A 115,343-nucleotide genomic window follows, 5' to 3' on the forward strand; every position below is an offset into this window, starting at 1 on the left:
AGCGAGCCGGTGGAATCCGGAGCCGCCCGCCGCGCATCGGTCAGCAGCGTCTTCGCGTCGTCGATCGATCCGCTCGCCTCGGCGCCGATGTAGGCGGCCTCAGAGAGCCGACGGCCCCGATCGGCGCTCGTCACGCTCAGCTCGGCGGCGCGGATCAGCGCGGCGACCGCGGCGAACGCGTCACCGCGAAGCATGATGCGATGCGCTGAATCCTCCAGCAGCGCCGCCACCGTCTCGTCGGGGCCGGCGGCGGCCGCGGCGAGGTGCCACGCGCGACGTTCCTGGTCACCCGTCAGGGCACCGGCGAGGGCGACGTGCGCGGTCCGGCGCTCCTCGTGCGTGGACCCCGCCACGATCGCCGACCGGATCAGCGGATGACGGAACGCGATCCGTGCCGTGGCGTCGTCCACGCGTACCAGCTGCGCCCGCTCGGCGGGGGCGAGGTCGGCCAGTCCGGCCTCATCCGCCAGGGCGGCCCTGAGCACCCGCACGTCGCCGGTGCCCTCGAACGTGGCCAGCAGGAGCATTCTGCGGGTCGATTCCGGCAGGTCGGCGATCCGCGCGGCGAACATCGCCTGGAGTCGATCGCTGAGCGGGACCACCTCCGAGTGCGCCACCGCGGGATGCGTCGCGCCCAGCAGCGTCGACGGCAGTTCCGTCAATGCCAGCGGATTGCCCTGTGCGAGGTCGAGCAGCCGTTTCCTGACCCGCACCGGCATATCCGGGAAGTTGACGTCGACCAGCTGACCTGCCGCCTCCCAATCCAGTGGCTGAACGACCATCTCGGTCAACCCTCGCGGCGCCGAGGAGCTCACTGCCCCCGTCCTGGCGGAGATCACCAGCCCGGCCCGAACGCCTTCCAGGCGGCGGGCGACGAATCCCAGCACGACGGCGCTGGCCCGGTCGATCCATTGGACGTCGTCCACGAGGAGGGCGAGCGGCGTCTCAGCGGCGACCCCCTTGACGAGCAGGAGCGCGGCGTTGCAGACCAGCAGCGCGTCCGCGGGCGCGCCGACGCCGAATCCCAGCGCCACCGACAATGCCTCCCGAAGCTCCGGCGGCAGGCGCCGGATGTCGGCTTCGACCGGCAGGAGCAGCTGATTGAGGCAGGAGTAGCTGACGTCGGCTTCGAACTCGGACCCGGACGCTCGCAGCACGCGCATCCCCGACGTGACGGCCAGCTCGGCGGCGGCGGCCAGGAGGGCGGACTTGCCGATACCGGGATCACCCCACATCAGCCGCGCGTCGCCATGCCGCCGAGCCGCGTCGAGAAAGCCGGACAGCTGTTCGAGCTCGGCGCGGCGGCCGAAGAGCGCGTTGCTGGCCACGGATACCTCACGGCGTCGATCAGTGCCTCACCAGGTCCGGATACAGGCTGCCGCGAGCATATCCGTCCCGCGATCCCCCTCAAGGTCTGCTTCCGCCCCTCTCCTCCAGGAAGGCGGGATCGGGCAAGGGATCGCGACCATCGAGCAAGCCATCCCACCGCGGGTCAGGAGGGCGAGCGCCGGCGGGCGCGGTAGTCGCGGGGCGGCAGGCCGTACTCGCGGCTGAAGGCCCGGCTGAAGTGGAACGGGCTGACGAAGCCGGACGCCGCGGCCACCTGCCCCACGTCCAGGTCCGTCACCTCCAGCAGGCTCGCGGCGTGCCGCACCCGCGCTTCGCGGACGGCCCGCATCGGGCTGCGCCCGGTCTCGGCGGCGAACAGGTGGGCGAAGCGGGACGGCGAGAGCGCGACGGCACGCGCGAGCGAGGTGACCGAGTGCGGCGCGCCCGGCTCGGCGGCGATGAGCGCGAGCGCCCGGCGTACCCGCTCGTCGCCCTCGTCCGGCCGCCGCGCCCCCTCCGGCCGGGCGGAGGCGGTGGCCAGGACGATCGCCTCCTCGACGGCCCCCAGCACCAGCTCGCGCACCGGCCCCGCCAGGACGACGGCGGGCACCCGCGTCTCGGGACGGAACGCGTCGGGCAGGGGCGCGCCCGGCACCCATCGGGCGTCCTGGAGCGCGCGCTCGAACGCCAGCCCCATCCGCCCGCGCACGCCCACCGGCACGCCCCCGACCAGATGGCACCCGTCGCCCCGGGCGAACGGCCCCAGCCAGGCCGCCCACGAGGGCCGGGGCTGGAAGTGCACCCACCAGAACCGCCACCGCTCCGCCCCCGGCAGCACCCGGTAGTACTGCGGCACCCCGGACCCGAGCACCGCCAGGTCCCCCGCCCGGACCTCGAACGACGCCCCGCCCTGCGCCACGAACCCCGCCCCCGCCTCCGTCCACAGCAGCAGCCAGCTCAGCGACCCGGCCGGGCGGCGCGTGGCGTACCCGGCCGCCTGGTCGTAGTGGCCGACGATCGTCAGCTCGGCAGCAGGAACAGACATGTCCTCAGCGGTCACAGGCATACCGTTGCACGATCCCGGTCTCTAGCGTGGGAAACATGAGGCTCAACGACTTCCACGATCAGGGCTACGTGCTGGTGCCCGGTCTCCTCGCCCCGGACGAGGTGGCCGGGCTGCGCGACGAGTTCATGGCGCTGCACGCCAAGGGGCCGATCCCGGGTCACTTCGCCCCGCAGCCGCAGGAACCCGGCCGGCCGTACGACATCCTCCGTGACTACCCGCGGATCATGCACCCTCATCAGGTGAACGACCTGGCCCTGCGGTATCTGCTCGACACGCGCATCGCCGCGATTCTCCGCGACCTCCTGGGCGAGGAGCCGATAGCAGCCCAGAGCATGTTCTACTTCAAGCCGCCGGGCGCCAGGGGCCAGGCGCTGCACCAGGACAACTTCTACCTCCGGGTCGAGCCGGGCACGTGCGTGGCCGCCTGGGTGGCGCTCGACAAGGTGGACCGGGCCAACGGCGGCCTGGAGGTCGTGCCGGGGACGCATCTCATGGACCTGTTCTGCCCCGAGGAGGCGGACCAGGACATCTCCTTCACCCGGGAGTACGTGCCGCCGCCGCCCGGCCTGGCGAAGGTGCCGGTGGACATGGAGCCCGGGGACGTGCTGTTCTTCAACGGCAGCCTGGTCCACGGCTCGGAGCCCAACAGCACGGCCGACCGCTTCAGGCGCAGCTTCATCTGCCATTACGTGGGCCGCTCGGCCGAGCGGATCGCCGAGTACTACCCGACGCTCACGATGTCGGGCGAACCCGTCCGGCTGGAGGCGTCCGTGGGCGGCGGCCCCTGCGGCACCGAGATCACCGGCCCGCACTAGAAGCGGCCTCACGACGCGGCGAGCGGAGCGCGCCCGCCTCCGCTCCCGTCCTGGTCGCCGCACGCCCGTCGTACCGTATGCTGTACGGTACGCCGTACGACAGCGGCGTGCGCGAGAGGACGAAGTGTGAACATGACGGCGAAGTGGCGGGCCGGGACCGCGGGCATGACCGTGATCGCGGCATTGGCGGCCGGGACGGGAGCCGCGGCGGCCGACTCCGGCCCCCCACGCTGCGAGCAGATCTCCGTGGCCGTGCCGCTCACCGCGGGCGGCCCACTGGACCAGCGGATGGCCGGCACCCTCTGCCGCCCCCGCGGCGCCGCCCGGGCGATCCAGATCCTCGTCCCCGGCGGCACGTACGACCGGTCCTACTGGCTACGACGCGGCGGAGACGGGCCCTCGTTCGCCGAGACCATGGTGCGGGGCGGGTACGCCGTCCTGGCCCTCGACCGGCTCGGATCCGGACGCAGCTCCTGGCCGTCCGGGGCCGTCCTGCGGCCGGACAGCCACCAGGCGTCGCTCCACCAGGTGGTGCTCGCCGCCCGCCAGGGCAAGCTCGACGGGCGGCGCTACACGCGCGTCGTCGGCGTGGGCAACTCCATCGGCTCCTCGATCATCCGCGGCGTCCAGATCCGCCATCCGGACGCGCTGGACGGCATCATCCTGACCGGCGAGTCCAGCACCCCCAACGAGCGCGCCTTCGAGGAGTTCGCCGGGGCCATCCACCCGGCCGCCCAGGACCCGCGCCTGGCCGCGCGCCGGTTGGACGAGGCGTACTACACCACCCGCCCCGGCACCCGCGGCGACTGGTTCTACCACCGGCCGGGCGCGCGGCCCGCCGTCATCGCCGCTGACGAGGCGACCAAGGAACCCGACACGTTCCTGGAGTCCCTCCCGCCCGTCTCCGACAACCACCTCATCCGCGTACCCACCATGATCATGGTCGGCCGGCACGACCGGCTGCTCTGCGGCGAGGGCGCCACGGACTGCACGAGCACGGCGGCCCTGCGGGCACAGCAGAAGCGCTGGTACCCCGACACCCCGCTGGAGGCGACGGTGATCCCCGGCACCGGCCACGTCCTCACCCTGCACCGCACCGCCCCGGCCTCATCCGCCCAGGCCCTCGACTGGGTCAGGCGGAACATCGGCTGAACCCGCGCAACGGGGTCAGCCGCCGGAGATGTCGGACTCCGCGTCGCCGTCGGGGATCACGCAGTCCCAGGGGTCGTCCAGCCACCCGTCCGGCAGCAGCACCTTGGCCCGCTCCCCCGACTTCCCCCGGGGCGTGTCGGTGTTCGGCGGCCACGGCTGGTCGTGCTCCAGCTTCGCCAGCCCCTCGCGCAGCCCGTCGAGCGACTCGGCCGTGGCCAGCTCCCGCCGCAGCTCGCTCCCGACCGTGAACCCCTTCAGATACCACCCGACGTGCTTGCGGAAGTCGGCGACGGCGTAGCGCTCGATGTCGAAGCACTCGGTCAGCCCCTCGGCGTGCCTGGCCATCACCTCGGCGACCTCGCCGAGCGTGGGCCGGGCCCGCTCGGGGCTGCCGTTGAACGCGTTCTCCAGGTCCTTGAACAGCCACGGCCGCCCCAGGCAGCCCCGCCCGACCACCACGCCGTCGCAGCCGGTGCGCGCCACCATGCGCAGGGCGTCGTCGGCGCACCAGATGTCGCCGTTGCCCAGCACGGGGATCTCCGGCACGGCCTCCTTCAGCCGGGCGATGGCCTCCCAGTCGGCCACGCCCCCGTAGTGCTGCTTGGCCGTACGGGCGTGCAGCGCGATCGCCGCGACACCCTCCTCGGCCGCGATCCGCCCCGCGTCGAGATACGTCAGATGGTCGTCGTCGATCCCCTTGCGCATCTTCATCGTGACGGGCAACGACCCCGCGCCGGCCACCGCCTCCCGCAGGATCCGCCGCAGCAGGTTCCTCTTGTACGGCAGCGCGGACCCGCCCCCGCGCCTGGTCACCTTGGGAACGGGGCAGCCGAAGTTGAGGTCGATGTGATCGGCCAGGTCCTCCTCGGCGATCATCTTGACCGCCCGCCCCACGATGTCGGGATCCACCCCGTACAGCTGGATGCTCCTGGGCCGCTCCGACTCCGCGAACCTGATCATCCGCAGCGTCTTCGGATTGCGCTCGACCAGCCCGCGCGTCGTGATCATCTCGCAGACGAACAGGCCCGCGCCCTGCTCCCTGCACAGCACCCGGAACGGCGCGTTCGTGATGCCCGCCATCGGCGCCAGCACCACGGGCGGCCAAACCCCAATCGGCCCAATCTTCACTCCCACAGTTGTAGCGCAGGTCAGGCCGTAACCGGTATTCGCGGATAGGCTATTAATCGCATCTTCAGGGGAGGGATGGATGCTTCTTCGCGTACGGGTGGCGCTGCCCGACAAGCCGGGTTCGCTCGCACAGGTGACCAAGGTCCTGGGGGCGTCGGGGGCCGACATCACGCAGGTGACCGTGCTCGACCGGGGCGCCGGCCAGGCCGTCGACGACATCACGGTCTTCTGCGCGGAGAGCACGCCCAGACAGTCGCTGGTCAAGAGCCTGGAGACGGTGGAGGGCGTGGCGGTCGAGGGCATCTGGACCACCCGGGAGGCCCCGGGCACCTACCCTGAGCTGGAGATCCTCAAGTACATCACCACGGCGGGCGACCGGGCGCTCACCACGCTCGTCGACTCGCTCCCGGTCCTCTTCAGCGCCGACTGGGCCGCCACGACGGCCGACCGGCGCGTCCTCTACGCGAGCTGGCGCGCCCCGAAGGACCTGGTCGTCCCGGAGGAGACCCCGTCCCGCCCGACGGCCCTCACCCTGGAGGAGGGGCTGCACGTCATCCACGCCCCGCTGCCGCCCCTGGCCATCTCCCTCCTCCTGGCCCGCTCGGAAGGCCCCGCCTTCCACCGCATCGAGGTCCACCGCCTCACCCGCATCCTGGAGATCTTCCTCAGCCTGCCCGCCACGGAGCGGAGCGTGGCCCGCCAGCTCCGCAAATAGCCGCACTCCACCGCTACGCGTGACCATCCGGTCGGCGGAGGCGCTAGAGTTGTGCAGGCAGCAACGCGGAAGTGGCTCAGTGGTAGAGCATCACCTTGCCAAGGTGAGGGTCGCGGGTTCGAATCCCGTCTTCCGCTCGGAGAGATTTGACTCGCTGGAGTGGCCGAGAGGCGAGGCAGCGGCCTGCAAAGCCGTCCACACGGGTTCAAATCCCGTCTCCAGCTCTGCGGACGATTAGCTCAGCGGGAGAGCGCTTCCCTGACACGGAAGAGGTCACTGGTTCAATCCCAGTATCGTCCACCACGATAAGGGCCCCAGGTCGCCACAGGCGCCTGGGGCTCTGTCGTCTTCAGGAGTCGCCGAGCCGGACGTGACGGCCCTGCCAGCGCGCTCGCAACCACCGGTCGTGGCTGGCGATCACTATCGCGCCGGGGCCTGCCGCGCCCATCGCCTCCTCCAGTTCGTCGGAGAGGCGGGGCGAGAGGTGGTTGGTGGGCTCGTCGAGCAGGAGCACCTCCGGCGGGTCCGCCACCAGCAGCGCCAGCGCGAGCCGCCGGCGCTGGCCGACGGACAGCTCGCCCACCCGCAGGTCCACGTCCCGCCGGCCGATCAGGCCGAGTGAGCGCAGCGGCACGGACTCGGCGCGCTCCGCCCCCAGCGCCAGCTCGTACGTCTCCCGCACCGTGCGGTCCGGCCGCTCGAACACGGTGTCCTGGGCCAGCAGCCCGACGGTCAGGCCGCGCCGCCGCCGCACCTCGCCCTCCGCGTCGAGCCGGCCGGCCAGCACCGCCAGGAGCGTCGACTTGCCCGCCCCGTTCGGCCCGGTGACCAGCAGGCGCTCCCCGGGCGAGACGTCGAGCCGGTCGATCGCGAGCCGCCCCGGCACCCGCACGTCCCGCAACGCCAGCAGGGGCGGAACGGAGGCGGCGTCTTGCGGCGGGCGGGCGCCCAGCGCAGGAGCAACGTCCTCCGGCGCGCAGGTGGTCAGGGCCTGAGCGGCATCCTCCGGCGCGCAGGTGATCAGGTCCGGAGCCGTGTCCTGCGGCGTGCGGGTGGTCAGGGCGGGAGCGTGGAAGCGCAGCGGTGCCGGGGGCGGGGGGACCTGGTCGCGTTCGAGCTCGGCCAGCCGCCGGGCGGCGTTGCGCACCCTGCGCGAGATCTGGCTCTGCACCCGCCCGCCGCGGTGCCCGTACCCCATCTTCTCGTTGTCGCGCCGCAGCCCGTCCGGCGCCACCCGCCGCGCCGTCACCGCGACGGCCCGGCGCAGCTCCCCGAGTTCGGCCTGCTCGGCCACGTGCCGCTGCTCCCAGCGCTCCCGCTCGGCCCGCTTCTCGGCCAGGTACGCGCCGTACCCGCCCCCGTACCGGACGGGCCCGTCCACCGCGGGGTCGAGGTCGACCAGGTCCGTGCAGACCGCGTCCAGGAACGCCCGGTCGTGGCTGGCCACGACCACGACCCCGGCCATGCCGCGCAACTGCTCCTCCACGAACACCGCGGCGTCGTCGTCCAGGTGGTTGGTGGGCTCGTCGAGCAGCAGCGCGGCGGGCCGCCTGATGAGCAGCGCCGCCAGGGCGAGCCGCCCGCGCTGCCCGCCCGACAGCGACGCGAGCGCGCGGGAACGCGGCACGCCGCCCAGGCCGAGCCGGTCGAGGACGATCTCCGCGCGCCGGTCGGCGTCCCAGGACTCGCGCTGTTGCGCCTGGTCGAGCCGGGCCCCGTACGCTTCGAGCAGCGCGGCGTCGTCCGGGGCGCCGGCGAGCGCCCGGGTGAGCCGGTCGAGCTCGGCCAGGTCCGCGCGCGCCTCGCGCAGGGCGTCGTCGAGCACGTCGGCGACCGTGGCCTCGCCGTCGAACGGCAGCTCCTGGCGCAGGAAGCCGAGGTCGGCGGGGCGGACGACGGTGCCGGAGTCGGGCTGGTCCACCCCCGCCAGCAGCCGCAGCAGGGTGGACTTGCCCGCGCCGTTCTCGCCGATCAGCCCGATCCGGCGGCCGGGGGCGGCGGTGAGGGTGACGCCGTCGAGCACGCGCCGCGTGCCCAGCGTCCGTACGAGGTCGCGGGCGAGCAGCGCGTCACTCACCGGCGGGCCCTCCGGTCTCCAGCAGCCGGCCGCCGGACAGCTCCAGCCAGCGCTCCACCCCGATCTCCGCCAGGAACCGCTCGTCGTGGCTGACCACCACGAACGCCCCCTCGTACGAGCCGAGCGCGCTTTCCAGCTGCCCCACGCTGACCAGGTCGAGGTTGTTGGTGGGCTCGTCGAGCAGCAGGAGCTGGGGCGCCGGATCGGCGCAGAGCACGCAGGCCAGCGTGGCGCGCAGCCGTTCGCCGCCCGACAGCACGCCCACCGGCAGGTGGGCGCGGGCGCCGCGGAACAGGAAGCGGGCGAGCAGGTTCATCCGCTCCGCCTCCGGCATGCGGGGGGCGAACGCGGCCAGGTTCTCGGCCACGGTGCGCTCGACGTCGAGCAGGTCGAGCCGCTGCGACAGGTAGGCGACCCGGCCGTCGGCCCGCCTGGTCGTGCCGCCGTCGGGCGACAGGTCGCCGCTGATCAGGCGGAGCAGGGTCGACTTGCCCGCGCCGTTGGGGCCGGTCAGCGCGATGCGTTCGGGCCCGCGGACCGTCAGGTCGATGCCCGGCTCGGCGAACAGGCCGCGGGCCTGCAACTGCTCGCCGTGGAAGACCGTGCGTCCTGCGGGCACGTTCGTGCCCGGCAGCTCCAGGGTGATCTTCTGGTCGTCGCGCAGCGCCCGCCCGGCCTCGTCGAGCCTGGCCTTGGCGTCGCTGACGCGGGCGGCGTGCATCTGGCCCGCCCGCCCGGCCGACTCCTGGGCGCCCCGTTTCATGTTCCCGGCGAAGATGCGCGGCAGCCCGGCGCTCTTGAGGTTGCGGGCGGCGTTGCTCGCCCGGCGGTCGGCGCGCTCGCGGGCCTGTTGCAGCTCCCGCTTCTCGCGCTTGAGCTCCTGCTCGGCGCTGCGCACGTTCCGCTCGGCGGCCTCCTGCTCGGCGCGGACGGCCTCCTCGTACGCGGTGAAGTCGCCGCCGTAGAAGCGGACCTCGCCCCGGTCGAGCTCGGCGATGCGGTCCATCCGGTCGAGCAGCGCGCGATCGTGGCTGACCACGAGCAGGCAGCCGTTCCAGTCGCCGAGCACGTCGTAGAGCCGGCGGCGGGCGGCCAGGTCGAGGTTGTTCGTCGGCTCGTCGAGCAGCAGGACGTCGGGCCGCTTGAGCAGCTGCGCGGCCAGGCCGAGCGAGACGACCTGGCCGCCGCTCAGCGTCCGCAGCGTGCGGTCGAACCCGAGATCGCCGAGCCCGAGCCGGTCGAGCTGGGCGCGGGTGCGCTCCTCGATGTCCCAGTCGTTGCCGATCGTGGTGAAGTGCTCCTCACTGGCGTCGCCCGACTCGATGGCGTCCAGCGCGGCGATCACCGGCGCGATGCCGAGGACCTCGGCCACGGTCAGGTCGCCGGCGAGGGGCAGGCTCTGCGGCAGGTAACCGAGCAGCCCGCCGACGGACACGCTCCCGCCGCCGGGCCGGTACTCGCCGGCGATCAGCTTGAGCAGCGTGCTCTTGCCCGCGCCGTTCGGCGCGACGAGGCCCGTACGGCCGCCGCCCACGGTGAAGGACAGGTCGCTGAAGACGGGCGTGTCGTCAGGCCAGGAAAAGGACAGGCTGGAGCAGATGATGAACGCGTCGGACATGCGAGAAGACCTCGTGAGAGAACGCGGGCGCGCCGAAGCCGCCCGGTAAAGGGGGACAGGGTTCGGAAATGACGACATGGGCCACATCGGCGGCGGTCATGTGCGCCTGCCGGGGCCGATCAACCTCCGGTATCACCCGGAGATGTCGTCGTCACCTGCCATGTCTGGTCTCCTAGCCTCTGATCACGAGCGTTCCACACCATAGCACCCGCCGGGCACCGGCTGTCCCATGCCCCTCTTCGCCCGGGTCCGGGCCACGGCTTCCGCGACCGCGCCGCGCCCGGCGAGCGGGGGGTTTCGGGGGATCGAAAGGGGGCGGAGCCCCTTGGGAGGCGCTGTCTGGAATTCGGAGCGCGAAGCGCCCCCTCGTGGAAGGCCGTGCTTTTCGGGAGGCGGGCCGGGCGGCGATAATGGTCCGCGCGTTCGGGGTCGGCGGCTGTTAGCGTTATCTGCAAGGGGGTGAGCCTCCGTGAAATCCAGGGACGGCAGGCCGGCAGTGCTCATGGACGTAGCCGTGCTCGCCGGAGTTTCGGCCATGACCGTGTCGCGCGTGCTCAACGCGCCGGATCGGGTGCGGGCCGAGACCAGGGCGCGCGTGCTCGCCGCCGTGCAGGAGCTCGACTACCGGCCCAACCAGGCCGCGCGCCAGCTCGTCACCGGGCGGTCCGGGGTGCTCGGGGTGGTGAGCATCGACACCACCCTGTACGGGCCCGCCTCCACGCTCTACTGCATCGAGCAGGCCGCCAGGAACGCCGGGTTCAACGTGAGCATCGCCAGCCTGCCCTCGCTCAGCCGCAGGTCGATGGAGGAGGGCGTCGAACGGCTGCGCGACCAGGCGGTGGACGGGGTGATCATCGTCGCGCCGCACGAGTCGGCCGCCGACGGGCTGCGGCACCTGCCGGCCGAGATGCCGGTGGTCGCGGTCGACGCCGGGGACGACATCCCCGTGCCCGTGGCCAAGGTGGACCAGCGGACGGGCGCCGCCAGGGTCACCCGGCACCTGCTCAGCCTCGGCCATCGCACGGTGTGGCACGTGGCCGGGCCGGCCGACTGGCTGGACGCCAACGGGCGCATCGAAGGGTGGCGCGGGGTGCTGGAGTCCGCCGACCGGCCGGTGCCCGAGGTGCTGCGGGGCGACTGGAGCTCGCGTTCCGGCTATCAGCTCGGGCAGGAGCTGGCCCAGGATCCCGAGGTCACCGCCGTGTTCGCGGCCAACGACCAGATGGCGCTCGGCGTGCTGCGGGCCCTGCGTGAGGCCGGGCGGCGGGTGCCGGAGGACGTGAGCGTGGCGGGGTTCGACGACATCCCCGAGTCGGCGTACTTCTGGCCGCCGCTGACGACCGTACGCCAGGACTTCCACGAGGTGGGCAGGCACGCCTTCCACCTGCTGCTGGACCGGATGGCGGGGGCCTCGGTCGACGCGCGGCGGCTGGTGGAGCCCGAGCTGGTCGTGAGGGAGAGCACCGCCCCAGCCCCAGAGGCGTAGGAGGAAGCAGCCCCGAGGCGAGGATCAGCCGGTGAAGTCCCGTGCTCAGCCCGGCGGAGGTGCCGGGCTGAGCGGCGGCGGTCAGCCCGGCGGGGTGGTCAGGGGCGGGACAGGCGGATCACGTTCCAGGAGACCGGGGGCAGGAGTACGCGGGCCGGGTCCTGCTCCACGTCCGGGTTGGCCTGGGGTGCGATCCGGTCCGGGTCGTCGGCCGTGTTGCGGGCGTAGACGTCCGGGTCCGTCAGGGTCGTGGCCTCGACGATGCGGGCGCCGCCGAGCGCCCGGGTGTCGATCTCCAGGGAGAGCGGCCCGTCGGTCGAGCGGTTGACGGCGAACAGCGTCGTGCCTTCGTCCGAGTGGGTGGCCACCGCGTGCAGCAGCGGCACCTCGCCGAACTGCGCCGTCTCGTACGAGGGCGACACCGGCTCCACCCGCAGCACGTCACCGGCCGCGAGCCGGGACGCCTGCGCGAACGGGTGGAAGGTGGTCTGGCGCCACGCCCGCCCGCCGGGCTCGGTCACGATGGGCGCGATGACGTTGACGAGCTGGGCCAGCGACGCGGCCGTGACGCGGTCGCTGTTGCGCAGCAGGGTGATCAGCAGGCCGCCGAAGGCGACGGCGTCGGCCAGGTGGTAGTGGTCCTCCAGCAGCCGCGGCGCGACCGGCCAGTCGGCGGGCGGCGCGGCGTTCTGGAAGCGCGACAGGTACCAGACGTTCCACTCGTCGAAGGAGATGTCGATCCGCTTGCGCGATTTCAGCCGGGCGCCGACGGAGTCGGCGGTGGCCACGACCGAGCGGATGAAGTACTCCATGTCGGTCGAGCAGGCCAGGAAGCTGCCGAGATCGCCGTCCTTCTCCTCGTAGTACGCGTGGCAGGAGATGTAGTCCACCACGTCGTACGCCTCCTCCAGCACCGTGGCCTCCCACGCGCCGAAGGTCGGCATGCTGGAGCTGGAGCTGCCGCAGGCGACCAGTTCCAGGGAGGAATCCACCATGCGCATGGCGCGGGCGGTCTCGGCGGCCAGCCGGCCGTACTCGTGGGCGGTCTTGTGCCCGGTCTGCCAGGGGCCGTCCATCTCGTTGCCCAGGCACCACATCCTGATCCCGTGCGGCTCCTTGGAGCCGTTGGCGATGCGCTGGTCGGACAGCGCGGTGCCGGACGGGTGGTTGCAGTACTCCAGCAGGTCGAGGGCCGCCTCGATGCCGCGGGTGCCGAGGTTGAGCGCCATCATGGGCTCGACGCCGGCTTTGCGGCACCAGCGGACGAACTCGTCCACGCCGACCTCGTTCGTCTCGGTGCTGTGCCAGGCCAGGTCGAGGCGGCGGGGGCGCTGATCGACGGGGCCGACGCCGTCCTCCCAGCGGTAGCCGGAGACGAAGTTGCCGCCCGGGTAGCGGACCGTGGACACCCCCAGCTCCCTGGTCAGGTCGAGCACGTCGCCGCGGAAGCCGTCCTCGTCGGCCGACGGGTGGCCCGGCTCGTAGATGCCGGTGTAGACGCAGCGCCCGAGGTGTTCGACGAACGTGCCGAAGGTGCGCCGCCGGACCGGGGCGACCTTGAACGCGGGATCGAGCGTGAGTTTGGCCTGGTGCACGGAGAGATCTCCTGGGTTTCGCGGGCGTTACGTGATCCAGATTGTTAGCGATAACAAGGAGGCCGGTCAAGGGGTGCCCGACCAGGTCGCCCTGGTCAAGGAGGGGGCTTGACACACCTCTTGTTACCGCTAACACTCGGGTAACCCCAAGGAAACAAACGGCCCCCGACCTCAGCGGAAAGCGACAGCTCGCAGGAAGAGGCCACCGTGCAAGATCCCCCTCCCATCTCCCGCCGCCTGCTCCTCGGCGGAAGCCTCGCACTCGCCGGCGCCGCCGCCACCGGATGCGCCATCCCCGTCGGGCTCGGCTCGTCCAGGACCCGCGTCCAGTACTGGCACTTCCTCGGCGCCAGCGACGGGATCATCATGAACAAGATGGTCCAGGCGTTCGCCAAGGACAACCCGGACATCTTCGTCGAGGAGAACGTGCTCGCCTGGGGCGAGCCGTACTACACGAAGATCGCGATGGCCGGCTCCGGCGGCCGCTCCCCCGACCTGGCCACCTTCCACCTGGCCCGCCTGGCCGGGATCGGCGCGGGGCAGATCCTCGACCCCATCAACGTGAAGCTGCTGGAGGAGGCCGGCCTGCGGGGCGCCGACTTCAGCCCGCCCATCTGGGAGCGCGCCCACCTCGACGGGGTGCTGTACGCGATCCCGTTCGACGCCCACCCGATGGTGCAGTACTACAACACCGACATCTGCGGGAAGGCCGGGCTGCTCGGCCCCGACGGCAAGCTCAAGCCCACCAAGGGCGTGGACGAGCTGGTGGCGGCGCTCGGCAAGGCCAAGGAGGTGATGGGCGGCAAGCCCCCGCTGACCTACGACGCGCTCGGCATCGGCACCGTGGGCCCCTGGCGCGTGTGGTACTCGCTCTACCCGCAGAGCGGCGGCACGCTGCTGTCGGACGACGGCACCAAGATCGCCATCGACGACGCCAAGGCGCTGGAGGTGCTGCGGTTCATGCGCCGGCTCGGGCAGGAGGGGCTGTGCGACCGGCGCACCGACTACGGGGCGTCGGTGGCCAACTTCACCAACGGCCAGGCCGCGTTCCTGTGGAACGGCGACTGGGAGACCACCGGGCTCAAGGAGCGCAAGACGCCGTTCAGCATGACCCGGTTCCCCGACGTGTTCGGCTCGGGGGCGGCGCAGGCCGACTGCCACTCGTTCGTGCTGCCGCACCAGCGGAACCGCGACCCCGAGGTGGAGCGGGCCACGTACCGGTTCATCGCCTACCTGGTGAAGAACAGCGCGGACTGGGCGGTGGCCGGGCACGTGCCCGCGTACCTGCCGGCGCTGGAGGAGCCCGAGTACCTGGCTCTCCAGCCGCAGTCGGAGTACCGCTCGGTCATCACCGAGGTCTCGCTCGACCCGCAGGTGTGGTTCGCCGGGTCGGCGTCGCGGCTGTGGCTCGAGTTCGGGCAGGCCTTCTCCCCGGTCATCACCGGGGACCGCACGCCGGAGGAGGGCCTGGCCGCGGCCAAGGCGGCGCTCGCCCGGCTGCTGTCCGCCCCGGACCCCTTCCCCGCCGAGGAGCGCCAATGACCGAGCCGACGAAGGAGGGCGCATGACCAGCACCACCGTCGCGCCCCCCGCGACCGCCGCCCCCGTCGCCCAGGAGAAGGTCCGGCGCGGCTGGACGCAGCACGGGCTGCTGTTCGTGGCGCCGTTCCTGCTGATCTACCTGGCCTTCCTGGTCTGGCCGACGGTGCTGGGCTTCCGGATGAGCCTGTCGAGCGTGAACATCGCGGGCGGCAACAACCACCTGGTCGGGTTCGCCAACTACGCCGAGGCGTTCGCCGACCCGCGCATGTGGCGCTCGCTGTGGAACACGCTGGTGTTCACCGTGCTGAGCACGGTCCCGCTGGTGCTGCTCGGCCTCGGGTTCGCGCTGCTGGTGCACCACCTGCGGTTCGTGCAGTGGCTGTGGCGGCTGTCGTTCTTCGGGCCGTTCCTGCTGCCGTCCGCCGTCGTGTCGCTGCTGTGGCTGCAGATGATCTACCCGCCCGACTACGGCCTGATCAACGGCACGCTCGGCACCAAGACCCTGTGGCTGGCCGATCCGTCGGTCGCCATGTGGTCGATGGTGCTGACCACGGTCTGGTGGACGGTCGGCTTCAACTTCCTGCTCTACCTGGCCGCGCTGCAGTCGATCCCGCAGCACCTGTACGAGGCCGCCGCCATCGACGGCGCCTCCGCCTGGGACAAGCTGCGCTCGATCACCCTGCCGCTGCTCGGCCGCACGACCGCGCTCATCGTGGTGCTGCAGCTGCTGGCCTCGCTGAAGGTCTTCGACCAGATCTACCTGATGACCGCCGGCGGGCCGCAGGACTCCACCAGGCCGATCATCGAGTACGCCTACGACGTGGGCTTCACCGGTTACCGCACCGGCTACGCCTCGGCCGTCTCGTACATCCTGTTCGTCCTGATCGTCATCGTCTCTCTGGCGCAGCTGCGGCTGTTCCGCAAGCGGGCGGAGGTCTCGTCATGACCAAGCGGTTCAGCTTCAGCCAGCTCGTCCTGCTGGTGGTCGCCCTGGCCCTGGCGGTCGTCTGGCTCGCGCCCATCGCCTGGGCGATCGCCACCTCGCTCAAGCCGGAGACCGAGACCACGAAGGTCCCGCTGCAGTGGTTCGGCAGCGAGATCACGCTGGACTCCTACCGGCTGGTCCTGGATACCGGCGGCATCGTCAAGTGGGCGATCAACTCGACCGTCACCACGGTGATCGTCACGTTCCTGACCGTGCTGTTCTCGGCGATGGCGGCCTACGGGTTCGCGCGTACGCAGTTCAGGGGGCAGCGGGCGCTGCTCGCACTGATCCTGGCCGGGATCATGGTGCCGCCGCACGTGCTGATCGCGCCGCTGTTCGCGGAGATGGTGGCGCTCGGGCTGGTCGACACCTGGTGGGCGATCATCCTGCCGCAGGTGGCGGCGCCGCTGATCGTGTACGTGCTGTTCAAGTTCTTCCAGGACGTGCCGCCGGAGCTGGAGCAGGCGGCCTTCGTGGACGGGGCCGGGCGGTGGCGGGTGTTCTTCACGATCGTGCTGCCGCTGTCGCGCCCGGTGCTGGCCGCCGTGTCGATCTTCACGTTCATCACGACCTGGAACAACTTCCTCTGGCCGTTCCTGGTCTCCACCGACCCGAACACGATGACCCTGCCCGTCGGGCTGGCCAACGTGGTGCAGGGGACGTTCGGGCTGCGGTACGCGCAGATCATGGCCTCGGTCGTGCTGGCCGGGCTGCCGCTGCTGGTGGTGTTCGTGCTCTTCCAGCGGCAGATCGTCCGCGGCGTGGCCCACACGGGCCTGGCCGGTCAGTGATCCCGCAGGTGCTCCCGCAGGGCGTCCCGGTCGTCCGGGACGCCGTGCGCGCGCAGGACCTCCCGGAGGTTGATCCAGCTCCAGGCGTCGTCACCCAGGTCGGCGATGGCCGTGAGGGCGGCGTGCCGTAGCTCCGGCGCGTCCTCGACGGTCTCCAGGAGGTCGCCCGCGATCGGGAAGGCGTCCACGGGCTTCGCGGCCGCCAGGCGGGCGATGAGGGCCCGGGCCCTGGCGGGCGCCTCGCCCGGCAGGCGTCGCTTGCTGACGCGGGCGGCCAGCGTGGCCAGGTCGCCCTCTGCGTACGGGAGCGGGGTGGGGCCGGTCGCGGTGAGGAGCCTGACGACGGCGTCGCGGGCCGGCGGGGGCGCGTCCTCGCCGTGCAGGTTGACCAGCGCCAGCGCGGCGGCGTCGCGTACGAGGCCGTCGGCGTGGCCGAGTCCGGGCTCGATCGCCCCGGCCGGCCAGGGCAGCAGGGAGAGCGCGAACATCGCCGTCGCGGCCGTGACCGGGTCGGCGTCGGCCTCGGCGAGGCCGGCGAGCGCGGGCCCGGCGGTCTCCGCCTCCTCGGGGAACCAGCCCACGAGGTAGGCGGCGGCCGTCCTGACGTGCGGGTCCCCGTCGGCCAGGAGGGAGATCGGCAGGTTCTCCCTGACGGCGTCGTAGGAGGCCAGCATGGCGGCGTCGAACATGCGCTCCAGCCTGTGGTCGTACGTCTGGCGGACGTAGGCCCGGTCCCTGCGGACGGCGTCGTTCGGCGCCTCGTCGACCCACCGCTCCAGGTGGGCGTCGGCCTCCTCCTCGCTCCTGGACTGCACGCCCGCGCTCTCCTCGCGCCAGCGCGCGATGCCGACGCCTTCCGGCAGGTGGCCCTCCTCGTAGCCGAGGGCCAGGGAGGCGAGCAGATGGAGGATCAGCTCGCGGTCGGGCGTGGCCGGGTCGGCGGCCAGGCGGGCCAGGAACGGCACCGCGTGCGGGGTGGCGGGGAAGCGGGTGCCCTGGTGGAAGATGTTGGCGTAGAGCGCCGACAAGGCTTCCCGGCGCTCGTCCTCGTCCGTGGACGCGAGCGCCCGAATCTGGCCGGGCACGTCCGTGGCCCGGCCGTAGGCGTGCTTCAGCTTCGCCCAGGAAACGCGATCGAGATCGTCCACGGGCGCGAGCGTATCGGCCAATATGGGATTACGTCCGCCGTTTACCGTTGCCAGGGAATTGCCAGGAACGGTGGGTAGTCTGCCTCGGCATGAACTGGCAGCGCAAAATGAACAAAGCGCTGGTCAGGTTCACCGGATTCCAGATCGAACGTGTAGGAAAAGCGGCTCCTCCCCAGCCCGTTCCCGAGATCAGACCGCCCGCGGATCCGGCGACCGACCGGTTGCTCGACTCCCCCGTGTTCCTCCTGTCCCCCGTGCGGTCCGGCTCGACGCTCCTGCGCTCGATTCTGAACGCCCACTCCGCCCTGCATGCCCCCCACGAGCTGCACGTACGCCGTCTCCGGGTGCAGTTCGACACGACCCTGGCGGCCAAGGCGATGGCGGCCCTCGGGCACAACCAGGCCGACCTGGAGCATCTGCTGTGGGATCGCGTCCTGCACCGGGAGCTCGTACGCAGCGGCAAACGGTTCATCGTGGACAAGACCCCCGCGAACGCCTTCGCCTACCAGCGCATCGCCGCCTGCTGGCCCGACGCGCGCTTCGTCTTCCTGCTCCGCCACCCCGCCTCGATCGCCGCGTCCTGGCACGAGGCCAGCCCCGACAAGCGCACCCCCGAGGAGGCCGCGCTGGACGCGCTGCGGTACATGAAGGCCGTGCAACGGGCCAGGTCGGCCCTGCCCGGCCTGACCGTCAGGTACGAGGAGCTGAGCGCCGATCCGGAGAAGGCGACCCGCGAGATCTGCGAGTTCCTGGGCCTGGAATGGGAGCCGGGAATGCTCGCCTACGGCAAGCAGACCGTCCTGGAGAAGGGCCTCGGCGACTGGCGCGACAAGATCCGCTCCGGCGCCGTGCAGCCCGCGCGGGAGCTCCCCTCCGCGGACCAGGTCCCGGACGCGCTGAAACCCATGTGCCGGACCTGGGGGTACCTCACGTGAAGATCCGCTATCTCATGCTGCACGCGTACGGCATGGGCGGCACCATCCGCACCGTCGTCAACCAGGCCAACGCCATGGCCGCCGCGGGCCACGACGTCGAGCTGGTCAGCCTGGTGCGGCGGCGCGAGAGCCCCCAGTTCGCGCTCGACCCGCGGGTCGGGATCACCACGCTGGTGGACCAGCGCGGCGGCAGGACGCCGGACTCGTTCGGGCGCAGGGCCTGGCGCAGGGTACGCGGCAAGATCGTGCCGAGGGGCGAGTTCGCGGCCGACTACTTCACCGAGCGGGTGGAGTGGGCGGCGATGGAGTACGTCTCCGGCCTGCGCGACGGCGTCCTCGTCACCACCAGGCCCGCCCTGAACCTGATCGCCGCCCGCCGCGCCGCCAGGGACGTCGTCAAGGTCGCCCAGGAGCACATGAACCTGTCGGCCTACCCCGACACCATCCGCAGGGAGATCGCCCGCCACTACGGCCGGTTCGACGCGGTCACCGTGCTGACGCGCACCAACCGCCTCGAGTACCAGCGCCTGCTGCCCTCGACCCCCATCGTGCAGATCCCGAACGCGGTCCATCAGGCCGACCAGGAACGTTCCCAGCAGGTCAATCCCGTCGTGGTCGCGGCCGGGCGGCTGGTGCCGCAGAAGGGGTTCGACCTGCTCATCCCGGCCTTCGCGCAGGTGGTGCGGGAGCATCCGGAGTGGCGGTTGCGCATCTTCGGCACCGGGCCGCGCAAGAGCCAGTTGCAGGGGCTCATCGACGGGTTCGGGCTGGGCGAGCACGTGTCGCTGGCCGGGCGCACCGACCGGCTGGACAAGGAGCTGGCCGACTCCTCCGTGTACGCGCTGAGCTCCCGGTTCGAGGGCCTGCCGATGGTGATGATCGAGGCCATGACGCACGCGCTGCCCGTGGTCGCCTTCGACTGCCCGACCGGGCCCCGCGACGTGCTGACGGACGGGGTCGACGGCGTGCTCGTGCCGCCGCGGGACGTGGACGCGCTGGCCGCCGCGCTGAGCCGGGTCATGGGTGACCGGGAGCTGCGGGTGCGGATGGGAAAGGCGGCGCACAAAGCGTCGCGTGCGTACGCGCCTGAATTGGTGATGCCATTGTGGGAGGATTTGTTCTCGGAGTTGCTGGCGGGTGAGCGCGTGGCCGACAACTTCTGGGCTTCCGGGAAAAGATTTACCTGACGATTCCTCCGGCGTGGCCGGGCTTTCCGCACCCTTGTCACGAAATGTCGCTCATTTCGGCAAAAGCATCTCAAAGGGCGCGGCAATCTGGAGCGATGCGTATCCGGAAAGCTCACCTGACCGCTGCGGCAGGTGCCCTTGCCCTGGTCACGGGGCTCACCGCACCCGCGCACGCCACCACTCCCGCCACTGTGCCCGTCCACGCCGTCCAGCAGGACGCGCCCTCGGTGTACGGCAGCGCCGCCTACCTGATGGACGCCTCCACCGGCAAGGAGCTGTTCAGCAAGAACGCCGGCGACCGCCTCCCGATCGCCAGCGTCACCAAGATGATGACCGCGTACGTCGTCCTGAAGACCGCCAAGCCCACGGACGTGGTGCAGATCAAGCGGGAGGACGTCCAGTACGCGGAGGACGGCGGCGGCACCACCGCCGACCTGCGGCCCGGCGACCGCCTCACCGTCGGCGAGCTCATGTACGGCCTCATGCTCCCCTCCGGCGCGGACGCCGCCCACGCGCTCGCCCGCACGTACGGCCCCGGCGTCGGCGGCTTCGTCACCAAGATGAACGCGACGGCGCGCGAGCTCGGCATGAACGACACCGAGTACGTCAACGCCGACGGCCTGCCCAAGCGCGGCGGGGACGGCTACTCCACCGCCCGCGACCAGAGCGTGCTGGCGGCCAAGGCCGTGCAGGTGCCGCTGATCAAGGAAGTGGCCGGGACCCGGTACCACTCGCTGGACGCCACCTCCGAGCACCGCTCGTACAGCTGGCGCAACACCAACAGGCTGCTCGGGACGCCGGGCGCGATCGGGCTGAAGACCGGGTTCACCCGGGCGGCCGGGTTCACGCTGGCGTTCGCGGGCGAGAAGCGCGGTCACACGCTGGTCGGCGTGCTGCTCGGCGAGTCGGACTCCAGCCGCCGCTTCGACACGGCGGAAGCGCTGCTGTCCTGGGGGGCGGCCCGCGAGTCCGCCTGACCGAAGCCCGGGCGGACACCATGGACGGTGTTGATCCTTTGGACTAGTTTGCCCGACATGAAGCTTCGAATCGCGTTGAGTGCGCTGTCAGCGGCCGCCGCCGTACTCGCCGCCCCGGTCCCCGCCCACGCCGGGACGCCCAAGCTCGGCTGGGAGCTCAAGGAGACCGGGGTGACCGCGCGCCTGCGCGGCCTGTCGCCCGTCAGCCGGGACGTGGTGTGGGCCTCGGGCTCGGGCGGCACCGTGCTGAGGACCGTCGACGGCGGGCGGAGCTGGCAGAACGTCTCCCCGCCCGACACCTCCGCGCTCCAGTTCCGCGACATCGAGGCGTTCGACGAACGCAGCGCCGTGGCGCTGTCGATCGGCGAGGGCACGGACTCGCGCGTCTACCGCACGCAGGACGGCGGGCGCACGTGGACGGAGACGTTCAGGAACGACGAGCCCCGGGCGTTCTACGACTGCCTGGCCTTCTTCGACCGGCGGCACGGGCTGGCCATGAGCGACCCGGTGGACGGCAGGTTCCGGATCCTGGCCACGGACGACGGCGGGCGGAGCTGGCGGGTGCTGCCGGCCGACGGGATGCCGCAGGCGCTGGCGGGCGAGGCGGGGTTCGCGGCGAGCGGGCAGTGCCTGGTCACCGCGGGCGGCCGGGACGCCTGGCTGGCCACCGGCGGGGCGGAGCGGTCACGGGTGTTCCACTCGGGCGACCGCGGACGCACCTGGACGGTCACCGACAGCCCGATCCCCGCGGGCGACCCGGCCCGCGGCGTCTTCGGCCTGGCCTTCCGCGACCGCCACCACGGTCTCGCGGTCGGCGGCGACTACCGCCCCGACCAGCCCTCCCCCAGCGCCGCCGCCCGCACCCGGGACGGCGCCACCACCTGGCAGGCCGCCGCCACCCCGCCAGCCGCCTACCGCTCCGGCGTGGCGTGGCTCCCGCACCTGCCGTCCGCCGCCGTCGCGGTGGGGCCTTCGGGCAGCGACGTGACGTGGTCGGGCGGGCGCACCTGGGAGACCTTCGACACCGGATCGTTCGACACGGTGTCCTGCACCCGCGACCTGTCCTGCTGGGCCTCCGGCGAGCAGGGCCGCCTCGCCCGCCTGACTCTCCGCTGACTCCAGCCTCCGCCGCCCCGTAGCCTCCGTACCCCGTAGCCTCCGCCGCCCCGTAGCCTCCGCTGACCCCGTAGCCTCCGTGACCCTCTTGCCTCGGCTGACCCCCTGTTGCCTCGGCTGACCCTGGAGGGGGTCAGCGCACGCCGCGGGGCCGGAACTGGATGCTGATGCGCGGCCCCGCCGGGCGGGAGGTCTTCGGGATCGCGTGCTCCCACGTGCGCTGGCAACTCCCGCCCATCACGATCAGATCCCCGTGCCCCAGGTCCCGCCGGATGGACGGCCCGCCGCCACGGGGGCGGAGCAGGAGCGGGCGGGGGTCGCCGACCGAGACGATCGCCACCATGGTGTCCTCGGTGCTCCCCCGCCCGATCGTGTCGCCGTGCCAGGCCACGCTGTCGCGGCCGTCACGGTAGAAGCAGAGCCCCGCCGTGCGGAACGGCTCCCCCAGCTCCTGCCCGTAATGATCGTTGAGGGCCCGGCGGCAGTCCTCCAGCACCGGATCCGGCAGGGTCTCGTCCTCGTCGTAGAACTTCAGCAGCCGCGGCACGTCCACCACCCGGTCGTACATGCGCCGCCGCTCCGCCCGCCACGGCACCGTCCCGGCCAGCCGCTCGAACAGCGTGTCGGCCCCCGTGACCCAGCCCGGCCGCAGGTCGATCCAGGCGCCGTGGTCGAGGTGCGTCCTGCGGACCGTGGCGCCGAGCGGCCCGACCCCGAGCTCCTCGTCGAGGCCGAGCAGAGATGCTTGGAACGAGGCTGTCATACGGCCAAGTGTATGCCTTTGTTCAAACACGCATTCGACTGGGGTGTCGGCTCGCCTTTGCCGGGGGGTCGTGCGAGGCTGGCAATCGCCGGATACGAGTGGCATCGCCCTCAGCCCGCACCGTGAGGTGAAGAGGCCACCCATCGCTTCGTCACACGAAGCAACCCGAAGTCACGCGAAGTCACGCGAAGGAGCAGGCCATGCTCACCACCGACTACCTACCGGGCGCCCCCTGCTGGATCGAGGTCATCACTCCCGACGCGGAGGCGGCGAACGCCTTCTACACGGGGCTGTTCGGCTGGGAGTCCGTCACGCTGGGCCCCGAGTACATGCAGTATCGCTTCTGCCAGGTCGACGGCAAGGCGGTCGCCGGGATCAGCGAGGTGACGAAGGACGGCTGGACCCCGGCGTGGCTGACGTACTTCCAGGCGCCCGACGTCGACGTGATCGCCAAGACGATCGAGCAGGCGGGCGGCACGGTGCTCTTCCCGCCGAGCGACGTCGAGGGCCAGGGCCGCATGGCGGTCTTCGCCGACCCCACGGGGGCCGCGTTCGCGGTGTGGCAGCCGGGCAGGACGAAGGGGCTCGGCATGGTCACCGCACCCGGCTCGCTCGGCTGGATCGAGCTCTACACCCCCGACCCCGCCGCCATCCGGGCCTTCTACCAGTCGGTCTTCGGCTGGCGCGTCGAGGACCTGCCGATGGGCGACCTGTCCTACCCCGTCATCTCGCCCGCCGACGGCGGCGAGGAGTCGGCGATGGCCGGGATCGTCCAGCTCCAGCCCGGTGACAGCCCGCACTGGCTGCCGTACTTCGAGGTGGCCGACTGCGACGCCACGGCGGCCATGGCGCAGCAGCTCGGCGGCACGATGCGGGGTCCCGCGACGGACGTGGCGGGAATCGGCCGCATGGCCTTCCTCGCCGACCCGTACGGCGCCCGCTTCGCGGTCATCACCAGCTCGGCCTGACCCCTTACGAGCGACGCCACTCGATCGCCCTTGCCGTCCTGTAACGTCTTCACTGTGTTATGCCGTTACATGACCGGTGCGGTGGCCGCGCGCACCGGGGACGAGATGTCCGGGCCCGCGCTCCTGGTCGCCGGGCTGGCCGTCACCGGGTCTCCTCTGACGGCGTCCTGGCTGCTGGCCGGGCTGACCGTCTCAGCCGCGGCCGGAGGACCGCTGCTCGGGGTGCTGCTCGACCGGGCGCGGCGGCCGGGGCGGCTGCTCGCGTGCTGCCTCCTCGGGTACGCCGGCGGGCTCCTGCTGGTCCTGTACGGGCTGGGCCGGGTGCCGGACGCGGCCCTGATCGGCGTGGCGGTCGTGGCCGGGCTGCTGGGGCCCGCGCTGACCGGCGGCTGGACGGCGCAGCTGCCCCGGGTGGCCGGTCCCGAACGCCTGAGCAGGGCCACCGCGCTCGACTCCATGAGCTACAACGTGGCCGGGCTGGCCGGGCCCGCCGTGGTGGGGCTGGTGGCGAGCGCGGGCGGAGGCGGCGCGACGGTGCTGGTGTGCGCCGGGCTGCTCGTCGCCGCGCTGCCGGCCGCCTGGAGCCTGCCTCCCGTACGGTCCCGCCCGGCCGCACCCGCCGCCGTACCCGCTGATCCCGGCTCGCCCGCCGCCGCAGACGCTCACCCCGCCGCGCACGGCTCGCCCGCCGAGGGCGGCGCGGCCGGTCGAGGGCGGGCGGTTCGGGCGGAGCTGGTCGAGGGGTTCGCCGTCATCTGGCGGAACGCGCCGTTGCGTCGGGCGACAGCGGGGTCCGCGATCTCGTGTTGCGGCCTGGCCATGCTGGTCGTCTCCGCCCCCGTCCTCGGCGCCGAGCTCACCGGCGAGAGCGGCCACGGCGCGCTGCTGCTGGCCGTCACCGCCGCGTCCGGGCTGGCCGCGAACGCGGCGATCGCCGCGTGGGGCCGGGTGCGGCGGTGGGACCGCGTCCTGGCCTGGGGGACGGCGGTGCTCGGCGCGGGGATGGCGCTGGCGGCCGGGGCCGGGGCGTTCGGGGCCGGGGCGTTCGGGGCCGGGGCGTTCTGGGCCGCGGTGGTCGCCGCGGCGGTGGCGGGAGCGGGCGAGGGGCCGCAGCTCACCGCGTTGTTCTCGGTACGGCATCGCGAGGCGCCGGCCCGCCTGCGCAGCCAGGTGTTCACCACGGGGGCCAGCTTGAAGATCACCTCGTTCGCGATCGGGTCCGCGCTGGCCGGACCGCTGGCGGCGTACTCGGCGAGCTCAGCCCTGGTGGCGGGCGCGGCGCTGCAGGCCGCTGCCGTGGTCGTGCTCATGGCCGGGCGCCGCGAGAAGGGCTCCCCGACGGAAGCGCCGCGATAGCGGGACCGGCGCAAGCGCCGCGCTCAGCCCGGGGTGGGCGGTGAGGTGCGGGAGCGGTGGGCGGCGACGCGTTCGCGGGTGGCGCAGCGGGCGCTGCAGTAGCGTCGCGGGCTGCCGCCCCCGAGGTCCAGGTACGGCCGCCCGCACCCCCGCGAGGCACACAGCCCGCCGGGAACGCGCTGATGGTCGGCCAGCAGCACCGCCAGCGCCATCGCCGACGACGCCAGGAACCACTCCGCCCACGGCGCGTCGTCCCCGCTGTCGACGTGGACGTGCCAGCTCGTCGCGTCCCCGTGGCTGGTGAGTCTGGGCGCTCGGGCCGATGCGGCGAGCAGCCGGTTGAGCAGGCCGGCCGCCTCGCCGACGGTGGCCGCGCCCAGGACCTCGCGCAGCCGCGCCGCCGCCGCCCGCATCGCGGTCACGTCGGCCTCGCCGAGGTCGAGGTCCCCGGTCTCCCCGTGGTCGCGCAGCACCCGCGACACCGACGCGACGGACGGCCGTTCGTGCAGCAGTGCCACGCACAGGTCGACGGCCCGGGCGGCCATCGCCTTGGTCGAGTGAACCTCCACCTCGAGAAGGTTATGCCAGTGCGGGCCCGGGGAGTCCCCGCCGCCTCCCCGGGCCCCGCGCCGCCTCAGCCGCCGCACGCCGCGAAGACGAACATGCCCTTCAGCATCCGGTACCGGTCCCGGACCTTGACCGCGCCCGTCTCGGTGTCGATCTGGACGATGGTCATCTTGTTGCCGCTCTCCAGGTACTGGACCAGGTGGACGGTGACCTGGGTGTCCCCGGTCCAGTCGACCATGTCGATGTCCCCGGCCGGCAGCGTGAGCTTCTTGCGGTCGACGACCTGGTCGCTCTGCATGTCGTACAGGACGAGCTGCGGCTTGCTCCCCGCCACGACGGCCGCGACCGTGCGGCCGTCGGCGGACAGCGCCTGCGGCGAGTTGGACGACACGACCTGCGGCGGCGTGCCGCGCACGAGCTGCTCGCCCGTGTCGCTGTAGACGGCCAGGTCGGTGACGCCCTCGTCGGCGTCGGCGCTGGTGAGCACCTCGCCCCCGTCGCCGCTGAAGCCCAGCATGATCAGGTTGCCGGGCACGGAGCCGAGCCGGGCGCCGGTGGCGGTGTCGAACACGCGCGTGCTCTGCACCTTCTCGCCTGAGATGACCGCGGCCAGCCGGGCGCCGTCGTCGGACAGGCGCAGGGTGATGGTGCTCTGGTCCACGCGGGGCAGCGCGTCCTTGGCGAACAGCTTGACGCCGCCCCCGAGCGTGCGCACGGCCAGTTTGCCGGTCTTGGTGAGGTACGCGATCCGCTGCCCGTTGCCGCTGACCGCGATGGGCGCCGAGGCGTAGCTGAGCTTCTTGCCCTTCGCGTCGAGCGCGACCGTCTGGGCGTCGTGCACCGTGCTCTGGCTGCCGTCGTGCATGACCAGCCGCCAGTCGCCGCACGGCTTGGCGTCCCCGTCCTTGCCGCAGCTCTTGATGGCGGCGTACCGGACGCTGTCGTGCCCGTGGTGGGCGTGGTCCGCCTGCGCGTGCGGCTCCGCGTACGCGACGCCCCCCGGCACCGCGACCACGGCGGCCGCGAGGACCGCGAAGATCTTGGCTTTCATGTCGTTCACTCCCCCGCCTTCACATAGAGGAACCTGGTCTTGCTGATCGTGTAGCGGCCGGTCTGCTTGACCGCCCCGGAGCCGGGATCGACGGTGAGCTCCCGTATCACCGCCGGCTCCCCGACGTCATCGCTCCCCAGCGTGGCGTGGAGCACGCCGTCCGCGCCCCACCAGGCGAGGTCCGGCGGCACGCCGGGCGCGAGCGGCAGGTCCGCGCCGCCGGTCAGTTGCCCGGTCTGCAGGTCGTAGGTGCGCACCCTGGGCCGCTTCTTCCTGTCGGCGTTGCCCGCGGTGAACACCGCCACCGTCCGGCCGTCGGGGGCCAGGGCGAGCGTGGGGGCGTTCGCGACGAGCTGGGGCGGCGTCGCCTTGATCGAGCCGCCGCCGAGCCGGTGCGCGCTCAGGCGGAGCGTGTTGTCGCTCAGGTAGCGCCTGGTCAGCACCTCGTCGCCGTCGCCGCTGAACCCGGCCATGCCCTCCCCGCGGGGCAGCGTCGCGATCTTGCCGGTCGCGACCGTGATCACCTTGGCGGGCAGCCGGACGGGCTCGTCGCCGTAGTCGATCACGACCGTGTCGCCCTTGGGGGACAGGTAGACGCCGATGTCGGCGGTGCCGAAGCCCTTCGGCACCGCCGCCTTGGGCAGCGTCCTGGCCGGGCCGCCCGCGACCGGCTGGACGACCAGGCGGTGGTCGCTCTTGCGCTCGTAGGCCATCACGCGGCCGTCGGCGCTGATGGCGAACGTGTTGGTGTCGTGGACCTCGTTGCCCTTGGCATCGATCTGGGAGGTGGCCGCGCCGGGCACGGCGACCTTCCGGCCGTCCCGCATGATCAGCTGCCAGTGGCCGCAGGGATGGTCGAGGTCGTCCTTCTTGTGGGTGCAGGTCTTGACCCAGGCGGCGCGGGCCTCCGGGGACGTCGACTGGGCGTGGGCCGCGCCGGGCGCGAGCCCCAGTCCGCCGATGACCGCGGACGCCAGCAGGGCCGCGGTCGCTGAGGGGTGCCTCATCGGTGTGATCCTTTCGTTCACTCCGTTAGACACCCACTTGCCGTACCCGGTTGGTCACGGATCGGCCACGGCTGCGGCTCACGCCCTCCCGGGGTCCAGGGGGCGGCGGCCCGCGAAGCCGAGCTCCGTACGGTGGTACCAGGCGAGCTCCCGCTCGCCCTCGATCCAGCACAGCCGCACCGACACCCCGTCGATCACGGCGGGAAAGTCGACCAGCACCGGCGCGATGCCCTTGACCTCGATCCCCTGCTCGTTCCACCCGCTGAGGATCTCCTCGACGCGGGCCTGCAGCCCCTTGATCTCGGGCAGGCCGCCGAGCGGGGAGCCGCCCGTGGTCCGCCGGTCGAAGTCGATCTCGGCCAGGTCTGCGCGGGCGGCGATCACCTCGCGGGCGTCACGCATGACGCCGGGAAGCAGCTCGCGGGCCTCGTCAAGGGTGAAGATCCGGTCCATGCCACAGACGTTACGGCGTGTACGCCTCGATGAGCAGCCGTTCGGCGTGGTCGAGATAGTCGTCGAGGTACGCGGCGGCCTTCTCGGCCCGCCCCGACTCCAGGAGCCCGAGCAGGGTCCGGTTGCGGTCGACGAACGGCTCGTGGAAGGCCCGCGGGTTCTCCATCACGTGGAAGACCAGCCGCAGCTCGGCCAGGAGCTGGCGCATGGCCTCGTCGATCCTGGGGCTCTCGTTCAGCGAGACGAGCGCCTGGTGGAAGCGGATGTTGGCGGTGCCGACGCCCTGCCAGTCGTCCTGCTCGGCGGCGCGCTCGGCGTCGAGCACGGCCTCCTTGATCACGGCCAGCGCCTCGGGACCCGGGCCGCGCCGCACGGCCGCCCCTTCGAGCACGCGGCGCACGCGGTAGAGGTCGGCGACGTCCTCGGCGGACGGGAGCCGGACGAACACGCCCCTGTTGAGCCGGTGGTCGAGGAGCCGCTCGTGGCCGAGGAGCCGGAACGCCTCGCGCAGCGTGTTGCGCGACACGCCGAGCCCCTCCGAGATCGACTCCTCCGACAGCCGCTGCCCCGGGCGGAAGAAGCCCTCGCTGATGCGGTCGCGCAGGATGTCGGCCACCCGCTCCGCGGTGCTGCTGCGGCCCAGCCGGGGGCGGTCCTGAGAGAGATCGGCAACCACGTTATCCACAATTAACAGCGAATCATGGAGCAAACCTCTTGTCGAATTGTTCAACGATTCTTATGTTGAAGAGGACCCCCTAGACGAACAAGGAGCGATCGAATGGCAGGCTCCGCGCAACAGACCCGGCGGGTGATCCTCGCCAGCCTGATCGGAACGTCGCTGGAGTGGTACGACTTCTTCCTCTACACCACGGCGGCGACCCTGGTCTTCCCCAAGCTGTTCTTCCCCGCTCTCGACCCGTTCAACGCCACGCTGGCGTCGCTGACCACCAACGCCGTGGCGTTCGTCGCCCGGCCGCTCGGCGGCGTCGTGTTCGGCCACTTCGGCGACCGGGCGGGGCGCAAGACCGTGCTGGTGGTGACGCTCCTGGTGATGGGCGTCTCGACGTTCCTCATCGGCGTGCTGCCCGGCTACGCGAGCGCGGGCGTGCTGGCGCCGATCCTGCTGGCGGTGCTGCGGTTCGTGCAGGGCCTGGGGCTCGGCGGCGAATGGGGCGGCGCGGTGATCATGTCGCTGGAGCACGGCGACGGGCGGCGGCGCGGCTTCAACGCGAGCTGGCCGCAGGTCGGCGTGCCCGCCGGATACGTGCTGGCCACCGGGCTGCTCACGCTCCTGTCGTTCACGCTGTCCGACGCGGCGTTCCTGTCATGGGGCTGGCGGGTGCCGTTCCTGCTGTCGGGCGTGCTGGTGTTCGTGGGCCTGTGGGTGCGGCTGCGGGTGACCGAGTCGCCGCTGTTCGCCCAGGTCGAGAAGCAGGGCGCCAAGGCGGAGATGCCGCTGCTCGAAGTGCTGCGTACGCATCCGCGGGCCCTGCTGTCCGCCTTCACCGCGCGGATCGGGGTGGACGTGGCCTTCTACACGTTCACCGCGTACATCATCGTCTACCTCACCACGGTGCTGAAGCTGCCGCGTTCGTACGCGCTCAACGCGGTCCTGATCGGGTCGGCGCTGCAGCTCGTGCTGATCCCGCTGGCCGGCGCGCTGTCGGACCGGTTCGGGCGGCGGCCGGTCTACTTCGCGGGCGTGGTGGGCGCGGCGGTGTGGGTGTTCGCGTTCTTCCCGCTGCTCGACAGCAGGTCGTTCCCGCTGATCGCGCTGGCCGCCGTGGTCGCGCTCGTCACCCACGCCGCCATGTACGGGCCGCAGGCGGCCTTCATCGCCGAGCTGTTCAGCACGCGGCTGCGCTACAGCGGCGCCTCCATGGGCTACCAGGTGGCCGGCATCGTCGGCGGCGCCCTGGCCCCGATCATCGCCCTCAGCCTGTTCGACACGTACGGGACCACGGTCGCGGTGTCGATCTACGTGGTGGCCGCCCTGGCGGTCACGGCCCTCGGCCTGGCCATCGCCCCGGAGACCCGCGACCTCGACCTGGCCGAGGAGCCCGCTCCCAAGGCCAAGGCCTCCCTGCCCGGCCAGGTGGGACCGTTCGCCTGAGCTCAGCCGGGAAACGCCGCGAAAGCCGCGGGCGGCGGCTGCCAACGCCGCCCGCGCGGAAGGGGTACTGATGAGAATCGCGCTGATCCTCGTCGCCGCGCTCCTCGCCGTCCCCCTGCTCATCGGGGGCCTGGGGGGCCTGGAGAGCACGGGCGGCGGCGAGGTGGCCGTCGTCCGCGACGGCGGCCCGCTCGACGACAACCAGGTGCGCCAGGTGATCGACCCCGGCTCCGGCCTGACCTGGACCGGCCTGTGGTCGTCCACCCACCTCTACCCGGCGCAGCAGCGCTTCTACACGATCACCGCCGACCCCAAGCGGGCCACGACGCTCGGCGTGGACGTGGTGACGGTGCCCAGCAGCGACGGGGTGAGCCTCGGCATCGAAGGCACCCTCTACTTCACGCTCAACCTGGACCATCAGGCGCTGAAGAGGTTCGACGACAAATACGGCACCCGCACCTTCCGCGCCCAGGACGACCGCTCGCTCTACGCGTGGGAAGGCGACGAGGGCTGGTCGGCGTTCTTCGGCCAGGCGGTCCGCCCTGTGATCGACAACGCGCTGCGCGGCCAGATCGGCGCCATGCGCTGCGCCGAGCTCGTGCCGTCCTGCTCGCTGCTGGAGAGCTCCACGCTCAAGCCGCAGGACAGCAACGCCAACATCGTCAAGGTCCAGAACGCGGTCGACGCCTCGCTGGCCCGCGACCTGCCGGCCACGCTCGGCGGCGACTTCCTCACCGGGCTGCGCTTCACGCTGGCCAAGGTGACGCTGCCGGGCGAGGTGCAGCAGGCCGTGGACCGCTCACTGGCCGCCTCGGCGGCCGTCTCCGAGGCGCAGGCGAAGGTCGCCCAGGCCAGGGCGGAGGCGGACGCGAACCGGGCAAGGCAGGACGGTTACGACAAGTGCCCGGCGTGCGCGGAGATCGAGAAGCTCAAGTCGCTGCCGCAGGGCATCACGGTGTACGCCCCCGGAAATCCCCAGTCGGTGGTGGTTCCGTCGCGGTAGTCAAGGTGTGGTTGACTCGTTTTGCGCGCAGCGTCTGGGTTGTGACGGAATCGCCACCTATTCACAGAACAACCTCCACCTAATACGCATAAACTGCGCGGCTGTGAGCCTGCCTGTACGTGAACGTTCCCCCCGGCCGGGCGGCGGTCGCCACCGCCGTCCCGTGCCCACGTCCCTGCCGCCGGACGCCCCCATGCTCGTGCTCGCCACCCCCGGCGCCACGGCCGGCGTGGCAGAAGAGATCGCGGCCGTGGTACGCGTCGACCACCCCCAGATCGAGGTGCGGCTGACGAGCGTGACCGACCTGGCGGACTCCCTGCCCTCCGGCCGCGACGCCGTCATCGTGCCCCTGCTCACCTGGGACGATCCGGTCGTCCTGGCTGAGATCGGCAAGGCGGTCGCGGCCAGCGGCAGCGGCGCCGTCGTCACCGAGGCGCTCGGCCCGCACCCGCTGCTGGCCGAGGCCCTGCACATCAGGCTCGCCGAGCGCGGCCTGGCCAGGGCCGACCGCGTACGGCTGCTGAACGTCTCCAGCCCCGTGGACGCCGTCATCCTCACCACGGTGGGCGGGGAGCGCGCGGTGCACTCCGTGCAGGCCACGGCGGTGCTCCTGGCCTCCAGGCTCACGCTGCCGGTCGTCTCGGCCTCGCTCGACAGCGAGCCGGGCGTCGCGATGGCGGCCCAGCGGCTGCGCGCGGCGGGCGCCGAGCGCCTGGCCATCGCACCCTGCCTGATCGGCCACGAGGCCCCCGCCGGGATCGTCGAGCAGGCCGCCGCCTCGATCAACGCCGGGCACGCGGAGCCGCTCGGCGCGCACAGCGCCGTCGCCGAGCTTGTCGCCCGCGCTTACGGGAGTCAACTCGCCACTTGACAAGGGCTTGTAGAGATCACGGGACTCGCGTTACCGTCGGCGAATGCGGCGGGTGGTCTACAACGGCGAACGGCTCGGCCTCCGTGACGTCACGGAGGCCGACGCGAGCGCGCTGCACGCCGTCTACGGCGACGCCGCTGCCACGCAGCACATGCCGTTCGCGCCCCGCAGCCTGAGCGAGGTGGCGGGGCTGGTCGCCCAGGCCCTGGAGGCGGCCGCGGCCGAGCCACGCCGGCTCTACGTGCTGGCCGTGATCGACACGGCCCGCCGCGACGTGATCGGGGTGGCCCGCCTGCACATCGAGGCCGACCACCCGCACAGCGCCGAGATCGGCTTCGGCCTCCACCCCGACCAGTGGGGGCGCGGGGTCGGCACGGACCTCGTGCGCCTGTTGCTGTCGTTCGGCTTCAAGCAGCTCGGGCTGCACCGCGTCTGGGGCGCCCGTTCCCCGTCGAACTTACCCGCCCAGCTCGCGATGCTGACCGCCGGGATGGTCGAGGAAGGCCGCATCCGGCACCACGTGCACACGCCGAACGGGTGGCGCGACTCGATCGTGCACTCGGCGTTACAGGACGAGTGGACCGAACGCTAGAGCCACGGGGAGTGGCGTGAGCCGGGATTGTCGGTCGCGGGTCCTACGATGAGCCTCCTCACGGAGGGATTGTCCAATGCTCGACGCGCTGATCGTGCCCCTGTTCGTCACCACGGACCTGCCGCCCGAGTCGGAGCTGGCCGAGTTCGGGGAGTTGCTCGCCGAGACGGCGCGCGTGCTGCGCCACGAGGGCGACGACTACGAGGCGTTCCTCGCGGGCAAGGTGTTCTGGCTGGACCGTCCCGTGCTGCCCGAGCAGCGCCCGGCGGCCGAGGCGGAGCTGCGCTTCGCGGGCATGCTGGGCTATCTTGCCGCCTCCGGTCCCGGGCACACGTCGCGTGACGTGGTCGGCGACGTGCGCCGGGCGATCGGCGAGGCCGTCACCGGCCGCTACGGCGACGTGGGGGTCGCCCCGGCCGTGTTCGCGATCCGCGACCAGGACGTCCGCGAGCGCACCCCCGACTCCGCCCTCTCCTTCGACACCCGCGACGCCACCCCCGAGCTGGTGAGCGCGACCAGGACCTACCTCTAGCGGGGCGGGGCGCGCCCCGCCGGGCCGCCGTCGCGCGACACGGCCGCGAGCTGACGACGAGGAGGTCCTCGCATCGCCGCGATCTGCTTCAGGCCGGTGATCGGCCGGATCACGTACGGGGACGCCGGCTCCTCGCGTTCTGCTGCGTCCCACCGCACGGGCCGGCTCGCCCGCTCGTCAGGAGGGCAGGCCCACCAGGACGTACGGGGCCCACAGGTCGGGCTCGGCGGGGCCGTAGAGGTCGCGCAGCTCCAGTACGGCCTCCCGCAGCGCCCGCGCCGGAGCCAGGCCGGAACGCAGCCTGGTGTGGACGTCGCGCAGCAGGGCCCTGGTGACCTCGTCGGAGGCCGGCCAGAGCGGGAGGAGCACGGACCTCGCGCCCGCGTGGAGGAACGCGTGGGCCAGGGCGGCCACGTCCTCACCGCCGCCCGGCGCGGGGTCGCGTTCGTGGGAGCCGAGGACGACGAGCCGGGCGTTCACGGCCATGCTCATGAGCCGCCTGCCGGTCAGGAGGCCGTCGGCGAGCCCGACGCCTGAGCCGAACGGGTCGTCCGGGTCGAACACGCCCGGGCACGACAGCTGCACCACGTCCCAGGTGCCGGGGAGCCGGGTCGCGGTGGCGTCCGGGCCGGTGCGGGACGGGACACCCAGCAGAACGCCGGCGTCCCGCGCCGCCGCGCCGAGCGCGCCCCCGACCTCGGTCCCCGCCACGCCTTCGGGCACGACCTGCGCCTCCGGCTGGCCAGGTACAGCCCGCGCCTCCGGCCCGCTTCCGGGGACGGCCCGCACCTCCGGCCCGCCCTCAGACACCCCCCGCGCCTCCGGCCCGCCCCCGGGCATCGCCCGCGCTTCCGGCCCGCTTCTGGGGGCGGCCCGGGTCTCTGGCTGGCCTTCGGGCACGGTCGGGGCCCCCGGGGTGTACCCGAGCACCAGCGACCGGGTGCCCGTCGTGGGGCCCCGCGCGATGAGGCGGGTCAGGGCGGCGACGGAGGGGGCGTAGGTCACGAGGGCGCGTTCGAGGAGCGAGCGGCCGTTCGGGGCCAGCGCGTGGAGCGGGACCCGGTGCAGCTCGGCGTGCGGGACCAGGTAGAGGTGGTCCAGGTCGTCGCCGAGCGCGTCGAGGGCGTCCGACAGCAGGAGGTCGGCCAGGCGGCGCCAGACGGCCGCGCGGTGGCGGCGCGCCTCGATGTCCAGCAGCCCAGGACGGCGGCCGACCGTGGTGGCGGTGAATTCGGCCAGCAGGTCGTGGCCGACGGTGGTGGGGAAGGCGCGCGGCTCGGGCCAGCCGGTGCGGTGGGCGAACACCGTCACGCCCTCCTCACCGACGTGGAAGCCGACCACGGCGATCCCGCTGCCGGGCCGGCCTTCGGAGGTGACGAGGGCGTCGAGGTGGAGCTGGTCGAGCGGCGGGTCGCGGTGCAGGGCGACGTAGTCGGGGGCGAGCGGTTCCATCCGCCGCCACAGCGCCTCCACCTCGGCCTCGGCGGTACGGGCGCGTCCGAGCAGCGTCGCGGCTTCCGACGGGTCCCGGGTGTTCCGGGCGGCCGCCTGGAGCGTGCGCATGGTGTCGAGTCCTCGCCGCTCCGCCTCCACGAGCTCGGCGGGCACGCCGTCGGGCACCGGCCAGCGCCGATGGCTGAGGTCAGCGGCAGTGGGCCGGTCCTCGACCGTCCAGGGCCAGGACTCGTCACCCGGACGGGTTGGCTCGGACCAGGCCTCTCCACCACTTCCGGCCGCCCCGAACCAGTGGTCATCACCGTCCTCCACCGGCCCGGACCAGCGGCCGCCACCATCCTCCGGCATCCCGGACCAGCGGTCGGCACCACCCTCCACCGGCCCGGACCAGCGGCCGCCACCACCCCCCGGCATCCCGGACCAGCGGTCGGCACCACCCTCCACCGGCTCCGACCAGCGGCCGCCACCACCCCCCGGCACGGGCCAGCGGCCATCGCCACCTCCCGAGATGCCGGACCAGCGGCCGCCACCGCCCGCCTGCCCTGGGCCATCGCGGTGGCCGAGGTGGGTGGTCAGGGTGGTGGACTTGGCGTGCTCCAGGTGCCGCCAGGCGGTCAGGCCGCGGCCCAGGCGTACCGCGAGCCGGATCGCGCGGTCGCGGCCGGAGGTGTGGCCCAGTTCGCAGGCCCGTTCGGCGTCGGCGAGCGCGCTCGGCAGGTCGCCCAGCCGCTCGGCGGCGACGGAGCGGTTGTGCAGGGCGATCCCCAGCTCCAGCTCGTGTCCGAGCTCCTCCAGCAGCTCGATCGCCTCCGACAGGTGCCGATGGGCGCGGGCGTACGAGGAGGTGGTCACGTACAGCGCGCCGAGCCGGCCGCGGGCGAGCGCCTCCCCTGGGCGGTACCCGATCTCCTGGGCCAGGGCCGCGGCCTCCGCCAGGTCGACCTCGGCGCGGGAGGAGTCCTCGAGGCGGGCGAGCAGGATGAGCGCCAGGACCACGCCGCGGGTGCGGCCGCGGGCGTGTTCGATGTCAAGGGCCCTCTCGGCGAAGAGCCGGGCCTGGTCCGTCGAGCCCCGCAGCGCGCAGACCAGGCTCAGGTCGGCGTAGCTGTCGGCGAGGTCCGTCCGGGAGCCGGCTTCCTCCACGATCGCGATGGACTGCCGGTAGAGGGCCTCGGCCTCCGCCAGCTCGCCCAGCTTGAGGTGGAGCGCGCCCCGCCCGGCCAGCAACGGGGCCCGCAGCGGGCGCCAGACCGGCGAGGACAGCAGTTCGAGCCCCTCGTCGAAGGCCCGTGCGGCCTCCGCCCAGCGGGCCTGGTCGGCGCGTACGCGACCGAGCAGGTCGAGCGCCTGGACGAGGTCCGCGGGGAGCGCGGCGTCCGAGTCGCGGGCCAGCGCGACCGCCTCGCTGAGGCGATCGGCGGCCTCGTCCAGGCGGCCCAGGGCCCGGGACGCCGCGCCGAGGTTGCGCAGGTGGTCGATCACGAGGGCGTCGCGCAGCTCGTAACCTCGGGCGGCGTACGCGTGGGCGGCCTCCGGGTCCCCGAGCGCCCGGCAGAAGGAGGAGAGCTTGACCAGCAGGAACGAGTGGTAGTCGGAGGCGAGGGGACGGCCGCTCACGGGGTTCGCGGCGAGCGTCTGCTCGGCGAGGGCGCGGGCGGTCTCCAGGTCGCCGGCGGCCTCCGCCTCCTCGATGCGGAGCCAGGTCTCCAGCCGCTCGGCCCGGTCGCCGTCCGCCGCCCTGATCGCCTGGTTCAGGGTCGCGTGGCCGCGGGTCGCCTCGCCGAGCGTGAGCTGGATGCGGGCCAGCCGCGACAGCAGCTCCGCGTCCAGGCCCCCGCCCATGACCGCGATGAGCTCGAACGCTCCGCTGAACTGCGCGGAGTCGCCCCGCTCCCCCGAACTGCTGCCCTGCTCCCCGGCGCCGCCGCGCTTCCCCGAGCCGCCGGACGACGCCGGGGCCAAAGGCGCGGGCGGGTCGAGGGGTGTCGGCGGATCGAGGGATGCCGGCGGGTCGAGGGGCGCCGCCCGGTCGAAGGGCGCCGCCCGGTCAAAAGGTGCCGCCCGGTCAAAAGGTGCCGGCGCATCAAGGGGTGCTGGCCGGTCGAAGGGCGCGGGTCGGTCAAAAGGTGCCGGCGCGTCAAGAGGTGCGGGCCGGTTGAAGAGGGCGGGCCGATCGAGGGGTGGGTCGAGGGGGGTGGGCGGGTCGAGGGGTGCCCGGTCGAAGGGCGCGGATCGGCCAAAAGGTGCCGGCGCGTCAAGGGGGGCGAGCCGGTCGAAGGGTGCCGGCCGGTCGAAGGGTGCCGGCCGGTCGAAGGGTGCCGGCCGGTCGAAGGGTGCCGGCCGGTCGAAGGGTGCCGGCCGGTCGAGGGGTGTGGGGCGGTCGAAGGGTGTGGGGCGGTTGGCGAGCGTGGGTGGTGGTGGGGTGAGGGTGGAGAGGCCGGCTTCGAGGGCGGCTCGGGCGCGGCGGAACTCGCCGCGTTCCTCCAGCGCGAAGCCGAGCTTGATCGAGGTGAGTGCCGCCAGCCGGGGCTGCTCACCGGCGTGGAACCCGGCCACCGCCAGCTCCAGCGCCTCCACCTGCGCGTCCAGGTCCCCGGTACGGGCCGCCAGCGCGGCCAGCCGGTCGCGGACGACGGCCTCCTTGAGCGGGTCTCCGGCGGACAGCCCGAGGGCCGCGTTCAGCCGTTCCGCCGCCTCGTCCCACGAGCCGAGCCGCAGGTCCAGCGCCACCCGCCCCAGTAAGGCGACGAGGACGGCCCCCACGTCACCCTCCGTGGCGGCCAGCTCCAGCGCCCGCTCCAGGTCGGCCGGCGCCTCGTCGTAGCGGTCGAGGGCGGTCAGGCAGGAGGCGCGCATGGTCAGCGCGGACGCCTCCTTGACCGGGGCGCGCAACCTGGCGAACGCCTCCGCCGCCGCCCCGAACTCCTCCAGCGCCCGCCCGTGATCCCCCTCCGCGTACGAGAGCGCGCCCAGGTTGTAGCGCGCCGAGGCGGCCCCGTCGTAGTGGCCGAGCGACTCGTACTCGCGCTCGGCCAGCCCGAAGGCCGTCCGGGCGCCGTCGGCGTCGCCGCGGCCACGGCGGCGACCCGCGATGCGGTACCACTCGTCGGCGGGCTCGCGCCGCTCGCCCCTGCGCCGCACGATCTCCACCAGCCGGGTCTCACAGGCGGCGGCCTGCCCGGGGTGGCCGCGCTCCACCAGCAGGACGGCGTGCGCGTCGAGCGCCCGGCACGCCTCCTCCCACGCCCCGGCGGCCTCCAGCTCGATGGCGCAGGCGGCCATGCGTTCCGCGGCCGCGGTGAGGTCGTCCTGGTCGAGGGCCGCCCGGGCGGCGTAGACGAGCGCCATGGCGGCCGGCACGCTCTCGCCCAGCTCCCGATAGAGCTCACGGGCCTGGACCGCGCAGGCCACGGCGCCGTCCGGGTCGCCGGCGGCCAGGAACGCCTCGGCCGCGTGCCCCTGCTGGGCCGCCTCCTCCGCCGCCAGCCCGGCGCTCTCGCACAGGGCGATGGCGCGGTGGTGGTGTTCGAGGGCGCGGACGGGGTCGCCGGCTCGCAGCAGCACGACGCCCATGTTGCCGAGCTGGAGGGCCTCGGAGCGGACCTCGCCCAGCGAGCCGTAGACGGCCGCCGACCGCGCGAACGACTCCAGCGCCAGGCCCAGCTCGCCCAGCTCCTGGTACGCGCGCCCCTGCTCGGCCAGCGCGTACGCCATCCGAGCCCCCTCCTCGGAGCCGAAGCCGGAGCCGGAACCGGAACCGGAGCCGAGCCCGGAGCCCAAGCCTGAGCCTGAGCCGAGCCCAGAGCCGGAGCCGAACGTGTCCGCCGCGCGCCCCAGCACGGCGCCGGCCACCCGCAGCCGCCCGAGCGAGGCCAGCCGCAGCCCGCACTCCAGCAGGAACTCGCCGGGCGAGCCGGCCTGCCGCTCGGCGTAACGCAGCAGCTCGACCGTGACCTCGTCGTCCCGCGCGGCCAGCGCCAGCTCGGTCGCGGCCCCCGCGAGCCGCTCGTCCGGCGGCGGTGTCCCGTCGAGGGCCGCGCCGAGCTGCGACAGCAGCTCCGGGTCGCCTTCCCGGGCGAGTTCGAGCACCTCCCCCAGGTCCCCGGGGTCGCCCTGCGCCGAGAAGCGCGCCAGCAGCGCCCCGCACAGCACCCGCCGCGCGGGCGCCGGGTCCTGGCCGGACTTCACGGCCAGCTCCAGGCCCTGGCGCGCGGACGCCACCGCCTCCCGCAGGTCCTCCGCCCGTCCCGAGTGCGCGGCCCTCCAGCGCAGCACCTCCGAGACGAGCCCGTACGCCTCCGCCCGCGGCGGCAACAGCTCACCGGCCGCCAGCGCCTCCCGTAACGCGGCGATCGCCTCGTCGGCGTGCCCGGCGTCGAGGTCGAGCCTGAGCGCCTGGCCGAGCAGCATCAGGACCCTGGGCCTGGCCGGATCCCGCTCCCCGTGGGCCGCCAGCGCCGCCCGCGCGGCCGCGATCGGCTCCCCGGGGTCCCCGCCGGTCACCACGGCCCGCCTGAGCAGCGCGTTCGCCAGGTTGGCGAGCAGCCTGGCGCGGTCGGGGTGGCCACGCGGAGCCTGGCCGGCCGCCTCGCGCATGACCTCGATGGCGGTCTCCAGGTCGTCGGAGTCGCCGGTGACGCCGTACCGGTTCCAGCGGCGGTCTCCCAGCAGCCCGAGCCGCACGACGGGGTCGGTGCCGAGCCCGCGCGCCGTCTCGCCGGGCGTCAGGTGCAGGGCCTCCAGCATCTCCGTCCCGGCCTCGAGCGAGCGCTCGTCCCCCGTGACGACGAACCATTCGACCAGCCCGGCCGCGTACGGCGCCAGCACGCCGGGATGGGCCCACTTCTCGTGCCAGAAGTCCAGCGCGCACTGCCCGGCCCGGATGAACGCCAGCAGGTCGCGGTCGGCGTACGACCCGGCCGCGCGCGCCCAGGTGAGCTCGACCAGCGCCAGCAGCGCCCGCGACCGGTCCTGCCCGGTCGGCGGCGCCTGCGCGGCCGTCACGTAGGCCGTGGCCAGCTCCTCGTCGCCGAACGCCGCCAGCCCGAGCGCCGTGCCCAGCTCGTCCACGTGCGCCGGCTCGGCCAGCGCCGCCCTGAACAGCACGTGTACGGCGTCGTCGACGACCTCCAGCTCCCCCGTCGCCCCGAACAGCCGCACCAGCCCGTCGCCGAGCAGCGCCAGCGCGCCGGGCGCCCAGGCGGGGGCGGGAGAGCGCGCCGACTCCCGCAGCAGCAGCTCGCCGAGCCGGTCGGCCACCTCCGGCGTGGGCCGCGCCATCGCGCGCCGCACGAGGGCGTGGATCAGCAGTTCCACATGCGGGTACGCCGCCGGGTCCACGTGCTGGAACACCTCTTCGACGAGCCCCGCCCACGTGCCGGCCGAGTCGCCGGGGGGCACGTTCGAGCCGCGCAGCCGCTCCGGCAGCCGCGCCGGATCGACCACGGCCACGGCGGCGAAGTAGGTGCCCGCCACCGCCGCGTCCTGCGCGAAGCGCTGGTCCAGCCGGTAGCGGGCCAGGTGGAGCATGCCGATCAGGCGCCAGGTGACGGCGTCGGTCCGGTCGCCGGCGCACGCCCGCATCGCCTGCTCGGCCTCGACCAGCGCCGCGGGATCCCAGATCAGCTCGGGATCCGCGGTCTGCTCGAACCGCTCGATGCGGGCGGCCAGCGCCCGAGCCGGTTCGGTCATGGGCACAGGCTCTCACCGGCGTGCGCGCCCGTACAGAACCGTGCCGTTGACCTCCACATCGCCCCGTACGGTATCGCTCTTTACGGGGTCAGCTCGATGAAGGACACGCCCGGCATGGGCAGCTCGAACTCGAGGGTGACCGTGCTCCCGGCGGCCGTGGCCGGCGGGGCCAGCTCGTCCAGCGTGTTGGCGGCGCGCAGCTTGTCCCACTGCTCGTCCGCCGGCCAGTCGCCGCCGCCCATCGCCTGCCAGGCCGCCTGCACGTTGGAGTGGTCGCGGTCGATGCGGTGGTGGGTGATCGTGTGCTCCCCGTCGCCGAGCCCGTCGACGGTCAGGGACACCGTACGGGTGAGCTCGGGGGCGCCGTCGGCCTGGGCGTGGTTGAGGGTGCCGTTCCAGACCAGCACGCCGATCCTGCCGTCCGCGCGCCGGGCCGCCCACGCCTCGACGCCGGCCACGTCCCCGTCGAGGGTGGCGGCCAGCTCCTCGTCGCCCAGCCGGGAGGCCAGGGTGAGCGCGTGGAAGCGGGGCTTGCGCAGGTTGCCGACCGTCAGCAGGCCGAACCCGCCGTGGAACAGCCGCGGCGGCCGGCCCAGCTCCTCGAAGTGGTCGGAGGCCACCCAGTGCGACAGCGCGGCGATCCGGCCGGCGGCCGACTTCATGCCGTGCAGCAGGAACGCCGCCCCGAACGGCCCGTCGCCGATGCCGTGGAAGTGGGTGGGCGTGGGCCCCCATTCGGTCCACCAGATGGGCACGTCGACGCCGTACCTGTCCAGGACGGGACGCCAGTCGAGCGGCGCGTTGCCGTAGGTGTGGGTGGAGAGGAAGTCGAGCGCCGCGCCCGACTCCCCGACGTGGGCGAGCAGCTCCTCCACCCAGCCGTCGGCCGCCGAGGCGGGCCCGCCGACGCGCAGGTCCGGGTGGACGTTCTTCACGGCCGCGGCGCTGACGTCGTAGAGCAGGAAGTACTCCTCGGGCGTGCCGGTCCAGAAGACGGCCAGGTTCGGCTCGTTCCAGACCTCGAAGGCCCAGTGGTCGATCAGCTCGTGGATCCCGTACCGCTCGGCCAGGTGCTCGACGAGCGCCCTGACCAGGTCGCTCCACGCCTCGAAGTCCTTCGGCGGCGAGACGATGGCGTCGTAGCCGAAGACGGTCCTGGAGGGGTCGGAGGCCAGGTCGCGCGGCATGTAGCCGAGCTCCACGATCGGCCGCAGGCCCAGCGCCACGACCTTGTCGTAGACCTCGTCCACGCGGCTGAAGTCGTAGACCGCCTGGCCGTCGACCTCGCGGTAGACGCCCAGGTCGTCGCAGAGGATGGCGTGCGCCCTGACCGTCTGGACGCCGAGCTCGTCGCGCATGACGCGCAGCGCCTCGGCCAGCTCCTCACCGATGGGCCGGCCGCCGCTCTCGTCGGTGCTCAGCAGGTGCGACAGGTGCTCCGACCCCACCATGTACGTCCACGGGCGCGGCAGCTCGCGGGTCACCCGCCCCGCGTCCACGTGGACCGACATCCCGGCCGGCCCTTCGAGCGGGGCGGCCTGGACGGGCTCGGACAGCGGGCCGGCGTGGTCCGCGGCGGCGACGGCGGCCACCTGGTAGGACGCCGCTCCGTGGCCGGTGTCCACGTACCGGCAGGACGGGACGGCGGGCACGTCCACGTCCGGCGGCGTGGCCGGCGCCCCGTCCCGGTACACCGCGTAGCCGATGGCCCCGGGCACGGCGTCCCAGGTCAGCGTCACCTGGCCCGCTCCCGGGACCGCCGACAGGCCCGTGGGGGCCGGCAGCTCGGGCCGGTCGGCCGGGGTGATCGCACCGGACTCCTGGCCGATGCGCTCCTGCCAGTCGCGGTGGGCAGCCATGTTCATGAAGAGACGTTCCATTCCTCGATTTCCATTACCGGGCGCAGCTTGGCCTCCACGCCCGAGCCCGCGAAGTAGCGGTGCAGGCCGCCGCCGGTGAGCACGTTGCCCAGGGCGGCCATCACCATGCCCTGGTCGAGTGCCAGGTACCACTTGGACACGGCCCCCGAGCGAACGGCGACGGCGTCGTAGAAGCCGCCGGGGCCGTAGGCGTCGAAGTTCCGGCGGAGCTTGTCCAGGTTGTCGATGGCCGCGTCCTTCGCGTACGGCAGCGCCAGGAAGCTGGCGTGCGGTGTCACGACGCCGTCGCCGTAGGCCGTGGGCTCCGGCTTGGCCGGACGGCAGCCCTCGTAGCCGGGATCGGTGCTGGTGCGCTCGCGGTCGGTGGTGTAGCCGGGCTCGTCCATGCCGAGCGGGTCCACGCCGTACTCGCGGTAGCCGCCGTGCGGGTCGTTGGACGGCGAGAAGCCCCAGTAGCCGTACTTGGCCTCCTTCAGACCATGCTCGATCTGGGCGCGGACGAACACCGGGTGGTTGCGGCCCCAGCTCTTGGGCGCCCACTTCGCCTCGGGGACCACGAGGTCCGGCATGAGGGCCTCGAACATGGAGCCGCCCCAGTTGGGGACGTAGCGCATGCCGCGGTAGGCGTACGTGCCCTCCCAGACGTTCACGCCCAGGTACTTCTTCCACGAGCCGACCGGCTTCTGGTCCTGCCAGCCGAAGTCGCAGCCGTTGTCGGGGAAGGTGCGGTACGGGCCGAAGTAGCTCTCGCGCGGGAGCTGGCCGAGCGCGATGCCCACGTACTGGCCGATGCGGGTCTCGGCGGGCGCGCCGTAGTGGTGGCAGGTCGAGTAGACGGTCCTGCCGGTGCCGGCGTAGTCGCTCTCGACGTAGCAGCCGTCGGGCGGCTCGGGCCAGAAACCGCCTCGGATCAACCCGGTGCCCGCGTCGGGGCGGGCGGCGGGGTCGTAGTAGGAGGCGAAGTTCATGGAGGTCAGCAGACGGTTGGCGCGGGCGGCGTACTGCGGGGTTGCGTTGCGGACCATCATGAGGGCCGCGGCCAGCCAGCCGTTGTCCACGCTGGAGGCGAACAGGCGCACCGGATCGCCGGTCTCCGGCCAGGTGTGGATCAACTGGAGGGTGCCGGGATCGTACCAGTTGTAGAACTGGCCGGTGGGAGTGTTCCGCTCAAGTGCCTCCAGCGCCTTGATCACCCTGCCGATCCTGGCGGCGGCGTCCCCGCCGCCGATCAGGCGCAGGTCGCGGGCGGCGAGGGTGCTCCACAGGTACGTGCCGATGTTGGTGGGCGAGGTGACCTTCGCCCTGGTCGCGAGGTCGCCGGTCACCTTGTCGGCGGGCAGGCCGGTGGCCGGCTCCACCATGGCGGCCATGGAGCGCCAGGTGTCCTTGGCGTAGCGGAGCAGGGTGGCGTTCGCGGAGGCGTCGGCGGGGACGGCCGGCACGATCAGGGCCAGCGTCAGCACGCCGGACAGGACTGTCTTGCGCATGGGGGGCTCCTCTACTTGAGGCCGGTGGTGGCGATGCCCTGGATGAAGAAGCGCTGCAGGAAGACGAACAGGAACAGGATCGGCGCGATCACCACGACCGAGCCGGCGACCAGCAGGTTGTAGTGGGTGGCCTCGTGCCCGTTGAGGATGTTGAGGGCGACCGGGAGGGTGTACATGTCCTCGCTCTGCGCGACCACGGCCGGCCACAGGAAGTTGTTCCACGAGCCGAGGAACGTGATCAGCCCCAGCGTGGCCAGCGGCGGCCCGCACAGCGGCAGGATGATCGTGAAGAAGATGCGGAACTCCCCCGCGCCGTCCACCCTGGCCGCGTGGATCAGCTCGTCCGGCAGGTCGGCGATGAACTGCCGCATCATGAACACGCCGAGCGGCGTCACCACGGTCGGCAGGATGATCCCGATGAACGTGTTGACCATGCCGAGCTTCGCGATCAGCACGAACTGCGGCACCATGAGCACGATGGCCGGGATCGCGAGCTGCACCAGCACCAGGCCGAAGGCGAGGTTCTTGCCGCGGAAGGACAGCTTGGCGAAGGCGTACCCGACCATGGAGCAGAACAGCAGGTTGGTGGCGACCAGCACGAGCGCGATGAGCATGCTGTTGACGAAGGCGTCGCCGATGTTCACCCGCTGGAACAGCTCGGCGAAGTTGTCCAGCGTGAACGTCTCCGGCCAGAACGTCGGCGGGTCGCGCCGGATCTCCCGCTCCGGCTTGACGGAGCTGAGCGCCGTCCACAGGAACGGCCCGGCGACCAGCGCCAGCCCCAGGCTCAGCCCCAGGTAGACGACCGCGCGCTGGCGGCGGGTCCGGCTCACCTGCGCCTCCCGAGCCTGAGCTGCAGTACGGCCAGCGCCACGATCACCACGAACAGCACGGACGAGGCGGCCCCCGCGTAGCCGTAGTTGCCGACCCCGAACTGGTTGAAGATGGCCAGCGAGGCCGACAGCGTGGAGTCGAGCGGGCCTCCCCTGGTCATGACCAGCGGCTCCTCCAGGAACTGCATGAAGCCGACCGAGCTGTAGACGGTGCAGAACAGCAGCACGGGCCGCAGCGAGGGCACGGTGACCGCGCGGAAGCGGGCCCAGCGCCCTGCGCCGTCCACCTCGGCGGCCTCGTACAGCTCCTTCGGGATGCTCTGCAGCGCGGCCAGCAGCACGACCATGTTGAAGCCGAAGCTGCGCCAGGCCGTCATCACGATGATCGACGGCAGGGCGGTGGACGTGCTCTGCAGCCAGTTGGGGCCCCGCACGCCCACCAGCTCCAGCAGCCGGTTGACCAGCCCGGCCTCCGGCTCCAGCAGGAACTTCCAGGCCACGGCGATGCCGATGATGCTGGTGATGTTCGGCAGGTAGTAGCCGAGCCGGAAGAACGCGGCCGGCAGCCGGGCGATCCCCGAGTTGAGCAGCACGGCCGCGGCCAGCCCGAGCCCGATGGTCAGCGGCAGCGCGGTGAGCACGAAGACCACGGTGTTGAGCGCCGCCTTGCGCATGGCGCCGTCGTTCATGAGCCGCAGGTAGTTGTCGACCCCGACCACGTTCACGGCGAGGGGGTCGCTCACGTCGGTGCTGCGCATGTCGGTGAAGCTCATGCCGATGCCGACCAGCAGCGGGCCCAGGTAGAAGACCGCGAACAGCACCACGAACGGCAGGATGAAGATCCAGCCGATGCCGGCCTGGCGTAACGTGCCCCTGAGCCTGATCGGCGCCACCCGGCCGGCGGGGACCGCCACGCTCATGCGCCCTCCCGCGTCGGCGCCGCTTCAGAGCCGCCCCGCACGCTCACAGGCCGGTGCCGATCGTGTCGGCCTGCGACTGGATCGCCTTGAGCGTCTGCTCGGGCGTCTGCGCGCCCCGGGCCAGCTTCTCCAGCTCGGTCTCCAGCACCCTGGCCACCTGCTCCCACGTCGGGAACGGCGGCGGCGTCTTGGCGTCCTTGAGCTGCTCGCCGAAGACGGCGAGCTGCTTGTCGGCGGTCAGCTCCGGCTCCTGCCAGGCCTTCACGACCGCGGGCAGCGCCTTCACCGTCGTGTACCACTTGGCCTGGACCTTCGGCTCGCTCAGCCACTGGATGAACTTCCAGGCCGCGTCGCGGTTCTTGGCCTTCTTGAACACCACCATGTCGGACCCGCCGAGGAAGCTCGTCGCCGAGACCGGCCCCTTGGGGTAGGGCGCGACGTCGAACTTGTCCTTGAAGCCGGGGCCGCCGTCGTTGTTCAGCACGCCGACCATCCACGGGCCGGAGAAGAAGCCGCCGACCTCGCCCTTGATGAAGCTCTGCGGGAAGGCGCCCTCCGGGGTGTCGTTGGGGGCGAGCTTCTGCGTGAACAGCGACGCGTACTGCTTGAGCGCCGTGAGCGCCTCGGGGGTGTCGAACGTGTACTTGCCGTCCTTGACGATCTCGCCGCCCGCCTGCCAGATGAGCGGCAGCACCTCCTGCCAGGAGGCTCCCTGCGTGTAGCTCTGGTTGAAGCCGTTCTTCGCGCCGCCCTTCTCCTTGAGCGCCCTGGCGAACGCGGTGAACTCCTCCCACGTCTTCGGCGGCTCGACGCCGGCCTTCTTGGCCTGGTCGGTGCGGTAGTACAGGACGCGGGTCTCGACGTACCAGGGCACCCCGTACGCCGTGCCGTTGACGTCGACCGTCTGCCAGGCGCCGGGGAAGAACACGGACTTGTCGACCAGGTTGCCGGGGGTCGGCTCCAGCGCGCCGGTCTTGGCCAGCTCGCCCGACCAGGTGGAGCCGACCATGCTCACGTCAGGGGTGGCGCTGCCCGCGATGGCCGCGGTGATCTTGTCGTGCGCCACGTCCCAGCCGATGGCCGTGACGTTGACCTTCACGCCCGGGTTGGCGGCCTCGAAGTCCTTGACGAACGCGCCGAGCGCCTTGCCCTCCTCGCCCATCGCCCAGACCGTGACCTCCCCCGTGATCTTGCCGGTCGTGACGTTCTGTGCCTGCTCAGGAGTTCTGTCTGCGCTGCGGCCGCAGCCGGCCGCCATGATCGCGAGGACCAGCACGCCTCCCGCGGCGCGCCGGGTGGTGGTGTTCACGGACTACCTCCTGGGGGTTGGTCACCGCGGCCGGAACGGATCTCCGGCTCTGCGGTCAGGACTCGGTGAGGTCTCGGGGTGGTCGCCGCAGCTGGAGCGGACCACCAGCTCGGTGGGCAGGCTCTGGTGGCGGGGCAGGTCGCGGGTGCGGGTGATCAGCTCGTCGAGCGCGCGGGCGGCGCGGGCGCCGAGCTCGCGCATGGGCTGGCGTACGGTGGTCAGCGCCGGGCGGGCGTGGCGGGCGGCCATGATGTCGTCCCAGCCGGTCACGGCCAGGTCGCCGGGCACGCTCAGGCCCAGCTCCTCGGCGGCCAGCAGCGCGCCCAGCGCCACCTCGTCGTCGGAGCAGATGATCGCCTCGGGCCTGTCCTTGCCCCGGAGCAGGTCCCTGGCGGCCTCGAAGCCGCATTCGACGGTGTAGTGGCGCGTGTCCACGGCCTCGATCGCGCCGCCGAGCACCGCCCGCACGCCCTGCCAGCGCTCGTCCACGTCGTCCTGGCTGGCCATGGGGGCGCCGAGGAAGGCGAAGCGCTCGTAGCCGTGCCCGGCCAGGTGAGTGGCCAGCGCTCCCGCCGAGGTCCTGTTCTCGCTGCGCAGGGTGTCGGCGCCGGTCAGCGGGTCGCGCGAGATGAACACCAGCCGCATCCCGAGCCGCACCAGCTCGGCCACCAGCGGCTCGGGCACGGTGTGACCGAAGATCAGCATGCCGTCGACCCGGCCGGCGAGGTCCTTGACCAGGTCGTTGACCCGCGTGCGCCCCTTGGTGGACAGGATGACGACCGAGCGCCCCAGCTCGGAGGCGACCTCCTCGTAGCCGAGCAGGACCTCGGTGTAGTAGGGGCCCGCGAGGTCGGGGAAGACGATGCCGTTGGCGGCGTGGCGGCCCTCGGCCAGGCTCACCCCGAGGTGGCTGGGCGTGAAGTTGAGCTCTTCGACCGCCTTGAGCACCTTCTCGCGCGTCCTGGCCGCGACCGGGCCAGTGCCGCGCAGCGCCCGGGACACGGTCGCGATCGACACGCCGGCCCGCTGGGCCACCTCGTAGATGGTCACGTCCATCAAGCGTCTCCCTGTTGTGTAAGCGCTTCCACTATGGACTGTAAGCGCTTACACACATGCATCCTGCCAGGATTGTTAACTTCTAGTACAGACCCCGGCGAATAACGGTGAGGTCACGCCCTCGACGGGTAGTCGTGGATCATGCTCTACGGCAAGGAACACGTACAGCGTTATCAGGAGACCAACGGCGAGGAGGGACACGACTGGAACAACACGACAGTCCTCCTCCTCACCACGAAGGGCCGCAAGTCCGGCCGCTCCTACACGACGCCGCTCATCTATCAGAAGCACGGCGACGACCACGTGGTCGTCGCGTCCAAGGGCGGGGATCCCGACCACCCCGAGTGGTACAAGAACATCCTGGCCAACCCTGAGGTGGAGGCGCAGGTCAAGGGCGACAAGTTCACGGCCCGCGCCCGTACGGCCTCGAAGGAGGAGAAGCCGGAGCTCTGGCGGCTGATGGCCCGCACCTGGCCGGACTACGACGAATACCAGAAGAAGACCGACCGCGACATCCCGGTCGTCGTGCTCGAACGCGTCAGCTGACACCTCTGATGAGGCAGGCCCCGCCGCGCCCGGTCGGGGCGCGACGGGGCTCCCATCACGTCATCTGAGCTGGTAGGCCCTGATGACGGTCTCGGTGAAGCCGTTGCCGCCGGTGTCGGCGGCGTTGACGCGCAGCGAGGCGAACCCGCCGCGCGCGCTGACCGGGTGCCAGGTCTGCGCGGCCCACGTGCCCTTGCCCGCCGGGTGCACCAGCGTGGGCAGCCAGGTGCGGCCGTCGTCGTAGGAGATCTCCACCGTGAGCCTGCGCAGCGGCAGGTCGGGCGAGCCGTCCTGGCGCTGGACGCTCAGCGGGATGCTCATGTGACCCACCGCCGCCCGGTTACGGTCGTCCAGCTCGGGGGCGATCTTGACGGTCAGCAGCGGCAGCACCTGGCGCCTGCCCGGCTCGGCCGACTTCGATCTGAACCGCCACTCGGCGCTGACCCGGGTGGAGACCTTGGTCTGCTTCGCCTCGCGGTCGGCGGTCATGGTCAGCCGGTATTCGCTCGCCTTCGTCTCGGCGGGCACGTCGACCGAGCCCGGCAGGTAGTCGGCGGCGTAGATCTCCTTGCCGTCGCGGTAGAGCCTGGCCTGCGGGGCGGTGTAGTCGCCGTAGGAGACCCGGTCCGGCGTGCTGTCCTCGAACAGTCCGGCCGAGAACTGCATCGCGTTCTCCTGGCGCCAGTTGTAGTCGCCGTCGGGGTTGAGCGCGGCCGCGAAGACGCCGGTGTTCCAGCGGTCGGTGGTCTTCTGGCCGGCCCGGTAGGAGGTGGTGTCGCCGAAGAAGAACTGGTCCACGTCGTCCCAGCCGTCCGGCGGCGTCTGGTACTGGATGAAGGACGGATACCAGCCGGTGTCGGCGGGCGTGTAGTACTCGGTCCTGCGGAACGGCAGCGAGAAGCGCGACACCTGGCCGTACGGCATCCAGGCCAGCTCCTTCCCGTACAGCACCGGGAGGGCGAAGTGCTCGCCGAACTTGGCGTCCTGCTGCGTGGCGTACGTGGAGGTGACCTCGGCGAGGTCGCGGCGGCGCGGCTGGTAGCCGGGGTCGGCGGGGATGCGCGGCTCGGCCTTCATCAGGTGGTAGAAGTACGGGCTGTCGTCGTAGCCGCCGTCGGCATTCGGCTTGGCCCACTGCGTCCACCGGTAGAAGGCGAAGTTCTTGCTCACGGTGCGGGCCGTCGGGATGGCCTTGATGCCCTCGACGCGCTCCGCGCCCCACATGCCGGCCAGGTCGACGTCCACGCCCATGGCCTGCACGCCCTCGGCGAGCTGGAGCATGCCGAGCATGCCGACGGCCAGCCGCGCGGTGGGCTCCTCCGTACGGACGGTCACCGGGCGGGCCTTGCGGGCCTCGGCGGCGACGGTGCGGTCGGCGTCGAGCGTGAACTCCGGGTCGGCGGCCATCACCATGGTGCCGTCGCTGTCCAGCATGAGGCTGACGACGGTGTAGCGGCGGCCCTTCTGCAGCCTGAGGTCCAGCGTGCCGCCGGCGATGTCGTAGTTGCGCTGCTCCTTGGCCTCGAGGTCGATCACGCCGGCGAACGCGGCGTGCGCGGGCCGCCCGTCGGTGCCGGTGAAGGTCAGCTTGAGCGAGCGCTTCTCCGGCTCGACCCGCATGCCGATGCCGGTGCGTACGGTGACGCCGGCGTTCCTGGCGATGACCGTGCCGCTGAACGTGCCGATCGGGCCCGGCTGGGCGGTCACCTTGACCTGGGCGGTGCCGTGCGCGGGCACCTCCACGGCCGGGGTGCCGAGCTTGAACGGCGTCACCGTCGCGCCCTCGCCGTCCTTGGCGATCACGCTGAGGTCCAGCCGGACGGCGGCGTCGCCGTCGTTGCGGTAGGTGAGCGTCTGCTCCCTGGGCGCGGGGCTGGGCAGCTCGATCTCGCCCAGGTTCAGGGTGGCGGGCTCGGCCGTGACCTGCTGGGTGACGGCGCGGGCGACGTCCACGCGGCCGGAGCCCTGGACGTAGGCGCCCAGCTCGTCGCCGGGCGCGGTGGAGGCCATGAGCGCCGCCTTGATCCGGTCGGCCTTCCAGTCGGGGTGCTGCCCGGCGACGATCGCGGCGGCCCCGGCCACGTGCGGGGTGGCCATGGAGGTGCCGCTCAGCGAGGTGTAGGAGTCGTCGACCGGCGAGCCCAGGCCCGTGCCCGCGGCCCGCGCGGCGACGATCTCCACGCCCGGCGCGATCAGGTCGGGCTTGACCGCGGCGTCGCCCACGCGCGGGCCCGTGCTGCTGAACTGCACGACCGTGTCGTCGTCGCGGTAGGAGGCGCCGACGGAGAGCGCGCGGTCCGCGGTGCTCGGAGAGCTCACCGTCTGGGGGCCGGCGTTGCCCGAGGCGATGACGAACAGCGTGCCGTACTTCTCCGACAGGCTGTTGACGGCCTGCTCCACCGGGTCCGCGCCGACGGAGTCCGGCTCGCCGAGGCTGAGGTTGGCGACACGGGCGCCGTTCTCGGCCGCCCAGGTCATGGCCTCGATGATGGCCGAGTCGGGGCAGTCGCCGCTCTGCACGCAAACCTTGCCGATCAGCAGCTTCGCGCCCGGGGCGACGCCCTTGTACCTGCCGCCCGAGGCGGCGCCGGAGCCGGCGATGGTGGCGGCGACGTGGGTGCCGTGGCCGTTGAGGTCGCGGACGTCGGGCTCGTCGGTGAAGTTCTGGGCCTTGGTGACCAGGCCCTGGAGGTCGGGGTGGCCGGCGTCGTACCCGGTGTCGAGGACGGCGACGGGCACGTCCTTGCCGGTGTGGCCGGCCGCCCAGGCCTGGGGCGCGCCGATGTGCGGGACGCTGACGTCGAGGGAGAGCTTGGCCTTGCCGTCCAGCCAGATCTTCTCGGGCACGGCCGCGGCCGTCCTGGCCTGCCCGGTCAGCGCCTTCCACAGCGCGCCGGTGCGCGGCTCGCTCCGCGCGACGCCGTTGATCGCGGGCAGCGGGCGCCCGCCGGCGGCGCGCAGCGTGGCGGCGCCGGTCTGGTCCGGGTACGTCGTGATCAGCGGGAGCGCCGGGCTGGCGGCGTCGTCGTAGCCGAGCGCGGCGAGCCGGGTGACGTTGAACAGCCGGGGGTCGAGCCGGCCGGCGGCCAGCAGCGGCATCGCGTCCGTGGGGACGATGCTGAGCCCGTCCTGGCCCCGGCGGTGCACGAACGTGACCTTCTCCCTGCCGGGGCCGGGCTTGACGTCGAGCTGGGTCTGCTTGTCGGGGAGCTCGCGGAGGGTGACCCGGTCGCCGGTGATGAGGGTGATCGTCTTGGGCGGTCCGGACGGCTTTCCCGGCTGGGTGGTCGCCTTGGCGGAGGGGGCGGGGGTTGGGGCCGCCTGGGCCGGCGTGGCGGCGGCGATCAGGGCCGTTACCACGACGCCCAGAAGGGCGGTTCTCTGAAGCACATCCCGATTTCTAATTGTCAGTTAAATTTGGTGACAAGGTGGTTGATGTGGCCTATTGCGGCAACTGCCGGAATTGGCCAAGATCGTGGGCATGCTTGAGGAGGGCCGGGCGCTGGAGGTCGTGGGCATCAGCGCCTTCGACGAGCGGGTCTACCGCGGGGTGCTGGCCAGCCCCGGCATCACCGTGCAGGAGCTCGTCAGGCGCAGCGGCGAGAGCACCGGACGCATCCAGTCGTCCCTGAGCCGGCTGCGCGCCAAGGGGCTGGTCAGCCGCCTGTGGGGCCGCTCGCCCCGCTGGACGGCCACGAACCCGGGTGCCGCGATCCGCTCGCTGGTGCGCGGCATGCAGGGCGAGCTCGACCGGCTCACCGACACCGCCGACGAGCTGGAGGCCGCCTTCCGCACGGTGGGCCAGGGCATGGAGGAGGGCGGTCAACTGGAGGTCCTGGCCGGGCCCGAGGAGCAGGCCCGGTGGTACGTGCGGTTGCAGCAGGAGGCCAAGGAGGAGGTGCTGACCTTCGACCGGCCGCCGTACGTGCTGGACTACCACAACCCGCTCCAGACCGGCCTGCTCCGCAGCGGCGTCCGCTACCGGACCATCTACGTGCCGGAGGCCTTCGACCACACGGGGGCGCTCGACGAGGTGGGCAGCCTGATCAAGGCCGGGGAGGAGGCGCGGGTCCTGCCGGAGCTGCCGTTCAAGATGGCGATCGTCGACCGGTGGCGGGCGGTCATGCCCCTGCAGATGGACCCGCCCTTGACGCGGGGCGTGCTGATCACGGGGTCCACCATGGTGATGGCGTTGGTGGAGCTGTTCGAGCGGATGTGGCGGGAGGCGCTGCCGGTACGGCCTGAGCTGTGGCGGGAGCTCGGTGATCCGGTCCTGGAGACGACCGATCCCGGACCGCCGGTCGCGGCCCTGGCCCCTGAGGCTGGCGCGCTCGGCCCTGCGGGCGGGGCACTCGGCCCTGCGGGCGGGGCGCCCGTTCGTGCGGCAGGTTCGCTCACCCCTGCGGTCGGCACGCCCGGCGCTGCGGCGGGTGCGTCGGACTCTACGGCGGGTGCGTCCGGCTCTGCGTCGGGGACGCAGGGTCCTCTTGCGGGGACGCCCAGTCCTGCGGCCGGGTCACTCGGCTCTCCGGCCGGTGCCCACAGCCCTACTGCGCGGATGCCCGGTCCTGCGGCCGGGGCGCTCGGCCCTGCGGCCGGCGCCCTCAGCCCCTCGGCCGACGCCTTCAGCTCTGCGGCCAGTGCGCTCAGTCTGGAGGATCGCAGGCTCCTGGCGCTGCTCGCGGCCGGGCTCAAGGACGACGCCATCGCCCGCCAGCTCGGCACCAGCCCCCGCACCCTCCGTCGCCGGCTCCGTCACCTCCTGGACGAGCTCAACGCGGAGACCCGCTTCCAAGCCGGCGCCCAGGCCAGCCGCCGCGGCCTGGTGTGAGCCCGCTCTCGCGCACCGCGGTCACCCCCTCAGGCCCACTCGCACAGCGCGGTCGCCCTCCACCGCCCCCTCGCATACCGCGGTCGCCCTGATCAAGATTCGCTCGCGCAGCGCGGTCGCCGCCTCCGCCCGCTCGACTGGCGTGGTCGCCTTCCGGACCTCTACCGGCGTCGGCGGGATCGCCTTGCCCCGGCCGCGCCGTCCGCCCGGGGCTGAGGTCCTTCAGACCGGGCGGGGTGCGCCGACGGGCAGGCGAGCCTTGGCGGCCTGCGCATGGGGTCGCAGAACCCCGCCGACGGCCGCCATCCCGCAGGCGTCCTCGCCGTTCTTCCTCGTGACCCCGTGAGAGGGCCTCAGGGCCGCAGGGTCGCGTACAGGTCCATGGTGCGGTGGGCGATGCGCTCCCAGGAGAAGTGCTCGACGGCCCTGGCCCGCCCCGCCACCCCGAGCGCCTTGGCCCGCGCCGGGTCCCGCAGCAGCGCGTTGACGCGCTCGGCCAGGTCGGCGGCGAAGCGGTCGGGGTCGTGCGGCGTGCCGTCGGGCCCCTGGGAGATCGGGACGAGCAGGCCCGTCTCCCCGTCGGCCACCACTTCGGGGATGCCGCCGGTGGCCGTCGCCACCACGGCCGTCTCGCAGGCCATCGCCTCCAGGTTCACGATCCCCATGGGCTCGTACACCGACGGGCACACGAACACCGTCGCGTGCGTCAGCAACTGGATGACCTCGGGCTTGGGCAGCATCTCCTGGATCCAGAACACCCCGTCCCGGTCGAGGCCGCGCACCAGCTCGGTGACCTCCGCCGCGATCTCCGGCGTGTCCGGCGCGCCCGCGCACAGCACGAGCTGGGCGTCCCGGTCGAAGGACCGCGCCGCGCGCAGGAGGTGGACCAGGCCCTTCTGCCGGGTGATGCGGCCCACGAAGATGACGTACGGGCGGTGCGGGTCCACCCCGTGCTTCTCCAGCACGTCGAGGTCGTGGTCGGGGGCGTACTCGGCGGTGTCGATGCCGTTGTGGATGACGCTGACCCTGTCCGGCGGGATCTCGGGGTAGGCCGCCAGGACGTCGCGGCGCATCCCCTCCGACACCGCGATGACCGCGTCCGCGCTCGCCAGGGCGGTGCGCTCGGCCCACGACGAGATCGTGTAGCCGCCGCCGAGCTGCTCGGCCTTCCAGGGTCGCAGCGGTTCCAGGCTGTGCGTGGTGATCACGTGTGGGATGCCGTGCAGCATCTTCGCGACATGCCCGGCGAAGTTGGCGTACCAAGTGTGCGAGTGGACGACGTCGGCTCCCTCGCACGCGGCGGCCATCTCCAGGTCCACGCCGAGCACCTGCAGCGCGGCGTTGGCGGCCGCCAGTCCCTCGGGCACCCGGTAGGCCGAGACGCCGGGCTCGGTGCGGTCGGCTCCGAAGCAGCGCACGCGTACGTCGGCCAGCTTCCGCAGCTCCCTGGCCAGGTATTCCATGTGCACCCCGGCCCCGCCGTACACCTCGGGCGGGTACTCCCGGCTGAGCAGATCAACACGCATGAGACGACCTTATGGCGGGCCGCGGCCGGCGGGCCACCACAAGCAGCGAGTTTCGCGCTCGAGGTCAACCTGGGCGGCTCGACGATCTCCCGACGTCCATTGCGCAACAAATCTGGACACGAAGGGAGGTCTCCATACCGGGATTCGTCGATAGATCGGCCATTTGAGGGTAGCGTCCTGGGCATGAGGTCCCGGAGGGTGCTTGCGGTCGTGCTGGCAGGTGGAGAGGGCAAGAGGCTCATGCCGCTCACGGCGGATCGGGCGAAACCGGCGGTGCCGTTCGGGGGGATATACAGGCTCGTCGATTTCGTCCTGTCCAACCTGGCGAACGGCGGCTTCCTGAAGATCGTCGTACTGACCCAGTACAAGAACCACAGTCTTGACCGGCACGTCTCGCGCACCTGGCGGCTGTCGGCGATGCTCGGCAACTACGTGACGCCCGTGCCCGCGCAGCAGCGGCTCGGCCCGCGGTGGTTCTCGGGGTCCGCGGACGCGCTGTTCCAGAACCTGAACCTGATCTACGACGAGATGCCGGAGCACGTGATCGTGTTCGGGGCCGACCACATCTACCGGATGGATCCGCGGCAGATGGTCGAGCAGCACGAGGACTCGGGCGCCGACGTGACGGTGGCGGCGATCAGGCAGCCGCTGTCGCTGGCCGACCAGTTCGGCGTGATCGAGACCGATCCGCAGGGGCGCAGGATCGTGGCGTTCAGGGAGAAGCCGAAGGACGCGGTGGGGCTGGCGGACTCCCCCGACGAGGTGTACGCGTCGATGGGCAACTACGTGTTCAAGACCCAGTCGATGATCGACGCGCTGCGCGAGGACGCACTCGACCCGACCAGCAAGCACGACCTGGGCGGCAACATCATCCCGATGCTCGTCAAGTCGGGCGGGGCCGACGTCTACGACTTCAAGAACAACATCGTGCCGGGCTCCAGCGATCGCGACCGCGGCTACTGGCGCGACGTGGGGACGCTCGACGCGTACTACGAGGCCCACATGGACCTCATCTCGGCGCACCCCGTCTTCAACCTCTACAACGACAAGTGGCCGATCTTCACCGGCCACGATCCGCTGCCTCCGGCCAAGTTCGTGCACAACGACGGCGACCGGGTGGGGCGGGCCATCGACTCGCTGGTGTCACCCGGCGTGATCGTCTCCGGCGGCACGGCCATCCGGTCGATCCTGTCGCCCAAGGTCGTGCTCCACTCGCACTCGCTGGTGGAGGACTCCGTACTGATGGAGAACGTCAAGGTCGGCCGGGGCGCGGTCATCCGCAAGGCGATCATCGACAAGAACGTCGTGATCCCCGACGGCGCCAGGATCGGCTTCGACCTCGACTACGACCGCACCCGGTTCGCCCTGACCAGGGGAGGGGTTGTGGTGATCGGCAAGAACGAGATCGTCGACCGCTGACCACCGTCCCCACTCCGAGCCGCCCCCGCACCCCAAACCGGCCCACACCCGCCGGCCGGCGCAGCCACCTGCGCCGCCCAGCCAGGCCGGAAGACGTCGCCTTTCCCGGGGCCGCGCAAAGGCCGGAGAACATGGCGTCCGGCTGCTGTGCTTTCACGGGGCCAGAAGGCGTCACATCGGATTGCGGAAGCGGGCGTTTCCCACGGCCACGCGGGCCTCGGAGGACATAGCGACTGACCGCACTTCGCGCTAGACGCAGGGGACGGAAGACGTCACGTCCGACTGCGCGAGCAGCGCCCTTCGTCCGGCCTGACAGGCATCGGAGGGCACTTGCCCAAACCGTACAGGGGGTCTGAAGGCGCCACGTCCGGCAGCGCGCGCAGTGCTCCTTGCCTGGACGTGCAGGGGGGAGGATGTCGTCGCGTCCGACCGCGTGAGCGGTGACGCGGACAAGTGTGAGGAGGGGCGCACATTCCCATCAAGCGCTGAGTGCGAATATCAGGCGCCCGGCTGCGGAGATCGGTTCACAGGGGTGGGAATGAGCGGCGGGGTGGGGTCCCGGGGCGCGCCGCGACGCGTCCCCGGGAACCCGAATCCAATTGCCCGTCAGTAGCGAGCGCCCCAAGGCCAGTAGTGGCCCCAGTCACCGTTCCAAGGCCACCAACCGTGGGCGTCCCACTTGTAGGGCCAGCCCCAGTGGTAGTGGTGCCTGTGGTCGTCGTCGTTGTCGTCGTGCCTGTTGCCGCGCTTCTTCTCGTGCCGGTCGTCGTCGTACGAGTCGAACTTCTTCTCGTCCTCGTCGGAGTCGTACTTCTCGTCGTCGTACGAGTCGTCCTTCTTCTCGTCGCCGTAGGAGTCGTACTTCTCGTCGTCGTAGTCGTACTTCTTCTTCTCGAACCCGTCGTTACGCTTCTTGTCGTAACGGGCGAAGTCGTACTCCTCCTGGTCGTAGGACTTCTCGTCGCGCCTCTTCTTGTCGTCGAACTTCTTCTCATCCCGGTCGTAGGAGTCGTAGTCCTTCTCGTACCGGTCAGCGTCGTACTTCTTCTCGTCCCGGTCGTAGTCCTGCTCGTACCGGTCGGCGTCGTACTTCTTCTCGTCCCGGTCGTAGGAGTCGTAATCCTTGTCGTACCGGTCAGCGTCGTACTTCTTCTCATCCCGGTCGTAGGAGTCGTAGTCCTTCTCGTACCGGTCAGCGTCGTACTTCTTCTCGTCCCGGTCGTAGTCCTGCTCGTACCGGTCGGCGTCGTGCCGCTTCTTGTCGTCGAACTTCTTGTCGAACCAGTCATCGGAAGAGTCTTCCGACTTCTCGAAGTCGAAGGACTTGTCAGACTGGTCGTAGTCGAAGGACTTCTCGTCCTGCTTCTTCTTGTCGAACTTCTTGTCGTGCCGGTCGTAGTCGTTGTCCTTGCCGTACCGGTCGTAGTCGTCCTTCTTCTCGTCGCTCTCGTAGGCGTCATCCTTGTTGTAGGAATCGTCCTGGTTGTACGAGTCGAAGTCCTCCTTCTCCTGGTCGTGCGAGTCGAAGTCCTTTTCGTCCCGGTCGTAGTCCTGCTGCTGCTTGTCGTCCTTTTGCTTACGGTACGAACCGTCGTGCTTGTCACAGGCGTCTGCATCGCGGCGACCGGCGTACACGCCCGACTTGTCGATCCTCAGCGTGGTCCAGACATCGGACACGCAAAGGTCGCCCTGAGCGGCGCCGGCAGGGCCGGACAGCCCGACGAGCGCGGCGGCGACGATCAACGCACCACCGGCTCCGGCTGCTATGAAGTTACCTTTCATGATCTCCCCCCGTTATCACGAAGTGACTTTGTCACTCTAAGTAGTTGTGACCGTAACGCGGCGTAACGGCACGCCCGGAACCTCTCGTCACTTTGTCGACGCCATCAACCAAGATCGCTCGGGTATGTCCTCTGCTGACGACACATGCGGCCAGTTGAGCAGTGATGTCGATCTTGGGAAGATCGTTCCCAAGAGCGATAGCTTTCGGTTATGGCCGCAGGTCTTGGACCTGCTGGGCCCGGGCGCCAGATCATCGCCACCATGACGACACGACTTCTGGGCGTGCGACGGACGGCGGCGGCGTCACTCGCCGCCTGCGCGCTACTGGCGAGCGCCTGTGGGACCACCCCCACCGCCGCCCCCTCCGCTGCCTCCACCGCCGATCAGGCGGCTGACCCCACTACTGCTGTGACACGGGAGGCGCGGGCCTATGTGGACGCCGTGAACGCCCGCGACCTGGACGCCCTGGTCGCCGCCTTCGCCTCGAACGGCGTGGTCATCGACGTCACCCGTCCCATCCGCGGGCACGACGCCATCCGCGAGTGGGCGCGTGCCGAGGTGATCGGCGGCACCTTGGAGGTGGTCTCCGTCGCCGAGCGGCGGGCGAACGGGCAGAAGCTCCTGGTCCACTGGGCCCCCGCGGGATCCGGAGGATGGCGGGCACACTACGACTTCACGGTCTCCGACGGCCGCATCGTCCGGGCGGATCTGCAGTACGCCTGACGCCCTCGGGACTCAGGATGGCGGCGGCATTCTGCATCCTGTATGGCATTTGGGTCTTGTAGCCGGCCGAGTCGAGGATCACCCTGGCGGCAGGAGGCAGTGAGATGTCGCACCCACTCGGAGTAAGCCGACCGGATCTCGAAGTCACCGACCTACCGACGCCGGAAGAGGTCTTCAAGGTCTCCAAGCTCGGCGCCAAGGAACTGTTCAAGTACGCCGTAGGCCCGAGCCTGATCGCGCTCGGCATCTCCATCGGCAGCGGTGAATGGCTGCTCGGGCCCCTGAACGTGGGCCAGTACGGATTCGTCGGCGTCGGCTGGGTCATCGTGGTGTCGGCGCTGCTGCAGACGTTCTACAACGTCGAGTGCTCGAGGTACGTCCTCGCCACCGGCGAGACGCCGGTGGTCGGCTGGGGGCGGGTGCCGCCGGGGTGGCCGCTCTGGGTGCCGCTGTCCGTGCTCATCGTGATCTTCGCGTTCATCGCGGGCGGATGGGCCGCGTCGGCGGGTCAGGGCGTGTACGCGCTGGTCCACGGCGTCCCGCCGGCGGCCGACGACGTCGAGCCGCGCTGGTGGGCCATCGGCCTGCTGGTGCTGGTGTTCCTGATCACCGCCGGGGCCAAGCGCGTCAGCCGCGCGCTCGAGCTGGCGAACTGGGTGATGGTCGGCACCATCCTGCTCGCCCTCGTGGCCGTCGACCTGCTCGTGGTGCCGTTCAGCCAGTGGTGGGAGGGCATCCGCGGCTTCCTCACCCCGGCCGCCCCGCCCGCCGGGATCACGGCGACGCAGCTCGGCGCCCTGGCCGGGTTCACCGCGCTGGCCTCGGGCCTGAACTGGTACGTCATGGGCCACTACCGCGACAAGGGCTACGGCATGGGCCACCGCGTCGGCTACATCTCCGGTCTGCGCGGCGAGCGGCGCGAGATCCTGGCCAGCGGCGTCACGTTCCCCGACGACGAGCTCAACCGGGGGCTGTGGCGCAGGTGGTACCGGCTGCTGCTGGTCGACATGTGGGGGGTGTTCTTCGTCGGAGCCGTCCTCGGCATGCTGCTGCCCACGATCCTCATGGCGCAGGCCGTCACGATGGCCGGGGAGAAGCCCACCCGGGCCAACGTGCCGACGTTCGTGGCCGGCGCGCTCGGCGACCAGTACGGGCGGGTGAGCTTCTACGCCGCGCTCGTGATCGGCGTGCTGATCCTCTTCTCCACCCAGCTCGGCATCTTCGAGGCGATGGTGCGGGTGACGACCGACGCGGCGAACGCCACCAGCCCGCGCCTGCGCGCCCTGATCGCGGGGGACCCGCGCCGGTTCTACTACCCGTTCATGATCGTGCTGCTGGTCCTCATCTCGATCATCATCTTCCAGTCGCTGCCGGTCGGCCTGGTGGAGTGGTCGGCCAACATGTCGAACCTGGGCGCGCTGATCTACCCGTTCCTGCTCATGTACCTAAACAGCAAGCTGCCGCGCCCGGCCCGCCCGCGCCCGTGGCACTACGTCATCCTCGTGCTGAACTTCCTGTTCTTCGGCTTCTTCTTCGTCAACTTCATCGCCGACTTCATCGGGGATCCGCTGGTGACGTTCTGACGAGGAAGACGTCGCCGTTGCCCGGCGCGTCGCCGCCCTTCGGGGCGCCGTAGGTCAGGCCCGTGATCGCCACCTCGCCCGACGGGGTGGCGGTCGCGTACAGGTCGGGCTCGGCGAAGGCGTCCACGCCGTCGTCCCTGGCGGTGCCGAGCTGGGCGGCGGCCCGCTGGCGGCCCTTGCCGTCCAGGCGCAGCGTCAGGACGTCGGCGCCGCCCGCCTGCACGCTCACCCGGCCCCGGGTGTAGCCGGCGACCTCGACCTCGCCGCCCGCGAGCGGGACCACGGCGGCGCCGGCCTCGGCGAGAGGGGTGGCGAGGGTGTGCTGCCATCGCTGCTTGCCCTGGCTGGTGTAGGCGGCGGTGTACGCGTCCCCGCCGACGCCGCCCGTGGCCACGGCCAGGCCCGTCGTGGTGACGGCCACCGCGTTCAGCCGGTCGCTCGCGCTGCCGCCCGCCGTGGCGGTCCACTTCCTGGTGCCGTCCGTCGTGAACGCGGCCAGCCAGCCGCCGGGCGTGGTCGTGCCCGGGCCAGTGGATGGCAGGGCGGCACCGGCGCCGCCGGTGACGTAGACGTTCGAGGCGTCCGCGGCGACGCCGTAGGCCTTGTCCTCGCCCGCGCCGCCGTACTGGCGGATCCAGGACACCTCGCCGCCCGGGGTGAGGCGGGCGAGGATGGCGTCCTTGTCGCCGGCGTTGGCGCCGTCCAGCGCGCCCTTGGTGTAGCCCGCGACGTACGCGCCGCCGTCGGGCGCGGCGGCCAGGCCGTAGAGGCGATCGGCCACCCCCGGCACGCCGAACTGCGTGATCCAGCGGACGGCCCCGGCGGCGTCGAGGTTGACCACGAACGCGTCGTCCGTGGTGTTGCCCGCGTGCCGCCCGTCCAGGTCGCCCTTGGTGTAGCCGGCCGCCAGCACGCCGCCGTCCGGCAGGGCCGCCACGCCGTACAACCGCTCGTCGGCCGCGGTGCCGAGCTGCCTGGTCCAGCCGCCGACGCGGGTGAGGACGGCGTTCCCGCCGGCCGCGTACCCGATGGTCAGGGAGCCGTCCGCGTGGGCCGCCACTCCCCCGGCCCAGTCGGGGCCGGCCGTTCCGTACAGCGGGGCGGGCAGGCCGGTCGGCGGCGTGACGCTCAGGCCCGGGCCGAGCTCGGCCAGGGCCTGCTCGAAGGCGGGCTCCCACACCGTCCAGTCGTGGCCGCCGTCCATGACGCGCAGCTGCGCGGACAGCGCGGGCGAGCGCCGGGCGGCGTTGTAGAGGGCGGCGGACTCGAAGTCCAGGTCGTGGCGGGCGTCGGCGGGGTCGGGGTTGGCGTACTCGTCGTCGCCGACCGCCACGAACAGCCGCACCGGCAGGTCGGGGTCCAGCTTCGGCAGCAGGGCGGGGTAGTTGAGCTCCCGGTAGACCTCGTCGGAGAACTTCTCGCCGTCCTTGCCGAACGCCCCGTAGTCGCGGGCGGAGGAGTCGGACGGCGGCAGCGGCGTGTAGACGGCCGGGCTGAGCACGGCGGCGGCGCCGAACAGGTCCTGGTGCGCGAGCGCGAACCGCAGCGCGCCCGCGCCGCCCATCGAGTACCCGCCGACCAGGCGGGCTTCCCTGATGGGCGCCGTACGGTACGTCGCGTCCACGTACGCCACCAGGTCCCTGGTCAGGGCCGTCTCCACCGGCCTGCCGGGCAGGCCGGCGCCGGTGTAGCGGGAGTCGACGTACCAGCCGCCGCGCTCGCTCCATGGGGCGTCCGGCATGACGGCGATGACGGGCGGGATGCGCTTGGTCCGGATCATGTCGTCGAGCAGGGTCTTGACCCGGGTCCACGCCTGCATGGTGTCGCCCCGGCCGTGGAGCAGGTAGAGCACGGGGTGGCGGCCGGTGCCGCGGTCGTAGCCGCCGGGCAGGTAGACGTTGAAGGCGATGTTCTCGCCCAGGGCCTGCGACGGGGCGGAGCCGGTGGCCAACGTGCCGCCCGCCCGTACCTCCGTCTCGCCCGGAGTGGCCAGGAAGGTCAGTGACGCCAGGACGGCGAGCACGGCGAGCCAGCGGGGTTTGCGCATCAACCGCTCCCGTAAACGTTTACAGTACGCACCTTGCGGTGTTTCGGGAGAGTTTCGTGGTGAAGGTGTGGCCGTGTCAACCAGGCCCCCGGCCGGGGCGCGCCGGGCGGGTGGCCCGGCGCGCCCTCGGCTCAGCGGCGGAACATCTCCAGCAGTTCCTCCGCGCGCCGCGTGCGGGCGATCCACACCTCGCGCCCGCGCCGCTCCCTGGTGATCAGCTGGGCGGCGCTCAACCGGTCGCAGTGGTACGTGATGCTGCTGGGCGCGACCTGCATGCCGGCCGCCAGCATGCTCATGGTCATGGGCTGCCCGATCGCGGCGAGCAGGTCCGCGCGCACCGGCCCGACCAGCGCCGACAAGTCGTCGGACGCCGGTGCGACGGGCCGCTGCCACAACGTCTCCGCTCCGGGCACCGGGTACGCGATCCAGACGGCCTCGTCGTGGTCCAGGCTGACGATGACCGCGTCCTTGCCCGCCAGCATCGGCACCAGGACGATCCTGCGGTCACCCAGCTCGAACGTGCTCGACTCCACGTCGGCGATGAGCAGCCCGCGCTCGCCGTACATGATGCGGCTGTTGAGGGCGCCGAGCAGCAGTTCGGAGCCGCCGCGGACGGCGGCGACGCCGACCCGCCGGACCTCCCTGTCCAGCAAGGCGCGGGCCCGCCTCCACACGGGCTCGGTGGTGGTCCAGACGGAGCCGAGGGCTGCGGTGTAGCCGTGCATCCAGCGGTCGGGCCGCTCGGCCGCCGAACGCCAGTGCGCGGGCAGCGGCCCCGGGCCGAACGCCTGCTCCAGGTCCTTGATCAGGTTGTCGGGGGGAAGGTCGCGCAGGGCACCGATCTGGGCCTGCACGGAGATGTCCCCGCCGATGGGGGTGCGCGGCACGATGCTGTCGGGGACCACCGAGTAGCCGGGGACGGCGAGGGGGCGTACCGCCTGGTGTCCCTGCGGGCCGACCCCCGAGCTGATCGCTTTGCGCCACAGCTCCGGCAGGCCGCGGCGGCGGCCCGCGAGGGCGTCGGCGATCATGGCGAGCGCGGTCAGGTGCGGCGAGATCGAGATGGACAGCTGCGGCGCGGAGGTGATGCGCAGTTCGCTCCACACAGTGGTGCTGATTACGTCGGCTCCTTCAGATCGAACTCGATCGGCTAACGATCTCCAACCTATTGCCGAGGCTTTCGTCCCACTTACAGCACGGTTGCACGGTTATGCTCGCGGAGCGCTTCGCCTGGAGCGCCCCGGCGCGGCTCCCGCGGCGACCGGGAGCGCCGGTCGCCGCGGGAGCCGCGCCAACGGGTCACCAGTCGTCGCCGCCCTCCTCGTCGTCCCCCTCGAAGATCTCCTCGACGATCTCGCCCGCGACCAGGCCACCCACGACGCCCGCGGCACCGGCGGCGGCCACCGTGCCCCAGCCCGGACCGCTGCGGTGCTCGTCGTGGTGCCCGCCGTAGTGCCCGCCGTGGTGCCCGCCGTGGTGGTGCGGGTCGTAGTGGCCGCCGTGGTGCGGGTCGAAGTGCCCGCCGTGGTGGGCCGGCCCGTAGTGGGACAGGCCGTCCAGCCAGCGGCCCAGCTCCCCCGCCCAGTCGGTGCGCAGCGCGTCGTCGTGGCTGACGTGGAAGCGGCCGATGGCGTCGCTCGACGAGAAGCGGCCGGTACGCTTGTCCGCCTCCAGCACCACCTCGAGCCCCGCGGGGTCGGCCACGAACGTCACCTCGACCTCGCCCACCTGACCGGCGTAGTGACCGGTCGGGTAGAACTCGATCTCCTGGTAGAACGGCAACTGCTGGTGCACCCCGTACAGGTGACCCGCCTCCAGGTCGGCCGACCTGAACCCGAACCCGAGCCCCAGGAACGCCTCCAGGATGCGCAGCTGCGACGGCAGCGGCTCGATCGCGATCATGTCGAGGTCGCCCTTGTCGACGGCCTTGGCGATGGCCAGCTCCGTACGCACGCCGACCGCCATCCCGGTCAGCGGCTGCCCGCCGATCTCGCTGATCGGCGCCTCCCACGGCACCGGCAGCTCGAACCCGATGACGCGGTCCTCTCCCTTGCGCAGCGTGAACGGCCCGGAGACCCGCGAGCTGGCGAACTCGCCGAGCCCGCCGTGCTCGCTGTCGCCGTGCTCGATCTCGACCCTCGCCACCAGGCCGAGGGTCACGTGCTCGATCTCGGCGTCGAAGTCGCCGCCCTTGAGCCGTACCTCGCCCCGCAACGTGCCGCCCGGCTGGGTCCGCGGGGTGGACAGCACGGTGTCCACCGAGGGCGCGCCGACGCCGAACGCTCCCAGCATCCGTTTGAAGACCACGGCTCTGTTCTCCCTGTTGAAGATCGGGTTGGGTTGTCTGCCGCTGGCCACAACGATCAACGCCGTCCCCGGAGTTCCGGAGCCCCGGCTTCCCCGGACGCTTTGCCCCGCTTTACGCACCCGCCTCCCGTATCTGGCCTGACCCGATGTCACACTCCGGTCGCCGGCCGCCTCTCAGGAAGCATGACAGAGAACACGATCCTGGTGACCGGCGCGACCGGCGCCATCGGGCGTCCCCTGGTCGAGCTGCTTCTGGCCGAAGGCGCCGAGGTCCGCGCCGTCAGCCGCGCCCCGCACGGGGCGCGGCTCCCGGCCGGGGCGGAGGTCGTCGAGGGCGACCCGGCCAGGCCGGGCACGCTGGCCCGGCACCTGGACGGCGTCACCGCCGTCTTCCTGCACCCGCGCGCCATCGGCGACGCGGCCGGCGAGCTGCTCGCCCTGGCCAAGGAGCGCGGCGCGACGCGCGTGGCCGCCCTGTCGGCGATGAACGTCGACGACCCGCTCGACCGGCAGCCCTCCCGCTACCGCGGCGACCGGAACAAGGAGGCCGAGACCGCCGCCGCCGGCAGCGGGCTGAGCTGGACCAGCCTGCGGGCCGGATCGTTCGCGTCCAACGCGGTCAACGCCTGGGGCGCCCAGATCCGCGCCGGCGACACCGTCCGGTACGTGTACGCGTCCTTCCAGGAGGCGCCGCTCGACGACCGGGACCTGGTCGAGGTGGCCGCCCGCGCGCTGCTCACCGGCGACCTGGCCGGCCGCCGGGTCGAGCTGACCGGACCGCGGTCGCTGACCCACGAGGAGATGGTGCGGGTCATCGGCGAGGCGATCGGCCGGCCGCTGCGCTTCCAGGAGGTCCCGCCGGAGGCGGCCGAGCGGGCCATGGCCGGGAACGGCCTGCCGCGGCCGTTCGTACGGGCCCTGATGGACAGGTACGCCAGGGGCGGCTCCCGGCCCCACCCCGTGACGGAGGAGGTGACGAAGATCCTCGGCCGCCCCGCGCGGACGTTCGCCGAGTGGGCGCGGGACCACGCGGGTCTCTTCCTGGATAACGATTAGCTGTGAACCCCGCTCCCGATGTGCCCCTTTATGGCCACCCATGGAACGCTACAGACGGTATACCAGTGGCGAGAATCGGGTGAGATTCGGGTGGCATCGACTAGCGGGGGATCGATCTTGCGGAGGCTAGGCGGAGCGGGCGTCTTAGCGGCCGTGATGGCGCTGGTCATGACCGCCTGCTCCACCGCCGGGCCCGCGGAGCAGGGGACCGCGGGCGCCCAGCAGGAGGAGCGGTCGCAGTCTCCCGCCGCGTCCCAGCCGGCGCCCGAGGCGCCGCCGAAGGTGGACGACGGCTGGCCGCGCTGGGGCTTCACCCATACGGGCGTCAGCGCCAACAACATCACCCCGCAGTTCGAACGCGACGTCGCCGGACGGCTCTCGCAGACCCCGATGCTGCAGAACCAGCACATCATGGGGTTCGGGGCGCTCAACCCCGAGCCCTACCCGGGGCAGTACTTCTGGGAGGACCTCGACAGCCGGATCAACCTGATGAGGGAGTCCGGCGGCGTGCCCGTCGTCACGCTCTGCTGCGCCCCCGATTGGATGAAGGGCGGCCCCCAGGGCCCCACCGAGGAGTCGGCCTGGGCGGAGCACCTGGAGGACGCCCCCTACCCCGAGCACTTCGACGACTTCGCCAAGCTGGCGGCGGCCGTGGCCACGCGGTACAAGGACGTCAAGTACTTCATGGTCTGGAACGAGTTCAAGGGCTTCTGGCGCGACCACTCCAAGCCCGCCGACTACAAGGGCTACACCGAGCTGTACAACAAGGTGTACGCCGCGGTGAAGCAGGCGCGGCCCGACGCCAAGGTCGGCGGCCCGTACCTCGGCTTCGACAGCAACGAGCGCGGCGACTCCGAGCTGCGCGGCGACTGGGGGGTCGTCAACCAGAACGTCCTGGACGCCTTCAACTACTGGTTCGAGAACAAGAAGGGCGCCGACTTCGTCGTGGTCGACGGCGCCTCGCCCACCGACGCGCACGAGCTGCTGCCCGACGAGTTCGGGGCGCTGGCGAAGTTCGGCGCGGTCACCAAGTGGCTGCGGGACAAGGTCGGCGACCTGCCGGTCTGGTGGTCGGAGTGGTATTTCGTGCCCGAGGACGGCACCACCTGGCCAGAGAACAAGCGGCTCGCGGTGCAGGCCGCCTCGATGATCGAGTTCGCGCGCAGCGGCGCCGCCACGGCCCTGTACTGGAACCCGCAGACCAAGGACCGCGACTGCCGGCCGTGCCTGTGGGACTCGCGCAGCGGCGCCGAGACCGACACCGGCCGGCTGCTGGCGAGCTTCGTCAAGTGGTTCCCCGCCGGGGCCGAGCTGGACCAGGTCACCTCGTCGGACTCCAAGGTCAGGGTGCTGGCGCAGCCGCAGCAGCTGCTGCTGGTCAACACCGCCGACTCCGACGTGAGCACGACCGTGGACGGCAAGGAGTACGCGCTCAAGGCGTACGAGATCAAGTGGACCGGCCGCTGAGCCGACGGGTTTCAGGGCGTGTCCTCGCCCTGCTGCCGCAGTAGGGCCAGGGCCGCCTGCTTGGCCGTGGCGGCGGCGTCGCGCTCGCCGTGGTGGTCGGCGAGCACGGTGGCGCCCTCCACCAGCATCAGCAGCTGCCGGCCCAGGACCTCCGGCTGCCGGGCGCCGGCCCGGCGGGCGATGCCGGTCAGCAGATCGAGGTGGCGGTCGAGGTGCCGGGCGGCGACGGTGCGCGGGACGCCGTCGTGCCACTGGGCGGAGGCGTTGACGATCGCGCAGCCGCGGAAGGCGGGCTCGGCGTACCAGCCGGCGAGCGCGTCGAAGACCGCGGCGAGCTGGCCGGCCGGGTCGTCGCCGGCCGCTTCCGCGGCTTCACGCAGCCAGCGTACGACGTGGTCGCTGCGGGCCTCGAGCACGGCCTGGACCAGCCCGTCCTTGGAGCCGAAGTGCCGGTAGAGGGTCTCCTTGGACGCGCCGACGGTCGCGCACAGCTCGGCCACGCCGATGCCGTCGAGGCCGCGCTCGTACAGCAGGCCGGTGGCGGCGCGCAGGATGGTCGCCCGGGTCTGGACGGGGTCGAGGGACGCGCCTTTGGGTACGGGCATACGTCAGATGGTACCGGCCGGTTCCAAGTCTCTGCTAAGTTTCGCATCGAAACGACCGGTTCGATGATCTACGGAGACCCGCGTGACCGACGCGTACGACCCTCCCGCCAGCACGCCCGCCGTCTCATTCGAGAGCGGCGGCCACCGGCTGCTCGGCGTCCTGCACCTGCCGGCCGGGCCCGGACCCCATCCGATCGTGGTGCTGCTGCACGGGTTCCCGGGCAACGAGCGCAACTTCGACCTGGCCCAGGAGCTGCGCCGGGCGGGCTACGCATCGCTGGTCTTCCACTACCGGGGGTCGTGGGGCGTCGGCGGGTCCTGGTCGTGGCGCCACCTGCTGGAGGACGCGGCCCGCGTGGTGGAGTCGGTGCGCCTGGACCCCCGGCTGGATCCCGATCGGCTGGGCGTGGTGGGGCACAGCATGGGCGGCTTCACGGCGTTGATGACGGCCGCCGCCGATCCCGCGGTCCGCGCGGTCGCCTCGGTGGCGGCGTTCGACCTGGGAGTGGGAGCGGCGGCCTGCCTCGCGGACCCGGCGGCGCGGGAGGGTTACCTGCGGGACTGGGAGGGCGAGCTGCTGCCGCTCCAGGGCACCAGCGCCGCGGCCCTGGTGGCCGAGATGGAGGCGGGCGGGCAGGAGTGGAGCCTGGCGGCGCTCGCGCCGCGCCTGGCCGACCGGCCCGTGCTGCTCATCGGCACGGGACGCGATCCCGTCACGCCCGCGCCGACACACCACCACCCGCTGGTCCGGGCCTACGAGGCGCATCCGGTGCCACGGCTGGAGCACCACCTCTTCCCCACCGACCACGCCCTGTCCGACCACCGGCTGACCCTGGCCCGCACGGTCGTGGACTTCCTGGACCGCACGCTTCGCTCCTGATGCCCTATGGTGAGGTTTCGGAAAAGATCTATACTTTTGTCCGAAACTCTCCCGGCACCCACCCTTCACCCCTCAGGAGGGCATCACCGTGGCAAGCAAGACGAAGACCCGTGTCGGACTGGTCGCCGGCGGGCTGGGCGCATATTGGCCGCAGTTCCCCGACCTGCTCCCCCAGCTCCAGCGATCGGCCGACCGGGTCTCCGAACGGATGCGGGAGCTGGACGCGGAGATCGTGGACGTCGGGTTCATCTCCGACGCCCAGGAGGGCGCGGTCGCGGCCGAGAAGCTGCGGGCGGCCGACTGCGACCTCATCGTCGGATTCCTCACCACGTACATGACGGCCACCATGCTCGTGCCCATCGCGCAGCGCAGCGGCGCGCCCGTGCTGCTGATCAACCTGCAGCCGACCGAGTCGATGGAGCACGCCACGTTCGACACCGGCCAGTGGCTCGCCTACTGCGGCGCCTGCCCGCTGCCCGAGATGGCCAACGCCTTCCAGCGGTGCGGCATCCCGTTCCGCTCGGTGTCGGGCTACCTGGAGGACGAGCGCGCCTGGGCCCGCATCACGAGCTGGGTGCGCGCCGCCGGCGCCCGCGCGGCCCTGCGGCACGGCCGGCACGGCCTGATGGGGCACCTCTACCCCGGCATGCTGGACGTCTCCACCGACCTCACGCTCGTCTCGGCGAACTTCGGCGGGCACGTCGAGGTGCTGGAGTTCGACGACCTGCGGGTGCGCGTGGAGAAGGTCACCGACGCCGAGGTCGCCGCCAAGCGCGCCGAGACGGAGAAGATCTTCGAGCTGGCCGACAGCGTCAACGACACCGACCTCGAGTGGGCCTGCCGCGTCTCCGTCGGCCTGGACCGGCTGGTGGAGGACTTCTCGCTGGACAGCCTGGCGTACTACCACCGCGGCCTGGACGGCGAGACGCACGAGCGGCTGGGGGCCGGGATGATCCTGGGCGCGTCCCTGCTCACCGCGCGCGGCATCCCCGCGGCCGGCGAGTACGAGCTGCGCACCAGCCTGGCCATGCTGATCATGGACCGGCTGGGCGGGGGCGGGTCGTTCACCGAGCTCCAGGCGCTGGACTTCCACCGGGGCCACGTCGAGATGGGCCACGACGGCCCCGCCCACCTGGCCATCAGCGCCCGCAGGCCGCTCCTGCGCGGGCTCGGCGTCTACCACGGGAAGCGGGGGTGGGGCGTCTCCGTGGAGTTCGACGTCAAGCACGGGCCGGTGACGGCGTTCGGGATCATCCAGCGCCGCGACGGCCGCTTCGCCCTGGTGGCCTCGGAGGGCGAGACCGTGGACGGGCCGCACCTGCAGATCGGGAACACCACGTCCCGCGTCGACTTCGGCCGCGACCCCGGCGAGTGGACCGACGACTGGAGCGCCACCGGCATGTCCCACCACTGGGCCCTCGGCACCGGCCACCGCGGCGCCGAGCTCAAGGCCCTGGCCCACCTGCTGGACGCGGAATACCTCCAGGTGTGACCCTGGACGACCCTGCCGGGCCCGGACCTGCGGAGGGTCCGGCAACGGCGTTCGAGGGACTACTTTTACCTGCGCTTGTCGATCGATTAACGGACTGCATGCCGCCGCCGATCTAGGGTCGCCTCCATGGGCTCTCCAGAAGGCGGCGAGCGGGAGTTGATCCTGCGGACGGCGACCAGGCTGTTCGCCGCGCTCGGCTACGACGGCACCTCCACCGAGCAGATCGCGGAGGCCGCCGGGCTGGGCACGGCGGCCCTCGGCGCGCATTTCCCCACCAAACGGGGGCTCTACCTCACGGTCATGGAGGAGGCGCACCGGGTATTGTCCGAGGTCATCGTGGCCAGGGCCGACGAGCTGCGGGACACCCCGCCCGAGCGGCGGCCGGAGGCGCTGCACCGGTTCGTGGACGGGTACATCGACCTGTGCGCCGACCATCCGGAGGTGCCCGCGCTGTGGATGCACCGCTGGCTGTCCGACGCCAGCGACATCGACCTGGAGCCGCTCAACGCCCAGCCGCTGACCCAGCGCGCCATCGACAGCATCGACGCGATCGCCAAGCCCGCGGACGCCGACGCGCAGTTCACCGCGTACACGATGATCTGGTGCATCCACGGGTTCACGCTGAGCGGGGTGCTCGACGGGACCGGGCAGCGCCGCTACGCCGACGATCCCCGCACGTTGCGCCGCTTCCGCGCGCACATGCACCAGCTGCTCGACCGGGCGCTCAAGCTGTCCGCGTGACACCGCTTTCCGGCGGGGAGGGCTTCAAGAATCTCCGAGCGGCGGGGCCGCTTCATGACGAACATTTCGCAAACACGTCAAGCGAGATCTTCCCCGGCGCCCCTCCGCTAGATCTACGCCCTAGCGGACCGTAAGCAATCTGCTACATGCCTGCGTGTATTCTGCCCATATGCGAGGTTTCAGACAATTCGGGCGCTCGCACCTCGTGAGCGAGACGGGCTGAGGCGGTGCGGGGGAACGGCGCCCTGGCGACTGGTTCGTCCCTCCTGGACGAGCTGCTGGTCGAAGCCGTCGTCAGCACACGGGCGCACATAGGCTGCCTCTACCTCCTGGACGAGGACGGCGACGTCCTGAAGATGGACAGCCAGCTGGGGCTGCCACCCATGATCGCCAAGGCGTGGGCCAGGGTCAGGACGAACGACCGCGCGCCGATCGCCACGTCGGTGTCCGAGCGGCGGCTGGTCTGGGTCCCCGACAGGGAGGGCCTGGCGCGCGAGTTCCCGTCGGCGGCGCTGTCGCTGCCGTACGACTTCGCGGCCGCCGCGCACCCCCTCATCTCCGACGGCACCGTCTGGGGCGGCCTCGTGCTGTTGTGGCCGGCGGGGCGGGTGAGCCGGCTGACCCAGCGCCAGCTCGACCGGATCGAGGACATCGGCGGCCAGATGGTCGAGGTGCTCCAGGAGGCCGCCGCGCAGGGGCAGCCGATCAGGCCGGCCCCCCGGCCCCGCGTGCTGGACCCGAAGCGCAAGGCCGACCCGCGGCCCGACCTGGTCGCGCTCGACTGCCTGAACCGGCTGCCCGAGGGCTACGGCTCGCTGGACGTGAACGGGCGCGTGACCCTTCTCAGCGCCCCGGCCGCCGACCTGCTGCTCAGCGCCGCGTCCGAGCTGCTCGGCAAACGCCTGGGCGAGGCGCTGCCGTGGATGAACGTCCCCGCGTACGAGGACGCCTACCGCGCCGCGGTCGTCGGCCGCCAGGTCACCCACTTCACGGTGCGCAACCCCGCCGGGCACCAGCTGTCGTTCCGGTTCTTCCCCGGCCTGTCGGGGATCACCGTGCGCATCACGCCGGCCGTCGGCGCCCGCGGTCCGGGCCACCTGGCGGCCGGGGCCGAGCGGCCGTCCCCGAACGTCGCGCTGCACGAGATCCTGCACCTGGCGACCAAGCTCTCGCGCGCGGTGACCGCGCAGGAGGTGGTCGACCTGGTGGCCGACCACGTCATGCCCGTCTACAACGTCCAGGCCCTGGCCATCCTGACCTCGAAGGGCGGGCGGCTGCGCGTGGACGCCTCGCGCGGCTACAGCCCGCAGGCCATCCAGGACTTCGACGGCCGTCCGGTGATCCCGCCGGACCCGGCCAACCACTCCTTCGACGCCGGCCAGCCGACGTTCTTCTCCACGTGGGACGAGCTGCGCAAGGCGTACCCGGGCGCCATCCGCTCGGACGACATGTCCGCCTGGGCCTTCCTGCCGCTGGTCATCTCGGGTCATCCGATCGGCACGTGCGTCCTCGCCTACAACCGGCCGCACCAGTTCTCCGCGAGCGAGCGGGCCACGCTGACGGCGCTCGCGGGGCTGATCGCGCAGGCGTACGAGCGGGCCCGGCTGTACGACGTCAAGCACCAGCTCGCCCAGTGCCTGCAGAAGAGCCTGCTGCCGCGCAGGCTGCCCGAGATCTGCGGCCTCGAACTGGCCGCCCACTACCTGCCCGCCACCCCGGGCATGGACATCGGCGGCGACTTCTACGACCTCATCCGCCTGAGCGACACCATGGCCGCGGCGGTCATCGGCGACGTGCAGGGCCACGACGTGACCGCGGCCGCCCTCATGGGCCAGGTGCGCACCGCCATCCACGCCCACGCCACCTCCGGGGCCAGCCCGGGCGAGGTGCTCGCGCGCACCAACCGGCTGCTCAGCGAGCTGTCCCCCGACCGGTTCACCAGCTGCCTGTACGTCCACATCGACCTGCGCAAGCGCATCGCCTGCCTGGCCAGCGCGGGGCACCTGCCGCCGCTGTTCGGCCGGCCCGGGTGGCGTACCGAGGCCATCGACTCCTCCCCCGGGCTGCTGCTCGGCGTGGACCCCGACGCCGAGTACGCCACCACGGAGGTGCCGATGCCGCCCGGCTCCGTGCTGGCCCTCTACACCGACGGCCTCATCGAGGAGCCGGGCCGCAGCATCGGCGACGCCATCGACGACCTGGCCGAGCGCTTCATGCCCACCTCCGGCCAGCCCCTGAACGACCTGGCCGAGTCGCTCATCAAGCAGGCCACGGCCGAGCAGCGCATGGACGACATCGCGGTGCTCCTCTGCAGGACGTGAGGCGCCGACCGGTGGTCACGGCTCGCGCGCCGCGCGCCCCATCCTGGACAGCGCCTGGCGCAGGATGTCCGGCGAGGTGGCGAAGTTGAGCCGCACGCAGCCGGCCCCGCCGGAGCCGAACACGTGCCCCGAGCTCACCGCGACGCGGGCGCGGTCGAGGAACAGCTTCGCCGGCCCCGCGACGTCGCTGACGACGCCGAGCCCGTCGCTCCGCTCGTCATCGTGCAGGCCGAGCCACGTGCAGTCGAGCCAGGCGAGGTAGGTGCCCTCGGGCGGTCGATAGCGCGCCTCGGGGAGGTGTTCCGCGATCAGTTCCCCCAGGAGGGCGCGATTCGCGTCGAGGCCGAGAATCAGCTCGTCGAGCCAGGTCCCGCCCTCGCGGAATGCCGCGGTGTGCGCGATGACGCCCAGGTGGCTGGGGCCGTGGCCGACCTCCTCGGGCATGCGCCGGAGGTCGCCGGCGGCGTCGGCGCCCGCGATGACCAGGGCGGCCTTGAGACCGGCGAGGTTCCAGGCCTTGGACGCGGAAATCAGCGCGAAGCCGTTCTCGGATCCTTCGACGCCGAGGAACGGGACGAAGCCGGCTCCCGGCAGCACGAGCGGGGCGTGGATCTCGTCGGAGATCACCCGGACGCCGTGCTTCTGGGCGAGCCGGGCGATCTCCCGCAGCTCATCGCGGGTGTGGACGACGCCGGTCGGGTTGTGCGGGTTGCTCATGAGGAACGCCGCGCGACGGCCCCGGCTCCGCGCGCGGACGAACGCCTCCTCCAGGGTGGCGAGGTCGACCCGCAGATCCGGGCCGAGCCTCGCCTCGACGATCTTCCTCCCGTCGTGCGTGACGAACGCGTAGAAGGGCGGATAGACCGGCGAGCACACGACGACCGCGTCCCCGGGGGCGGTGATCAGGCGGAGGACCTCGACGATGCCCATCATGACGTCGGGCACGACGGCCGTGTGCTCGACGCGCAGGCCGTCCCAGCCCCATCGCTCGCGGGCGAACTCCGCGAGAGCCTCGGCGTAGGCGGTCCCGTACGGGTAGCCGGTGTCGCCGAGGTCGATCGCCCTGTGCAGCGCCTCGGCGACGGGACGGGCCAGCGGCACGTCCATCTCCGCCACCCAGAGCGGGAGCACGTCGTCGGGGTGCGCGCGCCACTTCATGCTCGTGCGCTCGCGCAGCCGTTCGAGTGACAGCCGTACGAGAGGATCGGCCCGCCGGCTCTCCGGCACCTCGGAGCCTGCCTTCTTCATCCGATCACCTCGTGACCTTTCTCCTGCTCGGGGACGCGGCCCCGGATCACGCTATATCCCCATGTAGGGCTTAAACCACGGCCCCCGAGACGCGCCGGCGCTTGACGGGCGGCCCCGGAGGCGGCTTGCGGTCGTACCGGGCCAGCCAGACGGCCAGCGGCCCCGCCACGAAGGCGGACGACAGCGTGCCCGTCACGATCCCGGTCACCAGCGCCAGCGCGAAGTCCCGCAGGGAGTCCCCGCCGAAGGCCATGAGCGCGAGCAGGATGAACAGCGCGCCGAGGCCGGTGTTGACCGTGCGCGGCATGGTCTGCAGGATGGCCGAGTTCACCGCCGTGACGAACGGGCGGCCCGGCGACCACAGCTCGCGTACCCGGTCGAAGACCACGACCTTGTCGTTGACCGAGTAGCCGACGATGGTCAGCATCGCGGCCAGGAAGATCCCGTCGATCGGCTTGCCGAGCCACGCGAACAGGCCCGCCACCACGGTCACGTCCACCAGCAGCGCCAGCACCGCCGCCGCGCCGAACGTCCACCTGAACCTGACCGCCAGGTAGGCCAGCTGCATGGACACGGCCACGCCGAGCGCGACGAGGGCGTTGCGGCGCAGCTCCTGGCCCAGGCTCGGGCCGACGAACTCCTCGCTGCGCTTGGTCACCTCCCCCGCCTGCCGCTCCAGCTCCTGCTCGATCCTGGCCACGTCCTCCAGGCCGAGCCGCCCGGCGCGTACGGTGACGCCGTCGCCGCTCGCCTGCACGACCGCCGAGGGGAACCCGGCACGCGAGACGGCCTGCCCCGCGACGTCGGCCGACAGGGGCTTCGCGGTGGCGAACTCGACGAGCCGCCCGCCGGTGAACTCCACGCCGAAGTTCAGCCCGCGGGTCAGCAGCCCGGCGACGGCCGCCGCCACCAGCGTGCCCGCGACCGCCAGCCACAACCTCCTGGCCTTCATGAGCTGGGGGTTCCTGCGCGTCAGCCAGGTGCGTACGGCTCCCGGCGAGCCCAGGCCCGACAGGCGTGGCCCGACCCGGCCGATGACGGCGTGGGCGAGCACGCGGGTGATGAGCATGGCCGAGACCAGCGAGGCCAGCACGCCGACGGCCAGCGTCACCCCGAAGCCCTTCACCGGCCCCGAGGCCAGCCAGAACAGCAGGCCCGCGGCGATGAGGGTGGTGACGTTGGAGTCGGCGATGGCGCTCCAGGCGTTCCTGAACCCTCGGTGCAGGGCCGGCTTCAGGCCGCGGCCGCGCCCCTGGTCGTACTCCTCCCTGGCCCGCTCGAAGACCAGCACGTTGGCGTCGATGGCCATGCCGATCGCCAGCACGAACCCGGCCAGCCCGGGCAGCGTGAACGTCGCCCCCATCGCCACCAGCGCCGCGTAGGAGATCAGGCCGTAGCAGGCGAGCGCGATCGTCGAGAGCAGCCCGGACATCCGGTAGACCGCGACGATGAAGGCGGCCGTCAGCACCAGCCCGGCGACCGCCGCCTTGGCGCTCGCGTCGATGGCCGCCGCGCCGAGCGTCGGGCCGACCGTGCGCTGCTCGACCATGGTGAGCGGCACGGGCAGCGCGCCGCCCTTGATCAGCACGGCCAGGTCGCGGGCCTCCTCGTGGGTGAACGAGCCCGTGATGTCCGCCTTCCCGCCGGGGATGCCGGTCCGGCACGGGATCGACGGGTCGAGCGGCGGCGAGGAGATGACCTCGTCGTCGAGCACGATCGCGATCCGGCGCTTGGGATCGCCCACCGGCTCGCAGGCCGCCGCGCCGCTCATCCGCTGCCAGGCGCCGGCGTCGCGGAAGTCGATGCTCACCCACCAGCCGGGGCCGCGCTGGGGGTCGCTCTGCTCGACGGCGTCGGCGATGCCGTCGCCGGTGATGGCGGCGGGCCCGAGCCGCAGCCGCCCGCCGTTCTCGTCACGTACACCGCTCTCGTCGCCCTCACCGAGGACGGGGTGGAAGGCGAGCTGCGCGGTACGGCCGATGACCTCGGCCGCCTGCCGCGGGTCGAGCACGCCGGGCAGCTCGACGATGATCCGCCGCTCACCGGAGCGGACCAGGGTGGGATCGACCACGCCGAGCGCGTCCGCCCGCTGGCGGAGCACGTCGAGGGCGCGGTCGGTGGCGGCCGAGTCGGCCTTGACGGTGGGCGAGTCCCTCGTCTCGAAGACGAGCTGGGTGCCCCCGCGTAGATCCAGGCCCAGGCGCGGGGCGCTGACCAGGGCCAAGATCAGGGAGATCGCGATGACGGCAAGGGCCGTCACCGCACGCCAAACAGGCGCACGGTACATGAAAAGCCTCCACAGGCTCAGATGTGCGAAAGGGGGATCTTCAGCACCCTGTGGAGGGAGGCCCCCGCGCGGGGGCCGCCGCCGGCCGGCGGTCGGCGGGGACGTCGGCGGCCGGGCTCGCGACCACGGCCGTCCAGCCCCGCCGCGGCCCCGGCAGGACCGACGGCAGCACGGCCGGCCCCGCGGGCGGGGCGGTGCCGAGCAGGCCGTGCCGGGCCTGGCCCACGACCTCCCGGTACGGCTCCCGCTGGAGCCCCGGAGGTTCCTGGACCCTGGCGTGCACCGCCACGACGTGCGAGGCGACCTGGGCATGGGCGGGGGCCGGCAGGAACCACGACAGGAGGAGGAGCAGCGCGGCAGGCAGCCTGGTGCGCATGTCGCCTCCTTCTCCTCGAGCCTCAACTTAGCCCAGGAAGGAGGCCGGCCGTGGCACGGCGGACCAACACGATATAGTCGCCTAAACCTACACATTTAGTGCGTATTACTCAGGAGTTATGGTGACCAGCAAGTTCGCCGGCGTCGTGGCCGCACTCGCCCTCGCCCTCGCCGCGTGCGGCTCCGGCCCGGGGAACGGGACCGGCGGCGCGGGCGCGAGCGGCGCACCGGCCACGCCCGACGCCGGAGCCGTGATCGAGATCGGCTCCCTGTACGAGCCGCAGAACCTCGACAACACGGCGGGCGGCGGCCAGGGCGTGACCGAGGCGTTCAACGGCAACGTCTACGAGGGCCTGTTCAGGCTCACCGACGACGGCAAGGTCGAGCCGCTGCTGGCCGAGAGCCACGAGGTCTCCCCCGACGGCCTCACCTACACGTTCAAGCTGCGCAAGGGCGTGACGTTCCACTCGGGCAAGGCGCTGACCTCCGCCGACGTGAAGGCCAGCATCGAAAGGGTCATCGCCGACGGCTCCCAGTCGGCCCGCAAGAGCAGCCTCAAGGCGATCAAGTCGGTCGAGGCCCCCGACGACGCCACCGTCGTGGTCAAGCTGTCGAGCCGGTCGATCTCCCTCGTGTACAACCTCTCGTACGTGTGGATCGTGAACTCCGCCGCCGAAGACCTGGCCACGGGCGAGGACGGCACGGGGCCGTACAAGCTGGGGGCCTGGAAGCGCGGCTCCACGCTCAGCCTGGAGCGCTTCCCCGGCTACTGGGGCGCCCGGCCCGCCAACAACGGCGTGGTCTTCCACTACTTCACCGACGCCGCCGCGCTCAACAACGCGCTGCTGACGAACGCCGTAGACGTCGTCACCAGCGAGCAGAGCCCCGACGCGCTGGCGCAGTTCACCGGCAACCCGGACTACAAGGTCAGCGAGGGCCACTCCACGACCAAGCTGCTGCTCGCCTTCAACGACCGCAAGGCCCCGTTCGACAAGCCGCTCGTGCGCAAGGCCGTCTCCTCGGCGATCGACGACGCCAAGCTGCTGGAGTCCGTCTGGGCCGGTCACGGCAGCGTGATCGGCTCGATGGTGCCGCCCACCGACCCGTGGTACGAGGACCTGACCAAGGTGAACCCGTACGACGTGGAGCTGGCCAAGCGGCAGCTCGCCGAGGCCGGCTACCCCAAGGGCTTCCGCTTCACCCTCGACACGCCCAACTACGACCCGCACCCGACGGCCGCCACGTTCATCAAGAGCGAGCTGGCCAAGGTGGGCATCACGGTCGACGTCAACGTCATCACCGCCGACCAGTGGTACTCGAAGGTCTACAAGGACCGCGACTTCGCCGCCACGCTGCAGGAGCACGTCAACGACCGCGACGTGGTCTGGTACGGCGACCCGGACTTCTACTGGGGCTACGACAACAAGCAGGTCACGCAGTGGGTCGAGGAGGCCGAGCAGGCCCGCACCGAGCAGGAGCAGACCGAGCTGCTGAAGAAGGCCAACCGGCAGATCGCCGAGGACGCCGCGAGCGACTGGATCTACCTCTACCCGCAGATCGTCGTGGCCTCCTCGAAGCTGTCCGGCTACCCGGTCAACGGCCTGAACTCGCAGTTCTACGCTTACGGGATCAAGAAGGGCTGATGGCTCGTTACCTGCTGCGCCGTACGGCGTTCCTGCTCGGGTCATTGCTGCTGGCGGCCTCGGCGCTGTTCGTGCTGCTGCGGCTGCTGCCCGGCGACCCCGCGAACGCGCTGCTGCCGGTCGGTGCCACGCCCGAGCAGATCGCGGCGGCGCGCCGGCAGATCGGCTCGGACCTGCCGCTGCCGGAGCAGTTCGGGGCGTGGCTGGGTGGGCTGGCCCGCCTGGATCTGGGGACGTCGCTGGTCAGCAGGCTGCCGGTCGGCGCGGAGATCGCCGAGCGGCTGGTGGTCACGGTGCCGTTGACGCTGCTGGCGTTCGCGCTGGCGGTGGTGGTGGCGCTGCCGGTGGGGTTCCTGGCGGCGTGGCGGGCCGAGCGCTGGTACGGGCCGCTGCTGAACGGGCTCGCCCAGCTGGGCATCGCGGTGCCGGTGTTCTGGATCGGGATGCTGCTGGTGACGGTCTTCGCGCTGCGGCTGCGGGTGCTGCCGGCGGGCGGGTTCCCGCGTGACGACTGGGCCGATCCGGCGCGGGCGCTGACGTCGCTGGCGCTGCCCGTCGTGACGATCGCGGTCGTCATGTCGGCCTCGCTCATCCGGTACGTTCGCGCGGCCACGGTGGACGTGCTGGGCAGCGACTACCTGCGGACCGCGCGGGCCCTGGGCTCGTCGTTCGGAGGCGCGATGTGGCGGCACGGGCTGCGCAACGCGTCCGTGCCGGTCATCGCGATCCTCGGCATCGAGCTGGCCACGACGTTCCTGGGAGCGGTGGTGGTGGAGAGCGTGTTCGCGCTGCCCGGGCTCGGGACGCTGCTGGTCGAGGGCATCGCGGAGCACGACTATCCGGTCATCCAGGGCGTGCTGGCGGTCAGCACGTTCGCGGTGCTGGTGATCGGGTTCGCCGCCGACGTCGTGCAGCGGCTGGTCGATCCGCGCCTGCGCGCGCACGTGAGCGGGGGGCGGCCATGAGCGGTGCCCCCCGGCCGGTGCGCGGACGGCGCTCGCTCCTGATCGGATGCGTGCTGGTGGGGGCGATCCTCGCGGTCGCCGTCGTGTCGCTGCTCTGGCTGCCGTACGATCCGTCGGACACCTCCGGCGGGCGCCTGTCGCCGCCGGGCGGCGCGCACCTGCTGGGCACCGACAAGCTGGGCCGTGACCTGCTCACCCAGCTCATGGTGGGCGCCCGCATCGCGCTGACCGTGGGAGCCGGGTCCGTGCTGCTGGGCGGCGTGCTGGGGGTGGCCGCCGGGCTGGTCGCCGGGTTCGCGACCCGGTGGCTGGACGACGTGCTGTCGGCCGGGCTCGACCTCCTCATCGCCTTCCCCACGCTGCTGCTGGCCATGCTGGTGGCGGCGGTGCGCGAGGCGTCGCTCGGGTCGGCCGTGCTGGCGATCGGGCTGGCCATGTCCGCCGTCGTGGCGCGGCTGACGAGGGTGCTGGTCAAGCGGGTGCTCGCGCAGGACTACATCACGGCCTCGCGTACGTCCGGCGCCTCGTGGCCACGGGTGATCGTCGAGCACGTGCTGCCGAACATCTGGCCGACCCTGCTCGTCAACCTGGCACTCCAGCTCGGCCTGGCCGTGCTGGCCGAGGCGTCGCTGTCGTACCTGGGACTGGGCCCGCCCCCGCCGAACGCCTCGTGGGGCCGCCTCCTGCAGGAGGCCCAGGCCACCGTGCTGACCGCGCCGACCGGGGCCGTAGCGCCCGGCGTGCTGCTCGTCGTCCTCGTGGTCGGCGTGAACCTGCTCGCCGACGGCCTGCGCGACAGGAGGGCCCGATGACGCCGCTGGAAGTCGAGGACCTGTCGGTACGGCGGGCGAACGGGCACGAGCTGCTGCGCGGCCTGTCGTTCACGCTCGCGTCCGGCGAGCGGCTCGGCCTGGTCGGCGAGTCGGGCTCGGGCAAGTCGCTGACCGCGCTGGCCGTCATGGGCCTGCTGCCCGCGGGCATGACCGCGCACGGCAGCGTGCTGCTGGGCGGGACGCAGGTCGTCGGGGCCCCGTCCCGGCGGCTGGACGGCGTGCGCGGGCGCGCCGCGAGCGTCGTCTTCCAGGAGCCGCTGGCCGCGCTCGACCCGCTGATGCGGGTGGGCCGGCAGGTGGCCGGGCCGATCCGGCGGCGGCGCGGCCTGCGCGGCCGTCCCCTGCGCGCCGCCGTCATGGCGGCGCTGTCGGAGGTACGGCTGCCGGAGCGGGTCGCCTCGGCCTACCCGCACGAGATCTCCGGCGGCCAGCGGCAGCGGGTGGCCATCGCGATGGCGCTGGCCTGCGAGCCGGACCTGCTGATCGCCGACGAGCCGACCACGGCGCTGGACGTGACCGTGCAGGCGGAGGTGCTGGCGCTGCTGGACCGACTGGTGGCGGGGCGGGGCATGGCCCTGCTGCTCATCGGGCACGACCTGGCCGTCGTCGCGGACGTGGCCGACCGGGTCGTGGTGCTCAAGGACGGCTCCATGGTGGAGTCGGGAAGGACACGTGACATCGTGCGCGAGCCGCGCCACGCGTACACGCGCTCGCTGGTGGACAGCGCCTGGGCGCTGGAGGCCGAGCTGGACCGGCTGGCCCCATGAGCGTTCCCGTGCTGGCGGCCCACGACGTGGGGTTCGCGTACCGGGGCGGGACGCCCGTGCTCGAAGGCGTGTCGGTCGCCGTGACGGCGGGGCGCAACCTGGCACTGGTCGGCGAGTCCGGGGCGGGCAAGACGACCCTGCTGCGGCTGCTGCTCGGGCTGGCCAGGCCGACCTCCGGGCAGGTCCGCTTCGAGGGCGCCGAGCTGTCGCCGCGGGACCGGTCGTTCAGGCGCGCCGTCCAGCCGGTGTTCCAGGATCCGTACTCGTCGCTGGACCCGCGCCAGCGGGTGGACAGGATCGTCTCCGAGCCGCTGCGCGCCATGGGCCTGCTCGCCCCCGGTTCCCGGGCGGCCCGGCGGCGGGAGGCGGCCGAGCGGGTGGCCGGGGCGCTGGAGTCGGTCGGGCTGCCCGCGGACGCGGCGCGCCGCTACCCGCACGAGTTCTCCGGCGGCCAGCGGCAGCGCCTCGCGATCGCCAGGGCCGTGGTGTGCGGGCCACGCGTCCTGCTCGCCGACGAGCCGGTCAGCGCGCTCGATGTGTCGACCAGGGTGCGGGTGGTCGAGCTGCTGGCCGAGCTGGGCGAGAGCCGGGGGCTGACCGTGGTGGTGGTCTCGCACGATCTGAGCGTGGTCGCCGCGCTCTGCCGGGAGACGGCCGTCATCGAACGCGGCCGCGTCGTGGAGCAGGGGCCGACGGCGAGCGTGCTCGGCTCGCCCGAGCACCCGTACACGCGCAGGCTCATCGAGAGCGTGCCGCGCCTCAGCCGCGCCGCCCGGGTCCAGCCCCCGGCATCCTGACGGGCCGCACCGGTCCGGCCGTTCAGCCGGCGCGCAGTGCCTCCGCGTTGGCCGCGAGGAACTCTCCGAACGTCCGGGGCTCACGACGCGTCAGGTCCCTGACCGCGGTCGTCGTGGCGGCCATCGAGCCGCTCGCCACCTGCCGGGAGAGCTCGGCCAGGTCGTCGGCGAACCGCGCGGGCAGTCCCTGGGCGCGCAGCCCGGCGGCCAGCTCGTCCGGGGACAGCTCGGCGTGCTCGACGGTCCGGCCCAGTGCGGCGGAGAGCTCCTGCGCGATCTCGGCGCAGGTGAGCGCCTGGGGGCCGGTGAGCTCGTAGGTCTCGCCCAGACCGCCGGACCCGGTGAGCAGCGCGGCGGCGCAGGCGGCGATGTCATGGCAGTCGATGTACGACACCGGCGCGCCCCCGTAAACGTCGAGGAGCTTGCCGTCGGCGGTGAAGCCCGCCGTCCCGGTGACGAAGTTCTGCATGAATCCGCCGGGCCGCAGCATCGACCAGCCGAGCCCCGACGCCTTGAGGTACTCCTCGATCTCCCAGTGCGCGCCCTGGGCCAGGCGGCCGCCCCGGTGGGCGCCCGAGACCGACACCTTCACCACTCGCGACACCCCGGCGGCCCGCGCCGCGTCAATGGCCGCCTTCTGCTGGCGGACCATCGGCTGCTCGCCGTCCACCGGCTGGGCGCCGCCGGCGTTGAGGAAGAGCCGGTCGACGCCCTCCATGGCAGGAACGAGCGAGCCGGGGTCGTCGAAGTCCCCCACCACGACGTCGCAGCCCAGGGCCCGCGCCTTGCCCTCGTCGCGGACGAGGGCCTTGAACGCCACTCCCTTCTCCTGGAACAGCCGCACGAGGTGCGTGCCGATGGATCCGGTGGCTCCGGTAACCAAGATCATGACAAGCCTTCCGCTAAACTGAGGCAACCTCGACTAAGCGTATATCGAGGCAGCCTCGGATTACTAGGGAAGCCCGTATGACCACGACCCGACGGCCCCGTGCCGACGCCCGACGCAACTACGAGCGCCTGCTCGCCGAGGCCGACGCCGCCTTCAGGGAGCAGGGCGTGGAGTCCAGCCTGGAGGGCGTCGCGCGGCGTGCCGGGGTGGCCATCGGCACGCTCTACGGCCACTTCCCCAGCCGCCGCGCCCTGATCGGCGCGCTGCTCAGGGATCGCAACGCGGCCCTGTTCGAGCTCGGCGAGCGGCTCCTGACCGGCCCGGCGCCGGACGCGCTCGCCGCCTGGGTCCGCGCGGCCACGGCGCACGCCGCCACCTACCGCGGCCTGGCCGCGTTGATCGCCGGCGGTCTGGACGACGAGGCGTCGGAGCTGCACGCCTCCTGCGTGCGCATGGCCGAGATCGGCGAGCTGCTCGTCGCGCGGGGGCGCGAATCGGGCGCCCTGCGGGCCGACGCGAGCGGCGCGGACGTGACCGCCCTCACGTCCGCCGCCGCCTGGCTTCACGAGCAGGTGTCCCCCGCCGCCGCCGACCGCCACATCACCGTCACCCTGGACGGCCTGGCCGCCGCCTCCCCCTGACGGCCAGGTCCGCGCGACCCTGGACGACCTTGCCGCCTCCCCCTGACGGCCGGGCCCGCGCAACCCCGGACGGCCTGGCCGCCTCCCCCTGACGGCCAGGTCCGCGCAGCCCCGGACGGCCTCGCTACTTCTCCCCGACGGCCGGGTCCGCGCGGTCCCGCGCGGTCGTCGATCTCACGGGTCGAGCTGGTCGTGCTGCAGGGCCTTGGGGCGTTCGGCGTCGTCGCCGGGCTCGGGCGCCGAGCCGTCGCGCCGGCCGGCGTACAGGCTGGTGAGCGTGACGGTGATCAGGACCCCGACGATGACGCCGAGGGAGGCGAGGGTGGGGATCTCGGGCACCCACGCCCAGATGCCGTGCGCCCAGTGCAGGACCAGCTTGACGCCGATGAAGGCCAGGATGACGGCCAGGCCGTGGTTGAGGTGCCGCAGCTTGGCCAGGGCGTCCCGCAGCACGAAGTACAGCGCCCGCAGGCCCAGCAGCGCGAAGGCGTTGGTGGCGAAGACGAGGAACGGGTCCTCGGTCACCCCGTAGACGGCGGGCACCGAGTCGACGGCGAAGACGATGTCGGTGGCGAACACCGCCACCGTGGCCAGGGCCAGCGGGGTGATCGCCAGGCGGCCGTGCTCGCGCACCGTCAGGCGGAAGCCGCGGTAGTCAGGGGTGACCGGGACGAACCGGCGCAGCAGCCGGACGCTGCGCATGGAGGAGACGTCGACGTGCTGCTCCTCCCCCTTCAGCGCCTCCTTGAGCACCTTGCCCGCGGTGACGATCAGGACCGCCCCGAACAGCAGGAACGCCCACGTGCCGCTCTGCAGCGCCGCCGCGCCCAGCGCGATGAAGATCACGCGCAGTACGAGCGCCCCGACGATGCCGTACAGCAGCACCCGCTGGGTCAGCTCGTTCGGTACGGCGAAGGCCGTCAGCAGCAGCATGAACACGAACAGGTTGTCGACCGACAACGACTTCTCCACCACGTACCCGGTGAAGAACTCCACCGCCGTCCCGGTGCCGAAAGCCCCCCACAGGTACGCGCCGAAGCCCAGCGGCAGCACCAGGTAGAACGCGGACCAAGCCAGGGCCTCGCGCATGTGGACCTCGTGCGGGCGCCGGGTCAGCAGGATGTCGATCACCAGCAGCAGGACCAGGGCGGCCACGGTGACCGCCCACAGGGTGACGGACGCGATGCTGCCCTGATCGGGCGCAGCCAGAATTGTCCCCACGGACATAAAACCTCCTCGAACGTGCTCAGCCGTTCGAGGTCTCCTTCACCCGGGGGTAGCGGGCGGCCGTCCGGGGACGCATTGGTACGTCCGTACTGACCGGATCGGCACTTGGGAAGTACTCCCCTCGCAGCCCCAGAGTAGGACATATCCCGCTAAGGCTCCACTATGGTGCCCGGATCAGGTGATCGGGACGTCCTTGAACTGCCCGAGCCCCAGCAGGTCGAGGTCCGCCCTCTTCGCCGTCCACGGCACGTTGTCGAACTCCGCGACGAGGAGGAGGGACTTGGCCGGGCCGATGCTGTTGACCGAATCCCAGCTGGAGCAGATGCAGGTGCCGCCCTCCTCGATGTAGGGGCGGAGCGTCTTCGACGCGCCCTTGTAGGTCAGGCCGATGCTCGCGAGGTCGTACGAGTCCCGGCCCAGAATCGTGTACAGGTCCGCGTCTGCGCCGTCCTTGGCATCGTTTCTCACGGTCAGCTCAAGCCGGAGAAATCCGTCCACGCGGTACAGGTTGTCGATCGTGATGTGGACGGGCACCCGCCGGCTGTCCAGGTTCCGCACGGAGGTGTCCTGCTGCGCGAGCGGGGGAACGCCGCCGTCGTACGCCGCCGGGGAGTTCGCGGTGGCCGGGGAAGGTCCCCCACCGTGGGTGGCCGTCTCCCAGGGACGCCAGGCCGCGGCGACCGTGGCCCCGGTCACCAGGAGCGCGGCGGCGACCGCCACGGGGGCCTTCCAACGGCCGGCGGCCAGGGCGGGGGCCTTCCAACGGCGGACGGCCGGCGCGTCCCCGCCGCCGGCGGCCGACGCGGCCCGGCGGCGGGCGCGCGAGGCCGCCCACGAGCTGCTCACCGTGCGGACCCCGGTGTCCACCGAGACCGACTCCCGGCCGAGCAGGCGGTCGAGGAGCTGCTGCGCCGTCGGCCGCCGCGCCGGGTCCTTGTCCAGCGCCCGCTCCACCAGGGGCCTGAGCCGCTCGTCCAGGCCCGTCAGCTCGGGCGCGTAGTGCACCACCCTGAACAGCACCTCCGGCGCGCCCCCCGACCCGAACGGCGGCCGCCCGGTCGCCGCGTACGCCACCACGCCGCCCCAGGCGAACACGTCGCTCGCGGCCGTGATCAGGCCTTCGGTGGCCTGCTCCGGCGACATGTACGCGGGCGTCCCCACGATCCCGGTGGACCGGCTCGCGTCCGGCTCCACGAGCTGCGCGATGCCGAAGTCGATCACCCGCGGGCCGACGGGGCTGAGCAGGATGTTCTGCGGCTTCAGGTCGCGGTGGACGACCCCGGCCTGGTGGATGGCGGTGAGCGCGGTCGCCACGCCGACGGCCAGGGCCTCCAGGTCGGCCCCGGCCATCGCACCGCGTTCCCTGATGGCGGTGGCCAGGTCGGGGCCGTCCACGTACTCGGTGACGATGTACGCGCTCTCGCCGTCGATGCCCGCGTCCAGCACCGGCGCCGTGCAGAAGCGGGCCACGCGGCGCGCGGCCTCGACCTCCCTGGTGAACCGGCGGCGGAAGCCCGCGTCGCCGGCCGGTCCGTCACGCAGTCTTTTCAGCGCGACGAGCCGGGATCCCTGGTCCCGGGCCAGGTAGACGATCCCCATACCGCCCTGGCCCAAGGGGCGGATGATGGTGTATGGGCCTATTTGCTGGGGTTCAGGGCTCACCCAGGGATTGTGATCGTCGATGCATGACATTTGATAGCAGATCACTTGAAAAAGCCACCGGGGACCACGCAGCGTCCATGATTCAAGACAGGCCGTACACTTTCCTCTTGCCATGACGGGCGCTTTGCGTGATGCTTTCAGATCTCTTGAGCGAACCGGCCCAAAGCTCCCAGAGAGGTAGTTCATCCCCGTGACCCACGGCCCATGGGCCCAGCAGCCCGCAGAACCACTGTTGTCGATGTCCGTAGAACCGCTGCTGACCAGGGACTATGACGCGGACCCCGCCTTCGTCCACGAACGCCTGCGCAAGAGGTACGGCCCGGTCGCCCCGGTCGACGTCCTCGGCGTGCCGGTCTGGTTCGTCCTCGGCTACGAGGAGGTGCTCCGCGTCCTGCAGAACTCCGGCGGCATCTGGACCAAGAGCGTGGACAGATGGCGGATGAACGTCGAGGGCCGGATCCCCGCGGACTGGCCGCTGCTGCCCGTCTTCCAGGTCAACAACTCGGCCTTCTCGGAGGGCGCCGCGCAGCGCCGGTTGCGCAACGCGTGGACGCAGGCGCTGGCGCCGTTCCAGGACCACACCCAGCCGCAGGCCCAGCTGCTCGAACAGGCCGTCGCACAGTACGCCGACGACCTCATCGGCGTGCTCGCGGAGGGCGGCTCCACGGGGTGGGCCGACCTGGCCGCCCAGTACGCCCGGCCGCTGCCGCTGATGGTCGCCAACCGCATGCTCGGCTTCTCCGCGGCGCGCGGCGAAGAGGTCGTCATGGACATCTGGCGGATGATCGACGCCGGGCCCGACGCGGCCGCGGCGTTCGAGCGGCTGTACGCGGCCATGACGGAGCTCGCGGTCACCAAGCGGGAGCGGCCCGGCGAGGACCTGCCCTCCTACATGATCGCGGCCTGTCCGGACCTCACGCTGGACGAGCTGGCCCGCGAGCTGCTCATGCTGCCCGGACTGCTCGACTTCACCGCCAGCCTCGTCTGCAACGTCGTCGTCGAGGTCGTCTCCAACCGGGACGTGCGCGCGAGCCTGTCGGTGGGCGCGATCGACGAGACGGTCAACCGGGTCGCGCTGCTCAACCCGCCGATGGCCAACCTGACCTTCCGCTTCCCCAAGACCGACGTGAAGATGGGCAACTACACGATCGCCGCCGGCGATCCGGTGATGCTCTCCGTCGCGGGCGCCCACGCCGATCCCCGCTTCGCCGGGGCTCTCGACCACGAGGCCATCCGCAGCACGCGCGCGCACCTGGCGTGGGGCGCGGGGCCGCACAGCTGCCTGGGGCACCGGCTGGCGACCCAGATGACCACGATCGCCGTACGCCGGCTGTTCAGCCGGCTCACCAAGATCAAGCTCGCGCTCCCGGCCGACCAGCTGCCCTGGCGTCCCTCGCCCTTCATGCGCGCCCTGCGCTCCCTGCCGGTCCAGTTCGAGCTCGCCGAGGGCTACGTGCCGGCGGGTGAGCGCGCCTCCGGCGGCGCCGACGCGCCCGCGGCGCAGCCGTCCGCGGCCGGCGAGGCCCAGGCCGGGCCGGAGTCGTCCCGGACCGGCGGGCTGTGGGGCTTCCTGCGCGGCCTACGCCTCAAGCGCTGACCAGCCGGGCCTTCGCCTCAAGCGCCGACCGGCCGTGGGGCGGCGCCGGCCCGGCGTCCGGCGGCGGCATCACGCGCGGGCGGCTCGGCCTCATGCCGGGTCCTTGATCTCGCAGATCACGGTGCCGGCCGCCACCGTGGCCCCGACCTGGGCGGACATCCCGACGATGGTCCCGGCCTTGTGGGCGGTGAGCGGCTGCTCCATCTTCATGGCCTCCAGCACCACGATCGTGGCACCGGCGGTCACGTCGTCGCCGTCGGTGGCCATCACCTTGACGATGGTGCCCTGCATCGGACTGACCAGGGCGTTCCCGCTGGCGGCGGCGGCCTTGGCCGAGCCTCTCTTCTCCCGCCGGGGAGCGGCCTTGGCGGCCCGCGGCCTCGCGGTGCCGGCGGGGAGGACGACCTCCAGGCGCTTGCCCGCCACCTCGACGGTGATCCGCTCACGCTCCCCCTGCTCCGGGGCCTCGGCGGGCGTGCCGTCGTAGGGGGCGATGCGGTTGTCGAACTCGGTCTCGATCCACCTGGTGTGCACGGTGAAGGGCGCCGCGGTGAACGCCTCCTCCGCCACCACGGCCCGGTGGAACGGCAGCACGGTCGGCATGCCGTCGATCCCGAACTCCGCCAGCGCCCGGCGGGCACGCTGGAGGGCCTGCTCGCGGGTGGCGCCGGTGACGACCAGCTTGGCGATCAGCGAGTCGAAGGAGCCGGGCACGGTCTCGCCCTGCTCGTAACCGGCGTCGAGGCGGACGCCGGGGCCGGAGGGGGCGCGCCAGCCGGTGATGGTGCCGGGGGCGGGCAGGAAGTTGCGTCCGGCGTCCTCGGCGTTGATCCGGAACTCGATGGAATGGCCGCGCGGCTCGGGGTCGTCGTAGCCGAGCTCCTCCCCCGCCGCGATGCGGAACATCTCGCGCACCAGGTCGATGCCGGTGACCTCCTCGGTGACCGGGTGCTCCACCTGCAGGCGGGTGTTGACCTCCAGGAACGAGATCGTGCCGTCCTGGCCGACCAGGAACTCGCAGGTCCCGGCGCCGACGTAGCCGGCCTCGCGCAGGATCGCCTTGGAGCTCCCGCGCAGCAGGGCCTCCTGCTCCGCAGTGAGGAACGGGGCGGGCGCCTCCTCGACGAGCTTCTGGTGGCGGCGCTGCAGCGAGCAGTCGCGGGTGGAGACCACGACCACGTTGCCGTACGCGTCGGCCAGGCACTGCGTCTCCACGTGCCGGGGCCGGTCCAGGTAGCGCTCCACGAAGCACTCGCCCCGCCCGAACGCGGTCACGGCCTCGCGCACGGCGCTGTCGTACAGGTCGGGGATCTCCTCCAGGGTGCGGGCAACCTTGAGCCCGCGCCCGCCGCCGCCGAACGCGGCCTTGATCGCGATCGGCAGACCGTGCTGCTCAGCGAAGCGCAGGACCTCGTCCACGCCGGACACCGGGTCGGGGGTCCCGGCCACCAGGGGCGCGCCGACCTTCTGGGCGATGTGCCGGGCCTGCACCTTGTCGCCGAGCGCGGTGATCGCCGCGGGCGGCGGCCCGATCCACACCAGCCCGGCGTCGATGACCGCCTGGGCGAACCCGGAGTTCTCGGCCAGGAAGCCGTACCCGGGGTGCACCGCGTCGGCGCCCGACCGCGCCGCCACCTCGATGATCTTCTCGATCGACAGGTACGTCTCCCCCGGCGTGGCGCCGCCCAGCGCGTACGCCTCGTCGGCCATCCGGACGAAGAGCGCGTCGCGGTCCTGGTCGGCGTAGACCGCCACGCAGGCGATGCCGGCGTCGCGGCAGGCCCGGACGATCCGGACGGCGATCTCGCCGCGGTTGGCGACGAGCACCTTACGCAAGGTCGTGCTCACAGGGATCCTCCAAGACTCCAGCTCGACTCCCGCCATCCGCGGGGGCCGGTCACCAACGGGCGGCGCAGCACGCGGCGACGGGGAGGCGTGCTGCTGAGGGGCGGCTCGGGAACGTCGTCATCTGCCAGAGCGCGCAGCGCCACGACCAGCGCGGCCAGCTCCTCCGGCGAGGGATTACCCTTGATCACGTTCATAGCGGGATGTTCCCGTGCTTCTTGGGCGGCAGGGCGTCGCGCTTGCCGCGCAGCAGCCGCAGCGCGCGGGTGACCTCGCGCCGGGTCTCGCTCGGCGCGATCACCGCGTCCACGTAGCCGCGCTCGGCCGCGAGGTACGGGGTGGCGAGGGTGTCCTCGTACTCGCGGACCAGCTCGGCCCGGAGCGCGTCGGGGTCGTCGGCGGCGGCCAGCCGCTTGCGGTGCAGGATGTTGACCGCGCCCTGGGCGCCCATCACCGCGATCTGCGCGGTGGACCAGGCCAGGTTCACGTCCGCGCCCAGGTGCTTGGACCCCATCACGTCGTACGCCCCGCCGTACGCCTTGCGGGTGATCACCGTGACCAGCGGGACCGTGGCCTCGCCGTAGGCGTACAGGAGTTTGGCGCCGCGGCGGATGATGCCGTTCCACTCCTGCTCGGTGCCGGGCAGGAAGCCGGGCACGTCCACGAGCGTGAGCACCGGGATGCTGAACGCATCGCAGGTGCGGACGAACCGGGCGGCCTTCTCGGAGGCGTCGATGTCGAGCGTGCCGGCCAGGCGCATCGGCTGGTTGGCCACCACGCCCACCGACCGGCCCTCGACGCGCCCGAAGCCGACCACGATGTTGGGCGCGAACAGCGGCTGCACCTCCAGGAACTCGCCGTCGTCCAGCAGGGCCGCGATGACCTCGTGCATGTCGTACGGCTGGTTCGGCGAGTCCGGCACCAGCGCGTCCAGCGCCAGGTCGTCGGCGCCGAGCTCCAGGTCGGCCTCGAACTCGGGGTGCGGCGCGTCGTCCAGGTTGTTCTGCGGCAGGTAGGACAGCAGCGCCCGCGCGTAGTCGAGCGCGTCGTCCTCGTCGTGGGCCAGGTAGTGGGCGATGCCGCTGCGGCTGTTGTGCACCCGGCCGCCGCCCAGTTCCTCGAAGGTGACGTCCTCGCCGGTGACGGTCTTGATGACGTCCGGGCCCGTCACGAACATGTGCGACGACTCGTCCACCATGATCGTGAAATCGGTGAGGGCCGGCGAGTAGACGTGGCCGCCCGCGCACGCGCCCATGATCAGGGAGATCTGCGGGATCACGCCGGAGGCCCGGATGTTGCGGCGGAAGATCTCGCCGTAGAGGCCGAGCGAGACCACGCCCTCCTGGATGCGCGCCCCCGCGCCCTCGTTGATGCCGATGATCGGCACGCCGTTCTTCATGGCCAGGTCCATGACCTTGCAGATCTTCTGCCCGTACACCTCGCCGAGGCTGCCGCCGGACACCGTGAAGTCCTGCGAGAAGACGCACACCTGGCGGCCGTCAATGGTCCCGTAGCCGGTCACCACGCCGTCGCCGTACACGAGCCCGCCACGGGCCAGCGCGTCCAGCTCGACGAAGGAGCCCGCGTCCAGCAGCCGCTCGATCCGCTCCCTGGCGGTCAGCCTGCCCTTCGCGTGCTGCTTGGCCGCCGCCCGGGCCTCGCCCACGTGAACTGCCTCGTCCAACCGCTCCTTGAGGCGGGCCAGGCTGCCCGCTGTGCCCTGCGCTGACATTCACCACCGCCGATAAGACCCCGATAAGACTCAGTTTCATAATGACGATACTCAGTTTCGCTCACTTGGATACCCCTAACTTTCGAGACAATGACCACGTGCCGAAACCGCCTATCAGCCAGCGCCTCGCCGAAGCCGCCGTGGCGCTGTTCGACGAGCACGGTTACGACGAGACCACCGTCGACGACATCGCCGCGCGAGCAGGCGTGAGCCGCAGCACGTTCTTCCGCTACTACCGCTCCAAGGAAGACGCGATCTTCCCCGACCACGACACCCTGCTGGACAGGATCGCCGCGCGGCTGCGGGCCTCGACCGCCGACACCGCGATCGTGGCCATCACCGACGCGGTGCGCATCGTGCTCGCCCACTACGTCGACGACGCCGAGGTGTCGCTGCGCCGATATCGCCTGGTCCGCCGGGTCCCGGCGCTACGCGACAGGGAGATCGCCAGCGTGGCCCGCTACCAGCGGCTGTTCCGCGAGTTCGTCGGCGAATGGCTGGGCGACTCCCCCGACGCCGGCCTGCGGGCCGAGCTCATGGCCGCCTCCGTGGTGGCCGCGCACAACCAGGTGCTGCGGGGATGGCTGCGCGCGGGCGGCACGTACGACCCCTCCGGCCCCCTCGACCACGCGCTCCGGTACGTGATCGCCACCTTCCGCCACCTGGAGCAGCCGCAGGACAAGGGCGACCAGATCGTCGTCGCCACCTTCAGCCGTACGGCCTCGCCCCAGGACGTCATGGCCGCCATCCAGCAGCACCTGGAGCCGCCCGGCTAGAAAAAGCAACCCCTGACGAACCCCTCCTTTCAAGGGGCTCAGCGGGCGAGGCCCGCGTCGCGGGCGCGGATGATGGCCTCGGTGCGGTCGGCCACGTGCAGCTTGGCGAAGATGTTGGACACGTTGTTGCGCACGGTCTTGGGCGACAGGAACAGCTCCGAGGCGATCTGCGGATTGGACCGGCCGGCCGCGATCAGCGTGAGGATCTCCAGCTCGCGCGGCGTGAGCTGCGGGAACGCCGAGTCCTCGGTGGGCGGCGCGGTGAAGAACTCGGTCACCCGCCGGGCGATCGACGGCCCGAAGATGGCCTCGCCGTGGGCGACGGCCTGGATGGCGCGGACGATCTCGGCCTGGTTCGCGCCCTTGAGCAGGTAGCCGCGGGCCCCGGCGCGCATCGCCGCGAACAGGGTGGCGTCCTGCTCCGACATGGTCAGCATGACCACCCCGATGTGCGGGCTGTCGGCGACGACCCGGCGGGTGGCCTCGATGCCGTCCAGCTCCGGCATGCTGACGTCCATGACGACGATGTCCGGCTGCAGGTCGGCGGCCAGCGCGACGGCCTCCCGGCCGTCCGCGGCGGTGCCCACGACGTCGATGCCGGGCAGGGAGGCCAGCAGCGCCGCCAGCCCGTCGCGGTAGACCGGATGGTCGTCGGCGAGCAGCACTCGGATCGTCTCATCGGACACCGGCCACCTCCGTGGTCTGTTCGAGGGGAAGGCGAGCGCGGACGAGCGTCCCGCCGCCGGGCGGGCAGGTGACCTGGCACTCCCCGCCGAGCTCGGCCGCCCGCTCGCGCAGGGACAACATACCGACCCCGGCCTCGACGTCGTGGCCGATGCCGCGGCCGTCGTCGCGTACCGTGATCTCCAGGGTCCGCCCGCGCACGCCGAGCGCGATCTCGCAGTGCGTGGCCGCGGCGTGCCGCACCACGTTGGCCAGCGCCTCCGACACGATGCGGTACGCGGCCACCTCCACCGCGGCGGGCAGCGAGCCGAGCGCATCGTCGCCGGTCACGGCGATCTGCAGGCCGCCGGAGCGGACCCGGTCGGCCTGCTGCTCCACGGCGCGGAGCACGCCGAGCTCGTCGAGCGCGGGCGGGCGCAGGTCGTGCACCAGGCGGCGGACGTCGGCCAGCACGACGGAGACCTCGGCCGCGGTCTGCTCCAGGATGCGGTCGGACTCGGCGGGCGCGGTGGCGGCCAGGTTGCGGGCGGTCTCGATGCGCAGCGCGACGGCTCCCAGGCTCGGGCCGAGGCCGTCGTGCAGGTCGCGCCGGATCCGGCGGCGCTCCTCCTCGCGCGCGGTCACCAGCCTGGCGCGGATGCGCTGCAGGTCGGCGCTGAGCTCGCTGGCCCGCGCCGCTTGGGCGGCCTGGCGGACGAGGTCGCCGAGCAGCCGCTGGTCGCGTTCGGCCAGGTCGGCCCGGCACAGGACCAGCCGGCCCACGGCCTCGTCGCGGTAGGCGACCGGCAGCGACAGCTGCGGCCCGTGCGGGGCGCCGTGCTCGACCACGGTGCGCACGCCGCCCGGCCGCTCGATCTCCACCCGTACGTACGGCAGCCGGAACGCCTCGGACACCGTCTGGGCCAGCGCGGCGAGCTGCGCGTCGGGCTCGGTGGTGACCTCCAGCCGTTCGGCGAGCGTCGAGACCATCGCGTACGGGTCGTCGCGCGCCCCGCGCACCAGCCGCCGCGCCGCCCGCCACAACCACGTCCGCAGCGGCGCGTAGGCCACCGAGACGATCGCGATCGCGGCCAGCGCGGAGTCGCGTTCTCCCAGCACGCTGCCCGCGACGGTGAACACCGCCACGTCGATCGCGACCACCAGGACCGCGAGCATCCCGTACAGGAAGGTCGCCGGCAGCAGCCGGTCGATGTCGTACAGGCGGTATTCGGTCACCGCGATCAGCACCGCGGCGGAGGTGAGCGCGATCCCGACGCACATGAGCACCGACGCCAGCTGCTCCAGGGGCACCATGAGCACGAACATGTCGGCCAGCGCGGCCCAGGTCAGCCAGCGGATCTGGGCACGCCGCTCCGCGTCCGCCCGCCGGTAGCGGCGCACCATGACCGCGAAGGGGATGATCAGGCTCACCGCCGCCCCCGCCCGGGCGAGGGTGAGCAGGGCCGCCCACACCTCGTAGGGCAGCTCCAGGCTGACGGCGTCGAGGCCGAGCCGCATGATCTCCGGGGGCAGCGGCGCGTCCTGGAACCGCATCGTCGCGGACGCCGGCACGAACAGCCACACCAGCGGCAGGTAGCCGGCCAGCCCCAGGCCGGCGATCGACAACCGCCGCCAGCCCCTGGCGGCGGGCAGCCGCCCGTCGGGGAAGAGCAGGATCAGCAGCGGCAGCCCGACCAGCAGCGCCGCGCCGAACCGGGCGTAGAACCAGTAGGCCGGCGCGGCACCGAAGGCGCCGGGCGAGGTGTAGATCGCGTACACCGACCAGGCGCCGGAGAAGCCGTTCAGCGCCCAGTGCACGCCCGACAGGGTCAGCACCCAGGCGACGGGATGCCGGGGCAGCCGCCGCAGCAGCAGCGCGCCGGGCACCGCCTGGGCCAGGCCCGACACCGCGGCCGGCCAGCTCACGGCTTCGAGGCCCGCGCCGGGCGGCAACGGGGTCCCGGAGTTGCGGACGTCCAGCAGCACCGTGCCGGCCGTGAGCACGACCGCGAGCGCCGCCGGGACCGCGGACAGGCGGCTGGCTTTCGTCACCCGAGCATTGTCGCCGGATATGTGTCCCGTTGTCCCGGGACAGCCTGTCCCGGGACAGGGCGGGGCGCCTCGGGACCGGATCAGGGACGGGCGGCTCTGCCGGCCCGGGACAGCGGGCCGACATCGTTGGGGCATCGCCGACAAACAGGAAGGAACCCCATGGACGCCCACATCACCAACGAGCCCGCCCGGGCCCGCACGGACACCCGAGTGCTCAGCTCCTCCCCCTACCCCGGCGCCGCCCCGGCGGTGCGCGAGAGCGCCGTCCGCCGCGCCGGGATCGGGCTGATGGCCGGCTCGCTGACCTGGGCGACGGCCATCTACATCCACGGCACGCAAGGCGTCGGCGTGGGCGAGCGGATCATCGACCTGACCGGGCTGGCGTTCCAGCTCGGCATCTTCTGCCTGCTCTGGGCGCAGATGAGGACGCGGGCGATCGGCACCTCGCGGGGGGCCGCGGTGGCGCTCAAGCTGGAGGCCGCGGTGCTCGGCCTCGCCAGCGTCTGGTCGCTGCTGCACGGCGTCCTGCCGGACGACGTCAAGGACGCGACCTGGCTGGCCTTCCTCGACATCTGCTGGCCGCTGTCGATGCTGGGCATGGCCGCGATCAGCGTCAAGCTCGCCGTCACCGCGCGGTGGCGCGGGGTGCTGCGCTGGTGGCCGCTCCTCGCGGAGAGCTGGGCGGTCGTGACCGTCCCCTGCTACCTGCTGGTCGGCGAGCAGCTGGCCCGCTGGGTCGGCGCCACCCACCTGGTCGTCGGGTACGCCGCGCTCGGCCTGCTGATGGCCCTGCGGCCCGCGGCCACGCTCTCCTCCAGACCCGCCTGACCTCTCCGGACCCTCCTGCCTTCTCCGGACCCGCCTGCCTTCTCCGGACCCGCCTGCCTTCTCCTGACCCGCCTGATCGAACCGGACGTGCTGTGGAATTTCGAGTTCTGGGACCTCTCGAGGTCCGTGCCGACGAGGGGGAGCCCGTCGGCCTGGGCGGGGCCCGCCCGCGCGCGGTGCTGGCCCGGCTCCTCATCGCGCGGGGGGTCGTGGTCTCCACCGACGCCCTGATCCATGACCTGTACGGGGACACGCCGCCGCCCAGCGCGCTGTCGTCGCTGCACTCGTACGTGTCGAACCTGCGCCGGGCGATCGAGCCCGACCGCGGCCCGTGGGCCAAGCCCAAGGTGCTGATCGGCCGGCCGCCCGGCTACCTGCTGGCCGCCGATGACGTGGACGCGTCGCGGTTCGAGGAGCTGGTGGGACGGTCGGAGTTCCAGTCGCCGGGGGAGGCGCTGACCTGCCTGGACGCCGCGTTCGGGCTGTGGCGGGGCACGCCGTACGGGGAGTTCGGGGACGAGACCTGGGCATTCACCGAGGTGAGCCGGCTGCGCGAGCTGCGGCTGGTCGCGCTCGAACGGCGCGCCCGGGCGCTGCTCGACCTGGGCCGCCCGCAGGCCGTGATCGCGGACCTGGAGGCGGAGACGGCCGGGAACCCGCTGCGCGAGCGGCTGTGGTGCCTGCTCGCCCTGTCCCTGTACCGCACCGGGCGGCAGGCGGAGGCGCTGGCCGTGCTGCGCCGCGCGGCCCGGCTGCTGGCCGACCAGCTCGGCCTCGACCCCGGCCCCGAGCTGCGCTCCCTCGAACAGGACATCCTCCGCCAGGCCGACTCCCTGGAGCCGGCCACCGGCCCGGCCACCCTGGCCGTGCCGCCCCGGCTCGGGCCTGTGCCTGTGACGCGCGACCGGGACGACCGGCTCGCCGAGCTGATGGCGCTGCCCGAGCGGGCCGCCCGCACCGGCCTGCGGCTGGCGGCGGTGAGCGGCGAGGCGGGGATCGGCAAGACGTTCCTGCTGGAGGAGTTCGGCGAGCACTGCTCGGCCCGGCTCGGGCAGCTCGTGCTCTGGGGGCGCTGCCACGACGCCGAAGGGCTGCCGCCGCTGTGGCCGTGGGTCCAGGTGCTGCGGACGCTCGAACAGCACTGCCCGCCCGGCGACCGGCGGAGCCTGGCCGGCCTGCTCGACGCGGACCGCCCGGCCGACACACACCGCCGGGCCGACACGCACCACCCGGCCGACACGCACCACCCGGCCGACGTGGATCGCCCGGCCGTCGCGCGCGCCGTCGCGCGGTGGCTGGCCGCGGCCGCGCGCGTCCGGCCGCTGGTGATCGTCCTGGACGACCTGCAGCGGGCCGACCCCGCGTCGCTGGACCTGCTCAGGGACCTGGTCATGCGGCTGGACGGCGCCGCCGTGACGCTGGTCGCCGCGTTCCGCCCGGGTTTCGACGACCCGCTGAGCCGGCTGGCCCGCTACGACCTGGTTCGCCTGCGCGTCCGCGGCCTGGCTCCGGAGGCCGTACGGTCCATGGCGGCCGGCATGGGGGTGGAGCTCGACGCCGAGGCCGCGGCCCGGCTGACCGACCGGACCGGCGGCAACCCCTTCTTCGTACGGGAGTGCCTCCGGCTGCGGGCCGGCGGGCACGCCGTGGACGCCATCCCGGAGTCGGTCGCCGGGCTGGTGCGGTCGCAGCTCGAGACCGAGGTCGCCGAGGTGCTGGCGGTCGCGGCGGTGCTCGGCAGGGAGTTCGACCCGGCGATCGTGGCGCAGGTCACGGGCCCCGAGGCGGCCGACCTGCTCGACCGCGCGGTCCGCGCGGGCCTGCTCGTCCCCTGCGCCGACCCCGACCTGCCGGCCCGCCCGGAACCACCCGTCCCCAGCACCCCACACGACCTCACCGCCGCCGCAGCCCCCTCCATCTCCGGCAACACACACGGCCGGGCGGCCGACGCGGGACTCTCCGTCTCCGGCGACCCACACGGCCTCTCCACCGGTAGGGGGCTGTCCGTCTCCGGCGACGCACACGACCTCACCACCGGCGGGGCGCTGTCCAGCGCGCAGGATGCATCCGGCCAAGCACCCCGCACGGGGCTGCCCCTCTCCAGCGACGCACACGGCCTCGCCACCGGTGGGGCGCTGTCCAGCGCGCAGGATGCATCCGGCCAAGCACCCCGCACGGAGCTGCTCTCCGGCGACGCCCACGGCCTCGCCACCGGTGGGGCGCCGTCCGGCCCGCAGGATGCGTCCGGCCGAGCACCCCGCACGGAGCTGCTCTCCGGCGACGCGCGCGGCCGGGTGGCCGGCGCAGGGTTGCCTGGCGTCGCCGAGCGGGGGTTTAGCGTGGAGCCAGCCAGGGATGGGCGGCTGGTGTTCGTGCATGACCTGGTGCGGGAGGCGCTGGCCGGGGGTCTGCCGCCCCGGCGCAGGGCCGCCGTCCACCGCGACCTGGCCGCCGCCCTGGCCACCCGCCCGTCCGCCGACGTGGCCGCCATCGCCTGCCACGCCGTTCAGGCGGGCTCGCACGACGAGGCCGTGCGCTGGGCCGTGGCCGCCGCGGAGCAGGCCGGCCTGCGGCTGGCGTACGCGGAGGCGGCCAGGTGGTGGGGCCACGCGGTGGCCGCCCACGACGCCTCGGGCGGCGACCCCGCCCAGCACGTGGAGCTGCTGCTCCACCACGTCCAGGCCCTGGAGGCGGCCGGTGACCGGGAGGCCGCCCGCCGCGCCGGAGCCGCCGCCCTGCGCGCCGCCGACCGCGCCGACGCGGGCGCCGGGCTGGTGGTACGCGCCCTCACCGCCCTCGGCACGCCGTCCCTGTCACTGCTACGCGACCCGTACCAGACGAGCCGGCACCAGATGGACCGGCACCAAGCGGGCCAGCACCCGGCAGGCCAGCGCCTGGCGAGCCGACACCCGGCGAACCAGCACCAGACGGGCCAGCACCCGACGGACCGACACCCAGCGGCCCAGCACCCAGCGGCCCAGCACCCGGCGGACGACCCCCGTCCGCTCACCCGCGCCCGCGCCCGCGCCCGCGGCGACCGTCGGGTCGCCGTGCCCCGGCCCCAGGTCCTCACCGGGTTGACGGAGCTCACCGGCGAGTTACACGACCTGGCGGAACACACCCACAACCCCCAGGTCGAGCTGCTCGCCGGCATGGTGGACGCCTGCGGCCGGCTGGAGGCGTTCGACGTGGCCGGCGCGGACCGGGCCGCCGACCGCTGCGACGCTCTCCTGGAGCTCCACCCGCTGCCCTGGCCCAGCTTCCAGCACACCCTCTGGCACGCCAACCGGCTCACCCTCGACGGCCGCTTCGACGAGGCCGACCGCCTCTACGACGACGCCGACGGCCAGGCCCGCCGCCTCAACCTCTGGCACGCCCGCCAGACCGTCGCCGCCGGCCGCGTCGCGCTCAGCTACCACCGCGGCGCCATCGCCGACGCCGCGCCCCTCATCGCCGCCGTCCGCGGCGTCCATCCCACGCTGCACCACGACGCCACCACCCTGCACCTGTGCGCCCAGGGCCACCTCGACCACGCCCGGCGACTCAACGGCGGCCCCCGTCCCGCCCCTCCCCGCGACTGGTCCTGGCTGTCGGCCACCTGCCTGCGCGCCGCCGCCGTGGCCGCGCTCGGCCGTACCCACGAATGCCGCACCGCCTACACCGCCCTGCTCCCCTACAGCGGCCGCATCTCCGCCCTGTCAGCCGTGCTCTGCCTGGGCCCCGTCGACTGGTACCTCGCCCTGCTCGCCACCGCCACCGGACACCACGACGCCGCCACCGCCCACCTCACCGCCCTCGAACAGCAGGCCGACGCCGCCGGCCTGCACTGGTGGCGCGACCGCGCCGCCGCCACCGGCGTCCGCCAGCCTCTTCAGGTCGCCACCAGGGCGTGATCACGTCCTGGACAGCGGCCGGCTGAGCAGGCGGCGCCCCTCGTCCTGGAAGCCGCGCTTGCCGTAGAAGTCGAAGAGATGGCTCACGTCGTTGCCGTTGGGGGCGATCACGATCTCCAGGAGGGAACATCCCAGCTCCGCGGCCCAGCCGCGGCTGTCTTCGATCAGCCGGCCGGCCTCGCCGCGCCTGCGTGCCTCCGGGGCGACGTAGAGGTCCTCGAGCTCGGCGATCAGCCCGGATTCGAGCCCGAACGAGGTCGTGGTGATCGCGAACGCGACGATCCGGCCGTGCTCCTCGCTCACCGCGACCCGGGCCGCGGGCGAGGTGATCAAGGTGGTGAGGTTGGCGCTGAGGTCGCCTTCCGGCGTGGTGAAGCCGTCCTCCTCGTAGAAGGCGACGGCGAGGGCGAGCAGGGCGGGCAGATCGGCCTCATGGGCCGTACGGATCGACATGAGGGCATGATTGCGGCCGATCCGCCGTCTCTGCCAACCGATTTCGTGGTCAGGGCTTCATCAGCCTGCGGGCGATCACCCGCAGGGCGAGCACCTCGTCGGCGCCCTCGAAGATGGACAGCACGCGCGCGTCCACGAACAGGCGCGAGATGCCGTACTCCTCCGCGTACCCGTAGCCGCCGTGCAGCTGCTGGGCCTCCCTGGTGACCCATTCGGCCGCCCGGCAGGCGAGCTGCTTGACCTGCGCGGCCTCGAGCTGGCCGTCGCCGGCCGTCACGGCCCGGGCCGCCGCGAACGTGAAGGCCCGGCACGCGGCGGTCAACGCGGCCATCCTGGCGATCTTGGCGCGGGTCAGCTGGTAGTCCGCGAGCGGCCGACCGAAGACCGAGCGCTGCCGCGCGTAGTCCACGGCCAGCTCCAGCGCCGACTGCATGACCCCGACGGCCCTGGCGGCGGTCTGCAGCCGCGCGTTGGCGAACGCCTGCATCTGCAGGTAGAACCCGCGCCCGAGACCGCCGTCCCCGCCGATCAGGTCGGCCGCGGGGACGCGCCAGCCGTCGAAGCGCACCTCGAACGAGTGCATGCCCCGATAGCCGAGCGTACGGATGGCGCGCCCCTCGACGGACCCGCCGCCCTCCTGGGTGAGGCGCCATTCGTGGCCGGTGAAGGAGGGTTTGTCCACCACGAAGAGCGAAAGGCCCCGGTGCCCGGCCGGGTCGGTACGGGCCAGGACGAGCAGGTAGTGGGCGCGGCCGGCGAAGGTGCACCAGGTCTTGACGCCGTTCAGCACCCATTCGTCGCCGTCGCGGGTCGCGCTCGTGGTGATCCGGGCGACGTCGGAGCCGAAGTCGGGCTCGGTGACCGCCACGGCGCACAGCCGCTCGCCGGAGGCGATCATCGGCAGCCAGCGCCGTTTCTGCTCCTCGGTGCCGCCGCGGGCGATCGCGGTGGCGATGATCTCGGGACGCGTGATGAGCGAGCCGGCGGCGCCCAGCGAGGCCCGGGACAGCTCCTCGGTCACGACCACCATGGCGGCCAGTTCGTCGCCCTCGGCGGCGCCGCCGTACTCGGCCGGGATCGACAGCCCGAAGCAGCCCATGCCGGCGAGCCCGTCGATGATGTCGGCGGGGATGTCCTCGTCGTCGCGGTGGATCCGGTCGGCGACGGGGGCGACGCGGTCGGCGGCGAACTCGCGGAAGGCGGCGCGGACCAGCTGCAGCTCGGCGGACAGGTGCCGGGGCCCCGCCTCTCGGGTGGCCAGCACGCGCTCGGCGACGCGCTCCAGGAACGCCGGGTCGCGCCCCGCCGCCACGTGGGCGGCGACGCCGTCCAGGGCCGTCCCGTCCACGCCCCACAGCGCCTCCCTGCCGGTCAGGCGTCCGGCCAGGTCGGCGGCGACGTCGGCGGCGTAGAGCAGCGCCAGGTCCGCCTCGTGGTCCGCGCCATGGTCGGCGCCATGGTCGGCGCCGGTGTCCGTGCCGTGGCCCGTGCTGTGGCCCGCGTCGCAGCCCGCGTCGGGGTCCGCGCCATAGCCCGCGTCGCGGCCCGCGCCGTAGCCCGCGCCGTAGCTCGCGCCGGGGTCGAGGAGCTCGCCGGCCGCCGCGACCGCCGCCGACATCGACGCCACGTCGTAGGCCACGGCCTGGTCCCGGTCCGCCGAGGCGACGTGGGCGGCGGCCCTGCCGACGACGTCCCGCAGCGCCTCCACGACGGCACGCGCGCGGCCGGGCCCGGTCATCTCACGCACGGCCTGCGCCTTCCCCGAGCTCGATCTCCAGCGTGCTGTGGGGCTCGTCCCCCTCGCCGAACACGCCGAGCGTGGCCGCGTCGATCCGCCGCAGCAGCGCCGGCCGGCCGCAGAACAGGGGCCTGCGGTTCCGGTGCCGCATACGCGCCACGGGGACGTCCTGCCCCTCCAGGCGCAGGACCTCCGCCAGGGCGAGCGTCATCAGGGGCCCGTGCACCACCAGGCCGGGGTAGCCCTCGACGCGGGTGGCGTACGGCCAGTCGTAGTGGATCCGGTGGGGGTTGGACGTCGCCGCGCTGAACCTCATCAGCAGCGTCGGGTCCGTGGCGAACCGCCAGACCCCCTCCCCCACCGGGGCGAAAGGCGCGCCGGCGGGCGCCAGGGCCGCCGCGGGCCCGGCCGGAGCGGCCTCTTCCGGGACTGCCCCGGCCTCCCGGTAGATGAGGTCCTGCCGCTCCTCGACCGCGAGCCGGTCGCGCTCGTCGTACAGCCGGATGGTGACGACCACGACGACCAGCCGGCCCGAGCGCCCTGACTTCTCGGTGACCGACTCCACGCGCGCCTCGCGGCGTACCGTGCTTCCCACCGCGAGGGGGGCGTGGAAGGCGACCTCACCGCCCGCGAACATCCGCCGCGGCAGCTCCACCGGGGGCAGGAACGACCCGCGCGCCGGATGGCCGTCCGCGCCGAGCACGGACGAGACGGGCCAGCGGGCCAGGGCGAGCCAGTGCCACAGCGGCGGCAGCGGATCTCCCGGGCCGATCGCGGGCGTGCCGTCGTCGAACAGCGCCGACAGCGCGGCGACCGGGCCGGGCTCCACCGTCTCCCGGGTGGTGAGGGTGTGCGGTTCCCAGCTCACGTGGACCTTCCCGGGCCCGTCCGGATGACGCCGTCGCTCCGCAGCGCCGCCAGCTCCGCCGCCGACAGGCCGAGCTCGGTGCGCAGCACCTCGTCGGTGTGCCCGCCGACCTCCGGCGCCGCCTCGGGAGGCGCCTGCTCGCCGTTCATCACCAGCGGCGATCCCGGCGCCCAGTGCTCGCCGACTCCGGGCTGGGCGATCCTGGCCATCAGCGGGTTCCCGGGCAGCGTCGCGGCCAGCTCCGTGAAGCTCCGGTACGTCGACCACAGCACGCGCGTGGCCCGCAGCGCCTCTTCCGCCTCGGCGAGCGTACGGGTCTCGAACCAGCTCGCGATCAGACCGCCGAGCACCCTGCGGTGCCGGTAGCGCTCGGACTCCGCGCCGAAGTCCACCCCGAGGGCGGCGGCCAGCGCGGAGACCACGCCGGTGAGGCCGGTGGCGGCGAGCAGGTCGCGCCAGTGCCGGTCGGTGAGCGCCACGACCATCAGCCGCCCGCCGTCGGCGGTGGCGAAGTCCCGGCCGAAGGTGCCGTAGACGTGGTTGCCGACGCGCTCGCGCGAGGTGCCGTTCAGCTGCGCCTCGGCGAGGTAGCCGAGGCTTCCGGCGGCCGCCAGGGCGACGTCCTCCAGCGCCACCCGCACCTGCTGCCCCTCCCCCGTGAGCACGCGGTGCCGCTCCGCGGCCAGCAGCCCGACCGCCAGGTAGAGGCCGGCGGCCAGGTCCCAGGCGGGCACCACGCCGTTCACCGGCTGCTCGGCGTCCTCCGGGCCGGTCAGCAGCGGGAACCCGGTCGCCGCCTGGACCGTGTAGTCCACCGCGGTCCCGCCGTCGCGGCGGCCGGTGAGCAGCACGTGGATCACGTCGGGGCGGCGCGCCCGCAGCGCCTCGAAGGTCAGCTCCGGGTGCCGGTCGGAGTTGCCGATCACGATCCCGCCGCGCCGTCCCCCGCTGACGACCAGGTCGGCGACGAGCCGGCGGCCCTCCTCGGCGGACAGGTCCACCTCGACGGCGCGTTTGCCCTTGTTGAGGCCCGACCAGTACAGGCTCGTCCCGCTCTCGGCCAGCGGCCAGCGGGTACGGTCGGGAGCGCCGCCGATCGGCTCGACCCTGATCACGTCGGCGCCCAGCTGCGCCAGCGTCATCCCGCTCAGCGGCGTGGCCACGTAGCTGGACAGCTCCACGATCCGCAGCCCGCTCAGCGGTCGCGCGGCATCCTTGGTCAACGGGTGGTCCCGATCACGCACCCGACCAACCTAACCGAACGGCTCACATCGGGCGCTCGCTAACATCCGTCGTCGGACGACCCTGAAAGGCACGGCATGAGCGAGCACCCCCTGTGGCCCACGACCGGCGAGGCGACCATCACCGCCTTCCCCGTACGGCGCGACGGTCCCGGCCCGGCCGTCGTGGTCCTGCCGGGCGGCGCCTACCACCACCTCGCCGACCACGAGGGCGCGCCGGTCGCGCGCTGGCTCAACTCGCTGGGCATCGCGGCGTTCGTCGTGCGCTACCGGATCGCCCCGCACCGCCACCCGCTGCCCCTGCTCGACGCCGCCAGGGCGGTGCGCTGGGTGCGGCACCACGCCGCCTCGACCGGCGTGGACCCGGCCCGCGTGGGGGTGCTCGGCTTCTCGGCGGGCGGCCACCTGGCCGGACTGCTCGCCACCGAGGCGGGATCCATGCTGCCGGAGGGCCCGCACGACGCCGTCGACCAGGCCGACCCGCGCCCCGGGCTCGCCGTGCTCTGCTATCCCGTCGCCGAGCTCACCGGCCCGGCCGCCCACCAGGGCTCGGCCGCCAACCTGCTCGGCCCGGACGCGCCCGAGTCCGTACGCTCCGAGCTGTCGCTGCCCGAGCGCGTGGGCCCGGCCACGCCACCCATGTTCCTGTGGCACACGGCCGACGACGAGGCGGTCCCCGTCGAGAACACCTTCCAGGTGGCCCGGGCGCTCGCCCGCCACCAGGTCCCCTTGGAGGTGCACGTCTATCCCAGCGGGCGGCACGGCCTGGGGCTGGCCGAGGCCGATCCCGTCGTGGGCGACTGGACCGGCCGCTGCGCCGCCTTCCTGCGCGCCCGGGGCTGGTAGGGCTCAGAACTCCTGCGCGACCGTCCCGGCGCCGGGCCCGGACCTTCGTCGCGCGGCGGAAGCGGCCGGGGGCGACGCCGTGTCGCCATTGACCGGCCTGGCTTTGAAGGGACGTTGACCTGATGCCGTCCCGCGGCGGGCAGAGAAGTGGGGCAGAGGAGCGTGGCAGGCCACGCTCGCACGGAATCGAGCCCGGAGGCACGGCGATGTTCACCAGACGCGAATTCATGCGCCTGGCCGCGGTGACGGCAGGCGCTGGAGCATGCACGGCAGGGTCGGCGGATCGTGGCCTGCGCAAGTACGTCGACCCGTTGCCCCGCCTGCCGGTGGCCGTGCCCGACACGTCCGGTCATCCGGACCGCGACTCCTACGTGCTGACCATGCGCGAGCGCCCGTGGCGCTTCCACGCGGACCTGGCTACCACCGTCGCCTGGGGTTACTGGGTGTCCGACCCGTCCGGCCGTGGCCGGCCCGCGGGGCTCGGTTGCCTCGGCCCGGTCCTGGTGGCGCGGCGCGGTCGGCCGTCGATCGTGCGATACCGCAACGAGCTGCCGACCAGGCACCTGCTGCACCGCTCGATCGACCAGTCGTTGTGGCGGCAACTGCCCGGCGTACCAGCTGACCCGCCCGGGGGCCGGCACATGGGCATGCCCAGCGACCTCACCGTGTGGAACGTGGTGCATCTGCATGGGGGGTGGAGCCCGCCGCAGTCGGACGGCAACCCCGCCGCCTGGTTCACCCCGAAAGGCAGGCACGGCCCGCTTTACAAGACCTTGCCCGGAGCCGCGCCCAATGAGGCGATCTACGCGTACGGCAACCGGCAGCGGGCCACCATGCTCTGGTACCACGACCACGCGATGGACCTCACCCGGCTCAACAACTACGCCGGGCTGTCCGGGCTTTACGTGATCCGGGACGACGCCGAGGAGGCGCTCGGTCTCCCGCGGGGGCGCTTCGAGGTCCACCTGGTCCTGCAGGACCGTACGTTCAACCCGGACGGCTCGCTCTCCTACCCGGTCAAAGGAGTGAACGCGTATCACCCGATCTGGTCCCCGGAGTGCTTCGGCGACACCCCGGTGGTCAACGGCAAGGCCTACCCCTTCCTGGCGGTCGAGCCGCGCCGCTACCGGTTGCGCGTCCTCAACGGGTCGAATTCCCGTTTCTACCACCTGTGGCTGGGCGACGAGCGGACCCGGCTGCCGTTCTGGCTGATCGGGATCGGCGGGGGGCTGCGGGGCGACGCCTTGCGTACCACGACGCTGCTGATGGCCCCGGCGGACCGTGTGGACATCGTCGTCGACTTCTCGGCGGTTCCCCGCGGCGGCACCGTCACACTCATGAACGACGCCCCTGCCCCGTTCCCCGCCGGGGGTGGCGGCCCGGCGATCCCGCAGATCATGCAATTCCGCGTGACCGAGCCGCTGAGCCGCCGCGACCCCACGACCCCGCCCGAGCGGCTGAACCTGCCACCACTGGAGCGGCTGCGGCCGGACAGTGCGACGTACTGGCGCGAGCGGGTGCTGACCGAGACGACCGACCGGCACGACAACCCCGTCCACCTGCAGATCAACGGCAGGTTCTTCTTCGAGCCGGTGGACGACTTCGTCCGGGCCGACTCCACGGAGGTCTGGGAGTACATCAACACCACCGGCGACGCCCACCCCATGCACGTGCACCTCGTGCAGTTCCAGATCCACAACCGGCAGAAGTTCGAAGCGGATCGGTACCGGGCCGACTACGGCCGGTGGCTGGCGGCGGGCCGCCCCACGGACCGCAAGCCGCAACTGGCCCGCTACCTCGTCGGCCCGCCCGTCCCGCCGGAGCCGGAACAACAGGGCTGGCGCGACAGCTTCATCGCCTACCCCGGCATGGTGAACAGGATCATCGCCCGCTACACCATGGCGCCACCGGTGCCGGGGATCGACGGCACGGGCACCACGTTCCCGGCCGACTACATCCACCACTGCCACATCCTGGAACACGAGGACAACGACATGATGCGCCCCTGGCAACTCATCAGGTGACCGCCCCACATGGGCCGGGGGCCACCGAGAGCCGGCGTCCTGGACGGACGGCTCGCCGACGGTCGTCGGGGTCCGCCGCGGTCCTCGCAGCGGAGCTCCCGCACCGAACGGTGATCTGGGTCGACACCGTTCGGGCAGGAGCTCCGTCTCTCCTTCGCCTAACCTGGCGTGGACGGCGGCCGGAGGATCTGCCAGAGGCGCCAGATGATCATCGGTGCCTTCGAGGACGGACTGTCCGACGTGTACGGCTTGGAGGCCGGGCCGTGCCCGGTGCCCTGGTCAGCCATCTCATCAGCCATGCTCCGTGCGGTCCCTTGGTAGGAGTTCGTCGGATGGACCCTCCCCAGCTGCTCGTCGATCGAGCGTCTCTGCGCTTCGGTCAGCCCGCGCGACTGGCTCTGGCCGGTGTTCGGCGGAGTTCGCTGTGCCTTGGGCGGCGATTGCCGTTGAACCGCCCTGCGACTGGTCGGACGGACGGCGGGCCGATGCCTGACCGTGCTCCGGGGCCTGCTCGCACGCCTCGTCACCGCCCTGCGCGCAGCCGCTGCTCGTCGCCTGGCAGCCGCGGCTCGCCGCGCTGCCGCTGCCGCTCGTCGCCTGGCGGCCGCGGCGGCCGCCCGCTGCCTGGCCAGCGCGGCCTTCTTCCGCGCCGCTTGTGCCGCCCTCTTCTTGGCCGCTTCCGCGGCTCTCTTCCGCGCCGCCTCGGCCGCCTTCTTCTTGGCCGCTTCGGCGGCCCTGCGCTTGGCCGCTTCCAGGGCGCGCCTCCTGGCCGCTTCGGCGGCCCTGCGCCGGGCCGCGGCGAGTGCCGCCCTCCTGGCCGCGGCCGCGGCCGCCCGCCGAGCCGCGGCCTGTGCCGCCCGCCGAGCCGCGATACGCGCCGCGATCCTGAGCCCGATCCCCACGGCGATCCACACCCACTGGCCGTCGGGGTCGGTCATGGTGACGGGGCTGTTGCTGGCGTAGGCGTAGGCGTTGAGCTGCTGCGGATCTCCCTCGTCGATGATCGGGTCGACCGAGAGGAAGCGGCCGTTCGTGGCGTCGTACTCTCGGGCGCCGAGGTGGACGAGCCCGGTCGTCGCGTCCTTGGTGCCGCCGACGAATCCGCGTTGTCCCGGCCACCAAGGTGGTGGCGTCCCGCGGTCCTCGCCGAACGGGGTCTGCCTGCGGATGGCCACGTCTCCGGTGCCGGCGTTCACCATGGCCTGCGCGGTGCCCTGATGATCGTTGGCCATGAAGTAGACCTGGTTGTCCGGCGTGCGCACCGCGATGGCCTCGCCGCCGATGGTGTAGTAGCGGGTCTGCTCGACGACGTCCTTGGCGTAGTCGAGGCGCAGCTCCATGTCGTCGATGTAGAGGGTGGCGTCGGTGGGGGTCTTTCTGAGCAGGCGGTCGCCGTCGGCGTCGTAGATGAACGACGTCGTCTTGCCGGCCTCGCTCACCGACTCCAGGTTGCCTTCGGCGTCCCAGACCAGGCTCTGGTCGGAGTTGCCGACCTTGCGCCTGGTGGTGTTGCCCGCGGCGTCGTACTCGAACAGGTCCGACCCGACGGTCTGGAGCGCGTGCGGCTGCTTGCCGCCGGCGGCCGGGTAGGTGGAGGTACGGGTGGTCTCACCCGCGCCGCCCCAGGCGTGCTTGGTCTCCTTGAGCCGGTTGCCGGTGGCGTCGTAGGCGTAGCTGACCGCGTACGGGGCCACGCCGCCGATCTTGTCCCCGGTCGGGCCGGAGGCGCAGTCGTCGGTGGCCGTCCAGGCCGAGGTCAGGCGGCGCAGATAGTCGTGCTTGAAGCACTGCGTGTCCTGGCCGGACCTGTCGGCGATCTTGGTGATGTTGCCGGCCGCGTCGTAGCTGTAGTTGAGGTCCAGATCGCTGGCGGCGGCACCTGCCCGGTCCAGCCGCATGCCGGTCAGCCTGCGGGTGCCCTCGTCATGGGTGTAGGTCAGCCAGGCCTTCTTGGTGCCCTCGCCCAGCTCGTACTGGAGGATCTCTCCCATCTTGGAGTAGCGGGTCGCGCTCACGTACGCCGCCAGGCCCGTGACCTTGGTCGGCTGGCTGAGCCCGTCGTAGCCGTACACGACCGACTCCTCCGTCAGGCCGCCTCCCGCCGGGAAGCTGACCGACTGGACCTGGTCGTCGACCGTGTAGCGCGTGTTGAGCTGGTAGGAGCCGGCCAGCTTGCCCTCCCGTTCCGGGATGGTGACGGTCTGGCGCAGGGTGCGGTAGTCGGCGTCGATGGCGTTGATCTCGGCCGTGTACGCCTGCCCTCCCACGTACCGGATACTGGCGTTGAGTTCTCCCTTGGCCAGCGCGTCGTACTTCCATACGGCCAGCAGCGGGCCGGTGGCGGATCCTTCGCGCATCTCGGTCTTGCGACCCAGAACGTCGTAGCCGTACCACAGGGTCTTGCCACGCGCGTCGGTGGTGGTGACGATCTCGTCGGCGTCGTTGTACGTGGTGGTCGTGACGCCCTTGTCCGGGTCCTCCGTCCTGATCTCCCGGCCGCGCATGTCGTAGTGGTGGCGCCAGACGTTGCCCGCCGGGTCGGTCACCGTGGACAGGCGTCCGGCGCGGTCGTAGGTGTACTTGGTGGAGTCGTACTCGCCGGTCGGCGTCGCGCCCTTGTACTGGCGCAGCTCGATCAGCCGGTCCTGCGCGTCACCGATCCGGGTCGTCGCCGTGCCGCCCGGCGGCGGTGTGACGTGGAGCCGGTCGCCCTCCTCCCTGGCCGTCACCCGGTACTTCTCCACGCCCTTCACCTTGAGGATCTCGGCGTTGGCCTCACCCGCTCCGTCGAACAGCGAGACGACCTGGTTGGGCACGTCGGCGTCGGCCACCGCCAGCAGCTCGGTGGAAGGCGCGCCCGTGGCGAAGTAGCCGGTGTTGGCCTTGTACTCCTCGCCCTGCGAGTTGTGGAAGGTGTCGGTGATCGTGCGCCCATCACGTAGCGCGGGATCCGTCGTCTGGTCGTCCGCCGGCGCGGGTTCCTGGGTCTGGCGCTCGCGCATCAGGCCGTCGTACAGCTCATAGCTGGTCGTGTAGCCGCCGTCCGCGCGCAACGTCTTGGTGGTGACGTAGCTGGGGCCGTCGGTGCGCATCGTGTAGGAGTACTCGGTGCTGGGCGACTGACCGGCCTCCTTGCTCCGGTCGGCCTGCCAGACCTTGGTCAGCCGGCCGAGCGCGTCGTACTCCATGTCGACGCGGCGGTTGTTCGCGTCGATCTCGGCGACGGGCTCGCCCCACGCCGGTTCGAGCAGGGTCCGCTCGACATGGCCGAGCTGGTTCGTCTCCGTGGTCTCCGTCGCCGGGGCGCCGGTGGCCGGGCTGTAGGTGGTGACGGACTTGGTGCCGACCGGGTCCGTCTCGCTGGTCTCACGGCCGTAGACGTCGTAGGTGCGGATGGTGCCGGTGATCGTCCGGCCGTCCGCCGAGACGAGCTCCTGGACCGTGGTCACATCGCCCTTGGTCGGCGCCTGTCCGTGCGCCTGGCCGTCATACTGGACTTTCTCGTCCGAGATCACCTCGTCGGCGGCCAGCTTGGAGACCGCGGTGCCGCAGCCGGCGGCGACCTTCTGAACCCTGCTGGGGTAGTCGAGCATCCAGGACGTGTCATTACGAGCGTAGGTGTAGCGGGTGCACTCGTCGTCATCGGCGGCGGCCAGGTCACCCTTCTCGTCGACCTGGAGGAGCAGGCCCTTGTCGTCGTACGCGCGCTCTTCGCCGGTACGCCGCCACTTGTCCCCCGGCAGTGCGGTGCGGGTGACCATGGACTTGGGCTGCACCACGTGGGCGGCCTTGGTGACGCCGCTCTGCGTGGACTCGGCCGTCTTGACCGACCAGGGCTCCTCGAGCGTCGCGCTCAGGATGGCCCCGCCGTCGCCGTCGAAGAGGATCTCCTCGCGCTCGAAGCCCGCGAACTGGTCGAGGTCGTCCAGTTTGACGCCCTCGGAGTCCGTGACCTGCGCGCTGCGCTTGGAGCCGTCGGCCTGCTTGTCGCCGTGCATGCCGCGGAAGTAGCGGAACTCCTTCAGCGTGCGCTTGCCGTCCTGCCCGTCGCCCTCGCGGACGCGGACCCGGCCGAAGCCACGGTAGTCGGCCCAGGTGCGGTGCTCGGGCTTGACCAGGATGTTGTCGGCGTAGTGCCAGCCGGCACCGTCGAGGTACTCGTAGTCGGTGACCACGTTGGGCGAGCCCGCTACCCGGTCGACCTCGATCGTCTGGGTGACCAGGTACTTGTGGAACCAGTCGGTGACCTCGGCCTCGTTCGGCGGCGCCCAGCGCTGCGGGAAACAGCGCCTGGTGTTCTTGTCCGCCGTGGGGACGTCGCCCGGCTTGCAGTCGGCCGCCGAGTAGTTGACCCGCAGCTCGCCGCCGGACTCGTTGTTGATCGCCTGCACCCGCCACTTGACCAGCGGGGCGCGGCCCTCGTTGGCGTCCACCCGGTTGGGCAGCTGGACGCCGATGAACGTGACCTTGGGCAGCGTGATCGTGCCACCCACATGACCGGTCTGCTGGATCGAGGCCAGCCACAGCGCCGGGCTCATGCCGTCGCCCGAGGCGGGGAACTGGTGCGCCAGCGTCCAGGAGTCCACCGCGGTGTACTGGCCCGAGGCGTTGACGATCTGCGTGGTGACCTTGGTCAGGCGCTTGCGCGTGAAGAACGTCGGCGCCAGGCGGTCGGTGCACTTCACCCCGGAGTCGCAGATCTGGTCGAACGGGACGTCCGGCCAGCTGCCGGCGGTCTCCTTCTTGAGCTGGTCGGCGGCGCAGGTGATGGTGCCGTTGGGCAGGCAGCGCTCGGCCACGTCGAAGACGACGCGGGCGGCGGGAGCCTTGGTGAACAGCTCGTTCTTCAGGTAGCCGTAGTCGATCCTGGTCAGGTACGCGCCGCGCACGTACTGCGTGCCGAGCTCCGGCTTCATGTTGCGGCCGTAGTGGTTGGTCTCCTGGGCGTACCAGTACGTGGTGGCGTTGCCGTGGGTGTCCACCGCGTAGTCGAGGTTCCACCGGTAGCCCTGCTGGCACCACGCGTTGGCCGGGGTGCTGTTGTAGCAGGGCTCGCCGCTGTTGTTGCCGAACACCGGCACCGTCTGCACCGACTTCGTCTCCGGCTTGCCGGTGACCCAGCCGGGCAGCCGGTTCAGGCCGAAGGTGTACTGCGTGCCGTCCGGCGTGGTGACCCGCCAGTACTCGCCGTTGTTGTCGCCGTTCGTGGCACCGGTCAGCGCCTCGATCCTCGTGCCGTCGTCCCGCTTGGGCCGCCACTGCTTCGTGGTGGCGTCCTTGACGAGCTCGACCGACGAGTCGCCCAGGGACATGGTGGCGTTGTCCTGGTCCCAGCACAGGTCGCCGGTCTTCTTGCCGTCGATCATGCAGGACTTGTAGCGGCGCTCGATGTAGCCGCCCGGGTTCAGCTCGAAGCCCTCACCGACCCAGGAGGCCTGGTTGTTGGTGGAGGCGGTGCGACCGTCCACGCTCTGCGAGGAGTAGCCCAGCGACACGCCCGGCTCCTCACCACCCAGCGCCGGAGGCGTGCGCAGCTCGTAGCCCCAGGTGAAGTCACCCGACTGAGGACCCACGCTCCAGTCGGACGAGGCCGCCAGAGAGGTCGCGGCATGGTCGCCCGACGGGCCGGACGCCGCCGCGGTCAGCGCGTACAGGCCGCCCGTCTCGACCTCGGCGCTCACCGTACCGCTCGTCACGTTGTTGTCGCTCTTCACCGGCTGCGGCTGAGCGCAGCCGGCCGCGCCGGTGAGCGCGCACTCCTCCAGCTTCACCATGCGCAGCCGGGAGCCGTAGTCACCGCCGTAGGCGTACCGGAAGCCGGAGTAGTCCACCTCAAGGCGGGTCTTGACCGGCTTGGCCGCAGCCGCCGCTGCCGCCCCCTGCCCCGGCATGACGCGCATCGCCAGGCCGAGCAGGTCGGTGTCGAGCAACTCGACACTGATCGGGGTGGGCGCCTGCGCCGCCTTGGCCGTCCCCGATGCCAACTTCACCGGGAAGCCGGCCGCCAGGGTGGAGGCGGAACCGCCCAGTTCCACCTTCTGCGGTTTGGGCCAGGTGACGGCCGGCGCCGCCTTCCACGCCTGCTTGGCGACGGGATCCGCCAGTGGCGGCTTGACCGGGACCGGCCGGCCCGTCACCGGCGCTTCTTTCTGCACGGCAGGCGCCGGGCGCGGGGCCGCGTAGGCGGGCATGGCGTACACCATCTCCGCCAGCAGGACGATCGAGAGAACCGGGGCCAGCCTGCGTGGCCAGCGCGATTCGGGCTTGGCCTCTTGCGTCGCGAAACGATTCCACGACGTGTCCGGGCCATCCGGCTCTTGTGGGGTTCGTTGAAGGCCGTTCCATCGGGAGTGGGGCAGGTCTAACTCACTCGGCAGATCCATTGACCATCTCCAGGGGCTTTCGGGGGCGGTTGGCTGAGCGGGTCGTGCGGTGCTCAGCGCGTCATCGGAAGCGCGACAACCTGGCGGGTACGGCTGGGCGAGGAGACGATCTCGACGGTGCGACCAGCCCTTCCCCGTTGTCGTGACGGGATCGGCGTCCGGTACGCGATCCGTCACTCGGCTGCCCTGAGCCGGGGTTACGCCCGGGACGACGGACGCCACCCGGGAACACCCCGTGATCTTCGATCGATGATCGGATCGTCGCCTCCGGGAAGCCGTCGGTCCAGACTTTTGCGCCTTCTGCTCAAATATTTTTCAGATGTACGGAAATTCGGAAAATTTCCGCCCGCCGGGGCTGGTAGGGCTCACCCGCGCCAGATCCGCAGGTAGGCCTCGCGGTAGCCGGGCGGGTCCCAGGACGTGGCGCCGCCGACGTTCGCCGTCGTGGTCAGGTGCACCGGCGTCACGTACCCGCTCGGCGGGCGCCCGGCGAACGCGCGGTTGAGCTCGTCGACGATCTGGCTGCCCTGCGCGTTCAGCGGCTCCGGGACGGTCGCGTGCTGGAACTGCCGGGCGCGGATCCGCTGGAACGCCGAAGGGTCCCCGTCTCCGGCGCCGATGGAGTAGGGCGGCCCCTCCCCGGGCTTACCGGCGGCGCGCAGCGCGGGAGCGGCGTCGGCGAAGTAGACGTCGTTGATGGCGACCGAGTACGTCCACAGGTCCCTGAAGCGGGACAGCAGGGACGAGACCTCCTGCGGCGTGCGGCTGCCCGCGTCGGGGAGCGGGATGTTCTCGTAGGACAGGAGCCGGACACCGGCGCAGGTCGCCAGGGTCTGCTTGATGAGCCGGGACTTGTTCTCGGCGAACGGGATCGAGGAGTCGGTGAAGATCACGACGTTCGCCCGGCCGTTCGACCTGGCGATGATCCAGTACGCGCTGATCCGCGCCACGTCCTCCACCCGGCTGGTGACGTTGGTGAAGAGGCGGGGGTTCGCGCTGGGGCCCGGCGACTTGGTCGCGTGCCAGCCCACGAGCTGGATCCCGGCGGCGTTGGCCTGCTTGACCTGCTGCGCCACGGACGCCGGGTCGAACCCGCCGATGACGATGCCCGACGGCCGGAGGGCGACCGCCTCGCCCAGGGCCACGCGGATCCCGGCGGGGGTGCCCTGGCCGTCGATCACGCGGAAGCTCCACCGTACGGACCGGGCGGCCTCCCGTACGGCGTCGGCGGTGCCGGCCACGCCGGGGTTGGTCATGGTCGCGGCGACGAAGACGACGCTCTTGCCCGGAACGGCGCGCGGCCCGCTCGTGGGGCCGCCCCAGGGCACGTCCATCGCCTCGGCGCGGGCGACCGCCCGCCTGGCGGTGTGCACCACGCTGTGGCAGCCCGCTGGCCCTCCGGGGCCGGGGGGCGGGGTGCCGAGGGAGCAGCCGGCGGCGACCAGGACGAGCGCCACGAGGCGGGCCAGGTTCATGGCAGGCTCCGCACCCGGCCGGTGCGCGCCCGGCGCCGCGCGGAGTAGCCGGCCAGCCCGACGGCGACGAGCAGGGTGGCGCCGTTGAACAGCGGGGTGACCCAGAAGTCCGCCCCGAGCTGGCTGATGCCCGACAGCCCGATGGCCAGGACCGCGATGGCGACGACCGTGCCCCAGGCGTTGGCGCGTCCCGGCTTGATCGTGGTGGAGCCGAGCAGCGCGGCCACGAACGCCGGCAGCAGGTAGTCCAGCCCGACGCTCGGGTTGCCGATCTGCTGCTGGGCCGCGAGGAGCACGCCCGCGAAGCCGGTCACCAGGCCGGATCCGGCGAAGGCGAGGACGACGTACCGGCGGATCGGGATCCCGACCAGCTCCGCCGCCCGCGGGTTCGAGCCGATGACGTAGAGGTAGCGGCCCACGGGGAGCCGCTCCAGCACGAGCCACAGGGCGGCGGCCAGGGCGAGCACGTAGAAGACGGGCGTCGGCAGGCCGAGGAGCGTCGAGTCGTACAGGCCGGTGAAGCCCTCGGGCAGGCCCTGCGGGCCGGGGAAGATCCGGGCGCCCTGGGTCACCCAGCCCGTGACGGCGTACAGGATGCTGCCGGTGCCGAGGGTCGCGATGAACGAGTCGATGCGCGCGAACTCCACCAGCAGGCCGTTGACCGCGCCGACCACCGGCCCGCCGGCGAGCACGGCCAGGC

86 protein-coding genes and 3 tRNA genes (2 of these 89 only partly in view) are annotated in these 115,343 nt (G+C 72.3%); 44 read left to right on the forward strand and 45 right to left on the reverse strand.

Annotated elements, in window-relative coordinates; translation table 11 throughout:
- Window positions 1–1,328 carry the start of a helix-turn-helix transcriptional regulator gene (locus H4W80_RS63605; protein ID WP_192785960.1) on the reverse strand. The gene continues 1,432 nt to the left of window position 1, outside the view, so 1,328 of the gene's 2,760 nt are visible here — the first part of the coding sequence; it begins with the start codon at window positions 1,326–1,328; the stop codon falls past the left edge of the window.
- Window positions 1,329–1,492: 164 nt separating this feature from the next.
- Entirely contained in the window at window positions 1,493–2,374 is an 882-nt protein-coding gene (locus tag H4W80_RS16835) for a helix-turn-helix domain-containing protein (RefSeq protein ID WP_225963487.1), read from the reverse strand.
- Between the two features lie 56 nt (window positions 2,375–2,430).
- Between H4W80_RS16835 and H4W80_RS16840 the strand changes: the two genes are divergently transcribed.
- Both H4W80_RS16840 and H4W80_RS16845 read left to right on the forward strand, forming a co-directional pair.
- Entirely contained in the window at window positions 2,431–3,210 is a 780-nt protein-coding gene (locus H4W80_RS16840) for a phytanoyl-CoA dioxygenase family protein (protein ID WP_192785962.1), read from the forward strand.
- A gap of 132 nt (window positions 3,211–3,342) precedes the next feature.
- Window positions 3,343–4,362 carry an alpha/beta hydrolase gene (locus tag H4W80_RS16845; protein WP_225963488.1) on the forward strand — a complete coding sequence of 340 codons (1,020 nt, stop codon included), beginning with the start codon at window positions 3,343–3,345 and terminating at the stop codon, window positions 4,360–4,362.
- A 15-nt stretch (window positions 4,363–4,377) separates the two neighbouring features.
- Here H4W80_RS16845 and dusB read toward each other — a convergent pair whose 3' ends face one another.
- Window positions 4,378–5,496, reverse strand: a complete 1,119-nt coding sequence (dusB, locus tag H4W80_RS16850; protein WP_318786905.1) for a tRNA dihydrouridine synthase DusB — start codon at window positions 5,494–5,496, stop codon at window positions 4,378–4,380.
- A gap of 73 nt (window positions 5,497–5,569) precedes the next feature.
- Here dusB and H4W80_RS16855 point away from each other — a divergent pair, with 73 nt between their 5' ends.
- The 4 genes from H4W80_RS16855 (at window position 5,570) to H4W80_RS16870 (ending at window position 6,508) form a co-directional block, all read left to right on the forward strand.
- Complete coding sequence (locus H4W80_RS16855; protein ID WP_192785963.1) at window positions 5,570–6,205, forward strand: ACT domain-containing protein; 636 nt, start codon at window positions 5,570–5,572, stop codon at window positions 6,203–6,205.
- A 65-nt stretch (window positions 6,206–6,270) separates the two neighbouring features.
- Window positions 6,271–6,342 (forward strand) — tRNA-Gly (locus H4W80_RS16860).
- A gap of 16 nt (window positions 6,343–6,358) precedes the next feature.
- Window positions 6,359–6,429: transfer RNA gene (locus H4W80_RS16865), tRNA-Cys, on the forward strand.
- A gap of 4 nt (window positions 6,430–6,433) precedes the next feature.
- Window positions 6,434–6,508: transfer RNA gene (locus H4W80_RS16870), tRNA-Val, on the forward strand.
- A 46-nt stretch (window positions 6,509–6,554) separates the two neighbouring features.
- Here the strand turns inward: H4W80_RS16870 and H4W80_RS16875 are convergent.
- Window positions 6,555–8,282, reverse strand: coding sequence for an ABC-F family ATP-binding cassette domain-containing protein (locus H4W80_RS16875; RefSeq protein ID WP_192785964.1), 1,728 nt, complete (start codon window positions 8,280–8,282; stop codon window positions 6,555–6,557).
- Window positions 8,275–9,900: an ABC-F family ATP-binding cassette domain-containing protein gene (locus H4W80_RS16880; RefSeq protein ID WP_192785965.1), complete on the reverse strand. Its 1,626-nt coding sequence runs from the start codon at window positions 9,898–9,900 to the stop codon at window positions 8,275–8,277. The genes H4W80_RS16875 and H4W80_RS16880 overlap by 8 nt, the downstream gene beginning before the upstream one ends.
- A 469-nt stretch (window positions 9,901–10,369) precedes the next feature.
- Here H4W80_RS16880 and H4W80_RS16885 point away from each other — a divergent pair, with 469 nt between their 5' ends.
- Window positions 10,370–11,386, forward strand: coding sequence for a LacI family DNA-binding transcriptional regulator (locus tag H4W80_RS16885; RefSeq protein WP_465263734.1), 1,017 nt, complete (start codon window positions 10,370–10,372; stop codon window positions 11,384–11,386).
- Between the two features lie 98 nt (window positions 11,387–11,484).
- Here H4W80_RS16885 and arfA read toward each other — a convergent pair whose 3' ends face one another.
- A complete protein-coding gene (arfA, locus tag H4W80_RS16890; RefSeq protein WP_192785966.1) occupies window positions 11,485–12,981 on the reverse strand; it encodes an arabinosylfuranosidase ArfA in 1,497 nt (498 codons plus the stop codon).
- A gap of 207 nt (window positions 12,982–13,188) precedes the next feature.
- Here arfA and H4W80_RS16895 point away from each other — a divergent pair, with 207 nt between their 5' ends.
- From H4W80_RS16895 to H4W80_RS16905, 3 genes are read left to right on the forward strand one after another with little or no spacing between them, the layout of a single operon-like run.
- Window positions 13,189–14,523: an extracellular solute-binding protein gene (locus H4W80_RS16895; protein WP_192785967.1), complete on the forward strand. Its 1,335-nt coding sequence runs from the start codon at window positions 13,189–13,191 to the stop codon at window positions 14,521–14,523.
- Between the two features lie 22 nt (window positions 14,524–14,545).
- Window positions 14,546–15,469 (forward strand): carbohydrate ABC transporter permease, encoded by a 924-nt coding sequence (locus H4W80_RS16900; RefSeq protein WP_192785968.1) that lies wholly within the window; start codon window positions 14,546–14,548, stop codon window positions 15,467–15,469.
- The gene (locus H4W80_RS16905) at window positions 15,466–16,299 is read left to right on the forward strand and encodes a carbohydrate ABC transporter permease (RefSeq protein ID WP_192785969.1); all 834 of its coding nucleotides are present in this window, start codon (window positions 15,466–15,468) and stop codon (window positions 16,297–16,299) included. The genes H4W80_RS16900 and H4W80_RS16905 overlap by 4 nt, the downstream gene beginning before the upstream one ends.
- On the opposite strand, the gene H4W80_RS16910 is transcribed toward H4W80_RS16905, so the two are convergent.
- Entirely contained in the window at window positions 16,293–17,447 is a 1,155-nt protein-coding gene (locus H4W80_RS16910; RefSeq protein ID WP_192785970.1) for a hypothetical protein, read from the reverse strand. The genes H4W80_RS16905 and H4W80_RS16910 overlap by 7 nt on opposite strands.
- A gap of 89 nt (window positions 17,448–17,536) precedes the next feature.
- Between H4W80_RS16910 and H4W80_RS16915 the strand changes: the two genes are divergently transcribed.
- From H4W80_RS16915 to H4W80_RS16930, 4 genes are all read left to right on the forward strand, one after another.
- Window positions 17,537–18,382 (forward strand): sulfotransferase family protein, encoded by an 846-nt coding sequence (locus tag H4W80_RS16915; protein ID WP_192785971.1) that lies wholly within the window; start codon window positions 17,537–17,539, stop codon window positions 18,380–18,382.
- Window positions 18,379–19,569 carry a glycosyltransferase family 4 protein gene (locus H4W80_RS16920; RefSeq protein WP_192785972.1) on the forward strand — a complete coding sequence of 397 codons (1,191 nt, stop codon included), beginning with the start codon at window positions 18,379–18,381 and terminating at the stop codon, window positions 19,567–19,569. Before H4W80_RS16915 ends, H4W80_RS16920 begins: the two co-directional genes overlap by 4 nt.
- A gap of 95 nt (window positions 19,570–19,664) precedes the next feature.
- Window positions 19,665–20,546 carry a D-alanyl-D-alanine carboxypeptidase family protein gene (locus H4W80_RS16925; RefSeq protein WP_192785973.1) on the forward strand — a complete coding sequence of 294 codons (882 nt, stop codon included), beginning with the start codon at window positions 19,665–19,667 and terminating at the stop codon, window positions 20,544–20,546.
- A 57-nt stretch (window positions 20,547–20,603) separates the two neighbouring features.
- Entirely contained in the window at window positions 20,604–21,662 is a 1,059-nt protein-coding gene (locus tag H4W80_RS16930) for a WD40/YVTN/BNR-like repeat-containing protein (protein ID WP_192785974.1), read from the forward strand.
- 133 nt (window positions 21,663–21,795) lie between these two features.
- On the opposite strand, the gene H4W80_RS16935 is transcribed toward H4W80_RS16930, so the two are convergent.
- Window positions 21,796–22,425 (reverse strand): alpha-ketoglutarate-dependent dioxygenase AlkB, encoded by a 630-nt coding sequence (locus tag H4W80_RS16935; protein ID WP_192785975.1) that lies wholly within the window; start codon window positions 22,423–22,425, stop codon window positions 21,796–21,798.
- A gap of 200 nt (window positions 22,426–22,625) precedes the next feature.
- On the opposite strand from H4W80_RS16935, the gene H4W80_RS16940 reads away from it, so the two are divergent.
- Window positions 22,626–23,393 carry a VOC family protein gene (locus tag H4W80_RS16940; RefSeq protein WP_192785976.1) on the forward strand — a complete coding sequence of 256 codons (768 nt, stop codon included), beginning with the start codon at window positions 22,626–22,628 and terminating at the stop codon, window positions 23,391–23,393.
- Between the two features lie 69 nt (window positions 23,394–23,462).
- On the forward strand, window positions 23,463–24,749 hold the full coding sequence (locus H4W80_RS16945) for an MFS transporter (protein ID WP_192785977.1): 1,287 nt from the start codon (window positions 23,463–23,465) through the stop codon (window positions 24,747–24,749).
- A gap of 23 nt (window positions 24,750–24,772) precedes the next feature.
- Here H4W80_RS16945 and H4W80_RS16950 read toward each other — a convergent pair whose 3' ends face one another.
- From H4W80_RS16950 to H4W80_RS16970, 5 genes are all read right to left on the reverse strand, one after another.
- Window positions 24,773–25,318 (reverse strand): CGNR zinc finger domain-containing protein, encoded by a 546-nt coding sequence (locus H4W80_RS16950; RefSeq protein WP_318786906.1) that lies wholly within the window; start codon window positions 25,316–25,318, stop codon window positions 24,773–24,775.
- A gap of 65 nt (window positions 25,319–25,383) precedes the next feature.
- Window positions 25,384–26,367 (reverse strand): WD40 repeat domain-containing protein, encoded by a 984-nt coding sequence (locus H4W80_RS16955; RefSeq protein ID WP_192785978.1) that lies wholly within the window; start codon window positions 26,365–26,367, stop codon window positions 25,384–25,386.
- A 5-nt stretch (window positions 26,368–26,372) separates the two neighbouring features.
- The gene (locus H4W80_RS16960) at window positions 26,373–27,374 is read right to left on the reverse strand and encodes a WD40 repeat domain-containing protein (RefSeq protein ID WP_192785979.1); all 1,002 of its coding nucleotides are present in this window, start codon (window positions 27,372–27,374) and stop codon (window positions 26,373–26,375) included.
- 78 nt (window positions 27,375–27,452) lie between these two features.
- Entirely contained in the window at window positions 27,453–27,827 is a 375-nt protein-coding gene (locus H4W80_RS16965) for a DUF2203 domain-containing protein (protein ID WP_192785980.1), read from the reverse strand.
- 10 nt (window positions 27,828–27,837) lie between these two features.
- Complete coding sequence (locus H4W80_RS16970; protein ID WP_318786907.1) at window positions 27,838–28,503, reverse strand: GntR family transcriptional regulator; 666 nt, start codon at window positions 28,501–28,503, stop codon at window positions 27,838–27,840.
- 102 nt (window positions 28,504–28,605) lie between these two features.
- Between H4W80_RS16970 and H4W80_RS16975 the strand changes: the two genes are divergently transcribed.
- The 5 genes from H4W80_RS16975 to H4W80_RS16995 all read left to right on the forward strand — a co-directional run bounded on the left by H4W80_RS16975 (window position 28,606) and on the right by H4W80_RS16995 (window position 32,938).
- Complete coding sequence (locus H4W80_RS16975; RefSeq protein ID WP_192785981.1) at window positions 28,606–29,940, forward strand: MFS transporter; 1,335 nt, start codon at window positions 28,606–28,608, stop codon at window positions 29,938–29,940.
- 70 nt (window positions 29,941–30,010) lie between these two features.
- On the forward strand, window positions 30,011–30,943 hold the full coding sequence (locus H4W80_RS16980) for an SPFH domain-containing protein (protein ID WP_192785982.1): 933 nt from the start codon (window positions 30,011–30,013) through the stop codon (window positions 30,941–30,943).
- A 163-nt stretch (window positions 30,944–31,106) separates the two neighbouring features.
- The gene (locus H4W80_RS16985; RefSeq protein WP_318786908.1) at window positions 31,107–31,814 is read left to right on the forward strand and encodes a sirohydrochlorin chelatase; all 708 of its coding nucleotides are present in this window, start codon (window positions 31,107–31,109) and stop codon (window positions 31,812–31,814) included.
- Between the two features lie 43 nt (window positions 31,815–31,857).
- Window positions 31,858–32,406 carry a GNAT family N-acetyltransferase gene (locus H4W80_RS16990; RefSeq protein WP_192785983.1) on the forward strand — a complete coding sequence of 183 codons (549 nt, stop codon included), beginning with the start codon at window positions 31,858–31,860 and terminating at the stop codon, window positions 32,404–32,406.
- A gap of 76 nt (window positions 32,407–32,482) precedes the next feature.
- Window positions 32,483–32,938 (forward strand): hypothetical protein, encoded by a 456-nt coding sequence (locus tag H4W80_RS16995; protein ID WP_192785984.1) that lies wholly within the window; start codon window positions 32,483–32,485, stop codon window positions 32,936–32,938.
- Window positions 32,939–33,115: 177 nt separating this feature from the next.
- On the opposite strand, the gene H4W80_RS17000 is transcribed toward H4W80_RS16995, so the two are convergent.
- From H4W80_RS17000 to H4W80_RS17030, 7 genes are all read right to left on the reverse strand, one after another.
- Window positions 33,116–40,084 (reverse strand): CHAT domain-containing protein, encoded by a 6,969-nt coding sequence (locus tag H4W80_RS17000; protein ID WP_192785985.1) that lies wholly within the window; start codon window positions 40,082–40,084, stop codon window positions 33,116–33,118.
- Window positions 40,085–40,164: 80 nt separating this feature from the next.
- Complete coding sequence (locus H4W80_RS17005) at window positions 40,165–41,949, reverse strand: GH39 family glycosyl hydrolase (protein WP_225963489.1); 1,785 nt, start codon at window positions 41,947–41,949, stop codon at window positions 40,165–40,167.
- Window positions 41,946–43,451, reverse strand: coding sequence for a glucoamylase family protein (locus tag H4W80_RS17010; RefSeq protein ID WP_192785987.1), 1,506 nt, complete (start codon window positions 43,449–43,451; stop codon window positions 41,946–41,948). The genes H4W80_RS17005 and H4W80_RS17010 overlap by 4 nt, the downstream gene beginning before the upstream one ends.
- An 11-nt stretch (window positions 43,452–43,462) precedes the next feature.
- Window positions 43,463–44,284: a carbohydrate ABC transporter permease gene (locus H4W80_RS17015; protein WP_192785988.1), complete on the reverse strand. Its 822-nt coding sequence runs from the start codon at window positions 44,282–44,284 to the stop codon at window positions 43,463–43,465.
- On the reverse strand, window positions 44,281–45,204 hold the full coding sequence (locus H4W80_RS17020; RefSeq protein WP_192785989.1) for a carbohydrate ABC transporter permease: 924 nt from the start codon (window positions 45,202–45,204) through the stop codon (window positions 44,281–44,283). Before H4W80_RS17020 ends, H4W80_RS17015 begins: the two co-directional genes overlap by 4 nt.
- A 43-nt stretch (window positions 45,205–45,247) precedes the next feature.
- Window positions 45,248–46,513 carry a sugar ABC transporter substrate-binding protein gene (locus H4W80_RS17025; RefSeq protein WP_318786909.1) on the reverse strand — a complete coding sequence of 422 codons (1,266 nt, stop codon included), beginning with the start codon at window positions 46,511–46,513 and terminating at the stop codon, window positions 45,248–45,250.
- A gap of 21 nt (window positions 46,514–46,534) precedes the next feature.
- Window positions 46,535–47,569: a LacI family DNA-binding transcriptional regulator gene (locus tag H4W80_RS17030; RefSeq protein ID WP_192785990.1), complete on the reverse strand. Its 1,035-nt coding sequence runs from the start codon at window positions 47,567–47,569 to the stop codon at window positions 46,535–46,537.
- A gap of 141 nt (window positions 47,570–47,710) precedes the next feature.
- Between H4W80_RS17030 and H4W80_RS17035 the strand changes: the two genes are divergently transcribed.
- Window positions 47,711–48,115, forward strand: coding sequence for a nitroreductase family deazaflavin-dependent oxidoreductase (locus H4W80_RS17035; protein ID WP_192785991.1), 405 nt, complete (start codon window positions 47,711–47,713; stop codon window positions 48,113–48,115).
- A 60-nt stretch (window positions 48,116–48,175) separates the two neighbouring features.
- On the opposite strand, the gene H4W80_RS17040 is transcribed toward H4W80_RS17035, so the two are convergent.
- Window positions 48,176–51,505 carry a S8 family serine peptidase gene (locus H4W80_RS17040; RefSeq protein ID WP_192785992.1) on the reverse strand — a complete coding sequence of 1,110 codons (3,330 nt, stop codon included), beginning with the start codon at window positions 51,503–51,505 and terminating at the stop codon, window positions 48,176–48,178.
- A gap of 91 nt (window positions 51,506–51,596) precedes the next feature.
- Between H4W80_RS17040 and H4W80_RS17045 the strand changes: the two genes are divergently transcribed.
- Window positions 51,597–52,946: a TrmB family transcriptional regulator gene (locus tag H4W80_RS17045; protein WP_192785993.1), complete on the forward strand. Its 1,350-nt coding sequence runs from the start codon at window positions 51,597–51,599 to the stop codon at window positions 52,944–52,946.
- A gap of 353 nt (window positions 52,947–53,299) precedes the next feature.
- Here H4W80_RS17045 and glgA read toward each other — a convergent pair whose 3' ends face one another.
- Window positions 53,300–54,472, reverse strand: coding sequence for a glycogen synthase (glgA, locus tag H4W80_RS17050; protein WP_192785994.1), 1,173 nt, complete (start codon window positions 54,470–54,472; stop codon window positions 53,300–53,302).
- 183 nt (window positions 54,473–54,655) lie between these two features.
- Here glgA and glgC point away from each other — a divergent pair, with 183 nt between their 5' ends.
- Window positions 54,656–55,891 carry a glucose-1-phosphate adenylyltransferase gene (gene glgC / locus H4W80_RS17055; RefSeq protein ID WP_192785995.1) on the forward strand — a complete coding sequence of 412 codons (1,236 nt, stop codon included), beginning with the start codon at window positions 54,656–54,658 and terminating at the stop codon, window positions 55,889–55,891.
- A 606-nt stretch (window positions 55,892–56,497) separates the two neighbouring features.
- Here the strand turns inward: glgC and H4W80_RS60740 are convergent.
- Window positions 56,498–57,673 carry a midas domain-containing protein gene (locus tag H4W80_RS60740; protein ID WP_225963490.1) on the reverse strand — a complete coding sequence of 392 codons (1,176 nt, stop codon included), beginning with the start codon at window positions 57,671–57,673 and terminating at the stop codon, window positions 56,498–56,500.
- A gap of 261 nt (window positions 57,674–57,934) precedes the next feature.
- On the opposite strand from H4W80_RS60740, the gene H4W80_RS17065 reads away from it, so the two are divergent.
- The gene (locus H4W80_RS17065) at window positions 57,935–58,396 is read left to right on the forward strand and encodes a nuclear transport factor 2 family protein (RefSeq protein ID WP_192785996.1); all 462 of its coding nucleotides are present in this window, start codon (window positions 57,935–57,937) and stop codon (window positions 58,394–58,396) included.
- A 104-nt stretch (window positions 58,397–58,500) separates the two neighbouring features.
- Complete coding sequence (locus H4W80_RS17070; protein ID WP_192785997.1) at window positions 58,501–59,979, forward strand: Nramp family divalent metal transporter; 1,479 nt, start codon at window positions 58,501–58,503, stop codon at window positions 59,977–59,979.
- Here the strand turns inward: H4W80_RS17070 and H4W80_RS17075 are convergent.
- The 3 genes from H4W80_RS17075 to H4W80_RS17085 all read right to left on the reverse strand — a co-directional run bounded on the left by H4W80_RS17075 (window position 59,951) and on the right by H4W80_RS17085 (window position 64,333).
- Window positions 59,951–62,026 (reverse strand): alpha/beta hydrolase-fold protein, encoded by a 2,076-nt coding sequence (locus H4W80_RS17075; RefSeq protein ID WP_192785998.1) that lies wholly within the window; start codon window positions 62,024–62,026, stop codon window positions 59,951–59,953. The genes H4W80_RS17070 and H4W80_RS17075 overlap by 29 nt on opposite strands.
- Before the next feature lie 131 nt (window positions 62,027–62,157).
- A complete protein-coding gene (locus H4W80_RS63610) occupies window positions 62,158–63,132 on the reverse strand; it encodes an ArsR/SmtB family transcription factor (protein WP_192785999.1) in 975 nt (324 codons plus the stop codon).
- A 193-nt stretch (window positions 63,133–63,325) separates the two neighbouring features.
- Window positions 63,326–64,333: a sporulation protein gene (locus H4W80_RS17085; protein WP_192786000.1), complete on the reverse strand. Its 1,008-nt coding sequence runs from the start codon at window positions 64,331–64,333 to the stop codon at window positions 63,326–63,328.
- 183 nt (window positions 64,334–64,516) lie between these two features.
- Here H4W80_RS17085 and H4W80_RS17090 point away from each other — a divergent pair, with 183 nt between their 5' ends.
- Both H4W80_RS17090 and H4W80_RS17095 read left to right on the forward strand, forming a co-directional pair.
- Window positions 64,517–65,389, forward strand: coding sequence for an NAD(P)H-binding protein (locus H4W80_RS17090; protein ID WP_192786001.1), 873 nt, complete (start codon window positions 64,517–64,519; stop codon window positions 65,387–65,389).
- Between the two features lie 117 nt (window positions 65,390–65,506).
- On the forward strand, window positions 65,507–66,856 hold the full coding sequence (locus H4W80_RS17095; RefSeq protein WP_225963491.1) for a GH39 family glycosyl hydrolase: 1,350 nt from the start codon (window positions 65,507–65,509) through the stop codon (window positions 66,854–66,856).
- 11 nt (window positions 66,857–66,867) lie between these two features.
- Here H4W80_RS17095 and H4W80_RS17100 read toward each other — a convergent pair whose 3' ends face one another.
- Complete coding sequence (locus H4W80_RS17100) at window positions 66,868–67,461, reverse strand: TetR/AcrR family transcriptional regulator (protein ID WP_192786002.1); 594 nt, start codon at window positions 67,459–67,461, stop codon at window positions 66,868–66,870.
- Window positions 67,462–67,543: 82 nt separating this feature from the next.
- On the opposite strand from H4W80_RS17100, the gene H4W80_RS17105 reads away from it, so the two are divergent.
- From H4W80_RS17105 to H4W80_RS17120, 4 genes are all read left to right on the forward strand, one after another.
- Window positions 67,544–68,341 (forward strand): alpha/beta hydrolase family protein, encoded by a 798-nt coding sequence (locus H4W80_RS17105; RefSeq protein ID WP_192786003.1) that lies wholly within the window; start codon window positions 67,544–67,546, stop codon window positions 68,339–68,341.
- 88 nt (window positions 68,342–68,429) lie between these two features.
- A complete protein-coding gene (locus H4W80_RS17110; protein ID WP_318786910.1) occupies window positions 68,430–69,833 on the forward strand; it encodes an L-fucose/L-arabinose isomerase family protein in 1,404 nt (467 codons plus the stop codon).
- A 126-nt stretch (window positions 69,834–69,959) separates the two neighbouring features.
- A complete protein-coding gene (locus tag H4W80_RS17115) occupies window positions 69,960–70,574 on the forward strand; it encodes a TetR/AcrR family transcriptional regulator (protein ID WP_192786004.1) in 615 nt (204 codons plus the stop codon).
- A 227-nt stretch (window positions 70,575–70,801) separates the two neighbouring features.
- Window positions 70,802–72,895 carry a SpoIIE family protein phosphatase gene (locus H4W80_RS17120; RefSeq protein ID WP_192786005.1) on the forward strand — a complete coding sequence of 698 codons (2,094 nt, stop codon included), beginning with the start codon at window positions 70,802–70,804 and terminating at the stop codon, window positions 72,893–72,895.
- 15 nt (window positions 72,896–72,910) lie between these two features.
- Here the strand turns inward: H4W80_RS17120 and H4W80_RS17125 are convergent, their stop codons facing one another.
- The 3 genes from H4W80_RS17125 to H4W80_RS17135 form a co-directional block, all read right to left on the reverse strand.
- Window positions 72,911–74,143, reverse strand: coding sequence for a MalY/PatB family protein (locus H4W80_RS17125; protein ID WP_192786006.1), 1,233 nt, complete (start codon window positions 74,141–74,143; stop codon window positions 72,911–72,913).
- Window positions 74,144–74,213: 70 nt separating this feature from the next.
- On the reverse strand, window positions 74,214–76,430 hold the full coding sequence (gene secD, locus H4W80_RS17130) for a protein translocase subunit SecD (RefSeq protein ID WP_192786007.1): 2,217 nt from the start codon (window positions 76,428–76,430) through the stop codon (window positions 74,214–74,216).
- A gap of 40 nt (window positions 76,431–76,470) precedes the next feature.
- The gene (locus tag H4W80_RS17135; RefSeq protein WP_192786008.1) at window positions 76,471–76,806 is read right to left on the reverse strand and encodes a hypothetical protein; all 336 of its coding nucleotides are present in this window, start codon (window positions 76,804–76,806) and stop codon (window positions 76,471–76,473) included.
- Window positions 76,807–76,924: 118 nt separating this feature from the next.
- Between H4W80_RS17135 and H4W80_RS17140 the strand changes: the two genes are divergently transcribed.
- Genes H4W80_RS17140 through H4W80_RS17160 form a run of 5 tightly spaced genes read left to right on the forward strand, consistent with a single transcriptional unit; the run spans window position 76,925 to window position 81,810 of the window.
- On the forward strand, window positions 76,925–78,448 hold the full coding sequence (locus tag H4W80_RS17140) for an ABC transporter substrate-binding protein (protein WP_192786009.1): 1,524 nt from the start codon (window positions 76,925–76,927) through the stop codon (window positions 78,446–78,448).
- Window positions 78,448–79,413: an ABC transporter permease gene (locus H4W80_RS17145; RefSeq protein ID WP_185077285.1), complete on the forward strand. Its 966-nt coding sequence runs from the start codon at window positions 78,448–78,450 to the stop codon at window positions 79,411–79,413. Before H4W80_RS17140 ends, H4W80_RS17145 begins: the two co-directional genes overlap by 1 nt.
- Window positions 79,410–80,225, forward strand: coding sequence for an ABC transporter permease (locus tag H4W80_RS17150; protein WP_192786010.1), 816 nt, complete (start codon window positions 79,410–79,412; stop codon window positions 80,223–80,225). The genes H4W80_RS17145 and H4W80_RS17150 overlap by 4 nt, the downstream gene beginning before the upstream one ends.
- Entirely contained in the window at window positions 80,222–81,013 is a 792-nt protein-coding gene (locus H4W80_RS17155; RefSeq protein WP_192786011.1) for an ATP-binding cassette domain-containing protein, read from the forward strand. Before H4W80_RS17150 ends, H4W80_RS17155 begins: the two co-directional genes overlap by 4 nt.
- On the forward strand, window positions 81,010–81,810 hold the full coding sequence (locus tag H4W80_RS17160; RefSeq protein WP_192786012.1) for an ABC transporter ATP-binding protein: 801 nt from the start codon (window positions 81,010–81,012) through the stop codon (window positions 81,808–81,810). The genes H4W80_RS17155 and H4W80_RS17160 overlap by 4 nt, the downstream gene beginning before the upstream one ends.
- Window positions 81,811–81,832: 22 nt before the next feature.
- Here H4W80_RS17160 and H4W80_RS17165 read toward each other — a convergent pair whose 3' ends face one another.
- Complete coding sequence (locus H4W80_RS17165; RefSeq protein WP_192786013.1) at window positions 81,833–82,699, reverse strand: NmrA family NAD(P)-binding protein; 867 nt, start codon at window positions 82,697–82,699, stop codon at window positions 81,833–81,835.
- 77 nt (window positions 82,700–82,776) lie between these two features.
- On the opposite strand from H4W80_RS17165, the gene H4W80_RS17170 reads away from it, so the two are divergent.
- Complete coding sequence (locus H4W80_RS17170) at window positions 82,777–83,340, forward strand: TetR/AcrR family transcriptional regulator (RefSeq protein ID WP_192786014.1); 564 nt, start codon at window positions 82,777–82,779, stop codon at window positions 83,338–83,340.
- 174 nt (window positions 83,341–83,514) lie between these two features.
- Here H4W80_RS17170 and H4W80_RS17175 read toward each other — a convergent pair whose 3' ends face one another.
- Together H4W80_RS17175 and H4W80_RS17180 are read right to left on the reverse strand one after the other, a co-directional pair.
- Window positions 83,515–84,567, reverse strand: a complete 1,053-nt coding sequence (locus H4W80_RS17175) for a TerC/Alx family metal homeostasis membrane protein (protein ID WP_192786015.1) — start codon at window positions 84,565–84,567, stop codon at window positions 83,515–83,517.
- Between the two features lie 174 nt (window positions 84,568–84,741).
- Entirely contained in the window at window positions 84,742–86,415 is a 1,674-nt protein-coding gene (locus tag H4W80_RS17180; RefSeq protein WP_318786911.1) for a serine/threonine-protein kinase, read from the reverse strand.
- Window positions 86,416–86,467: 52 nt separating this feature from the next.
- On the opposite strand from H4W80_RS17180, the gene H4W80_RS17185 reads away from it, so the two are divergent.
- Window positions 86,468–87,826 (forward strand): cytochrome P450, encoded by a 1,359-nt coding sequence (locus H4W80_RS17185; protein WP_192786017.1) that lies wholly within the window; start codon window positions 86,468–86,470, stop codon window positions 87,824–87,826.
- Between the two features lie 90 nt (window positions 87,827–87,916).
- Here H4W80_RS17185 and H4W80_RS17190 read toward each other — a convergent pair whose 3' ends face one another.
- The 3 genes from H4W80_RS17190 to H4W80_RS17200 are packed head-to-tail and all read right to left on the reverse strand — an operon-like array spanning window position 87,917 to window position 91,403.
- Window positions 87,917–89,662, reverse strand: a complete 1,746-nt coding sequence (locus H4W80_RS17190) for an acetyl/propionyl/methylcrotonyl-CoA carboxylase subunit alpha (RefSeq protein WP_192793558.1) — start codon at window positions 89,660–89,662, stop codon at window positions 87,917–87,919.
- A gap of 8 nt (window positions 89,663–89,670) precedes the next feature.
- Entirely contained in the window at window positions 89,671–89,868 is a 198-nt protein-coding gene (locus tag H4W80_RS17195) for an acyl-CoA carboxylase subunit epsilon (RefSeq protein WP_192786018.1), read from the reverse strand.
- A complete protein-coding gene (locus H4W80_RS17200) occupies window positions 89,865–91,403 on the reverse strand; it encodes an acyl-CoA carboxylase subunit beta (RefSeq protein WP_192786019.1) in 1,539 nt (512 codons plus the stop codon). The genes H4W80_RS17195 and H4W80_RS17200 overlap by 4 nt, the downstream gene beginning before the upstream one ends.
- Before the next feature lie 98 nt (window positions 91,404–91,501).
- Here H4W80_RS17200 and H4W80_RS17205 point away from each other — a divergent pair, with 98 nt between their 5' ends.
- Window positions 91,502–92,179 carry a TetR family transcriptional regulator gene (locus tag H4W80_RS17205; protein WP_192786020.1) on the forward strand — a complete coding sequence of 226 codons (678 nt, stop codon included), beginning with the start codon at window positions 91,502–91,504 and terminating at the stop codon, window positions 92,177–92,179.
- 38 nt (window positions 92,180–92,217) lie between these two features.
- On the opposite strand, the gene H4W80_RS17210 is transcribed toward H4W80_RS17205, so the two are convergent.
- Window positions 92,218–92,865: a response regulator gene (locus H4W80_RS17210; protein ID WP_185077309.1), complete on the reverse strand. Its 648-nt coding sequence runs from the start codon at window positions 92,863–92,865 to the stop codon at window positions 92,218–92,220.
- Window positions 92,855–94,894 (reverse strand): sensor histidine kinase, encoded by a 2,040-nt coding sequence (locus tag H4W80_RS63615; protein WP_192786021.1) that lies wholly within the window; start codon window positions 94,892–94,894, stop codon window positions 92,855–92,857. The genes H4W80_RS17210 and H4W80_RS63615 overlap by 11 nt, the downstream gene beginning before the upstream one ends.
- A 159-nt stretch (window positions 94,895–95,053) precedes the next feature.
- Between H4W80_RS63615 and H4W80_RS17220 the strand changes: the two genes are divergently transcribed.
- Window positions 95,054–95,722 (forward strand): hypothetical protein, encoded by a 669-nt coding sequence (locus H4W80_RS17220; RefSeq protein ID WP_192786022.1) that lies wholly within the window; start codon window positions 95,054–95,056, stop codon window positions 95,720–95,722.
- 92 nt (window positions 95,723–95,814) lie between these two features.
- On the forward strand, window positions 95,815–99,615 hold the full coding sequence (locus H4W80_RS62720) for an ATP-binding protein (RefSeq protein ID WP_192786023.1): 3,801 nt from the start codon (window positions 95,815–95,817) through the stop codon (window positions 99,613–99,615).
- Here the strand turns inward: H4W80_RS62720 and H4W80_RS17230 are convergent, their stop codons facing one another.
- Genes H4W80_RS17230 through H4W80_RS17245 form a run of 4 tightly spaced genes read right to left on the reverse strand, consistent with a single transcriptional unit; the run spans window position 99,616 to window position 103,918 of the window.
- Window positions 99,616–100,068, reverse strand: a complete 453-nt coding sequence (locus H4W80_RS17230) for a GNAT family N-acetyltransferase (protein WP_192786024.1) — start codon at window positions 100,066–100,068, stop codon at window positions 99,616–99,618.
- A 49-nt stretch (window positions 100,069–100,117) separates the two neighbouring features.
- Entirely contained in the window at window positions 100,118–101,806 is a 1,689-nt protein-coding gene (locus tag H4W80_RS17235; protein ID WP_225964949.1) for an acyl-CoA dehydrogenase family protein, read from the reverse strand.
- Between the two features lies 1 nt (window position 101,807).
- Window positions 101,808–102,674 (reverse strand): HTD2 family dehydratase, encoded by an 867-nt coding sequence (locus H4W80_RS17240; RefSeq protein ID WP_192786025.1) that lies wholly within the window; start codon window positions 102,672–102,674, stop codon window positions 101,808–101,810.
- On the reverse strand, window positions 102,671–103,918 hold the full coding sequence (locus tag H4W80_RS17245) for a CoA transferase (protein WP_318786912.1): 1,248 nt from the start codon (window positions 103,916–103,918) through the stop codon (window positions 102,671–102,673). The genes H4W80_RS17240 and H4W80_RS17245 overlap by 4 nt, the downstream gene beginning before the upstream one ends.
- 75 nt (window positions 103,919–103,993) lie before the next feature.
- On the opposite strand from H4W80_RS17245, the gene H4W80_RS17250 reads away from it, so the two are divergent.
- Together H4W80_RS17250 and H4W80_RS17255 are read left to right on the forward strand one after the other, a co-directional pair.
- Window positions 103,994–104,761 (forward strand): alpha/beta hydrolase, encoded by a 768-nt coding sequence (locus H4W80_RS17250; RefSeq protein WP_192786026.1) that lies wholly within the window; start codon window positions 103,994–103,996, stop codon window positions 104,759–104,761.
- 206 nt (window positions 104,762–104,967) lie between these two features.
- On the forward strand, window positions 104,968–106,785 hold the full coding sequence (locus tag H4W80_RS17255) for a multicopper oxidase family protein (RefSeq protein WP_225963494.1): 1,818 nt from the start codon (window positions 104,968–104,970) through the stop codon (window positions 106,783–106,785).
- Window positions 106,786–106,943: 158 nt separating this feature from the next.
- Here H4W80_RS17255 and H4W80_RS17260 read toward each other — a convergent pair whose 3' ends face one another.
- The 3 genes from H4W80_RS17260 to H4W80_RS17270 form a co-directional block, all read right to left on the reverse strand.
- Entirely contained in the window at window positions 106,944–112,976 is a 6,033-nt protein-coding gene (locus H4W80_RS17260) for an RHS repeat-associated core domain-containing protein (RefSeq protein ID WP_192786027.1), read from the reverse strand.
- Between the two features lie 557 nt (window positions 112,977–113,533).
- Entirely contained in the window at window positions 113,534–114,643 is a 1,110-nt protein-coding gene (locus H4W80_RS17265; protein WP_192786028.1) for a substrate-binding domain-containing protein, read from the reverse strand.
- On the reverse strand, window positions 114,640–115,343 hold the 3' portion of the coding sequence (locus H4W80_RS17270) for an ABC transporter permease (RefSeq protein ID WP_225963495.1). 310 nt of this gene lie beyond the right edge of the window; 704 of the gene's 1,014 nt are visible here — the last part of the coding sequence; the start codon falls outside the window, past its right edge; the stop codon is at window positions 114,640–114,642. The genes H4W80_RS17265 and H4W80_RS17270 overlap by 4 nt, the downstream gene beginning before the upstream one ends.

The organism is Nonomuraea angiospora (genome assembly GCF_014873145.1).
GTDB lineage: Bacteria > Actinomycetota > Actinomycetes > Streptosporangiales > Streptosporangiaceae > Nonomuraea > Nonomuraea angiospora.

Excerpts from the sequence above, each read along its gene's own strand:
- H4W80_RS17255 (WP_225963494.1), top strand. The coding sequence starts at position 104,968 with ATGTTCACCAGACGCGAATTCATGCGCCTGGCCGCGGTGACGGCAGGC.
- H4W80_RS17125 (WP_192786006.1), bottom strand. The coding sequence starts at position 74,143 with ATGAAGAAGGCAGGCTCCGAGGTGCCGGAGAGCCGGCGGGCCGATCCT.
- H4W80_RS16925 (WP_192785973.1), top strand. The coding sequence starts at position 19,665 with ATGCGTATCCGGAAAGCTCACCTGACCGCTGCGGCAGGTGCCCTTGCC.
- H4W80_RS16955 (WP_192785978.1), bottom strand. The coding sequence starts at position 26,367 with ATGAAAGCCAAGATCTTCGCGGTCCTCGCGGCCGCCGTGGTCGCGGTG.
- H4W80_RS16965 (WP_192785980.1), bottom strand. The coding sequence starts at position 27,827 with ATGGACCGGATCTTCACCCTTGACGAGGCCCGCGAGCTGCTTCCCGGC.
- H4W80_RS60740 (WP_225963490.1), bottom strand. The coding sequence starts at position 57,673 with ATGAAAGGTAACTTCATAGCAGCCGGAGCCGGTGGTGCGTTGATCGTC.
- H4W80_RS16940 (WP_192785976.1), top strand. The coding sequence starts at position 22,626 with ATGCTCACCACCGACTACCTACCGGGCGCCCCCTGCTGGATCGAGGTC.
- H4W80_RS17150 (WP_192786010.1), top strand. The coding sequence starts at position 79,410 with ATGAGCGGTGCCCCCCGGCCGGTGCGCGGACGGCGCTCGCTCCTGATC.
- H4W80_RS17155 (WP_192786011.1), top strand. The coding sequence starts at position 80,222 with ATGACGCCGCTGGAAGTCGAGGACCTGTCGGTACGGCGGGCGAACGGG.
- glgA (WP_192785994.1), bottom strand. The coding sequence starts at position 54,472 with ATGCGTGTTGATCTGCTCAGCCGGGAGTACCCGCCCGAGGTGTACGGC.
- H4W80_RS17070 (WP_192785997.1), top strand. The coding sequence starts at position 58,501 with ATGTCGCACCCACTCGGAGTAAGCCGACCGGATCTCGAAGTCACCGAC.
- H4W80_RS17005 (WP_225963489.1), bottom strand. The coding sequence starts at position 41,949 with ATGAACATGGCTGCCCACCGCGACTGGCAGGAGCGCATCGGCCAGGAG.
- H4W80_RS17140 (WP_192786009.1), top strand. The coding sequence starts at position 76,925 with ATGGTGACCAGCAAGTTCGCCGGCGTCGTGGCCGCACTCGCCCTCGCC.
- H4W80_RS16945 (WP_192785977.1), top strand. The coding sequence starts at position 23,463 with ATGACCGGTGCGGTGGCCGCGCGCACCGGGGACGAGATGTCCGGGCCC.
- H4W80_RS16900 (WP_192785968.1), top strand. The coding sequence starts at position 14,546 with ATGACCAGCACCACCGTCGCGCCCCCCGCGACCGCCGCCCCCGTCGCC.
- H4W80_RS16845 (WP_225963488.1), top strand. The coding sequence starts at position 3,343 with ATGACGGCGAAGTGGCGGGCCGGGACCGCGGGCATGACCGTGATCGCG.
- H4W80_RS17185 (WP_192786017.1), top strand. The coding sequence starts at position 86,468 with ATGTCCGTAGAACCGCTGCTGACCAGGGACTATGACGCGGACCCCGCC.
- H4W80_RS17065 (WP_192785996.1), top strand. The coding sequence starts at position 57,935 with ATGACGACACGACTTCTGGGCGTGCGACGGACGGCGGCGGCGTCACTC.
- H4W80_RS17045 (WP_192785993.1), top strand. The coding sequence starts at position 51,597 with ATGCTTGAGGAGGGCCGGGCGCTGGAGGTCGTGGGCATCAGCGCCTTC.
- H4W80_RS17260 (WP_192786027.1), bottom strand. The coding sequence starts at position 112,976 with ATGCCCGCCTACGCGGCCCCGCGCCCGGCGCCTGCCGTGCAGAAAGAA.
- H4W80_RS17200 (WP_192786019.1), bottom strand. The coding sequence starts at position 91,403 with ATGTCAGCGCAGGGCACAGCGGGCAGCCTGGCCCGCCTCAAGGAGCGG.
- H4W80_RS17220 (WP_192786022.1), top strand. The coding sequence starts at position 95,054 with ATGGACGCCCACATCACCAACGAGCCCGCCCGGGCCCGCACGGACACC.
- H4W80_RS17135 (WP_192786008.1), bottom strand. The coding sequence starts at position 76,806 with ATGCGCACCAGGCTGCCTGCCGCGCTGCTCCTCCTCCTGTCGTGGTTC.
- H4W80_RS17030 (WP_192785990.1), bottom strand. The coding sequence starts at position 47,569 with ATGGACGTGACCATCTACGAGGTGGCCCAGCGGGCCGGCGTGTCGATC.
- H4W80_RS17020 (WP_192785989.1), bottom strand. The coding sequence starts at position 45,204 with ATGAGCGTGGCGGTCCCCGCCGGCCGGGTGGCGCCGATCAGGCTCAGG.
- H4W80_RS16905 (WP_192785969.1), top strand. The coding sequence starts at position 15,466 with ATGACCAAGCGGTTCAGCTTCAGCCAGCTCGTCCTGCTGGTGGTCGCC.
- H4W80_RS16990 (WP_192785983.1), top strand. The coding sequence starts at position 31,858 with ATGCGGCGGGTGGTCTACAACGGCGAACGGCTCGGCCTCCGTGACGTC.
- H4W80_RS17100 (WP_192786002.1), bottom strand. The coding sequence starts at position 67,461 with ATGCCCGTACCCAAAGGCGCGTCCCTCGACCCCGTCCAGACCCGGGCG.
- H4W80_RS17035 (WP_192785991.1), top strand. The coding sequence starts at position 47,711 with ATGCTCTACGGCAAGGAACACGTACAGCGTTATCAGGAGACCAACGGC.
- H4W80_RS17160 (WP_192786012.1), top strand. The coding sequence starts at position 81,010 with ATGAGCGTTCCCGTGCTGGCGGCCCACGACGTGGGGTTCGCGTACCGG.
- H4W80_RS17180 (WP_318786911.1), bottom strand. The coding sequence starts at position 86,415 with ATGAACTACCTCTCTGGGAGCTTTGGGCCGGTTCGCTCAAGAGATCTG.
- H4W80_RS16880 (WP_192785965.1), bottom strand. The coding sequence starts at position 9,900 with ATGTCCGACGCGTTCATCATCTGCTCCAGCCTGTCCTTTTCCTGGCCT.
- H4W80_RS17195 (WP_192786018.1), bottom strand. The coding sequence starts at position 89,868 with ATGAACGTGATCAAGGGTAATCCCTCGCCGGAGGAGCTGGCCGCGCTG.
- H4W80_RS17175 (WP_192786015.1), bottom strand. The coding sequence starts at position 84,567 with ATGTCCGTGGGGACAATTCTGGCTGCGCCCGATCAGGGCAGCATCGCG.
- H4W80_RS17090 (WP_192786001.1), top strand. The coding sequence starts at position 64,517 with ATGACAGAGAACACGATCCTGGTGACCGGCGCGACCGGCGCCATCGGG.
- H4W80_RS16935 (WP_192785975.1), bottom strand. The coding sequence starts at position 22,425 with ATGACAGCCTCGTTCCAAGCATCTCTGCTCGGCCTCGACGAGGAGCTC.
- H4W80_RS17000 (WP_192785985.1), bottom strand. The coding sequence starts at position 40,084 with ATGACCGAACCGGCTCGGGCGCTGGCCGCCCGCATCGAGCGGTTCGAG.
- H4W80_RS16960 (WP_192785979.1), bottom strand. The coding sequence starts at position 27,374 with ATGAGGCACCCCTCAGCGACCGCGGCCCTGCTGGCGTCCGCGGTCATC.
- H4W80_RS17265 (WP_192786028.1), bottom strand. The coding sequence starts at position 114,643 with ATGAACCTGGCCCGCCTCGTGGCGCTCGTCCTGGTCGCCGCCGGCTGC.
- H4W80_RS16980 (WP_192785982.1), top strand. The coding sequence starts at position 30,011 with ATGAGAATCGCGCTGATCCTCGTCGCCGCGCTCCTCGCCGTCCCCCTG.
- H4W80_RS17235 (WP_225964949.1), bottom strand. The coding sequence starts at position 101,806 with ATGACCGGGCCCGGCCGCGCGCGTGCCGTCGTGGAGGCGCTGCGGGAC.
- H4W80_RS16975 (WP_192785981.1), top strand. The coding sequence starts at position 28,606 with ATGGCAGGCTCCGCGCAACAGACCCGGCGGGTGATCCTCGCCAGCCTG.
- H4W80_RS17115 (WP_192786004.1), top strand. The coding sequence starts at position 69,960 with ATGGGCTCTCCAGAAGGCGGCGAGCGGGAGTTGATCCTGCGGACGGCG.
- H4W80_RS17075 (WP_192785998.1), bottom strand. The coding sequence starts at position 62,026 with ATGCGCAAACCCCGCTGGCTCGCCGTGCTCGCCGTCCTGGCGTCACTG.
- H4W80_RS16835 (WP_225963487.1), bottom strand. The coding sequence starts at position 2,374 with ATGTCTGTTCCTGCTGCCGAGCTGACGATCGTCGGCCACTACGACCAG.
- glgC (WP_192785995.1), top strand. The coding sequence starts at position 54,656 with ATGAGGTCCCGGAGGGTGCTTGCGGTCGTGCTGGCAGGTGGAGAGGGC.
- H4W80_RS17145 (WP_185077285.1), top strand. The coding sequence starts at position 78,448 with ATGGCTCGTTACCTGCTGCGCCGTACGGCGTTCCTGCTCGGGTCATTG.
- H4W80_RS16995 (WP_192785984.1), top strand. The coding sequence starts at position 32,483 with ATGCTCGACGCGCTGATCGTGCCCCTGTTCGTCACCACGGACCTGCCG.
- H4W80_RS16930 (WP_192785974.1), top strand. The coding sequence starts at position 20,604 with ATGAAGCTTCGAATCGCGTTGAGTGCGCTGTCAGCGGCCGCCGCCGTA.
- H4W80_RS16855 (WP_192785963.1), top strand. The coding sequence starts at position 5,570 with ATGCTTCTTCGCGTACGGGTGGCGCTGCCCGACAAGCCGGGTTCGCTC.
- secD (WP_192786007.1), bottom strand. The coding sequence starts at position 76,430 with ATGTACCGTGCGCCTGTTTGGCGTGCGGTGACGGCCCTTGCCGTCATC.
- H4W80_RS16840 (WP_192785962.1), top strand. The coding sequence starts at position 2,431 with ATGAGGCTCAACGACTTCCACGATCAGGGCTACGTGCTGGTGCCCGGT.
- H4W80_RS17250 (WP_192786026.1), top strand. The coding sequence starts at position 103,994 with ATGAGCGAGCACCCCCTGTGGCCCACGACCGGCGAGGCGACCATCACC.
- H4W80_RS16915 (WP_192785971.1), top strand. The coding sequence starts at position 17,537 with ATGAACTGGCAGCGCAAAATGAACAAAGCGCTGGTCAGGTTCACCGGA.
- H4W80_RS17010 (WP_192785987.1), bottom strand. The coding sequence starts at position 43,451 with ATGCGCAAGACAGTCCTGTCCGGCGTGCTGACGCTGGCCCTGATCGTG.
- H4W80_RS17170 (WP_192786014.1), top strand. The coding sequence starts at position 82,777 with ATGACCACGACCCGACGGCCCCGTGCCGACGCCCGACGCAACTACGAG.
- H4W80_RS17230 (WP_192786024.1), bottom strand. The coding sequence starts at position 100,068 with ATGTCGATCCGTACGGCCCATGAGGCCGATCTGCCCGCCCTGCTCGCC.
- H4W80_RS17165 (WP_192786013.1), bottom strand. The coding sequence starts at position 82,699 with ATGATCTTGGTTACCGGAGCCACCGGATCCATCGGCACGCACCTCGTG.